Below are 98612 nucleotides of genomic sequence, written 5' to 3' on the forward strand. Positions count from 1 at the left end.
GCGGCCTGATGTGGTTCCCCGCGGCGTCCTTGGACGGTGACGGTGGGGCCCTGCCGTTGTCCCTCTTTTGTGAGATTCTTCGCCCCCTGACGACCGATCTCGCACCGGAGGACCGATGTCGGCTCAGCCGATCTCGAGCCGGACGGCGTCGTAGGCCGCCTCGTTCCACAGGTGCTCGGCGCCGGCGTTGATCTGCAGCGTGATCTCGTTGCCGGCCGGCTTCAGCAGGCCCGCGTCGAAGGCGATCTCGCGGGTGTAGTTCCGCCCGCCGCGCGCGCTGCGGTAGGTGGCCCCCTTCGCGTCCTCGGGCCCGAAGGTCCAGACGAACGGCTCCCCGTTGACCGTGATCGTGAGGTTGCTGTTCTCCGGCGGCACCGGCAGCGCGGAGCCCATGGCCCACGCCGCCAGCGCGATCGTCAGGGTGGCCTGCGCGCCCGCCGCCGGCGCGCGGTCGAGGTCGAACAGGATGCGCCACGGGCTCTCCTGCCGGGTGACGTGCAACCGGTACGTCGTCGCCCCGCCGTCGCCGTCGCTCACCACGAGCTCGAGGACGGTGCGCTGCGCGTGCAGGGCCACGGCGAGCCCCTCCTCCGGCACGACGTCGCCCCCGATCGTGACCTGCGCGCCGCCCCGGCCCGCGGCCCGGACGACGACGGACTCCTGGTCCCAGGGCAGGTCGACGGCGAAGTCGGAGCGGAACGTGCTGAAGCCGGGCACCAGGTCCGCGCCGTCGACCTCGAGGCCCCCGAGCACGGGGAGGGCGGCGTCCGCCGCGAGGATCTCGACGGCGTTGAGGCGGCCGTCGCCGCCGGCGAGGAGGTCGAGCCGCCCCCCGGTGACGGTCACCGTCGCGGTGTGCACGGCGTACTCGCCCCGGCCGGAGTCGAGGGCCACCGGCTCGCCGCCGCCGAACGAGACCTGGGTCTTGTTGGCCGCGATGTCGTCGCCGGAGAGCACGGTGACCTCGTACTCGCCGTCGGGCAGGTCCACCGCGAAGGTGTAGCCGGACCCGACGACGAAGTCGCGCTGCAGGTCCCCGTCCGACCCGCGGTCGCGGGAGTCGACCGCCCGGTCGAGGCCGAAGCCCGCCCCGGCGGAGTACAGCGTGTTCTGCGCGACCCGCTGGTACCCGGCGGCGACGGGGCTGGACGCGGTGCCGAAGTCGAACAGCCGGACGCCGTCGGCATCCTCGGGGAGCACCGTGCCCTCCGGCGCCTGCACCGGGTACGACCGCTGGTACTGGATGTAGTTCCAGTCCTTCGCCGTGCTCGTGCCGACCGTGTACGTGACGCCGTCGGGGAAGTCGTCGTGGAACGACTCGAACAGGCCGTAGCGCCGGAACTCCCGGCCGTGCCGGAACTCCCGGGAGTCGCGGGTGGGGGTGCCGAGCTGGAACACCGTGCGCCCGTGGCTCGTGGGCTCCCACAGCATGCGGCCCAGCGTGACCTCCTGGCCGGCGCCCACCTCGACGTCGTCGATCACGTACTCGCCCCAGAGGCCGCCGCCGTAGACGGTGAGGCGGTAGGTGCCGGGGCGCACATGGTCGAGCGTGAACTGCCCTCCCCGACCGAGGTCGGCCCAGTAGTTGTGGCCGAGCACGGAGTCCTGCATGGGCGTCCCGTTGTCCGACAGCACGACGACGGCGCCCTCCAGGTTCGGCGTGCCGGGGACCCGCACCGTGCCGCGCACGCGGGAGCGCTTCGCGGTGGGCGTCCAGCCCTCGATCGCGAGCCGGTCGTAGAACTCGGCGTGCGCCTCGAAGCGCGCCTGGCGGGCGGCGTCGCGGCGCAGGGCGCGCGGGTCGTCGCCCTTGTTGAGGTAGACGAAGTATGGCCCGTACGTCTTCTGCCACGCCTGCCCGGCCGCGACGCGCACCGGCGGCGCGCCGTAGTGGGTGGCCTGCGGCTCCACGAGCAGCACGGGGGTGTCGCCGGTCTGGTGCAGGATCAGGTCCTGGCGCACGGGGCCGCCGCTGAACCCCTCGAGGTTCGGCAGGGCGGCCCACATGCCGTAGCCGCTGCCGTACAGCCCGTGCAGGCTGTGGTCCTTCATGGACACGGCCCAGTCGTACTTCGTGTAGTAGCGGCGGGGGTAGGCGGAGCCGGTGCCCTCGAGGTCGTAGGTCGCGTCCATCACCATCTCGGCGCGCGAGATCTCGCCGCCTGTGGGCATGCGTGCCGCGGCCTCGCGCCACCGGACGGCGTCGGCGTCGTCCTCCACCGAGGCGTGCGTGAAGACGCCGCCCGCCGTGTAGAAGACGTACCGGTGCTGGTCGGTGCGGAAGCCGTGCAGCTCCGCGGGGTGGTCGTAGCTGTACGCGAGGTGGATGCCGGCCTCGCCGGAGCGCACGACGTGGTGCCGCACCAGCCAGCACGGCATGTCGCCGGACGGGCTGTGGTGGTACGCGACGTCGACGAAGTCCTGCTCGACCCGGACGGTGAGGTGGTTGTCCGCCGGCGGGAGCGGAAGACTCCCGCCCTCGCGGACGGTGTTCATGTCGTAGTTCCCGCGGCCGACCAGGTTCACGCCGTCGTAGACGAGCGAGGTGGTCCGACCATTCGACTTGTCGACGGTGAGGCGGACGATGCCGTTGTCCACGACGACGTGCGTGTCCGTCTCGACGACCTCAGGCGGTCCCGAGGCGGCGGCGCGTGGGGCTTGCGCCCACGGCAGCAGCGCTGTTGCGGTGATCCCGGCCAGCTTCCCGAACGTGCGCCGCGTCATTGCGGCCGATGTGGTCATGCCACGGGAAATTAGCACGATTCAATCGTCGATTGGAAGGATTCATTAGACGACTGGAGTGTCGAGCTCAGGTCGCCGGCGGGAGGGCGGCTGTCAGGTCCACCTCGACGAGCTGCCCGGGGAATCCCAGCTGGGCCACCCCGAGCAGCGTGCTGGCGCTGGTGAACGCGGGGGCGAGGGGTGATCCCCTGCCTCCACGATCGTGACGTGGTGGTAGCCCGGAGTCACGTGCAGGCCCGCGGGGTCGAGGCGCGTGATCGTCATGACCCGAGTGTCACGGCCTCCGGCGTCGCGGTCGACGGGTTTCGCGCTCCGCCGCGACGGAGGATCACGAGGTTGAGCGCGGCCGCGGAGAGCAGCACGACGGCCGTGGCGACGAAGACGGCGCGCAGGCCGGCCTGCGCGGCGACCAGGCCGCCGAGCACGGGGCCGGCGACCTGCCCCACGTACTGCGCGGAGACGCCGAGCCCCAGCACCCGGCCGACGGCGTCCGGCGGGGCGAGGTGGCGCACGGCCGCGGTGATCGACGGCAGCAGGCCGCCGAGGCTCAGGCCCAGCAGCACGCGCAGCACGCCGAGCTGCCAGACGTTCGTCACGAGCGCCTGCGCCAGGGCGAGCACGCCCGCCGCCGCGAGGCAGGCGACGACCACGGGCGTGTGCCCGACCCGGTCCGCGAGCCGGCCCACCCGCGGCGCCGCGACGACGCTGCCCACGGCGGTCAGCGCGACGAGGATCCCCGCGACGCCGGCGGCGTGCGAGAGCTGGCCCAGGTCCTCGACGTAGACGGTGACGATCGGCTCGATCGACATCGTCGAGAACAGCAGCAGGCTCGACGTCGCCAGCAGCGCGACGACGGCGCCCGGGCGCTGCACCTGCGACCACACGCCGTGACGGCGGGTGGCGGCCCGGGGCGGACGCGGCCCGGCCGGCGGCTCGCGGAGCAGGAACGTCGTGGCGAGGAACGCCACGAAGATCACGGCCCCGCACACGACGAACGTCGTCCGGATGCCCACCCAGGCGGGCACGAAGCCGCCGACCAGCGGCCCGACGACGTTGCCCGCCAGGATGCCCGACGACAGCACCCCGAGGGCCCACGCGCTGCGGTCCTTCGGCGTCTGCGCGGCCACGAGGATGGTGGCCCCGGAGGAGTAGCCGCCGAGCAGGCCCACCAGCAGCCGCACCGCGACGAGCTGCTCGACGCTCTGCACGAACCCGAGCAGCGTCATCGCGACCGCCATGCCCAGGCTGGCGCGAACCAGCATGGACTTGCGGCCGAACCGGTCGCCGAGCGCTCCCCACAGCGGCGCGGTGAGCGCCGCCGTGAGGAACGTGGCCCCGTACGCGACGCCCGACCAGCGCACGACCGCGGCCGGGTCGTCCACGCCGAGCTGCCGCACGTACTCCGGCAGGAACGGCACCAGCAGCGTCATCGCGACGAGCGTGGTGAACGACCCGACCGTGCCGACGGCGAGGTTCCGCCGCCAGTACCGCTGCTCGGGGTCGGCGACGGCGGGGTCCTCGACGTCAGGGCTGGTCATGCCCCAGGTCTACACCAAATGTCCGTTCAGTGGGACCATCTGTCTCGTATGGTGGCTATGCGTTCACGGTGAGACGCACCGTCGCGAACGCCGCGGGCGGCAGCTCCGCGGTGAGGACACCGCCCTCGAGACGCACGCCGTCGAGCGGGCGCGGCGCGACGGCGTCGGGCGCGTCGAAGGTGTTGTGCGCGGCCGGGTCGTCCGCCGCCAGCACCGTGGCGACGGGGTCGCTCACCGCGTGACCGCGCAGGTCGATCCGCACCGTGGCGCCGGCGTCGGGGTCGAGGTTGGTCAGCGACACCAGCACCGCACCGTCCTTCGTCGACGCCGACGCCGAGACCGTCCCCACGGCCGTGCCGTCGACGTCGTGCGTGGCCCGCGGCGACCGCTCGCGCACCGGCAGGCTCGCGGCGTCGTGGTGGCCCGCGCTCATCGCGAAGGCGTGGAACGTCGGCGTCTTGATCATCTTCGCGCCGTCGGTGAGCAGCATCGACTGCAGCACGTTCACCGTCTGTGCGATGTTCGCGAGGCGCAGCCGGCGGGCGTGGTCGTGGAAGGCGTCGAAGTGCACCGACGCGACGAGGGCGTCGCGCATCGCGTTCTGCTGGTACAGGAAGCCGGGGTTGGTGTCCTTCTCGACGTTCCACCACGTGCCCCACTCGTCGAGCGCCAGACCGAGCCTGGCCTCGGGGTCGTACGCGTCCATCACGGCCGAGTGCCCGGCGATGATGCGGCGCACGTCGAGCGCCTTGCGCATCGTGGCCCAGTACTCGTCGCGCGTGAACTCGGTGGCGGCGCCCTTGTCCCCCCACGTCCCGGCGAACGTGTAGAAGTGGAACGACACCATCTGCCACAGGTCGCGCGGCTCCGCGTCGCCGAGCTTCGCGACCTGCTGCATGAGCGTCTCGGTCCACGCGTAGTCGTCGTCCGACGCGCCCGCCGCGACCCGCACCAGGCGGTTGCCGCCGTGGTCGCGCGCGTACGTCGCGTGCTGCCGCGCCAGCGAGGCGAACTGGTCCGCGCGCAGGTTGCCGCCGCAGCCCCACGGCTCGTTGCCGATGCCGAAGAACGACACGCCCCACGGCTCGTCGCGGCCGTGCTCGCGGCGCAGACGGGCCATGGGCGAGTCGTCGCCGCGGGTCAGGTACTCGACCCAGTCCGCGGTCTCCTGCACCGTGCCGGAGCCGACGTTCCCCGAGATGTACGGGGCGGTGCCGAGCAGGTCGCACAGCGCCATGAACTCGTGCGTGCCGAAGGAGTTGTCCTCCACGACGTCGCCCCAGTGCGTGTTGACGATCCGGGGACGGTCGGCCGCCGGGCCCACGCCGTCGCGCCAGTGGTACGTGTCGGCGAAGCAGCCGCCCGGCCAGCGCAGGTTGGGGATCGCCAGCTCCCGCAGCGCCTCGACGACGTCGGTGCGGATGCCGCCGACGTTCGGGATGTCGGAGTCCTCGCCCACCCAGAAGCCCTCGTAGATGCACCGGCCGAGGTGCTCGGCGAAGTGCCCGTACAGGTGGCGGCTGATCGTGGGGCCGGGGACGTCGAGGTCGACGACGGCGTCGAGGGCGAGGTCGGGCGTGCTCGTGGACAGGTCGGTCACGGGGGAATCCTCCAACGTTGCAGGTGGCGGTCAGACGATACCCGCGGAGCCCCGCGCGGATGCCAGACTCCTCATGTGCCGAACACCCCGGATCCCGCCCCCGTACCGGCCCTCGCCCCCACCTGGCTGCGTGTCGCCACGCTCGTCGTCGCGGCCGCCGCCGTCCTCGTCGTCGCGTGGGCGTGCGCGACGGCGTGGGGTGCGGTGGTGCACGGCCACCCGGCGTACGCGGTGCTGCTGGCGCTGACGCTGGTGGGGGCGGTCGTCGCCGGGGTGCGGACGCTGCGCCGTCGTCCCGCGCGGCCGGGGTGGCGGCGGGTAGGGCGGGTCGCGCTGCTCCTCCTCGGCGCGGTGTGGGTCGTGCTGCTCGCCTGGCTGCGGCCGTTCGTCGCCGTCGAGCCGGCGCTCGCCGCCATGCGCTCGGACGACGCGGTGACGGTGACCGAGGGCGCCACCCGGTACGTGCTGACCCCGGCCGGCGGGGGCGACGGGACGGCCGTGTTCTTCCAGCCCGGGGCGAGGGTCGACGCCCGCGCGTACGCGGCGGTGCTGCGTCCGCTCGCCGAGGCGGGGCACACCGTCGTCGTCGCGAAGCAGCCGCTCGGGATCGCGTTCCTCGCCACCGGTGCGTTCGACGACGCCCGCGCGGCGGTGGACGCGGACCGATGGGTGGTGGGCGGCCACTCGCTCGGCGGCACCGTCGCGGCCATGGCGGCGGAAACCGCGGACGACGACGCCGAGGCACCCGCGGCCGGGCTGCTGCTGTTCGCCTCCTACCCGGCGGGCGACATGAGCGGCACGCTGACCGCCGCCGTCGCGTCCGTCTCCGGCAGCGAGGACGGTCTCGCGACGCCGGCGAAGATCGACGCGTCGCGCGCCGACCTGCCCGCCGACGCCGCGTTCACCGTCGTCGAGGGCGCCGGGCACGCGTACTTCGGCGACTACGGCCCGCAGCCCGGCGACGGCACCCCGACGATCTCGCACGACGACGCCCGCGCGCAGATCTCCGGCGCCGCCGTCGCGTTCGTCGACGGCCTCACGCGGTAGCCGCGAGGTACTACCTCGCCGGGACGGGTACTACCTCGGCGAGATCGGTACTACCTCGGCGAGATCGGTGCTGCCTCGTGCCGGGGTCACACCCCGTCCAGGGTGAGGTGCACGACCACCTCGTCGCCGTCGTCCACGCCCTCGGGCCGGCGCACGGCGTCCTTGAGCGGCACGAGATAGCCGCCGTCCCTGGGGAACAGGGAGGTGGTGAAAGTGGTGCCGCCGAGGCGGCCGGTCACGGGGATGACGCCCCAGCCGTACGTGACCAGCGCCGCGACCGCGGCGATCCGCTCCGCCTCGGCGTCGGGAACGGCCACGTAGTAGTACGGCGCGGGACCGCGCCACTGGAACACCTCGCCGCGCACCTCGAGCTCCATGCGCCCAGGCTGCCGCGAGACGCTGACACGGTCGTGCTCACGCGAGGTCGAGGACGGCGAACCCGTGCCCGTCGAGGTGCACGACGTCGCCGTCCCTGCTCAGGCCGCGCGCCTCGACCTCGCGGGCACCGGCCGCCCCGGGCACGGTGATCGACACGGACGCGCGGCCCGGGTTGAGCACGACGGCGAGCGTGCCGCCGCGCAGGTACGCGAACGGGTAGCCGGTGGCCAGCACGTCGACATCGGCGGTGGCGTCGAGCCGCGGGTCCGAGGTGCGCAGGTGCGCCAGGCGGCGTACCAGGTGCAGCAGCGAGCCCTCGTCGTCGAGCTGGGCGGCCACGGTGGGGCGGTCCCGGTCCGGGTCCTGCGGGAGGTAGCGCGACTCCGCCACGTCCGGCCCGAGCCGGCCGGGCGGCACGTCGCCCCACTGCATCGGGGTGCGCGAGCCCGCACGGTCGTAGGTGGGGTTGAGCCGGGAGCCCTCGAGAGTGGGGGTCTCGGGGACGAACCGCATGCCGATCTCGTCGCCGTAGTAGATCGACGGCATGGAGGGCCAGGTGAGGGTCAGGACGAGGGCCGCCCGCGCCTGCTCGGCGTCGCGCGCCCCCGCGACGAGCCGCGTGAAGTCGTGGTTCGACGTCGGCAGGCCGGTGAGCCCGCCGCGCCCGGCCGCCGCGATGGCGCCCGTCGCCTCCTCCCAGGCGCGGACGAAGGTGCCCGCGTCGCCGCGTGCCTCGGCGTCGGCCCAGCTGGGCACGTCGCCCCACGACGGCTGCACCGTCCCTGCGCCGTTGTTCCACAGCGAGCGCAGCGGCAGGCCGTCGTCGTCGCCCCCGAACTGGAGGAAGAAGTCGGCGTGGAAGCCGGACGGCACGGAGACGCGCGGGTCGCCCCACTCGCTGATCAGCACGCGGCCGGGATAGGTGGCGTCGAGCCAGGCGCGGTTCTCGCGCCACAGGCGGCCGGTCTCGACCAGCCCAGGGTCGTCCTTGACGAGCGACGCCGCCATGTCGACGCGGAACCCGGCGACGCCGAGGTCGAACCAGTGCGCCATGATCTCGCGCAACGCGGCCCGGTTCGCCTGCGGACCCGCGGCGTCGACCGGGCTGCGCCACGGCTGGGCGGGGTCGGGCCGCGCGAACCCGAAGTTCAGCGCCGGCTGCACCGGGAAGAAGTTCGGCAGGTAGAACCCGCCGCGCCGGCCCGGGCCGGGCTCGAATCCGTCGACGGGGACGTCGCTCCACACGTACCGGTCGTCGTCGGGGTCGTCCGCGGACGCGGCGAACCAGGGGTGCTGGTCGGACGTGTGCCCGGCCACGAGATCGAGCAGCACGGCGATGCCGCGCCTGCCCGCCTCCTCGGTGAGCTCCGCCAGGTCGTCGTTGGTGCCGTACCGCGGCGCGATCGTCATGAAGTCCGCGACGTCGTACCCGGCGTCGGCGAACGGGGACACGAAGCACGGGTCGAGCCACACCGCGCCCACGCCGAGCCAGCGCAGGTAGTCGAGACGCGCCGTGATGCCGGCGAGGTCGCCGATCCCGTCGCCGTTCCCGTCGGCGAAGCTCTGCGGGTACAGCTGGTACAGGACGGTACGCCCGAGGCGCGGGGCGAGGTCGACGGCAGCGTGCGGGGACGTGGGGGAGTGGGTCGGCACCGAGGCTCCTGTGGATCGGGATCTGGATCGAGATCGGGTCGGACGGGACAGCAGGCGGGGTCAGACGACGCCGGTCGTGCCGAGCAGCGACCCGAGGGCGAAGGTGACGCCGAGGGCCAGCGCGCCGCCGACGACGACGCGAGCGACGGACCGGTTGCGAGACGACCCGCCGATCCAGGCGGCGATCGAGCCGGCCGCGCCGAGGGCGGCGAGCACGACGACGAACGTGCCGGCGACCTTCCACGGCTCGGGGACGAGCAGCACGGCCAGCATCGGGAGCACGCCGCCGCACAGGAACGCGAGCAGCGACGCCCACGCGGCGTGCCACGGGCTGACGACGTCGTCGGGGTCGATGTTGAGCTCGGCGGACAGGTGGGCGCCGAGGGCGTCGTGGTGCGTGAGCTCGGTGGCGACCTGCCGTGCCGTGCCCTCGCTCAGGCCCTGCCGGCGGTAGAGGCCGACGAGCTCGTCGAACTCCTCGTCCGGCATGGTCGCGAGCTCGTGCTGCTCCTTGGCGATGAGCGCCTTCTCGCTGTCCGACTGGCTGGACACCGACACGTACTCGCCGAGCGCCATCGAGATCGCGCCGCCCACGAGGGCCGCGAGCCCGGCCGTGAGCACGGGCGCCCGCTCCGGCGTCGCGCCGGCGACGCCCACGACGACGGCGGCCACGGAGACGATGCCGTCGTTGGCGCCCAGCACGCCCGCCCGCAACCAGTTCAGCCGCTGGGCGAGGCCGCCGGCGTGCGGCTCGTCGGGATGGCCGGTCGGGTCGGTCTCGGTGCGCTCGGACATGTGCTCAGCACAGCATCGCTCGGTGGGTGCCGCCAGCACGACGCCCGACCGGGCACGGCACGGACCGCGGGCTCAGGCGTGCGTGGGGTGCTCGTGCTCCGGGTGGGTGTCCGGCTCGACCTGGAAGGTGGAGTGCTCGACCGCGACGTCGAAGTGGGTGGCCACGCACTCCTGCAGCTCGTCGAGGATGCGGCCGGCGTGCCCGTCGGTGAAGCAGCCCGAGTCGACGACGACGTGCGCCGACAGGATCGGCAGGCCGGTGGCGATGAGGGAGGCGTGCACGTCGTGCACGTCGCGCACGTGGTCCACCTCCAGCAGGTGGGCGCGCACCTCGTCGAGGTCCAGCCCGGGCGGGGTGGACTCCAGCAGCACCGACCCCGCGGCTCGCAGGAGCTTCACGGCGCGCGGCAGGATGAGCGCCCCGATGAGGAGCGCGGCGACGGCGTCGGCCCGCTGCCAGCCGGTGGTGGCGATGACGATCGCGGCGACGATGACGCCCACCGACCCCAGCGCGTCGTTGACGACCTCGAGGAAGGCGGCTCGCAGGTTGAGGTTCGCGTCGCGGCGGCCCGCGAGGACGGCCATCGACGCAAGGTTCCCGACCAGCCCGATGACGCCGAAGACGACGAGCTGCGTGGAGGGGATCTCCGGCGGGTCGGCGAGCCGCAGCACCGCCTCCACCAGCACGTACACGCCGACCACGAGCAGCACGGCCGCCTGCGCCAGCGCGGCCAGCACCTCCGCCCGCCGGTAGCCCCACGTACGCTGCGGCGACGCCGGCCGCAGCGACAGGTGCGCGGCGAACAGGGCGAGCGCGAGGCCCCCGGCGTCGGTGAGCATGTGGGCGGTGTCGACCAGCAGCGCGAGGCTGCCGGTGAGCAGCGCCCCGACGGCCTGGGCGACCAGGATCGTGGCGGTGATGCCGAACGCGATCGCGAGCCGGCCCCGGTGGTCGGCGGCGCCGTGCGCGTGGTCGTGGTCGTGGCTCACGCGGCGTCCTCGGAGCCGGCGCGTCCGTGGGGCGTGCCCGGCGTCGCGCACGTGCAGTCCGGCCCGCAGCAGTCCGGGTCGACGACGAGCGCCAGCCGCAGCATGTCGCCGAGCGCGTGCGCGAGGTGCGGGTCGGACAGCCGGTACTCGGTGCGGCGCCCGTCCTGGCGGCCCACGACCAGGCCGCAGCCGCGCAGGCACGCGAGCTGGTTGCTCATCACCTGCTTGGAGACGCCGAGCGTGGCGGCCAGGTCGGACGGGTAGGCGGGGGCGTCGCGCAGCGCGAGCAGGATGCGCGCGCGGGTGCCGTCCGACAGCGCGTGCCCGAGCCGCGCCAGCGCCGCCGTGTGCGTGAGGGTCACCGTCTCCATGGGCGCGACGGTACATGCCTCCATGTACTCACGCCAGGCTGTCGGCAGGCGCGGGCGGGGTGCTCAGGCGGTCGCCGGGGCGATCGCGTCGAGGACGGCGAGGTCGTCGTCGGTCAGCCGGAGCGCCGCGGCGGCGACGTTCTGCTCCAGGTGCGCGACGTCGCCCGTGCCCGGGATGGCGAGCACGTGCGGCCCGCGGTGCAGCGTCCACGCCAGCCGCACCTGGGCCGGCGTCGCGCCGTGCCGCGCCGCGACGTCGGCCACCTGGGCGGCGCCGGCGTCGTCCGCGGCCCGGGCGCCGGGGACGGCGCCGGCCACGGACGCGGCGACGGAGAAGAAGGGCACGAACGCGACGCCGCGCTCGGCGCACAGGTCCACGAGCGCGTCGTCGCCGCGGTACGTCAGGCCGTACCGGTTCTGCACGCACACGATCGGGGCGATCTCCAGCGCCTCGGTCAGCTGTTCGGGCAGCACGTTGGAGACGCCGATGTTCCGGACCAGGCCGGCGTCGCGGAGCTCGGCGAGCGCGCCGACGTGCTCGGCCACCGAGCCGGGCTCGGTCGTGAGGCCCGTGCCCCAGCGCAGGTTCACGACGTCGAGCTGGTCGAGGCCGAGCTGGCGGATGTTCTCCTCGACCTGGCCCCGCAGCTGGTCGGGCCGGGCGTAGGGCTCGAAGGCGCCGTCGCGGGACTGGGACGCGCCGATCTTCGTGGTGATCACCAGGTCGTCGGCGTAGGGCTGCAGCGCGGCCCCGATGAGCTCGTTCGCCGAGCGGGTGGGGAAGAAGTAGAAGGCGGCGGTGTCGATGTGGTTCACCCCGAGCTCGACGGCGCGGCGCAGCACGGCGACGGAGTCCTCGCGCGGCCGGACGGTCGCGGAGCCGAGGGTGCCGATCAGGCGCATGGCGCCGAAGCCGAGGCGGTTCACGGTGCGGTCGCCGAGCTGCCAGGTGCCGGCAGCGGCGGCGTCGGGGGTGGTGGGGGCGGTGAGGGAGGTCGTCATGTCGTCCAGCCTCGGCGCGGTCGGGGCGGGGGTCACGCGAGTGGCAGGTTGTTGCCGACCCTGGCAGCACCCTGCCGCCGGGTGCAGGATCGAGGCATGCAGACCGGAGAGGCCGTCACGGTCGTCCAGGGGGACGAGGAGCTGCTCGCCCGCACCGCGCACCTCTTCGCGCACGCGACGGAGATCTCCTGCGCCGCGAACGACCTCGGGACCTGGGTGGTGACCCACGGGCCGCAGCCGGTCGAGGACGCGGCGTCGGCCCGGCGCGACGACGTCCGCCTCCGCAAGGTGTACCGGCCGGGCGTGCTTCTGGACCCGGTGGCGGCGCGTGGGCTCGCGCGAGCGCGGGAGCTGCACGGTGCGCAGATCCGCATCACGACCGACGAGGTCAACGAGACCATCCTCTTCGACCGGCGCCTCGCGATCCTCGCCGGCGACGTCCGGGCGGGGCGGCGCAGCTACGGCATCGTCACGCAGCCCGAGGCGGTGGAGGGGGTCGCGTCCCTGTTCGAGGCCGTGTGGCGGTCTGCCGTCGACCTCGACGTCTTCGATGCCCGGATCGCCGAGATCCGCGCGATCGCCCCCCAGGTGCTCGACCTGCTCGGGCAGGGGGTCAAGGACGAGACCGCCGCCCGCGCCATGGGGATGGGCGTGCGCACCTACCGCCGCCGCGTCGCCGAGCTGCTGGCCGCGCTCGGCGCCACCTCGAGGTTCCAGGCGGGCGTGCGGGCGCGGGAGCTGGGCCTGGTCTGAGCCGTCGTCAGCCGTGCCGCGTCGGCACGTAGACGAGCTCCTGCGTGCGGCCGTCGAGCGTGCGCGTCTCCACGAGCTCGAGGTCGAAGTCCGCGGCGCCGCGGAACAGCGGGTCGACGCCGGTCTGCCCGGTGATCACGGGGAACAGCGTCACGCGCAGCTCGTCGACCAGGCCCGCGGCCATCAGCGCCCGGTTCAGCGACAGGCTGCCGTGGGACCGGAGCGGCACGGGCGACTCCTGCTTGAGCCGGCCGACGACGTCGACCGCGTCGCCGGCGGCGACGGTCGCGCCGCCGGGCCAGTCGAGGGGGTCGCGCAGGGTGCTCGACACGACGGTCGCGGGGGTGCGGACCATGCGGGAGACCCACGGGTCGTGCACGTCGGAGTCCTCGGTACTCGCGGCGAGCATCTGCATGAACGCCCGGTACGTGGTGGCCCCGAGGACCATCCGCTGCTCGGTGTCGAACAGGTGGAGCCGGTGCTCGAGCAGCTCGGGCCCCTGCTTGCCCCAGTAGCCGGTCCAGTCGCCGTGTGCGGCACCGAAACCGTCCAGGCTGGAGAAGACGTCGAACGTGTAGGTCGTGGCCATCGTCAGCTCCTCGGTCGGCGGGCCGCCTCAGTTCTTGAACACGACTGTACGACTTCGACGATCTACGCGCCCGGGCGCACCAGGCCCGTCTCGTAGGCGAGCACGACGAGCGCGGCGCGGTCACGCGCGTCCAGCCGCGTGAGCAGCCGGCTCACGTACGTGCGCGCGGTGGCGGGACTCAGGTACAGGTCGCGGGCGATCTCGTCGTTGGTGAGGCCGCGCCCCACCAGGGTGAGCACCTCCCGCTCGCGCTCGGTGAGACCGGCGACGGCGGCGTCGTCGAGCCGGCGCGGCGCGTCGGCGACGGCGCGCATCGCCGCGGCCGTGACGGCGGGGGACAGCAGCGAGTCGCCGGCGGCCACGGTGCGGATCGCGCCGCGCAGGTCGCCGGGGGAGACGTCCTTGAGCAGGTAGCCCGCCGCGCCCGCGCGGATGGCCTCGACCACGTGCTCGTCCTCGTCGAACGTGGTGAGCACGAGGACGCGGACGTCGCGCAGCGCCGGGTCCGCGACGACCGCCCGCGTCGCCTCGATGCCGTCCACGCCGGGCATCCGCACGTCCATCAGCACGACGTCGGGCCGCAGCTCCCGCACCCGCGCGAGGCCGGAGCGGCCGCCGGCCGCCTCGCCGACGACCGCGATGTCGCCGTCGAGCTCCGCCAGCGGGCGCAGCCCGGCGCGCACCAGCTCCTGGTCGTCGACCAGCACCACCCGGATCATGGCTCCAGTCTGGCCGGTCGGCCCGTCAGGTCGGCAGTTCGCGCCGGGCGCGGCAGTTCGAGCTGCCGCGCCGAGGACGAACTGCCGCGTCCACCGGGCCTGCCTCAGCGGGGGAGCGTCGCCGGGAGGTCCGCGACGACGGCGAACCCGCCGCCGGGCGCGTCGCCCGCGATGAGCGTGCCGCCCAGCAGGCCCGCGCGCTCGCGCATCCCCGCGACCCCGGTACCCGGCCCGGCGCCGGCCGCCGACCCGCGGCCGTCGTCGGTCACGCTGAGGCGCAGCCGCCCGTCGTCGACGTCCGCCTCGACCCGCACGTGCCGGGCGTCCGCGTGCCGCAGCACGTTGGTCAGTGCCTCCTGGGCGATGCGGTAGGCGGCGGCGTCGATCGCGTCGCTGAGCGCGCCGGGCGCGACGGCGTCGACCACCTCGACGTCGACGCCGGTCGCCCGCAGCGGCGCGACGAGGCCGTCGAGGCCCGCCAGGCCGAGGGCCCCGCGAGGCGCGGCGTCGGGCGCGCGCTCGCGCAGCACCTTCACCGTGGCCCGCAGCTCGTCGAGGGTGCCCGACGCCGCCTCCCGGACGCGGGCGAGCGCGTCGCGCGCCGCGTCGTCGTCCCGCCCGACCGCCTCGTCCGCGACGCCGGCGTGCAGCGCGACGACCGACAGGTGGTGGCCGACGGTGTCGTGCAGGTCGCGGGCGATCCGCAGCCGCTCGGCCTGCAGCCGCTCCTGCGCGGCGTGCGCCGCCTGCTCGGCCGTGAGCTCGCGGACCAGGGCGGCGCGCTCGCGGGCCTCCCGCGCCAGCCGGACGGCGACGCCGAGCGCGACCGCCGCCGCCGTCAGCGCGACGTTGGTGACCAGGTCGTAGGCCGTGAGCGCGGCGCTCGGGTCGACGTCGTCGCCGGTGACGCGGAACCAGGTGGCGACCGCGACGAGCACGCCGCCGGTGCCCGCCGCCCACCCGGCGCGCCCCCGCTCCGCCGCCGCGAACAGCGCGGCGACGGCGGGCAGCACCATGCCGATGGGCGCGAAGCCGAGGGCGTAGTAGGCGCAGACGCCGAGGAACGTGAGCACGAGCATCGTGCGCGGGGCGACGCGGCGCAGCAGCACCAGCGCGCCGAACCCCGCCGCGAACAGGTAGGCCGCCGCGCCGGCGTCGCCCTGGCCCGACGGGTCGGCCGCGATGACGACCGCGACGACGAGCGTCGACGCGAGCGCCAGGACGACGTCGGCCACCCACGGGCTCGGCGGCGTCGTCGCGGACGTGGTCATGCCCGCCAGGCTAGGCGCCACCCCCGGAGGGTGCCGAACAGGCGGAGGGATGCTCCGGGTCGGTCAGGGTCGCTGTCGCTCCGGGGCGACAACAGGAGACGCTCGCGGGCCGATGTGTCGCCCCTGCCCTGGCGGGAAGGGTCGAGGCATGACCTCGAACCAGCCTTCTCCCCAGCCCCGTCCACAGCCGTGGGCGCCGTCCCCGACGACCACGCCGACGCGCGCCGGCATCTCCTGGCCGCTCGTCGCCGGGCTCGCGTCGATGGCGCTGCTCTGGCCGCTCACCGGGCTCACCGGCATCGGTGGCACGGGCGCGCCGCGCGCGCTCGGCATCGTCGCCCTCACCGCCGTCGTGTGGATCGGCGTCGTCGGGTTCGGCCGCGTGCCCCGGCCGGTGCTCACCCTGACGATGACCGGCCTCGCGTCCGGCGTCGTCATCCTGCTCGTCTCGACGCTGATCGGCGGCGTGGGCCCGGGTGGCGAGGGCGCGGCCGCGTGGACGGCGGTCCCGGCGCTCGCGATGGACGCCGGCTGGGGCGCGCTCGCCGGCGTCGTCGCGCTCGGCGTCCAGAAGGCCCGGGGCGGCGCCCGATGACGATGCGCCCGACACCGGCGCGACGTCCGACGCGCCGCGCGGTGCTGCGCGCGACGTCGCTCGCCGCCGTCGTCGCGCTCCTGGCCGCCGGGTGCGGCGCGATCCCCGGTTCGGTGACGTCGGTGGACGAGCCGGAGTTCGCCCGCCCGCTGCCGATCCCGCCGCTCGCGGAGTCCGAGGTGGTGGGCGGCGTGCGCACCTTCCGCCTCACCGCGCAGGAGGGCACGACCGAGCTGCTGCCCGGCACCCGGACCCCGACGTGGGGCTACGACGGCCCGTACCTCGGACCCACGCTGCGGGCGGAGCGGGGCGAGCAGGTCGCCGTCGAGGTGACCAACGACCTCCCGGAGACCACCAGCGTGCACTGGCACGGGATGCACCTGCCTGCGGCGATGGACGGCGGCCCGCACCAGGCGGTCGAGCCGGGCGCCACGTGGCGGCCGACGTGGACGATCGACCAGCCCGCCGCGACGCTCTGGTACCACCCGCACCCGCACGGCGAGACCGAGAAGCACGTCTACCGCGGCCTCGCGGGGCTCTTCCTGCTCGACGACGACGCGTCGCGCGCCGCCGACCTGCCGCGGGAGTACGGCGTCGACGACGTCCCGGTGGTCGTGCAGGACAAGGTGATCGGCGACGACGGACGGCTCGTCCTGAAGGACGACGGCGGCGAGCCGGGCACGCTCGGCAGCACGGTCGTGACGAACGGGGTCGCCGGCGCGTACCAGCGCGTCACGACCGAGCGGGTGCGGCTGCGGCTGCTCAACGGGTCGACGGCGCGCACGTACGCCCTGGGCTTCGCCGACCGGGGGATGGACCTCGTCGCCACGGACGGCGGGCTGCTGGACGCGCCCGTGCGTCTGGACCACGTGCGCCTCGCGCCGGGGGAGCGGGCCGAGGTGGTGGTCGCGATGCAGCCGGGCGAGACGACGCGGCTGCACTCGTCCGAGGCGGACCTGGGCGGCGTCGCGGCGCCGTTCGCGGTGGGCGGCAACGACGCCTTCGACGTGCTGGAGCTGCGCGCGGCGGACGAGCTCGCGACGTCGCCGGAGCCGTCGTGGGGGCGCTCGCGGCACGCGGCCGAGGACGCGCTGCACGAGGAGCACGCGACCGTCACCCGCACGTTCGACCTCGACGAGCGCACGATCAACGGCGAGCGCATGGACGCCGGCCGCGTCGACGAGGTCGCGACCGTCGGCAGCACCGAGGTGTGGGAGGTGCGCAACACCATCCCGATGCCGCACAGCTTCCACGTGCACGACGTGCAGTTCCGGGTCCTCACGATCGACGGGGAGGCCCCGCCGCCCGGGCTCGCCGGCCCGAAGGACACCGTCTACCTGGAGCCGCGCCGCACCTACCGGCTGCTGATGCGGTTCGAGGACTACACGGACGACGTGCTGCCGTACATGTACCACTGCCACATGCTGCTGCACGAGGACGAGGGGATGATGGGCCAGCTCCTCGTCGTCGAGCCGGGGTCCGACGCGCGGCCGGGGCCGTCGGAGGCGCTGTCGCGGCGCGACGTCGGGCACGACGCCGGCCACGACGCCTCGGGTCCCGTGGTGGGCGGGTACGGCCCGCGCCGATCCACGGCCGGGCATCACGGCTGACCTGTGGGAAGGGTGCTGGCACGCGGGGCGGCGGGCTGCCAGGATCGCCGGGTGCCCACCCTGCTGCCCGTGACGTTCGCGCCCTTCACCGACCCCGAGCAGCCGGTGCTCGACGTGCCCGCTGCGGGCGCGCGCCTGCGCCCCTGGCGCCCGGAGGACGCCCCGGCGGTGCGCGAGGTGTACGCCGACGAGGTGATCCAGCGGTGGCACGTGCGCGTCCTGGAGTCGGACGACGAGGCGCGCGAGGTGATCGCCGGCTGGCGCGCGGGCTGGGCGGACGGGCGCGAGTCGAGCTGGGCGGTGGCGGACGCCGCGGAGGACGTCGTCGTGCTCGGGCGCATGGTCGTCAAGACGTTCGACCCGCACGGCGTGGGCGTCGTCGCGTACTGGACGGCCCCGGCGGCGCGGGGTCGGGGGGTCGCGCCGGCCGCGCTCGACGTCGCCGCCGCGTGGGCGTTCGCCGCCGGCTTCCACCGCCTCGAGCTGGTGCACTCCACGGACAACGCGCCGTCGTGCCGTGTGGCCGAGAAGGCGGGCTTCGAGGCCGAGGGCGTGCTGCGGCAGTCCGTGCGGCACCTCGACGGGTGGCACGACATGCACGTGCACGCCCGGGTGGCGGGCTGACGCCCGCGGCGGACGTCGGGCGGGCGGGGGTGGGTCGTGGAAGCATCGCACCGTGACCAGCACCGACGCCGACCGGCTGCGTGACCTCGCGCTGCTGCGGCGCGTGCGCGACCGGATGGACCGGGAGTTCGCGCAGCCGCTGGACGTGGAGGCCCTGGCCCGCGGCGTGCACATGTCGGCGGGGCACCTGAGCCGGCAGTTCAAGGCCGCGTTCGGGGAGTCGCCGTACAGCTACCTCATGACGCGGCGCATCGAGCGGGCGATGACGCTGCTGCGCCGGGGCGACCTGAGCGTCACCGAGGTGTGCTTCGAGGTGGGGTCGTCGTCGCTCGGCACGTTCAGCACGCGGTTCACGGAGCTGGTGGGGATGGCGCCCAGCGAGTACGCGCGGCGGGCCCGGTCCGCGGCGGCGGGGGAGCTGCCGTCGTGCGTCACGAAGCAGGCGACCCGACCGGTCAGGAATCGAGAAGCGCCGGCCGTGGACCTCCACCTAGCGTGAATTCCATGAGCGACATCGACATCACCATCCACACGACCTTCCTTCCGCACACCGACCCGGAGGCCTCCCTGGGCTTCTACCGCGACCTGCTCGGCTTCGAGCTGGTCCAGGACGTCGGGCAGGGCGAGATGCGCTGGCTGACGTTCGTCTCGCCGGCCCAGCCTGAGACCCGCCTCGTGCTCAACCCGCCCGCCGCCGACCCCGGCATCACCGAGGACGAGCAGCGCACCATCCGCGAGCTCATGGCCAAGGGCAGCTACCAGTCGATCATCCTGGGCACCAAGGACCTCGACGGCGTCTTCGCCAAGCTCCAGGCCGCCGACGCCGAGGTGGTCTCCGAGCCCACCGAGCAGCCGTGGGGCGTGCGCGACTGCGCGTTCCGCGACCCTGCGGGCAACATGGTCCGCATCGACCAGGTCGGGTGAGCGTCGTGACCCAGCAGACGACGAAGCGCCCGAAGGGCACCCCCGGACCGTTCTCCCTGTGGGTCCAGCGGCAGGCCAACGCGAGCACCGCCAAGAAGATCCGCCGCAAGGGCGGGCAGATGATGGGCATGGACCTGCTGGTCCTGCACACCGTCGGCCGCCGCACGGGCGAGGCGCGGGAGAACCCGCTGGCCTGGTTCGACGACGGCGCGGGCGGCCGGCTCGTGGTCGCGTCGGGGGGCGGCACGCGCCACCCCGGCTGGTTCGCGAACCTCGTCGCGCACCCGGAGCAGGTCGCGGTCGAGCTGCACGGCACCGGCACCACGCCGGTGACGGCGCACGTCCTCGACGACGCCGAGCGGGCCCAGGTGTGGCCGGCGATCGCCGCGGCCGCGCCGACCATCGACAAGCACCAGAGCAAGAGCGACCGCCAGTACCCGGTCGTCCGCCTCGTCCCGGCCGGCGCCTGAGGTGTGCGTCCCCGGGATCCCGCGCCTCACCCGGACGACGGCCGTCCGCGCGGACGGCAGCGAAGGAGTGGCCATGAGGTTCCGTGCGACCGTCGAGCCCGCCGAGACGATGAAGGGCCTCGAGGTGCCGCCGGAGGTCGTCGAGGCCCTCGGCGGCGGCGCCCGACCGCCGGTGACGATCACCGTGAACGGCCACACGTGGCGCAGCCGGGTCGCGATCATGCGGGGCCGGCACCTGCTGGGGCTGAGCCGGGCGAACCGGGAGGCCGCGGGCCTCGAGGTCGGCGCCGAGGTGGAGGTCGAGCTGGCGCTCGACACCGGGCCGCGCGTCGTCGTCGAGCCCGACGACCTCGCCCGGGCGCTCGACGCCGACCCCGTCGCCCGTACGGCGTACGATTCCCTTCCGCCGGGCCGCCGTCGCCACCTCGTGCTCGACGTCGACGGGGCCAAGCAGGCCTCGACACGCGCCCGCCGCATCGACAAGGCTCTTGCCGAGCTGCACGCGCCCGCTGGTTGAGCCTGCCGCAACCAGGTCTCGACAGGCTCGACCGCCGACCTCCAGGAGGATCCCAGTGACCGTCACGGACCCCTCGACCCTCACCCCGTCGTCCGGCACCACGGCGAGCGTCGTCGCGGTGCACGCGAGCGCCGTCCACGGCTTCAGCAAGCCGGCCCTCGACCAGGTGGTCCTCGTCGAGGGGGTAGGGGTCGAGGGCGACGCGCACGCCGGGGTCACCGTGCAGCACCGCAGCAGGGTCGCCGCGGACCCGTCGCAGCCGAACCTCCGCCAGGTGCACCTCATCCACGGCGAGCTCTTCGACCGGCTCGCCGCCGCCGGCCACGACGTGGCGCCGGGGGACCTGGGGGAGAACGTCACCACCCGCGGGATCGACCTGCTGGCGCTGCCCGTGGGCACCCGGCTGACGATCGGCGACGCCGTCGTGACCGTCACCGGCCTGCGCAACCCCTGCCAGCAGATCAACGACTTCCAGCCGGGACTGCTCAAGCAGCTGCTGCGCCGCGGGGCCGACGGCGAGGTCGAGCGGCTCGCCGGGGTCATGGGCGTCGTCTCGCGGGGCGGCGCGGTCCGGCCCGGGGACGCGGTCGACGTCGAGCTGCCGGCGCCGCCCCACCTGCCCCTCACCCGCGTGTGAGCCTGCCCGCCCCCCACCGGCGTCCCCGCCACCACGATCGAAGGAGCACCGCCGTGACCGCCACCGAGTCCCGCGCCGAGTCCCGCGCCGGGTCCCCCGCCGCGACGTCGTCGCACACCGCCGACGCGCACGACGTCATCCGCGTGCAGGGCGCCCGCGAGAACAACCTGCGCGACGTGGACGTCGAGATCCCCAAGCGCCGCCTCTCCGTGTTCACGGGGGTGTCGGGCTCGGGCAAGAGCTCGCTGGTGTTCGCGACCATCGCTGCCGAGTCGCGGCGCCTCATCGACGAGACGTACTCGACGTTCGTGCAGGGGTTCATGCCGTCGCTGCCGCGCCCTGACGTGGACGTCCTTGAGGGCATCACCACCGCGATCCTCGTGGACCAGGAGCGCATGGGCGCCAACGTGCGGTCCACGGTCGGCACCGTCACCGACGCGAACGCCATGCTGCGCAACCTGTTCAGCCGCGTGGGCGAGCCGTACGTCGGCCCGCCCACGGCGTTCTCGTTCAACATCCCGACGTCGACGGCGAGCGGGGTGTTCAGCACCGGCAAGGCCGGGGGCGAGGTCGAGAAGAAGGTCGTGCGCAACCAGGTGTACCTGGGCGGCATGTGCCCCGAGTGCGAGGGCCGCGGCACCGTCTCCGACCTCGACCTGTCCGTCATCGTCGACGAGTCGCTGTCCCTGCGCGACGGCGCGATCCTCGTGCCCGGCTACAAGGCCGACGGGTGGATGGTGAAGGGTTTCTCGGAGTCGGGGTTCGTCGACGGCGACAAGCCGGTGCGCGACTACACGGAGGCCGAGCGGCACGACTTCCTCTACCGGGAGAAGGGCAAGGTCAAGGCCCTCGGGATGAACATGACGTACCAGGGCCTCATCCCCAAGCTGCGCGAGTCGATGTTCAGCAAGGCGCCCGAGTCGCTGCAGCCGCACCTCCGCGCGTTCGTCGAGCGGGCCGCGGTGTTCGTGCCCTGCCCGGAGTGCGACGGCACCCGGCTCAACGAGTCCGCCCGGTCGGCGAAGGTCAACGGCGCGGGCATCGCGGACGTGTGCCGGATGCAGATCACCGACGCCGCCGAGTGGGCGCGGGGGATCGACGACCCGGGCGTCGCGCCGCTGGTCGGGGCCCTGCTGCACCTGTTCGACAAGTTCGTCGAGATCGGGCTGGGCTATCTGTCGCTGGAGCGGCCGGCGGGCACCCTGTCGGGCGGCGAGGCGCAGCGCACCAAGATGATCCGGCACCTCGGGTCCGCGCTCACCGACGTCACGTACGTCTTCGACGAGCCGACCGTCGGTCTGCACCCGCACGACATCGAGCGGATGAACGGCCTGCTCCTGGAGCTGCGCGACAAGGGCAACACCGTGCTCGTCGTCGAGCACAAGCCGGAGGCGATCGCGATCGCCGACCACGTGATCGACCTCGGCCCCGGCGCCGGGACCGACGGCGGCACGATCTGCTTCGAGGGCACGCTGGAGGGGCTGCGCGCGAGCGGCACCCTCACCGGCCGCCACCTGGACGACCGCGTCACCGTCAAGGAGTCCGTCCGGGAGCCGTCCGGCGCGCTCGAGATCCGCGGCGCCTCCCAGAACAACCTGCGCGACGTCGACGTCGACGTCCCGACCGGCGTCCTCACCGTCGTCACGGGCGTCGCGGGCTCCGGCAAGAGCTCGCTGATCCACGGCAACCTCGCCGGTCGCGAGGGCGTCGTCGTCGTCGACCAGGGCGCGATCAAGGGCTCGCGCCGCTCCAACCCGGCCACGTACACCGGGCTGCTGGAGCCGATCCGCAAGGCGTTCGCGAAGGCGAACGGCGTGAAGCCGGCCCTGTTCAGCGCGAACTCCGAGGGCGCGTGCCCCACCTGCAAGGGCAACGGCCGCATCTACACGGAGCTCGGCTTCATGGAGACGGTCGAGACACCGTGCGAGGACTGCGGCGGCAGGCGGTTCATGGCGTCGGTGCTGGAGTACACGCTCGGCGGCAAGAACATCGCCGAGGTCTTCGACCTGTCGGTCGCGCAGGCGCACGCCTTCTTCCGCGAGGGTGAGGCGAAGATCCCCGCGGCGCACAAGATCCTCGCCCACCTGGAGGACGTCGGGCTCGGCTACGTGAAGCTCGGCCAGCCCCTCAACACCCTGTCCGGCGGCGAGCGGCAGCGGCTCAAGCTCGCCATGCACATGGGCGAGAAGGGCGGCACGTACATCCTCGACGAGCCCACCACCGGCCTGCACCTGGCCGACGTGGCGAACCTGCTGGGCCTGCTGGACCGGCTCGTGGACGATGGCAGGACGGTGATCGTCATCGAGCACCACCAGGCCGTCATGGCGCACGCCGACTGGATCATCGACCTCGGGCCGGGCGCCGGGCACGACGGCGGCACGGTCGTCTTCGAGGGCACGCCCGCCGACCTCGTGGCCGCCCGCTCCACCGTGACCGGCGAGCACCTCGCGGACTACGTCGGCGCCTGATGCGGGACGGCGGGCGGGGAAGAGCGATGGACCGCTTCGCGGGGCGCGTCGCGCTCGTGACGGGGGCCGCCCACGGGATCGGTGCGGCCGTCGTCCGGCGGCTCTCCGCCGAGGGCGCGGCCGTCGTGCTGGCCGACGTCGACACGGCCGCGGCCGAAGAAACGGCGGCCGCCCTGGAGGCCGTCGCGCGTGAGCGCGCGCTCGTCGTGGCCTGCGACCTCACCGACCGGGCGTCGGTCGAGGCGGCGACGGAGACCGCCGTCGCCCGGCACGGCCGCCTGGACGCGGTCGTCAACGTCGCGGGCGGCGCGCTGCCGCACCCGGACCAGCTCGACGGCGGCACCGACGCGGACTGGGCGGCCACGGTGGACCTCAACCTCGCGGGGCCGGCGCGCGTGGTGCGCGCCGCCGCGCCGCACCTGGCCCGGCCGGGCGGCGCCGTCGTGCTGGTCGGGTCGGTCAACGGGCTCGCGGCGTTCGGCGGCGACGCCTACTCGGCCGCGAAGGCGGGCCTGGGGGTGCTGGCGAAGAACCTCGCCGTGCGGCTCGGGCCGGACGGCGTGCGCGTCAACGTCGTCGCCCCCGGCACCGTCCGCACCCGGGTCTGGGACACCCAGGGCGGCCCCGACCGCCTCGCGCCGCTGTACCCGCTCGGCCGCGTGGGCGAGCCGGAGGACGTCGCCGCCGCCGTCGCCTTCCTGGCGTCCGACGACGCCGCGTGGATCACGGGCGCCACCCTGCCCGTGGACGGCGGCGTGCTCGCCGGGCCGCTCGCCGCGTTCGCCCGACTCGCCGACGGGACCTGACGAACCAGTTCGTCACCGCCGTCGTCGCCTGCTTCGTCCCGCTCGCCGCGGGGCTGTACCTCCTGGTGACGGCGGCGTGGACCCTGGTCCAGCGGATCCTGCTGCGGCGCCGCTTCCCGCTCCGGCCCGAGGGCGGCGCCCGACCGGCGCTACCGTGACGCCATGTGGTTCGAGCGGCCCGGTTCGACCCCCGCGGTGCGCACGGTGTGGTCCGCGACCGTGGAGGAGCCGGGGGAGTACCTCGTGGCGGGCTCGGAGTACTGGGGCATCTCCTTCATCCGCCGCGCCGACGGGAGCCTCGGCGGCGAGCTCGACGGGCCGAGCCTGAGCGCCCGCCGCACGACGAGCGTCGTGGGGGAGAGCTACTGGGGCGTGGAGCTGGCGCCGTTCGTGGTGGTCGCGGGCCTCGACAAGCAGCCGGTGCTCGGGGCCACCGTCGACCTGCCGGTGCGCTCCGGGCGCGTCCGGCTCGGGGAGCGGTGGACGACGCTGCCGGCCTTCGACGAGCTCGAGGACTGGGTGGACGAGATGGTGCGCCTCGGCCCGTTGGGCGTGGACGACGGCGTGCGCGCGGCGCTCGACGGTCAGCGGGACGGCGCGTCGCCGCGCACCTGGCAGCGCCGCTACCGGCGCACCGTCGGGCTGACGGCGGGGCAGGTGGAGCAGGTCCGGCGGGCCGAGCGGGCCTACGCCCTCCTGCAGGGCGGCGTCGCGCCGGCCGAGGCGGCGGCGCGGGCCGGGTTCGCCGACCAGGCGCACCTGACCCGCAGCCTGCGCCTCATCCGTGGGCGGACCCCGGCGGCGGTGCTCGCGGCCGCCGCCCGCCGACGGCCCGCCCGGTGACGTTCTCGTTCAAGACCGGGCCCCGGCCGGCGCGGTGTGATGGCGGGGACGAAAGGAGCCACCATGGCCGTCCCCCCAGGATTCTCGACGATCAACCCGTTCATCATCAGCAGCGACGTCGAGAACCTCATCCTCTTCCTGGTCGACGTGTTCGACGGCGTCGAGCACCCCGACGCGCGGACCGTCGACCACGACGGGCTGCTGCTGCACGCCGAGCTCCAGATCGGCGGCACCACCGTCATGTTCGGCGAGCGCAAGCCCGGCTGGCCGTTCACCCCGTCCCTGCTGCAGGTCTACGTGGACGACGTGGACGCGGTGCTCGGGCGGGCGCGGGCCGGTGGCGCGGACGTCGTGACGGAGCCCACCGCGTTCTTCGGCGAGGTCTTCTCCCGCTTCGTCGACCCCTGGAACAACCTGTGGTGGGTCTACAGCACCCCGCAGGACGACGCCGCGGGCGAGTGGGAGGAGGCCGGCGACGGTGCCGAGAGCGACGCCGGGAGCGACGCCGAGTGGGAGCCGACGCCGGAGCTGACCTACATCCGCGACACGCTCGTCGCCACCCTGCCGCGCCTGCGGGACCCGGTCGCCTGAGCCGCGGTCACGTCGCCGCCCGCCGCCTCAGGGCCGGACGTAGACGCCGACCCGCGACGCGGGCCGGAACCCGTGCGCCTCGTAGAACGCGGCCGCGGCGCCGTCCCGCACGGTCAGGAGGTACCAGTGCTGGACGTCGGGCAGGCGGTGCTCCAGGGCGGCCAGCAGGCGGGACCCCCAGCCCTCGCGCTGGTGGGCGGCGGCGACGCACATCTCCTGGACGAGCAGGTGGTCCTCGGTACCGGCGCGTTCACGGTGCCCGAGGACGAAACCGATGACGTCGCCGCCGTCGGTGACCGCGACCGAGCCGACGGATCGTGGCGTGGCCAGCATGTCGCCCAGACGTTGCGCGGCGTCCCCGCGCGTCCACTCCTCGTTCCACGGCGGCGCGGAGAACGTGCGCACGAAGAGTCGCGCGCAGTCCTCGAGGCGGTCGGCGGTGAGATCGACGATCACCCGCGGAACATAGCAGCGCCGTCGGGTCACGTCCGGGGCGCCCGCGTCGTCGGAGTGGCAGGACGCGCGGTGGTCGCGCGACGACGGAGGAGGACGGCATGGCACGCATCCTGGTCACGGGCGGCACGGGACACCTCGGCAGGCTGGTGGTGCCGCGCCTGGTACGCACCGGCGCACAGGTGCGGGTGCTCAGCCGCAGCCCGCACGCGGACGGGGACGGCGTGCGGTACGTCGTCGGGGACTGGGCGACGGGCGAGGGGCTGGCGCAGGCCGTGGGCGACGCGGACGTCGTCGTCCACCTCGCCGGCGACCAGCTGCACAACGAGGAGACGGCTCGGGCGCTGGTCCGGGCGATCCGCGACGCGGGCAGCGAGCCGCACCTGGTGAACATCTCCGTGGTGGGCGCGGAGAAGGTGCCGGTGACGTCGGGGTTCGACCGCCGTGCCCTCGGGTACATGGAGAGCAAGCTCGCCCAGGAGCGCGTGCTGGAGGAGTCCGGGATCCCGTGGACCAACCTGCGCGCCACGCAGTTCCACGAGCTGGTGCTCATCGCCGCCCGGGCCCTCGCGAAGCTGCCGGTCGTGCCCACGCCGTCCGGCTGGCGGGCGCAGCCGATCGCGGGGGACGAGGTCGCGGCACGTCTGGTCGAGCTCGCGCTCGGCGACCCGCAGGGGCGGGTGCCCGACGTCGCCGGGCCCGAGATCCACACGTTCCGCGGGATGGTCCGCGACTACCTCGACGCGGTGGGGTCGCACCGCCCGACGATGCCGGTGCGCGTGCCCGGCGCGGCGTCTCGGGCCTATGCGGCGGGCGGCAACCTCGCGCCCGACCGCGCCGTCGGCAAGCAGACGTGGGCCGAGTTCCTCGCGGAGCACGTCGCGCGGCGCTGAGCCACGAGGAGGTCAGAGGTCGACGCGCATCACCGCGCGGCGCGACGTCGGGCGGCTCACCTCGCGGAACCCGGCGGCCTCGAACACCTCCGCCACCCCGACGTAGAGCTCGCCCCACGAGTCGCTGTACCCGGGCTCGACGACCATCGGGTAGCCCTCGACGGCGCGCGCCCCGCGGGAGCGGGCGTGCTCGACGGCGGCGGCGGTGAGGGCCGCGCTGACCCCCCGGCGGCGGTACCCGGCGCGGGTGACGAAGCAGACCACGGCCCACACGCCGTCGTCGTCCTTGTCCTCGTCGCGGCCCGACCAGGGCACCCGCGCCGTGCGCAGCCGGGGGTACGCGGTGCGGGGCTCGACGGCGCACCAGCCGGCGGGCTCGCCGTCGAGCCAGGCGACCAGCCCGCTGGTGGTCGGGGCGTCCGGCTCGCCGCAGTGCGTGTCGCGGCGCAGCGCGGCCGCCCGCTCCTCGCGGGCGGTCTCCCGCCAGTCGGAGGACGGCGTCTGGAACCACCGGCACTGGCAGCGCGCCCCCTCGCCGCGCGGGCCGAGCACGGTCTGCAGGTCGTCCCACGTCGCCTCGTTCGCCGGCCGGACCACGATGTCGGACGTCATCGCCCCATCGTGCCCGGCCGCCCGGCTGCCCTCCACAGGTGGCGACGGTCGACGTAGCGATGGGTCCCCGTCCCGTGCGGGGACGAGGACCGACCGCTACGTCGACCGTCGCGGTCAACCGGGGTCAGGCCGCGCGGTCACCCTTGAGCACGCCGTAGACGAGGGTGTCCGTCCACTCGCCCTTGGACCACCAGTCCTGCCGCAGGTGGCCCTCGCGCCGCATGCCCACGCGCTCGCACAGGCGGGCGGACGGCTCGTTGCGGGCGTCGAGCTGCGCGACCACGCGGTGCATGCGATAGAAGCCGAACGCCAGGTCGAGGACGGCGCGCACCGCCTCGGTCGCGAATCCTCGGCCCGTGAAGTCGGGGTGGAAGACCCAGCCGATCTCCCCGCGGGAGACGGTGTCGCCCGTCGTCCACAGGGCGACGTCGCCGACGACCTGGCCGTCGTGCTCCACGATCAGCGCGAGGGCGGAGCCGGGCTCGTCGATGCGGGTGCGCGCGAGCCGCTTCGCGAGCTGCGCCTCGGCGACGTCCGGCGTCCACGGCTCCTCGAGCAGGTAGCGCGCCACCTCCGGGTCGGCGTAGTAGGCGAGCAGGGGCTCGAGGTCCTCCGCGCGGTGCGCGCGCAGGACCAGTCGGCCCGTGGTCACCGGCAGCGGGGTCTCGGTCGTCACGGTCAGGCACCCTACGCGCCGGGGCGGGCGAACCGCGACGTCGGCCCCCGAAATGTGCGTGACGCGGACCCCGGGTGCGGCGCACCGTGGAGGCATGAGCACCCCCGCGGCCACACCGACGTGGCGCCTGGTCGAACCGCCCCGCGCCGACCTGCTCGACGCCGCCGAGGCCTGGGCGTACCGCGGCGTCGCGGCGCTGGAGCGGGCGGTGGGGCTGGCCGACCTGGGGCACGACGACCTCGCGCCCAGGGCCGTCGACCTGCTGGTCGGCGACCGTCACCAGGAGCACGCGCGCCACCACCGGCTCGTGGCGGTGGACGGAGAGGTGACACCTGGCGTGCCGCGCGTCGTCGGCCACGGCGAGCTCGTCCTGCCCGTCTCCGACAACCGCCACCTCGCCGTCGTGCACATCGCGGTGCTGCCCTCCCACCGCGAGCAGGGGATCGGGTCGGCGATCGCGGACCGGCTGCGCCGGGTCGCGCTCACCGAGTGCCGCACCACCGTGTTCGCGGAGGTCGAGCTCGCCGCCGAGCCTCCCGCCGACGCCCCGGACGCGGTCGCGCCCCGGGAGGGTCCGGGGCACGTCTCCGCCGATCTGCCCGGCATGCGGTTCGCCCGCCGGGCCGGGCTGGGGCTGGAGATCGTGGCGCGGCGCTCGGTCCTCGACGTCCCGCTGCCCGACGACGTCGTGGACCGGTTCGTGGCGGACGCCGCGGCCCGGGCCGGGGACGGCTACCGCCTGCACACCTGGCAGGACCCGGCGCCCGAGCGGTGGGTCGACCAGCTCGCCGCGCTGGAGCACAGCCTGTCGGAGGACGAGCCGAACGGCGGCCTCGCGCTCGAGGCCGAGCGGTGGGACGGCGCGCGCATCCGCCTGGAGGAGGCGAAGCGGGCCGAGAGCGGCCGGACCGGGCTCGTCACCGTCGCCGAGCACGTCGCCACCGGCACCCTGGCGGGGATGACGCTGCTCGCGTGGGACGACGACCGCCCCGAGCTCACCGAGCAGGACAGCACGGTGGTGCTGGCCGGGCACCGCGGCCACCGGCTCGGCATGCTCCTCAAGGCGGTGAACCTGCGCGAGCACACCCGCCTGCGTCCCGCCGCGCGCCGTATCTCCACGTGGAACAACGAGACGAACGCCCCGATGCTGGCGATCAACGTGGCCCTGGGGTTCCGGCCCGCGGGCGGCTCGGCGGAGCTGCAGGCGCCGCTCGCCGACGTCGTCCCGCTGAGCCGCGGCTGACGACGCCGGGCGGTCAGGCCGTGCGGACCTCCAGCGCCTCGCCCGGCGCGAGCCGCCGGTACTCGGCCCCGCCGAGCCCGCCCGCGACGCGGTCGACCAGGGCCAGGCCGGCGTCGTTGAGGATCGCGTCGTGGATCGGGACGGCGACGCGCGGCGCCACCCGGCGCACGTAGTCGACCGCCTCCGCGAGCTTGAGCCACGGCGCCGCGACCGGCAGGGCCAGCACGTCGACCCGGACGTCCTCGGGGGCGGGGGTGAACGAGTCGCCAGGGTGCAGCACCGCGCCGTCGACGAGGAACGCGACGTTGGCCGGCGGGGTCATGTCCGGGTGGATGGTCGCGTGCACGTGCCCCAGCGCCTGCACGGCGAACCCGGCCGCGTCGAACGACGCGCCGCCGTCCACCGCGTGCAGCCGGTCGGCGGGGGCGCCTGCGTCGGTGAGCTGCTCGACGACGGCGGCCGGGGCCCACAGGTCGGGCCCGCCGTCGGCCGCGAGCGCGGCGGCCATGCGGGGGACGTCCACGTGGTCGACGTGCTCGTGGGTGACGAGGACGGCGTCGGCGCCGTCGAGGATGCGCGGGTCGGTGAACGTACCGGGGTCGATGGCGAGGACACGGTCGTCGCGCTCCAGGCGGACGCCGGCGTGGCCCCAGGTGGTGAGGGTGAGGGAGGACATGCTGCCCATCCTGGCCCTGTCACCTGGAAGTGTCCTCAGCGGTGTGCTCGAGAAGGGCCGGGAGGAGCACGTCCCACGACGACGGCGGCGCGACCTGGTGGCCGACGCCGTCGAGCACCAGCAGCCGCGCCCCGGGGATCCCCGCGGCCAGCGCGGCGCCGTGACCGGGGAACAGCGGGTCCTCGCTGCCGTGCACGACGAGCGTCGGCACGGTGAGGTCCGCCAGGGTGCCCTCGAACGGGGCCCCGGGTTCCGCGGCGAAATGGTTCGTCCCGGCGGTGGCGTCGATCGAGCGCGCGACGGCGCGGGTCGCGACGGCGCGGGTGCGCGACTCGTCGAAGTCGCCCCGGCCGGTGAGCGCGCGGTCGTCGGCGACGACCGCATCGATCAGCGCGTCCGTGTCGCCGGGGTCGGGGGAGGGGCCGTCCCACAGGCCAGCGAGCTCGGGGGCGGACGGGGCGAGCGCGGCGTCGTCCGGCCCGGCGAACGCGCGCGTCGTGGACATCAGCGTGGCCGAGGCGACCCGGTCGGGGTGCTCCAGCGCGAGCTCCTGCACCATCGCGGCGCCCGCCGAGAGGCCCACGAGGTGCGCCCGCACGACGCCCAGGTCGTCGAGCACCCGCAGCGCGTCCTCGGTGAGGTCGCGGCTCGTGTAGTCGGGGGCGCCGGGCGGGCAGGTGGCGGAGCGGCCCGTGTCGCGGTGGTCGTACCGGACGACGCGGCGCCCGCCCGCGGCCAGCGCGGCGCAGAGGTCCGCCGGCCACCAGTCCATGGACGAGGCCACGCCCCCGAGCAGCAGGATCGTCGGGTCGGCGGGGTCCCCGACGGCCTGGTAGCACAGCGGGGCCGCGCCGTCGGTGAAGAGCTCCGGCCCGAGGGCGTCCCCGTCCGCGGGCCCGACGGACGAGGGGTCAGGAGGTCGTGTCATGCGGGGTGGACGCCGCGGGCGGGCCGGATTCATCGCCCGACGACGTCACGGCAGGCGCAGCAGCGCCTGGACCGGGGTGTGGTCGCTGGGCCAGCGACCGTCGTCGCGCCAGGTGTTGATACCTGCCGCGAGCACCTCGGTGCCGCCCGACGCCAGGATCCAGTCGATGCGTTCGCCGCCGGGCACGGGGGCGCCGTAGTCGGGGAACGTGCCGACGTCGGGGGTGAGCCGTCGGTCGGCGACCACCCACGTGTCGTGCAGGCCGCCGTCGGTGACGAGCACGTCGTAGGGCGCGGACCGCTCGGCGGGCGCGTTGCAGTCGGCGGTGAAGACGGCGGGGAGCCCGGACCCGGAGACGAGGTCGCGCACCACCTCGGCGCTGCGCACGCGGGCGGGCTCCGACTCGTGGTCGAAGTGCGAGTTCACGTGCACGAGCTCGGTGCCCGTGCGCTCGTCGCGGAACCGGGCCCACGTGACGACGCGCGGGTAGACGTGGTCCCACGTCGAGCCCGCCAGCCGGGGCGTGTCGGACAGCCAGAACTGGTCCCACCACAGCAGCGACAGCCGCCGGGCGTCGTAGAGGATCGCGGAGTGCTCCCCGGCGGCGCCGCCCTCGCGGCCGTGCCCCACCGACCGGTAGTCGTCGCCCAGCGCGTCGGTGACGGTCGTGAGCTGCGCGAAGTGCGCCTCCTGGACGCCGAGCAGCGTCGGCCGTTCCCGCGCCAGCAGCCGGCCGACGAGAGGCGCGCGGTCCGGCCAGTGGTCCGGGCTGCCGGGGAGCGTGTCGTCGATGGCGCAGCGGACGTTGAGGCTCATTACGTGCAGCAGGTCGGCGTCGGGCGCACCGACCAGCGGGGCGTCGTCGGGCGCGACGGGGAGGGTGTCGGGCACGGCCGCCACCGTACCCGGGCACCCGCCCGCTGCTAGGTTCGGGCGCATCGTGACCGACCCCTCCCGAGACACCGCCCCGACCGCCGCCCGCCCCGACACCGCCGCCGACACCGACACCGCTCGACTCGTCGCCTGGGGCCAGGAGCTGCGCTCCGTCCACGCCCGCCTCCGCGACGCCCTCGAGGTCGCGCGCGAGGCCGTCGACTCCGCCGGCGACGCCGCGCCCGCCCCGACCGACGGCGCCGACCCGCGCCGCCTGCTCGGCCTCTACTGCCACGGCTTCTGCCAGGCGCTCGAGGGCCACCACCGCGGCGAGGACGCCAACGTCTTCACCGCCCTGCTCGACCTGCGCCCCGACCTCGCGGACGTCGTCGCCGAGCTGCAGCGCGACCACCGGCTGCTCGACCACCTGCTCGGCGAGCTGTCCCGCGCGGTCGACGCCGGTGCGGACGCCGCCGCTCTCGACCGGCACCTGGACGGCATCGACGCCGTCATGGAGACGCACTTCCGGTACGAGGAGAAGCGGCTGGTCGCCGCGCTCGACGAGCCGGCCCTCGCCGCCGCGCTGTCCGGGACCGGCCGGCGCGCCGCCCTCGGGCCGCTCGCCTGAGCTGTCCGCGACCAGCCCAGGAAGTACCGCGCCGAACGGTGCCGACGGGCTGTCACCTCGTCGGGTGGGACGACGGCGCACGTCGGGCAGACTGGGCGCACCGCCGTCCCGCACCGCCCGAGAGGTCCGCCATGCCCGCCACGCCCGTGTCCCCCCGCCCGCCGCTGTCCGTCGTCGGCCGCGTCTTCGCCGTCGTCGCCGTGATCGAGGCGTTCACCTGGGCGGGCCTGCTGGTCGGGATGTTCCTCAAGTACGTCACGGAGACGACGGAGGCGGGCGTCTGGCTGTTCGGCCGCCTGCACGGCGCGGCGTTCGTGGCGTACGTGGTGGTGACGCTGCTCGCCGCGGTGAAGCTCCGCTGGGGCTGGTTCCGCGCGCTGGTGGCGCTCGCGGCCGCCGTCCCGCCCCTGACGACGCTGCTCGCCGAGTGGTGGCTGCGCCGCACGGGCCACCTGAGCGTGCCGTCGGCGGTGTCGTCAGAGAAGTCCGCCGAGACCCGGCTCGACGACGAGGCGACGGTTTCCTGATCGTTACCCCGCCCGCCACGCCGGCGTCGCCCGGCGCCGCTACGGTGCCCCTGATATCTCCTCACCTCAGGGAGCACTCATGTCCTTCGTCCGTCCCCTCGCACGCCGGCGGACCGCCGGCGTCGCGTGCGTGACCCTCGCCTTCGCGGGGATCGCCACCGCCGGCGCCGTGTCCGCCAGCGCCGACCCGATCGTCGACGTCCAGATCCTCGCCACCAACGACTTCCACGGCCGCATCCAGGCGAACGGCACCGAGGCCGGCGCCGCGGTGCTGGCCGGGGCCGTGCAGCAGCTGCGCGCCGAGAACCCGAACACCGTGTTCGCGGCCGCGGGCGACCTCATCGGCGCGTCCACGTTCGAGTCGTTCATCCAGCACGACAAGCCCACGATCGACGCCCTCAACGCCGCGGGCCTCGACGTGTCGGCGGTCGGCAACCACGAGCTCGACCAGGGCTACGACGACCTGGTGAACCGCGTCATGGCGCCCTTCGACGCCGAGACGAACCCGTACGGCGGCGCGCAGTGGCAGTACGTGGCCGCGAACCTCAAGATGAAGGCGACCGGCGACGACGCCGTCCCCGCCACGTGGATCAAGGACTTCGGCGACGTGCAGGTGGGCTTCGTCGGTGCCGTCACCGAGGAGCTGCCCGCCCTCGTCAGCCCCGCGGGCATCGCGGACCTCGAGGTGCGCGGCATCGTCGACTCGGTGAACGAGGAGACCGACGCGCTCAAGGCCGAGGGCGCCGACCTCGTCGTCATGCTCGTGCACGAGGGTGCGGAGTCCACGGACTGTGCGGCGATGCCGACGGCGGACAACGCGTTCGCCGAGATCGTGAACGACGTCAGCCCCGACGTGGACGCCATCGTCTCCGGGCACACGCACCTTGCCTACGACTGCAGGTTCCCGGTGGCCGAGTGGGCCGGGGAGGCCGTGACGGAGCGCCCGGTGGTCTCCGCGGGCCAGTACGGCTACAACCTCAACCAGCTCACCTACTCGGTGGACGCCGCGACGGGCGAGCCGGTCGGCGTCGAGACGGGGATCCTGCCGTTGGCGGGCCAGTACCCGGCCGACCCGGCGGTCGGGACGATCGTGTCCGACGCGGTCAAGCAGGCCGACGTGCTCGGCGCGGAGCCGCTGGGCGAGATCGGCGGTGCGTTCAACCGCGCCAAGCTGTCCTCCGGCGCGGAGAACCGCGGCGGCGAGTCCACGCTCGGCAACCTCGTCGCCGAGGTGCAGCGGTGGGCCACCGAGGCCCCCGAGTCCGGCGAGGCGCAGATCGCGTTCATGAACCCGGGCGGCCTGCGCGCCGACATGGTGGGCTCCGGCACGGACGCCTTCCCGCGCACGCTCACCTACAAGCAGGCCGCCGCCGTGCAGCCGTTCGCCAACACGCTCGTCAACATGGACCTCACGGGCGAGCAGATCAAGACGGTCCTCGAGCAGCAGTGGCAGCGCGACAAGGACGGCAACGTGCCGTCGCGGCCGTTCCTGCGGCTCGGCGTCTCCGAGGGCTTCACCTCCACCTTCGACGCGAACCGGCCCGAGGGCGACCGCATCACCGGCATGTGGCTGGACGGCGAGCCGATCGACCCGGCGACGTCGTACTCCGTCACGGTGAACTCGTTCCTCGCGTCGGGCGGCGACAACTTCCGCGCCTTCGCGGACGGCGCGAACGCCCGTGACACGGGCAAGGCCGACCTCGCGGCGTTCGTCGACTACATGGCGACGCACGCCGCCGGCGAGCCGCTCGCCGTCGACCCGGGCCAGCGCGCCGTCGGCGTCTCGTTCCCGGCCGACGCCCCCGAGGCGTACGAGCCCGGTGCGAGCGTCGCGTTCGACGTCTCCTCCTGGTCGATGTCCGCCCCCGGGGACGTCACCGACCCGGAGCTCACCGTGTCGCTCGGCGACCGGGTGCTCGGCACCGCCGCCGTGGACAGCACCGCGGGCACCGAGCCGTACGACACGATCGGCACCGCGTCGGTCGCCGTCGAGCTCCCCGCGGACGCCCCGTCCGGCGCCGCGACGCTCACCCTGTCCGGCGCGGGGACCGGCACCGAGGTCACCGTGCCGATCGAGGTGGCCGAGCCGGCCAAGGCCACGCCGACCCTCACGGTCGACGCGCCGAAGACCGCCGTCGCCTGGTTCCAGCCGGTGCGCCTCGCGGTGTCGGTCGAGACGCCGGACGGCGCGCCCACGGGCAAGGTCACCGCGACGGTCGACGGCAAGAAGGTCGACGCCGCCACGCTGAACAAGAAGGGCGACGCGCGCCTGTGGGCGGGGCCGTTCAAGCCCGGCACCGTCGAGGTGGAGCTGCGCTACTCCGGCGACGACGCCACCGAGGCCGCCACGACGACCACCACCATCCGGGTGAAGAGCCTGTGGGAGGTCATCTTCGGCAGTCTGTGACGGGGTGCCCCGACACCTCGCGCATGAACGGCCCGGCCCGATGCTCCCCTGAGCATCGGGCCGGGCCGTTCGGCTTCTCGGTGCGCCGTCAGGCGCGACGACGCAGGTGCAGCACCAGGGCCGCCACCCCGCCCAGGAGGCCGAGCACCAGCAGCATCCCGCCCGCGAGCGCCGCCGGGTCCGCCGGGCTGGACTCCATCTCGGTGCGCATCGTGGTGGTGCCGTCGGCGAGCTCGACCGTCCCGGCCGCCAGATCGCCGGCGCCGGAAGCCAGCTCCGCGCTGCCGTCGGAGAGCTCCGTCGCGCCCGACAGGAGCCGACCCGCCCCGGCGGAGAGCTCGCCGGAGCCCGTGGCGAGCTCCGTGGCGCCGTCGTCGAGACGCTCGCTGCCCTTGCGCAGCCGCTCGGCGCCCGCCGCGGCGTCGGTGGCGCCGGTCGCGAGCTCGTCCAGGCCGTCCTGGAGACGGCCGGCGCCCGCCTCCGCGTCATCGAGCCCGGTCACCAGACGCCACGCGCCCGCCTCTGCGTCGCCCAGCTTGGTGGAGAGGCGCGTGCTGCCGGCGGCGACGTCGTCGGCACCAGCCGCGAGGGCCGGCGTCTTGCCCGCGAGCTCGGCCGCGCCGGTCGCCACCTGGTCCGTCCCTGCCGCAACCCGCAGCGAGCCCGCGGCCAGCGCATCGGCACCCACGGCGAGCTCCGCCGTCCCGTTGGCCAGGGAGCGTGCGCCGGTGTCAGCTGCCGCGACGCCGGCCGCGAGCGCTGCCGTCTTCTCGGCGATGGTCGCGTTCCCGGCCGAGACCCGCTGTGCGCCATCGTTCAGCGTGACGCTCTTGCCGGCGAGGTGCTTCATCCCCGCGTCGAGGTCGACGGAGCCGGCCGCGACCTTGCTCGCACCGGTGGCGGCAGCGCTGGCGCCTGCCTGGAGCCGCTTGCCACCGTCGAGCACGGCCGAGACGCCATCGCTGACCCTGGCGGTACCGTCCGCGAGGCCGGCGGAACCGGCAGAGAGCCTCGTCGCTCCGGAGAGGAGGCCCTCCTTCTCGTCGTTCAGCCCCGCGTCGAGGAGCTGGGCGCCGTCGCGGAGGCTCGCCGCTCCAGCACCGAGCTTGTCCAGGGACCCGGCAAGCGTCGTCGCGCCGTCACGGCTCTGCGTGACACCGTCAGCGACCCCAGAGGCACCCGCAGCGACCTTCTCCGCCTGAGCGGCAAGGGCCTCGAGCCGTGCCCGGGCGTCGGGGTCGGCGGTGGCAGAGGCGAGCTCCGTGAGCTGCCGGGCGATCCCGGACGTCCCGGCCGCGACGTTCGAGGCGCCTGCCTGGGCAGCCTTCAGGCCCTCGGCCAGCTTCGCGCCGCCGGCCGCGGCCTCGTCGGTGCCAGCCGCGAGCCTCGACGCACCCGCGGCCGTCGTCGATGCGCCGGCGGCGACCTTCTGGGTGCCGGCGACCAGCGTCTCGGCGCCCGACGCCAGGGCGGCAGCTCCGGAGGAGGCGTCCTTCGCTCCCGCCTCCAGCTTCGGGCCGCTGTCCATGAGCGAGTCCAGTCCCTCCGAGATGCTGGCGACCCCGTCGGAGACTGCGGCCGCACCGACCGTGAGATCACCGGAGCCCTGGGCGAGCGCGCCACTGCCGTCGACGAGTGCCTTCGTGCCGTCGGCAACCGAGCTGGCCCCCGCCGCGAGCGGCTCCGCGCCGTCGGCGATGGCGCTCGAGGCGGTCGCGAGCTGCGTGGTGCCCGAGGCCAACGAGTCGGCGCCGTTGGCTGCGACCTGGTTGCCGTCGCGCAGGGCGAACGCCCCGCCCGCCACGATGAGGGCGCCGTCGGCGGTCTGGCCGGACCCGGTCGCCAGCCTGCCCGCCCCGGCGTCGGCACGGGCTGCCCCGTCGGCGAGCTTGTCCGCCCCGGCGGCGAGCGTGGCGCTGCCGTCGTGGAGCTGCGACGTGCCGTCGGCGAGCTCACCGCTCCCGGCCCGGAGCCGCACCGTGCCGTCGTGCAGCTCGACGATGCCGGCGGAGGCGCGGGTCGCCCCGGGGCTCAGGCGGTCGTTGAGCCCCTCGGACAGCTCGGCGGCGCCGGTGGTGAGCTGGGCGGTGCCGGCCGTGAGGTCGTCGGTCCCGTCGACGAGGCGTGCGGTCCCGTCGGACAGGTCGGACGTGCCGTCGGCGAGGGTGCCGGCGCCCTCGGCGAGTCGGCCGCTGCCGTCGGACAGGTCGGCGGCTCCGTCGCGCACGGCGGTGGCGCCGGCGTCGAGGCGGGTGGCGCCGTCGGCGACCTTGCCGTCGAGCAGGACGAGCACCACGAGCGCGACGAGAGCGGCGAGCGCGAGCGCTGCGATGGCGGTGACCGTGGACGCGGCGTGGCCGCGGGATCGGCGGGGTACGGGGGCGGTGGGGTTCATCGGGCCTCACTCCGGTCCGCGTCCACATCGACGCGGGAGGTGCGGCACGGCGCTGGGCCGTGGCCCGTCGTCGTCGACGGGTCTGGAGGGAGACTACTGAGGTTGCCTCAATAAGGGGAAGATGCGGGTGGATTTCACCCTCTCGGCGGGCTCAGCCCCAGCCGCAGGTGTCGTGCACGACGTCGTAGACGGCCGCGCGCTGCTGGTCGGTCATCGGCACGTAGATCACCGGCTGCGGCGCCCCGTCGACGTCGGCGTGCACGGGCAGGAACGTGCCGCGCTTGTCCTCCGCCACGACGTGCGGGTCGCAGCGCGCGGGCATGACGTCGAGCACGACCTGGCCGTCCGCCTGGCCGGCCAGGTCGTCGCCCGTCCAGACCGTGCCCGTGGCGGGGGTGAGCAGCGTCGTGCCGGAGACCTCGACGAGCCGCACGTCCGGGCCGCCGGGGACGGGCTCGACGGCGAGCGTGATGCGGCCACCGGGCGCGTCGCCGTCGGGCGTGGGCACGTCCGCGGCGCGCACGTCGGTGACGTGCAGCGTGACCCCCGACGCGACGAGCCGCTCGGCGCACACCTCCGCGTGCACGGCGGCGAGGCGGGCCAGCGGGTCGGTGACGTCCACCTCGAGGGTGGTCCCCGCGGGGGTGCTCCCCGGGGAGTTCTCGCCCGCCGCCAGCCGTACCGTCGCCGTCGCGACCGGCGTCGTCTGCGCGTCCGAGCCCGACAGGGCCGCGGGCGGCTCGGCGTCGCAGTCGATCTCCCCGAGCCGCAGCCGCACGTCGCGGCCGGCCCCGGGCGCGAGGGTCCGCGCGCGCGTCGGCCCGTCGGGGGCGCTCGGGCCGTAGCCCGGCGCGTCGAGGGCGCCGCCGAGCAGCGTCACCGCCTGGTCGGAGCCGTTGACGACGTGCAGCGTGGCCCGGCGGTCGGCGTACTGGGTGCGGTCCTGCCGCAGCTCGGCGCTCAGGCCCTGCGCGACGCCGCTCGGCAGCGGCGCGGCGTCGTCGCCCCGGGACGTGCAGGCCGTCGCCAGGACGGCGAGGCCCACCGCGAGCCCGACGGCGCGACGGGCGCGCACGTCACGCCCCCTCCGCCGACGACGAGCGCGCGGGGCGGTCGATGACGCGCGTCATGACCAGAGACGTGCGCGTCTTGTCCACGCGGGCGCTGGCGCGGATGGCCTCGACGGTGCGCTCCACGTCGGCCATGTTCCCGGCCATGATCTGCACCATCGCGTCGGCCTCGCCGGTCACGGTGTCGACCCGCACGATCTCGGGGATGGTCGCCAGGTCGCGGCGCAGCGTAGCGGGGGAGACGTTGCCGCGGCAGAACAGCTCCACGTAGGCCTCGACGCCCCACCCCAGCTCCTCGGGCGCCACCCGCACCGTGAACCCGGTGATCTCGCCGCGCGCCAGCATGACGTCCACCCGCCGCTTCACCGCCGGCGCGGAGAGCCCCACGTCGGCGCCGATGTCGGCGTAGGTCGCGCGCCCGTCGCGCAGCAGGTGGCCGACGATCCTGCGGTTCACCGCGTCCATGCCGTCACCATGCCCTCTCCATGCCCGAATTCTTCAACCGCCGCGCACGATCCGCCACGTCGGGGCCCCGAACGCGCAACGGATCGGGCGTCGGGCGCAACGTCCGCGGCCCTAGCGTCCCGGTCATGACGGCCCTCACCACGCCGACGACGACGTCGGCCACGGTTCCCCAGCCCGCGAGCGCGGAGCGCACGGCGACCCCGCGCCGCTTCCTCATGTGCCCGCCCACCTACTTCGACGTGGTCTACGCGATCAACCCGTGGATGGACCTCGGCGTGCCGGTCGACGCCGGCCGGGCGCTCGCGCAGTGGGAGCACCTGCGCGCCACCTACGAAGCCCACGGCCACCACGTCGAGGTGATCGACCCCGTACCCGGGCTGCCCGACATGGTCTACGCCGCGAACGGCGGCGTGGTGCTCGGCGGCCGCGCGCTGGCCGCCCGGTTCACCTACCCGGAGCGGCGGCCCGAGGGGATCGCGTACGAGGCGTGGTTCGCCGGCGCGGGCGACGGCGTCGTCAGCCTCGGCCAGGCGGCCGAGCAGAACGAGGGCGAGGGCGACCTGCTGCTCGTCGGCGACGTCATGCTCGCCGGCACCGGCTTCCGCACCTCCCGCGCCGCGCACGCCGAGGTCGCCGCGCTGCTCGGCGTCGAGGTCGTGACCCTCGAGCTCGTGGACCCCCGCTACTACCACCTCGACACGGCGCTCGCGGTGCTCGACGGCGGCCCGTCGCCGCTGGTCGCGTACCTGCCGGAGGCCTTCAGCCCGGCCTCGCAGGCCGTGCTCGCGGAGCGCTACCCGGACGCCATCGTCGCCACCCCCGAGGACGCCGCCGTCCTCGGCCTCAACGCCGTGTCCGACGGGCTGCACGTGTTCCTCACCGACCGCGCCACCGGCATGCACGCCCGCCTGCGCGAGCGCGGCTTCGAGCCCGTCGGGGTCGACCTGTCCGAGCTGCTCAAGGGCGGCGGCTCCGTGAAGTGCTGCACCCTCGAGCTGCGTCCCGCCCTCGCCGCTCCCCTGAGCCAGGAGGCCCGCGCATGACCACGTCCACCAGCAGGGTCCCGTTCCTCGACGTCGCGTCCATGGCGCGCTGGGTGGCGCACCGCGGCCCGGAGGCCCTCATCGGGCACCTCGTGGACGCCCTGGAGGTCGACTTCGCACGCTGGCCCGACCTGGACAAGCGCCCGCGCATCGCGTCGCACTCGCGCGACGGCGTCATCGAGCTCATGCCGACGTCCGACGACGTCACCTACGGCTTCAAGTTCGTCAACGGGCACCCCCGCAACCCGGCGCGCGGCTTCCAGACGGTCACCGCGTTCGGCGTGCTCGCCGACGTGCGCAACGGCTACCCCACGTTCCTCGCGGAGATGACGCTGCTCACCGCGCTGCGCACCGCGGCGACGTCGGCGCTCGCCGCCCGCTACCTGGCGCGCTCCGGCTCGCGCACCCTCGCGCTGATCGGTGCGGGCTCGCAGTCGGAGTTCCAGGCCCTGGGGATGCGGGCGGCGCTCGGGATCACGCACCTGCGCGTCTGGGACACCGACCCCGGCGCGCAGGCCAAGCTCGCCCGGCACGCTCGCGCCCTCGGCTTCGAGGTGCACGAGGCGAGCAGCGGGGAGGACGCCGTCACCGGCGCCGACGTGATCACCACCTGCACGGCGGACAAGACGAACGCGACGGTGCTCACGCACGACATGGTGTTCCGCCTCGCCCACCCGGGCGTGCACGTCAACGCCATCGGCGGCGACTGCCCCGGCAAGACCGAGCTCGACCCGGCGATCCTGCGCGACGCCGAGGTGTTCGTCGAGTACGAGCCGCAAACCCGCGTCGAGGGCGAGATCCAGCAGACGCCGGACCTCGTCGTCACCGAGCTGTGGGAGGTCGTGGCCGGCCGCCGCGACGGGCGCCGCGGCGCCCCCGCCACGGCGGGGCCGGGGGAGACGTTCGCGAGGCACGCGGGCGACCGGCACACCCCGGACGACACCACCGTGACGGTCTTCGACTCCGTCGGGTTCGCCGTCGAGGACTGGGCCGCGCTGCGGTTCGTGCGCGACGACGTCCCCGACGCCCTGCTGCAGCACCTGGACCTCGTCGCCGAGCCGGAGGACCCGAAGGACCTCTACTCGCTGGTGCTCGCGGCCGAGGACGACGTCCGCGCCGACGCCCGCCGCGCGCTGGACCGGCTCATGGGCCTGGCCGGGCGCGGCCACGTCGAGGCGCTCGCGACCGCGCGGTCCTGACCCGCGCCGCCGCACCGACCCGGCCCCGACCGTGGCCGCCCGCTCCCCGGGGGCGGCCACGGCTGCCGGCGACGGTCACGCGCCGTCGCGCACGAGGGCCGGGAGCTCCGCGAGGGTGCGGATCCGGTGGGTGGCGGCCGAGAAGTCCTGCGAGGCCGTGAAGTCGTGGTGGACGACGGCGCAGTCGATGCCCGCCGCGACCGCGGCGGCGAGGCCCCGCGACGAGTCCTCGACGACCAGCGCCTCCTCCGGCGCGGCCCCGAGGGCCCGCAGGGCGGTCAGGTACGGCTCCGGGTGCGGCTTGGCGCGCACGTAGTCCTCGCGCACGAGGACGACGTCCATGAACGGCAGGATGTCGCGGCCCTCGTGGATGAGGTCGAAGTCCACGCGACGTGACGTCGTCACGATCGCCATGCGGACGTGCGGCGCCAGCGCCGCCAGGACGTCGAGGACGCCGTCGATCTCGATGGCCTCCGTGCGCAGGTACTCCTGGTAGTAGCGGTCGCGGACCGGCCGTTGGCGGTCGATCGTGGCCTCGTCGATCCCGGCGGCCCGCGCCTGGGCCCAGGTGGCCTGGCCGTGGTGCATGTCGCGCAGGTACCGGCCCCGGTCCTGCGTGAAACCGACGTCCGCGAGGGCCCGCTCCCCGGCCCGGTAGTACCAGGGCTCGGTGTCCACCAGGACGCCGTCGTGGTCGAAGAGCACGTACTCCTTCACGCCCCCGAGCCTGCTCCACCTCCGCGCGGGCGTCACCGTCGTCCCGCCCCCTGAGACCTGCCTGGTCGGGGGCTTGCCGGAACCCTGGGGTGCGCTGCCATCATGAGCCCCGCGAGCGCGCCGTCCGCGCGCCGCTGGAGACCCAGGGACGGGGGCACCGTGACCGAGACCGGCGGTGACGACGCGCCGGCGCGCGCGGGCTATGTCGACGACGCGATCCGGCGGATGCGGGTCGCCGCCGCGGCCGCCGGGCGCGGGGGAGCGCCCGGCGCGGCCGGGACCGCGGACCCCCAGGTGCTGCGCACCGCCCTCGTGACTCTCTCGCCCGACGACCAGCGACTCCTGTGGGCGACGCACGTGCAGCGGCAGGAGCCGTCCGCCGTCGCCGCCGCGCTCGGCACGCACCCCCGCGCGGCGGCCCGCCTCCTGCCGCAGGTGGAGCAGGGCCTCGCGGCCGCACTCGCCGACGCGCACGCGCCGGGCTGCCCGCCGGCCTGCGCCGGGACGCGGCGGGCTCTCCTCGACCTGGTCCAGGGCCGGCTCGCGGCCGGGCAGGAGACCGGGGTCGAGGACCACCTCCTCGACTGCGCCGCCTGCCTGCGGGCGTTCGTCGACGTGCGCGAGCCCGCCTGGGCGCTGCGGGACGCCGGGCCGCGGCTGCTCGCGGGCGGGTGGCACCCTCCCGCGGTCGCGGTCGTGGCGGCCGCGGAGACCTCGTCCGACCCGGCGTCCGGCACTGCGGCGGGCGCCGCCCCGCGGCCCGCGCGCCGGCAGAGCTGGCTGATCGTCGCGGGCACGGTCGCGTGCGTCGCCGTGGCGGCCGTCGCGATCGCGCTCGGCAGCGGCGACGCGGCGCCCGCGGCCCCGGAGACCGGCTCGTCCCCGGGGGCGACCGTCCTGGGGACGGCGCCCGCCGGCGCGACGTCGCCCGGGGCGACCCCGTCGTCGGCGTCCCGCGACGACGGCCCGAGCACGGGGCCGACGCCGTCCGTGGACCCGTCGGCGACGCCGTCGGGCGAGCCCTCGCCGGCCGCGTCGTCGGACGACGACGCCGCGACGTCCGACCCGTCGACGTCGCCCGCGTCGTCGCCCGGGCGCGACGAGCCGGCCTCGTCGTCGAGCTCACCGTCGACAGGGTCGTCCGGGTCGTCCACGTCGGATCCGTCGACGGACGGCCCCGGCACGTCGGCCGGTGACCCCGACCCCGAGCCCTCCGACACGGCGCCGTCGGAGCCCCCGCAGAAGCCCACGGAGAAGCCCACGCCGACGCCGACCCCGACGGTCTCCGCGACGCCGACGCCCACGCCGACCGCGACCCCCGATCCGGAGCCCACGGACGAGACCGACCCGCCCACGGAGTAGCTCGACGTGCCGGTTCGCGGACCGTTCCGTTCCGCGGCCCCGGCGGGCGTCACCGCGCCGCGCACCCCTCGGGGCAGGGGATTTGCCATCGACCCGTGGGCCGCTGCGATCATGTCCCCCGGCGCGCCCGTGCCGCGCGCCCTGGACGGCCCGCGACGACGGGCACGGACGAGCATCGGCAGGACGGGGGCGTCGCGTGGCCGCGATCCACGACGGCGACGCCCCCGCGCGCCGGGGCGCCGTCGACGACGCCATCCGGAAGATGCGCGCCGCGGCCGCGGCGGACGGGCGCGACGACGCCCCGGGGGCCGCCGGCACGGTCGACCCCGCGGTGCTCCGTACGGTGCTCGCGACGCTGCCCCACGACGACCAGCGGCTGCTGTGGGACAGGCACGTCGTCGGCCGCGAGCTCTCGGCGATCGCCACGGAGCTGGGCATGCACGCCCGCGCGGTGCTGCGCCGCCTGCGCCAGGCCGAGGAGCGGCTCGGCGCCGCGTTCGCCGAGGCCCACGCCCGTGCGTGCCCGCCCGGCTGCCTCGACACGAGGCAGTCGCTGCACTCCTACGTGCGGCACCGGCTGTCGCCCCCGCGCCGCACCGTGCTCGAGGCGCACCTCTTCGGCTGCCAGGGCTGCATGCGCGCCTTCGTCGACGTGCGCGAGGCCGGCTGGGCGGTGCGCGACGCCGGCCCCCTGCTGCTCGCGGGCACGGCGGCCGGGGTCGTCGCGGGCGCCCCCGTGGTCGTCGGCGCGCTCGGCGCCGGCACGACGGGCACCGGGGCGATCGCGTGGTCCGGGCCGGTCGGGGCCGCGCTGCTCGCGGCCGGGGAGTGGGTGCGGGCGCTCGCGCTGCGGCTGGGCCAGTTCGGCAAGGCCGGGATGATCGGCGCGGGCACCGTGGCGGGGGTCGCGGTCGCGGCCGTCGCGGTGGCCCTGAGCGGCGGGGTCGGCGGGCCGGCGGCGGCTCCGCCCGCGCCCGGTCCGACGCCGTCGTCGGCGGTGCCCGCCCCGGCGCCCGGTGACACGGCCTCGCCCGACGCCCCGCCCGAGCCCGAGCCGAGCGCGTCCACCTCCGCCGAGCCGGCTCCGTCCGAGGACCCCTCGGCGCCGCCGGTGACCGACGACCCGACGACGGCCCCGACGACCGATCCGACGGCGCCGGGCACCACGCCGACCGGCCCGCCGCCGGGCACCCGGCCCGGCACGCCGTCGTCGCCGGAGCCCAGCGACCCGGAGGCCGAGCCGACGCCGTCCCCGCCGCCGTCCGGCTCCGCCAGCCCCTCGCCGACGACGTCGCCCAGCCCGTCGCCCTCCACGCCGACCTCGACGCCGACGGCACCCACCACACCCACCCCGACACCCACCCCCACCCCGACGCCGACCCCCGTGCGGACGACGGTCACCGTCACCACGTCCGGTCTGCGCGGCGTCGACGCGGTCACGACGACCGACCCGGACGCGACCGTCGTCAAGGTCGCCGAGGACCGCCGCTGGCTCCGGGCCAAGCAGTGCGACGGCGGCTGGTACGTGGCGTCGTGGCGCAACGACGTCGGCGAGCTGACGGTCACGGTCGAGGCACCGCCCGGGGTCGACCCCGGCGTGACCGTCAAGCGCACCTACAACTGGCCGGCGTGGATCTGGTCCTGCTGACCGACGCAGGTCGAGCCCGCCGGGACCGGGTCCCGACAGGCTCGACCGGCGTGCGGTGCAGGTCGGCTGAGGTCAGCGCGTGGCGAAGCCGTGCGCCCCGCGGTGGTGACCCTCGCCGTGACCGTTCCCGTGGCCGTTCCCATGTCCGTGACCGTTCCCGTGTCCGTGACCGTTCCCGTGTCCGTGGCCGTGGCACGGCCGACCGGGCTGGACGCCGTTGACGGCCTCGGTGCTCCACGCCAGCTGCTGCGCGGCGTGCCCGATCGCGCGGGACATGATGTCCAGCGCCTCGAGGCTCACGTTCGACAGGTCGTCGCCCTCGGAGTGGTAGTTCTGGTCGAGGGCCTCGCCGGCGACGCCGCCGAAGACCGCGGCCTCCTCCTCCGTCTTGATCGCGTCCGCGCCGGTGAACAGGCCGGAGGCGGGGATGCCGTTGCTGATGAACGCGTCGTAGTCGGAGCGGCCGGAGAACTCCGAGTCCACCCAGGCCTGGTCGATCCCGTCGAAGTAGTCCGTGAACACGGCTTCGGTCGCGACGGAGCCCTCGGGCACCGTCACGGGGGCGGGGAACGTCGACTCGTTCGCGTCGTACACGCCGATCGTGTAGTTCGGCGAGCCGACCATGTCGAAGTTGAGGTAGGTCGCGATGTCCTCGAGCCCCTCCGGGTCGTTCGTCACGAGGTCGTCGACGTAGTGCGCCGACCCGACCAGCCCGAGCTCCTCGGCGCCCCACCACGCGAACCGCACGGCGTTGTTGAGCTTGGCGCTCTTCTTGTTGAGCTGGACGGCGGTCTCGAGGATCGCCGCGGAGCCGGTGCCGTTGTCGTTGATGCCCGGGCCCTCCGGCACACCGTCGAGGTGCGCGCCCAGCATGACCACGTTGTCGTGCCGCCCGCGCTTCGTCTCCGCGATGACGTTGAACGTCTCGGCGGTGCCGATCACCGCCTGGAGGTCGAACGAGACCTGCAGCGCGGGGTCGGCCTCGATCGCCGCGACGATGGCTGCGCCCTCCGCCTGCGTGACGCCCACGGTGGGCGCGTAGCCGTCGTTGCGCTCGCCCAGCGTCCCGTTGAGGGCGCCGTCGGTGTTGTTGTAGATGATGAGCCCGGCGGCGCCGGCCTCACCGGCCGCGAGCGCCTTCGCGGCGAACGCGCACGCCCCGCGCTGCACGACGGCGATCTTGCCGGTGGCGTCGACGCCGGCCCACGAGTCGTCGTGGGGTGCCTCGGGGTCGTCGCTGGCCGGGCAGCCGTCGGCGATCGCGGGCTGCACCGCGGCCGCGGTGACGCCGTCGTCGGGCGTGGATGTCGAGTACGTCATCGGCACGGGGTCGAACTCGACGCCGGGGACGGTGACCGACAGGTCGAGCACGTCGAAGGTGTCGAACTCGAAGTACTGCCGCTCCGGCTGGTACCCGGCCTTGCGCAGGGTCTTCTCGACGTACCGCGCCGACGCCTCGTAGCCGGGGGTGCCGGCGGCGCGGTTGCCGTCGTTGTCGTCGGCGATCTCCTGGAACGCCTCGAGGTGCCGGAAGACTCGCTCGCCGGTGACCTTCTTCGACAGGTCGGGGCCCGGCACGTGGGTGCCGTGCCGGCCGGTGGCGACGGCGGGTGCCGCCGTCGCCGTGGGGGTGAGGGACGCCGCGACGACGAGCCCGCCGAGGGCTGCGGTCGCGACGGCCGTGCTGAACGTCCTTGTTCTCACGGTCGACCTCCTGGTGGTGACCCCGCGGCCCGGGTCGGGCTCACGACGCACGGCGCGACGCTGCGGGGTGCGGATGGCGCGAGCGTAGGCCCGGGAGGCGCTGCAGGAAACCCCTGGGGTGCGACGTCCCTCAGCCGCGCTCGAGCAGGACGAGCACCTCGTAGTGGCTGGTCTGCGGGAACATGTCGAGCAGGCGCGCGCGGGTCGGACGCAGCGAGGGCATCCGCGCGAGGTCCTCGGCCAGCGTGACGGCGTTGCAGCTGGAGTAGAGCACGTGCCCGACGGCGGACTCCTCGAGCCGCCGGGACAGGTCGGCGCCGATGCCGCGCCGCGGCGGGTTGACGACCACCAGCTCGGGGGCGACGCCGTCGCGCGGGGACCCGGGCACGAGCTCGGTGGCGTCGCCGGCGGCGAAACGGACGCCGGCCACGGCGTCGGCCCACCACGCGGCGTCGTGCCCGGCGACGACGGCGTCCGCGGGCAGCGCGGCGAGCCCGTCACGGGTCGCGCCCGCGCTCGTCACGGCCTCCGCGGAGATCTCGATCCCGGTGACGGCGCGCCCGGGAGCGGCGCAGTGCAGCGCGAAGCCGCCGACGCCGCAGTAGAGGTCCCACAGGGACGCGGGCGCCACCTCGTCCACCCACGCCCGGGCCTGCGCGTACAGGGCGGTGGCGACGGCGGTGTTGGTCTGGAAGAAGCTCTGCGGGCGCAGGTGCAGCGTGATGCCGTCCGCGCCGACGCGCATCGGCAGCGCCTGCCGCTCGGTGAGCACGATCTCCAGGTCGCCCTCGAGGACGGCGGCGTGCACCGGCTGCACGTTGACGCTCACCACGGCGACCTGCGGCAGCTCGTCGAGCAGCCACGGCAGGTGCTTGCGCAGGCGCGCCACGGGCTCCTGGCTGCGCAGCACGAACCGCACCATGAGCTCGCCGTCCGGGGAGAGGGTGACGAGCACGTGCTTGAGCTCGCCCCGCCACGCGGACTCGCGCGGCGTCTCGCGGCGGCGTGCCCCGCGCGACGGCGACGTCGCGTCGTAGGGCTGCAGCCGCGCCCGCGTGATCAGCGCGGCCAGGACGGGGAACGACTCCTGCAGCGCGGGCGGGTACAGACCGCAGTCGGTGAGGTCGATCCCCTGGCCGGCGAACGGGCCCGCCGCCGACCCGAGGATGCCGAGCACCGGCTCCTCGACGGTGCCGCTGACCACCATCTTCGCCTTGTTGCGGAACCCGGACTCCGGGCCGGTGACGGAGGGGAGCCAGTCGATGCGGCCGTCGGCGAGCAGCGCGCGCACGTGCGCCACCTTCTCGTCCACCTGCGTGGGGTACGGCGTCGCGAGGAGGGTGCACGAGTGGCAGCGGCCGGCGTCGAAGTGGGGGCACTGCACCCGCCCATTGTCCCCTGCGGCCCGACCCCGGTGGGCGCCGCGGCGTCCTCAGCCCACGAAGAGGCAGAACGGGTGGCCCGCAGGGTCGGCGTAGACCCGCAGCGGCTCCTCCGGGTCGTCGGACCGGTCGAGCAGGAGCCGCGCACCGAGCGCGAGGGCGCGCTCGTCCTGGCGGTCCAGCGCGGCGACGTCCGGCACGGTCGCGTCGAGGTGCAGCTGCTGCGGCACGCCGTCGTCGGGCCAGGTGGTCGGCGGCAGCGACGGCACCTGCTGGAACGCGAGCGGCACGCCGCCCGGGTTCCGCAGCACCAGCCAGTCGGCACCGCGCTCGTCCGGCTGCCCGGGACCGGGTGGCTCGTCGCCGGCGCGGTACGCGAGCCCGAAGAGCTCGCGGTAGAACTCCGCGAGCCGACGCGCGTCGGTGGTGTCGAGCACGACCTGCCGGATCGTGGGGACGTCCGGGGCGCTCATCGGGCTGCCCCGGGGAACCGCTCGGCGATGCCGCGCAGCCTGGTAGTGAACGCGGCGTAGTCGAAGCCGTCGGCGAGGTTGTCGTTGCCGGCCCGCATCCCCACGGCACCGTCGGCCTCCTCCCGGAGGATGTCGGCGTGGCCGGCGTGCCGGCTCAGCTCGGTGGAGACGTGCACGAGGATCTGGTGCAGCGTGACGTCGCGGTTCCCCTCGCGCCACCACCAGACGTGCCCGGGCGCGTCCAGCGGCAGGGCGTCGATGGTGGCGTCGGCGAAGTCCCACACCTGCCGGTACAGGCCGACGACCTGCTCGACCGACTCGTCCTCGGTGGCGAAGAACTCCGCCTGGAGCGCGTCCGCGTCGGCGTCGGGGGCGTCGGCCGCGGCCAGCCACGGCGCGTCCTCGGGACGCGGCCAGGGGCGGCCGAAGACGTCGCCGAAGTAGCCGATCTCCACCGTGGCGGCGTGCTTGACCAGCCCGAGGAGGTTGGTGCCGGTCGGCGTGCGGGGCATCCGTGCCTCTCGCTCCGACAGCCCCTCCAGCTTCCACAGCAAGGCCTCGCGCGCGGAGCGCAGGTAGCGGTGCAGCACGGTCTTGGCGTCCGGGGGCAGCTCGCTCGTCGTCATCGGCCCAGCGTGCCGGACGGCACCGACAGCCGGCGCGGCGAGTCCCGCCGACCATCGTGCGGGATCAGGGTAGGCAACCCTTACCTGGGCTGTTATGGTGACGCCAGGTCGTGACGAGCTGTCACTACCTCGGTACCTGCCGGTCGTCCATGGCCTGGCACGACACCCGATGCTGGAGGTCCCATGACGGTGCTCGCGGACGTTGCCGCGCTCTCGACCCGACTGCGCGAGGGCACGCGCGCCGAGCACACGCAGGCGGAGTCCGAGGGCTTCGTCGAACGGCTCCTGTCGGGCGGGCTCGACGTCGCCGCGTACGCCGACCTCGCCGCGCAGCAGCTCGCCGTCTACACGGCGCTCGAGCAGGCGAGCGAGCGGATGCGGCAGGACGAGCGCGGCGCCGCCCTGGTCTTCGACGAGCTCACCCGCGTGCCCGCCATCGAGCGGGACCTCGCCCACCTGCACGGCGCCGGATGGCGTGACGTCGTGCGGGTGCTGCCCGCGACCGAGCGCTACGTCGCGCGGCTCGACGCCGTCGGCGGCGACGTCGCCTGCTATGCGGCGCACGCCTACACGCGTTACCTCGGCGACCTCTCGGGCGGCCAGGTCATCCAGCGGATGATGCAGCGCCACTACGGCATGGGCGCGGCGGGCCTGGAGTTCTACGACTTCCCCGAGATCCCCAAGGCCAAGCCGTTCAAGGACGTGTACCGCGAGCGCCTCGACGGGCTCGACCTCGACGACACCGAGGTCGAGCTCGCCGTCTCCGAGGCGCAGGAGGCGTTCCGCCTCAACCGCGCGATGTTCGTCGAGCTCGGCGTCGCGCACCCCTGACGGACTGCCGGCCCGGGTCAGCGGACCCGGGCGACGAGCACGGCCACGTCGTCGCGCTGCCGGCCGTGCACCATCCGGTCGACGAGCCGCTGCGGCAGATCCGCCGTCGGGCTGCCGTGCAGGTCCGCCAGGACGGCGCGCAGGTCCGCGGCGCGGGCGGCGAACGTCGCGGTGCGCGACTCCACGAGACCGTCCGTGTACAGCAGCAGGGTGTCGCCGGGGCCGAGCTCGGCCGCGTGGTCGCGGCGCACGACCGACGGGTCGACGCCCAGCATGAGGTCGGGGCGGCCGTCGAGCTCGTGCACGCTCCCGTCGGCGCGCAGCACGACCGGCCGCGGGTGCCCGGCGCTGGCCCACCACAGCCGGCACCGGTCGTCGCCGCTGCCCGGTTCGCCGCGGCCGGTGCGGTCCAGGCGTGCGACGACGGCGGTGCCGCTGGCGGTCAGCCCGAGCCCGCGGTTGGCGCGGTCCAGCTCGCGCAGGAGCCGCGCCGGCGGGGCGTCCTGGCACCACGCGAGGGTGCGCAGCATGGCGCGCAGCTGGCCCATGCGGGCGGCGGCCTGCATGTCGTGCCCGGTCACGTCGCCGATCATCAGCACGGTCGAGCGCGGGTCGAGCTCCACCGCGTCGTACCAGTCGCCGCCCACCTTGTCCGTGCGGGTCGCGGACGCGTAGGTCGACGCGAGCTCCAGGTACGGCACGCGGGGCAGGTCGGTGAGCATCGCGGCCTGCAGCGTGGTGGCGACCCGGTGCCGGTCCTCCAGCACGCGGATGCGCACCAGTGCCTGCGCCACGCACGACGCGAGCGTGGCGGCCGTGCGGCGGCTCTCGTCGTCGTGCTCGTGCGGGCCGCGCCACAGCAGGACGACGACGCCGAGCAGCCGGTCGTCCACCACCATCGGCACCAGCGCGAGGCCGCCGAGCGACGGGTCGATCCACGGCGCCCAGGTGGGCTGGGCGCGCAGGGCGGCCGCGCCGTCCCGGTAGAACGCGGACCGGCGGGCGCGGGCGACTGCCGCCACCGCCGGGTCGTCGAGGCGCCAGTGCCGCGGCAGGTAGGGGTAGGCGCCGTCGCGCTCCACGAGGGTGAGGCCGGACCCGCCGGGCTCCGCGAGCGCGAGCGCGGCCCACACGGTGCCCAGCCCGGGTCCCGACGTGCGCAGCGCGTCCACGATCTCGTCGAGTGTGGTCGCGGCGGCGAACCTGTCGGTGAGGTCGAGCAGCATGCGGGTGCGGCGCGTGGCATGCACCGCCACCTGCTGGATGCGGTGCGCGCGCTGCCGCTCGAGGCGCAGACGCAGCTCGGCGGTGCAGGCGGCGGCCAGGTCGGCCAGGGTGGCGAGGTCCGTGGCGCTCCACGCGTGCGCCTCGGTGTCCAGCGCGCACACCGTGCCGACGGCGGTGCCGTGCCGGTCGAAGATCGGGAAGCCCGCGTACGACCCCATGCCGAGCTCGGTGACCGTCTCCCGGCTCGCGAAGCGCGGGTCCGCACGCAGGTCCTCGACGACGAGGGGCTGGCCGGAGCGGATCGTCTCGCCGCACAGCGGCTCGGTGAGCGTGGTGCGCCGGGTGGCCTGGAACGGGTCCGGCAGCCCGAGCGCGCCGGGGTACACCTGGGCGTCCGGGAGCACGAGCGTCACGAGGGCGGTGGGGACGCCGAGCTGGCGCTGCACGAGCCGCGCGAAGCGGTCGAACGACTCGTCCGCGACCGGCCGGGCGAGCCCGGCCGCCACGAGCGCCTGCACCGCGCCCGTCCCCGGGGCGTCCTGCACGGCGCCCGTCCTCGGGGCGTCCTGGGCCGGAACCGTCCTGCCGGGGGAGCGTGGCGTCACGGGCGCGCACCCTCGGCAGGGCTCTGCGCTCCGCGACCCGCGACCATGCCCCGGATTCTTCCACGCAGGCCGCCGGATATCCTCGCCGAACGATGGACGTCACCCGCCGTGCCCCCGCCGCGCTGCCGCGGATCCTGGCCGCCGCCCTCGTGTCCGCGTCGGCCGTGCTGCTGTTCGCGGTGCACGTGCGCCCGCTCGCCTACGTGCCGCTCGTGGCCGGCGTCGCGCTGGGCCTGCTCGTCGACCGGCGGCTGGGCCGCGACCTCGCGCTGATCGCCGTCGCGCTCGGCATCATCTCGACGATCTCCCTCGAGGCGGACCTGTCCGACGCCGGGATCGCGCGGTTCGCCGTCGTTCTGTCCCTCGCGGTGCTGGTGCCGTGGGCGGCGTCGCGGTACTGGTTCCGCGACGACGACGGCGCGGGGGCGGTGCGGTTCCCCGTCGCGACGGGCCGCCGCTGGACGCGCGGGCAGTACGTGTACCTCGTCGTCGTGGTGGCGGTCGGCTACCTCGTGCTGCCGTGGTACTTCCTGGGCTCGGGCGCCTACCTCAACTGGCCGGCGCTCGAGAGCGGGCAGGACGTCGCCCGGCTGTTCGTCGGCGTCAACGCCGTCGGCATCTGGGACGAGCTGTTCTTCGTGTGCACGGTGTTCGCGCTGCTGCGCCGCCACTTCGGGCTGTGGACGGCGAACGTGCTGCAGGCCGCGATCTTCGTGTCCTTCCTGTGGGAGCTCGGCTACCGCGAGTGGGGGCCGCTGCTCACCGTGCCGTTCGCCCTGGTGCAGGGGTGGATCTTCGCCCGCTACAAGAGCCTTCCGTACGTCGTGACCGTGCACCTGCTGTTCGACGCCGTCGTCTTCGCCGTGCTGGTGCACGGCCACCACCCGGAGCTCTTCGACGTCTTCGTCACCGCCCCCTGACCCCGGTCGTCATTTGTGGCGGGCGTGCGGGCCGTGGAAGGGTGCGCCCATGCCAAGACGCGGCAGCCAGCGGTGACGAGCCCGGACGGGTGGACGACATGCAGGACCCAGAGCACGGCCCGGACGACGACGCTCTCGACACCTGTGCCGCGGAACCCATCCACGTGCCCGGCTCGGTGCAGCCCCGCGGGGTGCTGCTCGTGCTGCGCGACGACGTGGTGGTGCAGGCCTCGGCCACGCTGCCCGAGCTGATCGGCCCGCAGCCGGCCGACGTCCTCGGCCGGCCCCTGACCGCGGTGCTCGGCGCCGAGGCCGTGGCGGCCCTGCGGCTCGAGGACGTCACCGAGGGCGGGCCGCTCGCGGACGGTCTCCGGCGGGTGACGCTGGACGGCCGCACGTGGGTCGCGTCGACCCACCGCAACCCGCAGGGCGCCGTGGTCGTCGAGCTCGAGCCGCTCGCGGACCAGGCCGCCGACCCGGCGGAGCCGTACCGCGCCGCGTACACCGTGCTCGGCCAGGCGGCGACGGCCGGCTCGCTGGACGAGCTGTACGACCTCACGGCGCGCGGGGTGCGGGAGGTGACGGGCTTCGACCGGGTGATGGTGTACCGGTTCGACGAGGACCACCACGGCCAGGTCGTGGGCGAGGCGCGGCGCGCCGACCTCGAGCCCTTCCTCGGACACCGGTACCCGGCCGGCGACATCCCGCCCCAGGCGCGCGCCCTCTACGAGAAGAGCTGGCTGCGCCTCATCCACGACGTCGCGTCCGTGCCCCGGCCCCTGGTGCCCGCGCTGCTGCCGGCCGCCGGAGAGCCGACCGACCTCTCGTTCGCCGGCCTGCGGGCGGTGTCGCCGGTGCACGTCGAGTACCTGCGGAACATGGGGGTCGCCGCCTCGATGTCGATCTCGCTGCTGCGGGGCGGGCGGCTGTGGGGGATGGTCGCGTGCCACCACGTCGCCGGCCCGCACACGCCGTCGCTCGAGGTCCGCGCGGCGGCCGAGGCGCTCGCGGCGGGGCTGTCCCTGCAGATGGTGGTGCGTGCCGCCGCGGACGACGCGCAGCACGCCCGCGAGGTCTCCCGTGCGCTCGAGGCGCTGGTCCGGGCGGAGGACGACCCGGTGGCCGACGCCGTCGCGCAGCCGGGGCTGCTGCGCATCCTCGGCGCCGACGGCGCGATGGTCCGCACCGGCGACGCGACGGCCACGGTCGGGCTGGTCCCGGACGAGCCCGAGGCCGTGGTCGACGCCGTGCGGCGGACGGCGCGGCCCCGCAGGGACGGCGGCACGGAGCCGGTGTACGCGTCGCACGACCTGCGGGCCGAGCACCCGGGGCTGGCCGACCGCCTGGGCGACGTCGCGGGCGCGCTCGTCGCCCCGCTGCCCGACGGGGACCTGCTCGCCCTGTTCCGCAGCGAGGTCGCGCGCGAGGTCACGTGGGGCGGCGACCCGCACGAGAAGACGGTCGACCGGGACGAGAGCGGCGCGGTCGTGCGCGTGGGCCCGCGACGGTCGTTCGCGGCGTGGCGCGAGGCCGTGCACGGCACCTGCGAGCCGTGGTCGGACCATGACGTCCGCGCGGCCCTCGTGGCGCGCCGGACCATCGTCGAGCTCCTGTACCGGCGGTCCCGGCCCGACCTGGGCGCGGCGCTGGTGCTCCAGCACTCCTCGCTGCCGGCGGAGCTGCCGACCCTGCCGGGGTGGCGGCTCGAGGCCCGCTACCGGCCCGCGGACGGCGGCCGGGTCGGGGGCGACTGGTACGACGCGTTCGAGCTGCCCGACGGCCGCACCGCCCTCGTCATCGGGGACGTCGCCGGGCACGGGCTGCCCGCCGCGTCGGCGATGACCCAGCTGCGCAACGGCCTGCGCTCCTTGCTGCTCGAGCACCGTGACGTCGCGACGGCGGCGGCCGGCCTGGACCGCCTCGCCCGGACGCTCCTCACCGACGACATGGCCACGCTGCTGGTCGGCATCCTCGACGTAGACCCCGAGACCGGCACGGGCGGCGTCGACTACGTCTGCGCCGGGCACCTGCCGCCGGTCGTCGCAGACGCGGACGGCGCGCGGTTGGTCGAGGTGGTCCGCAACCCGCCGGTCGGGGCGATGCGCGCGGCCGTGCGTGCCGGGCGGATCGACCTCGTGCCGGGCGAGTCCCTGCTCCTCTACACCGACGGCCTCGTGGAACGACGCGGCACGCGGCTCACGGAGCGGCTGGAGGACCTGCGCTCCACCGTGGGGCTCACCCGCGACCTCGAGGTGATCGAGCACAAGCTCGCCGGGCTCGAGTCCGACGACGACTCCACGATGCTCATGGTGACGGCCCTGGGCCGCCGCTGACGGAGACGCCCCGTCGTCGTCGCCACCCTCACTCGCACTCGCACTCGCACTCGCACTCGCACTCGCGGTCCGGCGGCGCCGCCGGACCGACGCCGGAGGCAGGCGGCGCGCGGGGGCGGGCCGGTGCAGCGGGCGCTCGTGCCGGCGCGGGCCGCCGTCGACCCGGGCGTTCGACGAGCCGTGCTCGGCGACGAAGGGTGGGCGCATGGTGGTCCTCCTGGGCGTGGTGCGGTCGGCCCTCGCGGCCGTTCCCAGGCTCGCCGTGGCCCCGGCACGGATCAACGGCCGATCCGGCTACGCTCGTTCACCCCGGGTCAACGATCGGTCGCCCCGGGCCGAGGGGGGCACGGCGGCGAGGGGTGGGACGGGGCGTGGAGCTGCGTGAGATCGAGATCTTCCTGACCCTCGCGGAGGAGCTGCACTTCGGCCGGACGGCGGAACGGCTGCACGTCTCGGTGTCGCTCGTGAGCCAGTCGATCCGCAAGCAGGAGCGGGCCGTCGGGGCGCCGCTGTTCGAGCGCACCAGCCGCAAGGTCGAGCTCACCCCCGTGGGTGAGGTGCTGCGCGCGGGCCTGCGCCCCGCATACGAGGGCATCGGCGCCGCCGTCGCCGTCGCCACGGTCGCGGCGCGGCGCGTGGCCGGCACGCTGACGCTCGGCTTCATGGGTGGGCAGGCGCACGAGCTGGAGCCCGACCTCGCCCGGTTCCGGGCGCGGCACCCCGACGTCGAGCTGCGCTTCCGCGAGGTCGTCTTCAGCGACCCGTTCGCCGCGCTGCGGCGCGGCGACGTCGACCTCCTGACGACGTGGCTCCCTGTCGAGGAGCCCGACCTCACCGTCGGCCCCGTGCTGCGGTCCGAGCCGCTGCGGCTCCTGGTGGCGACGGACCACCCGCTCGCGGCGGCGGGGCGGGTCGACGTCGAGGCGCTCGCCGAGCACGCCGTGCCCGCGGTCCGCGGGGCGGCGCCGCCGGCGTGGCTGGCCGGCGTCCTGCCCGAGCGGACGCCGGCCGGGCGGGAGGTCCCGCGCGGACCGGCCGCCGCCACCTACCAGGAGATCCTCGCCCTCGTCGCCGCGGGGAAGGTGGTGTGCCCGGTGCCCGACGAGGGCCGCCGCTACTTCCCGTGGCCGGGCGTCAGGTACCTCCCGCTCGACGGCGCGCCTGCGGTGCGCTGGGCGCTGGTGCGGCGCTCCTCCGACGCGACCGCGCCGGTGCGGGCCTTCGTCGCGGAGGTCGCCCGCGAGGGGTGAGCCGACCCGTCAGCCGGGGAGCTCGTCGAGCAGCCGGGACATCCGGTCGATCTCCGCGATCTGATCTGCCGCCACGTTCGAGGCGAACTCCTGGACCGTCTCGTCACGCCCGGCGGCGCTGAGGTCGTCGACCATCTCCAGCGCCCCCGCGTGGTGCTTGATCATGCCCTCGAGGAACAGCCGGTCGAACGCGGTGCCGTCGGCGTCCGCCAGGGCCGTCATCTCGGCCTCGGTCAGCATGCCGGGCATGGAGCCGTGGTCGTGGGCCTGCGGGGCGCGCGGCCCGCTCCCGTCCGACGGCGCGGCCGACGCCGTCGCCACCGCGGGCACCGGGAGGCCCTGGTCTTCGAGCCAGCGGCTCATGTAGTCGATCTCGCCGTCCTGCGTCAGGCGGATGCGGTCGGCGAACTTCGCGAGCGGCGCCGACTCCGACCGCTCGGGGACCAGCTGCGCCATCTCCACGGCCTGGGCGTGGTGGCCGATCATCCGCGTCATGAAGTCGGCGTCCGCCTCGGTGACGACGTCGGCGTCGCCCATGCCCTCGTAGTCCTCGGGGGCGATGGTCTCGGCGGGCTCGCCGGGCTTCCCCGGCGCGAGCACGGCCGACGACGGCGTCGGAGCCGGCGCGGGCTCCTCGGCGGTGCACCCGGCGGAGAGCCCCAGGGCGAGCGTGACGACGCAGGTCAGGGCGGCGCGACGGCCGCCCGAGCGACGGATCCGGGGGTCTGTGGTCACCGGAAGATCCTCTCCTGAGGTTGTTGCCACGGCGTAAAAAGATGCCCGCACACCTGGTGGGGAGGATGCTTCCAGACAACACTCAGTGTGACCAACACCACGAGGTGTGGCGCTAGCGCGTCGTCCAACCCTGAGTTCACGGAAGAGGAGTCCACGGATGCGGAGTTCACGGACGAGCAGTTCACGGACGAGAGGCGTCGCCGGTGTCGCCCTCTCGCTGGCCCTGATCGCGGGGGCGCTGGGTCTCGCGGCCCCCGCGTCGGCGTCCGATACCGCCGAGCCCGACGTCCCGCCGGGCGAGGTCGCGTCGTCGAACATCGAGCACCTCAGCAACAACCCGAAGAACGGCGCCCTGCAGGGCACCGGCTCGGACATCGCGTTCCAGGGCAAGTACGCCTTCGCGGGCAACTACGACGGCTTCACCGTGTACGACCTCTCCGACCCGGAGGAGCCCGTCCAGGCTCTGCAGGTGTACTGCCCGGGCTCGCAGAACGACATCTCCGTCTACGGCGACGTCCTGGTGCTCTCCACCGACTCGTCGCGCAGCGACGACTCGTGCGCCTCGACGACCCGGCCCGCGACGGAGAAGGACGCCTGGGAGGGCATCAAGGTCTGGGACATCTCCGACCCGCTGGAGCCCGAGTACGTCAAGTCCGTCGAGACGGCGTGCGGCTCCCACACCCACTCCCTGGCGCCGAGCAAGAACGGCAAGGACCTGTACGTCTACGTCTCGTCGTACAGCCCGAGCTCGACCTACCCCGACTGCCAGCCGCCGCACGACATCATCTCGGTCGTGAAGATCCCGATGAAGAACCCGGCCGCGGCGCGGCTCGTCGCCACGCCGAACCTCTTCCCCAAGGGCGGCTACGAGGGCGACCCGGACCGTCGCGCCTCGGCGACGTCCGGCTGCCACGACATCACCACCTACGCGCAGAAGGACCTCGCGGCGGGTGCGTGCATGGGCGACGGCATCCTCATGGACATCAAGGACCGCGCTCACCCGAAGGTGATCAGCACGGTCCGGGACACCGAGAACTTCGCGTTCTGGCATTCGGCGACCTTCAACAACGACGCGACCAAGGTCGTCTTCACCGACGAGCTCGGCGGCGGCGGGCTGGCGACCTGCACCGGCGAGTACGCCCCGGAGCTCGGTGCCAACGGCATCTACGACATCGAGAAGGAGCGGAAGAAGGGCGGGAAGCACGAGACGAAGCTCGTGTTCCAGAGCTACTACAAGATCCCGCGCATCAACGACGCCACCGAGAACTGCGTGGCGCACAACGGCTCGCTGATCCCGGTCAAGGGCAAGGACCTCATGGTCCAGTCCTGGTACCAGGGCGGGGTGTCGGTGTTCGACTTCACCAACTCGAAGAAGCCGAAGGAGCTCGCCTGGTTCGACCGCGGCGCGGGCGTCTCCAGCGGTGGCACCTGGTCCACCTACTGGTACAACGGCTACGCCTACTCGAACGACCTGGGGATCGGTTTCGACACGTTCGACATCGACGACCGGATCGACGGGAAGGCGAAGACCAACCTGCGGTCGCTCAACCCCCAGATGCAGCAGAAGTTCTGAGGCGCTGAGCCCGGCAGCGGCCGGGAGTGACGACGGCGGCCGGTCCACCCACGGGGTGGGCCGGCCGCCGTCGTCCGTCGGCGCTCCGGCCCCGATAGGTGGCCGGGTCGACGATCGTGATCGAATCGATATGTTCACCGGTCCAGAACGCGCCGACCTGCAATTTTATCGGCCCTATGGTGTGTTCTGCGTCTCATCTCCGGTGCGCTGAACGCCCGTGTGACAAGACGTGAACCACGGCGAAACACAGCGCGAGTAAGGTCAGCGACTGTTGCACAGGTCTATCGTGAGGCGCCCTGCCAAACCACCTCGGCCTGCGCTTTCGTCATCAGTGCGCGCGGCCCGCACCCACCGGGCAGGGGCCACGCGCGTCGTCGGGCCACGAGCCCCAAGTGCACAGGGAAGTCCATGCGTGTCGCGCCTCTCGCCATGCTGACCGGGAACCAGCCACCCGGACGAGGGGGCACCCCCGTGCCCGCACCGACGAGCGTGGTCGGTCGCGACTGATGGGCCGGTTCCTCCTGCGGCGTGGTGCGAACTACGTCGCGATGCTCTTCGTCGCCGTCTCGGCGACGTACCTGCTGGCCTCGGTCTTCATGGACCCCCGGTCCAACTACCTGTCGCGCAACCCGCGCCCGCCGATGGACTCCATCAACGCGTCCCTGACGGCGGCGAACATCAACGACGAGGACCCGCTGCTGCTGCGCTACTGGCGCTGGCTGACGGACATCGTCCTGCACTGGAACTGGGGCCTGAGCCCCGACCAGGAGCCGGTGGCCAGCGCGGTCGCGACGCGGATCGGCGCGTCGACGCAGCTCGTCACGCTCGCCACGGTGCTCGCGATCGTCATCGGCGTCGCGATCGGCGTCTACACCGCGATCCGCCAGTACAAGTGGCAGGACCGCGTGCTCGGCGGCTTCGCGACCTTCTTCCTCGTGATCCCGACGGCGGTGCTCGCGCTGTTCGTCGTCATCGCCGCGATCTACATCAACGAGGCGCTCGGGTTCCGGTTGTTCTACGTCACCGGGTTGCACAGCTACGAGGGCGACAACCCATGGTTGTGGCTGCTCGACCTGGCGCAGCACCTCATCCTGCCGACCATCGTGCTGACGATCATCGGCGCCGTGAGCTACCACCTCACGCAGCGCACGTACCTGCTCGACACGATGAAGGCCGACTACGTGCGCACCGCGCGGGCCAAGGGCCTGCCGCTGCACCTCGCGATCCGCAAGCACGCGCTGCGCACGTCGCTCATCCCGACGGCCGTGAACGTCGCGTTCTCGATCGCGACGGTGTTCACGGGCGCCGTGATCACCGAGACGATCTTCGCGATCAACGGCCTGGGCCGGTACTTCGTCACGACGATCGTCAACAACGACATCAACGGCGCGACGTGCATCGCGGCGTTCGCCGGCGTGTGCACCCTCGTCGGTGCGCTGCTGGCCGACCTCGTCGTCGCGTGGCTCGACCCGCGCATCAGGATCAGCTGAGAGGGGCTGGACAACCATGGCTGACTCCGAGCTGACCGTCACCGCCGCCGCCGTCCTCACGGCGGAGGACGAGCAGAGCACCGGGCTGCGGCGCACCGGGCGCTTCACCCTGATCGCCAGGCGCTTCGCGCGCCGCCCGTCCGCCGTCGTCGGGCTGGTGCTGCTGGTGCTGCTCGTCGTGTTCGCGTTCGTGGGCCCGCGCATCGCGCAGTGGGGCTACGACGAGCCCGACTTCCTCGCCCTCGCCCAGGCGCCGTCCGCCGAGCACTGGTTCGGCACGACGACGGGCGGGTCCGACGTCTTCGCCCTTGTGGCCCGCGGCCTCGGCCGCTCCCTCGCCATCGGCATCCTGTCGTCCGTGGCGATCACGGTGATCGCCGCGATCATCGGCACCACCATCGCCTTCTTCGAGGGCTGGGTGGAGCGCGTCGGCATGTGGGTCCTCGACATGCTGCTGGTGATCCCGTCGTTCCTGCTCATCGCGATGATCGTGCGCTCGTCGTCCGGCGCCAACGGCTGGATCTGGCTCACGTTCGGCATCACGGTCTTCGGCTGGATCGGGTACGCCCGCGTGCTGCGCACCCTGACGCTGTCGCTGCGCGAGCTCGACTACGTGCACGCCGCCAGGTACATGGGCGTGCGGTCGTTCACGATCATCCGTCGGCACCTCATCCCGAACCTCGGGTCGGTGCTCATCATCCAGACCGTGCTCGGCGTGGTCGCCGCCGTGAACTCCGAGACGGCGCTGTCGTTCCTCGGCCTCGGCATCAAGGCGCCGGACACCTCGCTCGGCACCATCCTCCAGGCGGGGCAGAGCGTCATCCTCACCGCGCCGTGGGTGCTCATCGCCCCGTCGGTCGCGCTGGTGCTGCTCACGTTCTCCGTGCAGCTCATCGGCGACGGCCTGCGCGACGCCATCGACCCGAACTCCCGGTCGGGAGGCCGAGCATGAACCCCGTCCTGAGCGTGCGCGACCTGCACGTGAGCTTCGCCTCGGAGGCCGGCACCGTCCGCGCCGTCCGCGGCGTGAACTTCGACCTCATGCCCGGGCGGACGCTCGGCATCGTGGGGGAGTCGGGGTCCGGCAAGTCCGTGACGTCCCTGTCGGTCATGGGGCTGCTCGACGAGAACGCCCGCGTCGAGGGCTCCATCCGGCTCAAGGGCACGGAGCTGCTCGGGCTCAGCGAGCTCGAGCTGTCCAAGTACCGCGGCAACGAGATGGCGATGGTCTTCCAGGACCCGCTGTCCGCGCTGACCCCGGTCTTCTCCATCGGCGACCAGCTCGCCGAGGCCCTCGACCTGCACCAGGACCTGAACCGCAAGCAGGTCAAGGAGCGGTCGATCGAGCTGCTCGACCTGGTCGGCATCCCCAACCCGGCCGAGCGGCTGCGGGCCTACCCGCACCAGTTCTCCGGCGGCATGCGCCAGCGGGTGATGATCGCGATCGCCATCGCGAACGATCCCGACGTCATCATCGCCGACGAGCCCACGACGGCCCTCGACGTGACGATCCAGGCCCAGGTGCTCGACGTCCTCAAGAAGGCGCAGCGCGAGACCGGCGCCGCCGTCGTGATGATCACCCACGACCTCGGCGTCGTGGCCGGCGTGGCCGACGACGTCCTCGTGATGTACGCCGGCCGCCCCGTGGAGCAGGCGCCCGTCGACGAGCTGTTCGCCCGGCCCGCCATGCCGTACACGATGGGCCTGCTGGGCGCCGTGCCGCGCCCCGACCGCGGCGAGAACCGCCGCCTCGTGCCGATCCAGGGCAACCCGCCGTCGCTGGTCGACCTGCCCGTCGGCTGCCCGTTCGCCGACCGCTGCCCGCTCGTCGAGGACCGCTGCCGCACGGCCGAGCCCGACCTGCTGCCCGTGGCCGGCCGGCCCGAGACGCTCGCCGCGTGCGTGCGCGCCGACGAGCTCGCCGAGCAGGGCGTCACGTTCGAGGACGCGTACGAGGTGGCCGAGGCCGCCGAGTCGACGCTCGAGTCGGTGCCCCGCTCCGAGCGCGAGGTCGTGCTCGAGGTCGAGGGCCTCAAGCGGCACTTCCCGCTCACCAAGGGCGGCTTCCTGCGCCGCCGCGTCGGCACCGTCAAGGCCGTGGACGGCGTCACGTTCGACGTGCGCGCCGGCGAGACGGTCGCGCTGGTCGGCGAGTCCGGCTCCGGCAAGACGACGACGCTCCTCGAGATCATGAAGCTCGAGGCGCCGCAGGGCGGCCGGGTCGCCGTGCTCGGCAAGAACCTCGAGGAGCTCTCGACGCGCGAGCGGGCGGGGCTGCGACGCGACCTGCAGATCGTCTTCCAGGACCCGATGAGCTCGCTCGACCCGCGCATGCCGGTCTACGACGTGCTCGCCGAGCCGCTCAAGGTGCACGGCTGGTCGCGGCAGAAGGTCAACGCCCGCATCGACGAGCTCATGAAGCTGGTCGGCCTCAACCCCGACCACGTCGACCGGTTCCCGTCGCAGTTCTCCGGCGGCCAGCGCCAGCGCATCGCCATCGCGCGGGCCCTCGCCGTGAACCCGCGGCTCATCGTGCTCGACGAGCCGGTGTCGGCCCTCGACGTGTCGATCCAGGCCGGCGTCATCAACCTGCTCGAGGACCTGCAGGCCCAGCTCGGCGTCGCGTTCCTCTTCGTCGCGCACGACCTGTCCGTGATCCGGCACATCTCCAGCCGCGTGGCCGTGATGTACCTGGGGCAGGTCGTCGAGTCCGGGGACACGGAGGCGGTCTTCACCGCGCCGCGCCACCCGTACACGCAGGCCCTGCTGTCGGCCGTGCCGCTGCCCGACCCGCAGCTCGAGCGCGGGCGCAAGCGCGTGGTGCTCGAGGGCGACCTGCCCAGCCCGGTGGAGGAGATCCCCGGCTGCCGCTTCGCGAGCCGCTGCCCCGTGCGCGCCACGCTGCCGGCCGACGACCAGCGGCGCTGCGACACCGTGCTGCCCGTCCTCACCGGCGGCGACGACCAGCTCGCCGCCTGCCACTTCCCGCTGACCAGGACGTCGGCGGGCCTCACAGACGTGCGGGAGACCACCCGCGCCTGACCCGTCCGGGTCATCTACCCCCCGGGTAGACGCTTCTCAAGGAGAATCATGACAACGATCCGCAAGAAGGGCGTCGGTGCGGTCGCTGCTGCCGCGGTGCTCGCGCTCACCCTGGCCGCGTGCGGCTCCGGCGGTGGCGACGACGAGGGCACGGCCAAGGGCAACGGCGACACGTCGATGACGACGCAGCCCGCCGACGGCGTCCCCTCCTCGTACAAGGGCGAGCTGCCCATGCCCGAGGCCGGCAAGGCGTACAACAACCCGCAGGACCGCGACGCGGTCGAGGACGGCGGCACGCTCACGCTGGCGACCTCCGAGGTCACGCCGAACTGGAACGCGTTCTCGGTCGACGGCAACACCCGCTACATGGGCGACTTCTGGAAGCTGTACCAGGCGTCGCTGTGGGACTACGACGTCGCGGGCAACCCGACGCCGAACCCGGACTACCTGTCGAACGTCGAGGTCACCAGCGAGGACCCGCTGGTCGTCACCTACGACGTCAACCCGAAGGCCACCTGGAACGACGGCACGCCGATCGACTGGACGGCCTTCGAGGCCACCTGGAAGGCGCAGTCGGGCACCATGAAGGGGTTCAACCCCCTGGGTACCACCGGGTACGACCAGATCAAGTCGGTGAAGAAGGGCAAGGACGACAAGCAGGTCGTCGTCACCTTCGACACGCCGTTCTTCCCGTACCAGTTCCTGTTCATCAACCTGATGCACCCGGACGCCCTGGACGCCAAGACCTACACCAAGGGCTGGGTCAACGAGCCGCACAACGAGTGGGCCGCCGGTCCGTTCATCGTCGACTCGCAGGACGAGACGCAGGCCACCTTCGTGCCGAACCCCAAGTGGTGGGGCGAGGCGCCGAAGCTGGAGAAGATCGTCTTCAAGCAGATGGACGACGCCGCCTCGATCAACGCCTTCCAGAACGGTGAGATCGACTCCGTCGGCGTCGCCGCGGCCGACCGCCTCAAGGTGGCGCGCGGCATGGACGACGTGCAGATCCTCATCAACTACGCCCTGTCGACCGGTGTGTTCACGCTGAACACCAAGGCCGAGGCGCTGCAGGACATCGCGGTGCGCAAGGCCGTGACGCAGGCGACCGACGTCTCCAAGCTCGCCGAGATCGACTTCCAGGGTCTCGGCTGGGAGGAGGACCCGGCCGGGTCCGAGGTCATGTCGCCGATCCAGGACGGCTACGAGAACAACATGCCGGCCGACGCCGCCTTCTCGGTGGAGAACGCCAAGGCGACGCTCGAGGGCGCGGGCTACACCCTCAACGAGGAGTCCGGCTACTACGAGAAGGACGGCAAGCCGGTCCACCTCAAGTACACCTTCTTCGGTGACAGCCCGACGCAGACCGCCATGGCGAACGCCGTGCAGGCGATGCTCAAGGCGGCCGGCATCGAGGTCGAGCTCGACAACCAGGACCCGTCGAAGTTCTCGGACACCGTCCTCGGCGGCAAGTACGAGATGCTGATCATGGCCTGGTCGTCCTCCGACCCGTACGGCTACAGCACCTCGGGCTGCCAGCTCTACTGCTCCGACTCGGACTCGAACTTCACGTACATCGGGACGAAGGAGATCGACGAGCTGATGAAGAAGCCGGGCACCATCGAGGACATCCCGGCCGCGATCACCGCCTTCAACGAGGCGGAGAAGAAGGCGCTCGAGCAGTACGGCACCTTCCCGATCGACTTCGGTCCGGAGATGACCGCGGTGAAGAAGGGCCTGGCCAACTTCGGCTGGCGCACCTCCGGGTTCGAGGGCCTCGCCCCGCACCCGGAGAACTGGGGCTGGCAGAAGTGACGCACCGCGTCACCCGCTGAGCACCACGCACGACGACGCCGCCTCGACCGCCCGGTCGGGGCGGCGTCGTCGCGCCCGGGAGCGACCGGGAGGTCAGCGGTGGCGGCGCAGCGCGCCCTCGAGGAGCGGGACGGCGACGGCGACCAGCGTGAGCGCCGCGCCGACGTAGGTCGCGGCACCCGGCGGGGCGACGGCGGGGGAGACGACGTCGAGGACGAGCGCGCCGACCACCTGGCCCGCGATCATCCCCAGCCCGAGCAGCAGCACGCCGATGCGCTGCACCACGGCCGCCTGCAGGGCGATGAAGACGATGCCGAGCAGACCGCCGGAATAGAGCAGCAGGTCGGGGGGCAGCGAGCCGGTGGGGGCGCCGTCGACGGCGAGCGACACCCCGAACACCACGAGCAGCGCCGCCGTCCCGACGAGGAAGCTCACGAACGTCGCGGCCAGCACGCCGCCGTCGCGGCCGCCGCCGGCAGGGCGCACGGCCGCGCGCACGCGGCCGTTGAGCGCCTGCTGGAACGACTGCAGCACGCCCGCCACGAGGGGGAACAGCGCCAGCCCGAGGGCGGCGGTCGCCGCGCCCGCGCCGGAGACCACGACGACGGCGACGACCGTGAGCACGGGGCCGAGGGCCCGGCCCACGGTCACCAGGCGCACGCCGCCCGGCGCGAGCCCGAGCCGGTCGATGACGAGGGAGCTCACCGACTGCCCGGCCACGAGCGCGATCGTGAACACGGCCACACCGAGCGCGTCGACCGTCAGCCCCTGCGACATCACGTAGAACGCGCCGCCGAGGCCGCCCAGGCACTCCCACCAGCGCAGGCCGCCCGAGGAGCCGCCGCGGCGCAGGCCGGCGCCGACCTGGGCGAGCGCCGACCGCCCGGCGCGGGAGAACGGGAGCGCGAGGGTGAGGAGCACCAGGCCCGAGCCGAACGACAGGGCGGCCGTGCCGAACGCCGTGCCCGTCTCGGTGGCGAGGGTGCCGTTGACGCGGCTCTGCAGCGCGGCGGCGAACCCCGCGACGATCGCGAGCGCCACCCCGACCGCCCGCCCGGTCCCGGGGCCTGCGGCGGGGTCGGGCGTCTGGTTCACCCCGGGAGTGTACGTCCGGGAAACCGGCGGGCCCCGTGTGAGGATCCGCCCATGACGGGAGCCCACGCACACGGCCACGCGCACGGCGGACCGGTGGCGCCGGCTCCACGACGCACCCGGCTCGTCATCGCGTGTCTCGTGCTGCCCGCGATCGTCGCGACGGCGCTCGGGATGTGGATGCTCTGGCCGAAGGCCGGCGAGGTGCCCGATCGCATCCCCGTGGTCGTGGACGGGAGCTCCTTCGTCGAGGTGACGGTGGCCGGGCCCCCGGGCGAGGACGCGTCGGGCGAGGTGACCCTGCCGATCGAGCTGCCCGACGGCGGCGCGTCACGCATGCAGGTCGACCCGCGGTTCGAGTTCGAGACCGGCGACGGCCTGGTGGCGCTGCACATCGGCGACCTCCAGGGGGAGATCGCCGCCCCCTACGTCTTCATGGAGCACCAGCGGGAGCTCCCGCTGGCGCTCCTCGCCGGGGCGTACGTGCTCGTCGTCCTCCTCGTGGCCCGGTGGCGGGGCCTCGCCGCGATCGCCGGGCTCGGTGTCGCGTTCGCGGTCTTCCTCGGGTTCACGTTCCCCGCCCTGCTCGCAGGCAAGGACGCGATGGCGATCGCGCTGGTGACGTCGTCGGCGGTGATGCTCGTCGTGCTCTACCTGGCGCACGGGCTGACGACGCGGACGTCGGTGGCGCTGCTGGGCACGCTGGCCGGCCTGGCCCTCACGGCCGCGATCGGCACGTGGGCCACGTCCGCCTCGAAGATCACGGGCGCGACGTCGGAGACCGCGCAGATGCTGCCGTCCATGGCGGCCGGGGTGGACCTGCAGGGCATCGCGCTGTGCGGGCTCGTGCTGGCGGGCATGGGCGTGCTGAACGACGTCACGATCACGCAGGCGTCGGCCGTCTGGGAGCTGCGCGCGCTGGCGCCGCTGGCCTCGCGCCGCGCCCTGTTCGCGCGGGCGATGCGGATCGGTCGTGACCACATCGCGTCGACGGTGTACACGATCGCCTTCGCCTACGTGGGCGCCGCGCTGCCCCTGCTGCTCACGGTGTGGCTGCTGGACCAGTCGCCCGTGACCGCGCTCACCTCGGGGGAGATCGCGGAGGAGATCGTCCGCACGTTGGTCGGGTCGATCGGCCTCGTGCTCGCCATCCCGATCACGACGGCGATCGCGGCGGTCGTGGTGCCGGGACCGCCGGACGCCGCCCCGGTCCTGCCTCGGCACGAGCCCGCCGAGGCACTCACGTGAGGTGGTCGAAGTCGCCGCGCACCCAGGCCGCGTGCCGCTCGGCGGAGCGCAGCACGACGTCGCGCGCGTCGGCCGGGATGACGCCGTCGAAGTTGTTGTAGAGGCGGTCGAAGGGCCGGCGGGCCACGTGCGCGGCGACGCGCGTCACGACCGCCGCGGACAGCGGGATGCGGTTGGGGTAGCTGCGCATGAAGCTCGCCGTGCGGTCCGGGTTCGCGAAGATCGTGTCGCCCGACAGCAGCACGCCCCGCCCGTCGGCGCCGGCCTCCCAGTGCACGACGGCAGAGCCCGGAAAATGTCCGCCGGGCTGGCTGAGCCACACACCGGGAAGGATCTCCCGCTCGCCCGCGGGTCCGGGGGCCCAGGTCTCGATCACCGGATCGGGGCGTGCGACCCAGCCGGCATCGGCCTCGCTGACCAGGACCGGGACCTCGCGTCCCGTGACCGCGGTCAGCCGCCGTGACCACTCGACCTGTGCCCCGAACATGTGCGGGTGGCTCGCAGCGACCGCGACGACGCCGCCCTCGCCGGCCAGGCCGGCCACGGCGTCCACCGCCGCGTCGTCGACGAAGCCCAGCGGGTCCCACAGCAGCGCACCGGCCGACGTCAGCACCAGCTTCGACTGCTGCCCGATACCGACCCCCGGCGCGACCTCCAGGGCGACGAGCCCCGGTTCGAGCTCGCGCACGGACACCGCGCACCCCTCCCCGGCCAGCTCCTCGAGGGTGGTCCAGGCCTGCCCCGACACCGGCACCCACTGGCGCTCGTCCGCGCAGATCGCGCACGTGTCGGGGCGCTCGGCGTGCTCGACCGCGCAGGTGCGGCACACGGAGACGGTGAGGGCAGCGGGGGGCGTCGTGTCGATCCCGGTGATGGTGGTCACGTCGCCCATCCTGCCCCCGAACTCCGCCTCGTGGGGGAGGCGGGACCCCGGCCGGTCTTCCTACGCTGGGCGGATGCCGCAGCAACCTGCCGGGTGGACCGCCCGTCTCTCGGACTGGTGGGGGATCGACTCCGGGTGGGAGCGCGTGCCCGCCGACCCCGCCCGCGCCTACCGCCACGACCTGTGGCTCGGGGCCGTGTTCGTCGTCGTCTCCCTCGTGGGCGCCGAGCTCGCCCGCAGCATCGGGTACTTCGAGGACGAGACGGCCCCGACCTGGCTGCTCTACCTGCTCGCGGCCGTGGGCGCCGCGCCCCTCATGTGGCGGCGGCGGTTCCCGCTGGTCGTGCTCTCCGTGGTGTACCTGCACTTCCTCGTGGTGGGTCTGACCGTCCCCCTGGTGACGATCCTCGTGCCGCTCCAGGTCGTCTACTTCGTCGCCCTGTTCAGCGCGGTGGCGTGGGCGCGCGACCGGCAGGCGATGGTGCTCGTCGTGGGCGCCGCGCTGCTGGCGATGTTCGGGTGGCTGGCCTGGCAGTTCGCCGTCGGGGCGGGCATCGACGGCATCATCGAGTCGATGGGGCTGGCCGACGAGCAGCCCGGCCTGGTCGACCCCGGCGTCGCGTTCACCGCGTACAACCTGCTCATCAACGTCGCCTACTTCTACGGAGCGGTCGTGGCCGGCCAGCTCATGTGGCACGGCGCCCGCCGCCGCGAGCAGCTGGAGGCGCAGGCCGCGACGATCGAGCGTCAGACGGCGGAGCTCCAGCGGCAGGCCGTCGTCACCGAGCGGCTGCGCATCGCCCGCGAGCTGCACGACGTCGTCGCGCACCACGTGTCCGTCATCGGCATCCAGGCGGCCGCAGCCCGGCGGATGCTCGCGGGCGACCCGGCCGCCGCGGCCGAGCCGCTGGCCACGATCGAGGGCGAGTCGCGCGAGGCGGTGGCGCAGATGCGCGGGCTGCTCGGCACGTTGCGGGGGGTCGAGGACGTCGGCCCGGCCGGGACCGCGGCGGCCGGCAGGCGCGCGCCGGAGCCCGGGCTGGCCGACGTCCCGGCCCTCGCCGACGACGCCGGTCTCGACGTCGACGTGCGGGTGGTGGCCGAGCCGGGCGCCGTCGACGCCGTGCCCGCGCCGGTCGGCCTCAGCCTGTACCGCACCGCGCAGGAGGCGCTGAGCAACGTGCGCAAGCACTCCACGGCCCGGTCCGCGCGCGTCGTCGTGCGCGTGGACCGCCGCCCGGCACGGCGCGACGACCCGTCCGCCGACCGGTTCCCGCACGGCTTCGCCGAGGTGGAGGTGCTCGACGACGGCCGCCCGCGCCCCGGCTCCACGGGCACCGGCCTCGGGCTGGTGGGCGTGCGCGAGCGCGTCGCGACGCACGGCGGCGTCGCCGACGTGGGGCCGCGTGCCACCGGCGGCTACCGTGTGCGGGTGCGCCTGCCCCTGCCCGAGGACCGCCCGTGACCAGCGCCGACGCGCCCGTGCGGGTGCTGCTGGTCGACGACCAGAAGCTGGTGCGCTCCGGCTTCGCGATGATCCTGTCCGTCGAGCCCGACGTCGAGGTCGTGGGCGAGGCCGCCGACGGCGCGCAGGCGGTGGAGCAGGTGCGGGCGCTGCGCCCCGACGTCGTGCTCATGGACGTGCAGATGCCGGTGATGGACGGCATCGAGGCCACCCGGCGCATCGTCGCCGACGACCTCGCCAAGGTCCTGGTGCTCACCACCTTCGACGACGACGCCTACGTGGACGACGCCCTGCGCGCCGGCGCGTCCGGCTTCCTGCTGAAGAACTCCGACGCCGACCGGCTCGTCGACGCCGTCCGCACCGTCGCCGCCGGGCACGCGCTGCTCGCGCCGGAGGTCACCCGTCGGGTCATCGAGCGCATGGTCTCCGGGGAGCGGCCGCCGGCGGGCGCGCCGTCGGGCACCCAGCCGGCACCGTCCGACCCCCGGCTGCACCAGCTCACTCCGCGGGAGCGCGAGGTGCTGGTGCTCGTCGGCCAGGGGCTGTCGAACGCCGAGATCGCGGGCGAGCTGTTCCTCGGCGAGGCCACCGTCAAGACCCACGTCTCCAACGTGCTGGCCAAGCTGCACCTGCGCGACCGCGTGCAGGCCGTCGTCTACTACCACCGCGCGCTGACGTAGTACCTGGTGACGGTTCCCGGCGCGGAACCGCCACCAGGTACTACCTCGAGGGCTGTGGACAACGCCGGCCGTCCGCCGTCCCGCTCGGCTTGGCTGCTGCCATGCCTCGTCGGATCGACGTCCCCTCGCCACTTGTCCGGCTCGCCGCCCACCAGGAAGGCCTGGCTTCCGTCGCCCAGTGCCGTGATCACGGGCTGACGGGCCATCAGGTCGCCGCGCTCGTACGGCAGGGACGATGGCGGCGCGCCATGCTCGGCGTCCTCGACACCGGCATTCCCTCGGCGCGGGACGACGACCCGTACGACCGACGTCGGCGCCGGGGCGCGATCGTCGGCCCGCTCGCGTTCCCCGGCTCGGTGGCGACCGGCGTCGCCTCGCTCGTGCTGCAGGGCGCACAGGGCGCGCCGCGGCGGGTGCCGCCGGAGGTGACCTTCCCCGACGGCACGCCTCGTCGGAGCAGCAAGCCCGTCCGGATCCGACGGGAGCAGCTCCGCCGGTGGGTGGTCGTCGACGGCATCCCCTGCGTCCAGGCAGACCTCGCCCTGGCCCAGGCGGTCCCGGAGCTCGACCGCTGCGACGCCGTCGCCCTCATGGACTCCGTGCGGCATCGACGCCTCGTCTCGGAGGCCGAGTTCCGACACGCCCGCGAGGCCGCCCGTGGCCGTCGTGGCGCCGCGCGCTCGAGGGCGTGGTGGGACGAGTCGGACGGGCGGGCGGAGTCGCCGATCGAGACCCGGGCGCGGCTGGCCTGCACGGACGCAGGCTTCCCGCCCGATGCGCTCCAGCTCGAGATCCACGACGAGCGCGGCCGGTTCCTGGCCCGCGCGGACCTGGCCTGGTTCCTGCCCGCCGGAGGGGTCGTGCCCGTGGAGCTCGACGGGCGGGAGGAGCACTCCACCCCCGAGGCCGTGTTCCGCGACCGGACCCGGCAGAACGCCCTGGTCGCCCGCGGGGCCAGGATGCTGCGGTACACGGGACGGGATGTCATCGGGGGAGCTGTCGTCGCCGATGTCGGCCGCCTGCTCGATCGGGCGGGCTGGGCGCCGCGCCCCTGGCCTGCCGACACCCCGTTGGTGCTGTCGACGTAGTACCTGGTGACGGTTCCCGGCGCTGAACCGTCACCAGGTACTACGTCGACGTCAGGCGCGGGGCGGACCGCTCCTGACCGGTCTTCCGGCCGACCGTCGTCAGGGCGAGGAGGTCGCCGGCGAACCGTGCGTCCGGCCGCACGGTGCCGGGGACGGACGGCCGCCGGTACCGACCGGCGGCCACCGTGCGGCGACGAAGGTCGGGGGTGGCGCGGCTCCGCCGGCAGGGGGAGGCGCGGATCTCCGCCGCCGGGCGGATCCGCCGCGGGCTCGCGGTCCGTAACGTCGTCGTCATGGACAACGACTCCCTCGAGGTCCGGGGCCTGACCCGGACGTTCGGCGACCTCACGGCCGTCGACGACGTCTCGTTCGCGGCCCCGGCCGGGCTGCTCACCGGGTTCGTCGGCGGCAACGGCGCCGGCAAGACGACGACCATGCGCATGATCATGGGCGTCCTCGCGCCCACGGCCGGCGAGGTCCGGTTCGGCGGGGACCCGGTGACCCGCGCGGACCGCCGCGCGTTCGGGTACATGCCCGAGGAGCGCGGCCTCTACCCGAAGCAGCCGGTGCTCGACCAGCTCGTCTACCTGGCGCGGCTGCGCGGCATCGCGGCCCCGCGGGCCCGCGCCGAGGTGCTGGACATGCTCGACCGGCTCGGCCTCGCCGGCCGGTCCAAGGAGCACGTGGAGAAGCTGTCGCTCGGCAACCAGCAGCGCGTGCAGATCGTCGCCGCGCTGATGGGCACGCCGCGGCTCCTGGTGCTCGACGAGCCGTTCAGCGGCCTCGACCCGGCGGCCGTCGACGGCATGGTCGACCTGCTCGCCGAGCACACCGCCCGCGGCGTGCCGGTGCTGTTCAGCTCGCACCAGCTCGACCTGGTGGAGCGGCTGTGCGAGCGGCTCGTGATCCTCAAGTCCGGCCGCGTCATGGCCGACGGCGCGCCCGCCGACCTGCAGCGGACCGGCGCGCTGCGCCACCGGCTCGTCACGAGCGGCGACGCCGGCTGGGTGCGCGGCGTCCCCGGTGTGCACGCGGTCGACGTCGACGGGCCCGTCGCGCTGCTCGAGGTGGCCGACGACGCGTCCCTGCAGCGGCTGCTCGCCACCGGCCTCGAGCGCGGCGGCGTCCGCGAGCTCACCCCCGTCCGGCCCACGCTGGCCCAGATCTACCGCGAGGTGACGGCATGACCACCACGACCCCGACCCGCCCGGACACGCCGGGCACCCTCGACCGGACCGGCGAGGAGAGCACCCGCGGCGCATGGCTGGTCGTGATGAAGCGCGAGATCGTGGTGCGCGCCCTCAACAAGACGTTCCTCGTGGGGCTGCTCGTCTCGGTCGCGATCATCGCCGCGCTGGCCGGGTTCATGGCCTGGCAGGGCAGCAAGACCGACAGCTTCACGGTCGCCGTCCCGGCGGGCGACGCCGCGGCGACGGCGGCGGTCGCGTCCGCGGCCGCGATCCCCGAGGAGCAGGGCGGCGGCGCCGAGCTCACGACCCTCGAGGTGCCCGACGACGCGGCCGCCCGCGAAGCGCTCGCCGACGGCGACGCGGACGGCTGGCTGCACCCTGCTGACGGGGGCGCGGACGGGGGCGCCGGCGGCTGGGTGCTCACCGGCGAGGCGGACCCCGACAGCACGCTCACCCGTCTGCTCACGGCGGGGGTGGCCGCGGAGACGCTCGACGCCAACGCGCAGGCCGCCGGCACCACGACCGCCGAGCTCACCGCCGGCGGCACCCTGACCACCGACCGGGTCGACGGCGACGCCGTGGACTCGCAGACGCTGTTCTTCGCATCGTTCGCCCTCGCGCTGCTGTTCTTCATCGGGGCGCTCGGCTCCGGGCAGATGATCGCGGGCAGCGTGGTCGAGGAGAAGCAGTCGCGGCTGGTGGAGATCATGGCCACCGCCGTGCCGCTGCGGCACCTGCTGGCCGGGAAGATCCTGGGCAGCTCGGTCGTGGCGCTGGCGCAGAACGTGGTGTTCGCCGCCGTCGGCCTCGCGGCCCTGTCGTTCACGCCGACGGCGTCGATCCTGCCGTCGCTGTCGACGTCGCTCGTCTGGTTCGTGCTCTTCTTCGCGGTCGGCTTCCTCGGCCTCGCGGCCCTGTACGCGGTGGCGGGCGCGCTCGCGTCGCGCACCGAGGACCTGCAGCACACCACCACCCCGATGACGATGGCCATCATGGGCGTGTACTTCCTGACGTTCTCCGCCAGCGGCACCTTCGAGACGGTCCTGTCCTACGTCCCCGTGGCGAACGTCGTCTCGATGCCCGTGCGCGTGCTGTCCGGCGACGCCGCGTGGTGGGAGCCGATCGTCTCGCTGCTGATCCTCGCCGCCTTCGCCGTCGTGGCGCTGCTCGTGAGCGAGCGGGCCTACCGCGGCGCGCTGCTGCAGACCGGCGGACGCGTCGGCTGGCGGAGCGCCCTGACGGCGCGCGCCTGACCGGCAGCCCGCACGGACCGCGATTCCCGTCCACGAGCACCGTCCACGAGCACCGTCCACGAACACCGACGAGGGAGCCCGGCCATGACCGCACCGACCACCGCGTGGGAGCACAAGGTGCTCACCTACAAGCTCGCGATGCGCGGGTTCGACTACGCCCAGATGGAGCGCGACCTCAACGACCTCGGCCGCGAGGGCTGGGAGGCGGTGGGCACGCTGTCGCCGAGCTACGGCGCCGGCCAGGCCATCGAGGTCGTGGTCGTCGTCAAGCGCCCCGCCGCCTGAGGTCGGCCGTGGGGGTAGGGGAGTCCCCCGAAATCGCTCAGGGTTGTCCCCCGAAGGTCCCGAAAACCCTGGGATCGCGGGGCTCGGGCGCCCTAGCGTCAGCCGCATGACCGCCGTCGACGCCGCCCGCCTGCAGTTCGCGCTGCTCGCCGGGACCCACTTCCTCTTCGTCCTGGTGACGCTGGGGCTCGGGCCCGTCGTGGCGATCCTGCAGACCCGATGGGCGGCCGCCCGCGACGCCGGCCGGGCGGCGACGCTCGAGACCGCCACCCGCTTCTGGGGGCAGCTCTACCTCGTCAACTACGCGCTGGGCATCGCCGCCGGCATCGTCATGGAGCTGCAGCTCGGACTCCACTTCCCGGGCCTGCTCGACGTCGCCGGCGGCGTGTTCGGCGCCCCGCTGGTGATCGAGACGATGGCGGCGTTCTTCCTGGAGTCCACGTTCCTCGGGCTGTGGGTGTTCGGGTGGCACGTGCTGCCGCGCTGGGCGCACACGGCGGCGTTCTGGGCGGTGGTGGTCACCGGCTACCTGTCGGCGTTCACCGTGATGGTGGCGAACGGCTTCCTGCGGAACCCGGTCGGTGTCGAGATGGTGGACGGCGTCGCCCGCGTCACCGACGCCGCGGCCCTGGTCACCAACCCCGCAGCGCTGCTGTCCGCGCTGCACGTCGTGGGCGCCTGCCTCATGGCGGGCGCGTTCCTGCTGGTGGGCGTCAGCGCCTGGCACCTGCGCCGGGCGCCGTCGCGGCTGCCGGGCGTGGTCGCGGCCGGCCTGCCGGGCGCCGTCATGTCGCCGGAGAACGACGTGTGGCGGCGCTCGATGCGGATCGGGCTGGTCGCGGGCACCGTCGGCGCGTTCGTCGCGACCTCCTTCGGGTACGCGCAGTTCACCTACCTGCAGGACCTGCCCGGCGGCGACCCGCCGGTCGTGGGCATCGCCTACGGCGTGATGCAGGGCGTCGCCGGACTGGCGTTCGTCGTCGGGTGCGTGCTGCTGCTCCTGCTGCCCGGCAACGTGCTGTTCCGCCTCTGGCGGCCGCTGCGCACCGGCCTCTACGCCACGCTCACCGCGCTGCTGCCCGTGCCGTTCCTCACCGCGCTGCTCGGGTGGGCGGCCCGCGAGATCGGCCGCCAGCCGTGGGCGATCGCGGGCGTGCTGCGCACCGAGGACGCCGTCTCCGGCGCGTCCGCGGGCACGGTGATCGCGTCCCTCGTCGTCCTCGTCGGCGTGATGGTCACCCTCGCCGTCGTCGACTGGTCGGTGATGGCGCGCCTCGCCCGCCGCGGCACGACGCGGCTCGCTCTCGGCGCCCCGCCCGCCCAGGTGCTGCACGACGCCGACACCGACGACGGCGACGGGCGCGACGACGGCGGCACCCGGCGCGAGGACCGCGCCGAGCTCCTCACCTTCGGAGGCACCCGATGAACGTCCTCGGCTGGGGCCTGCTGCTCTCCGTCCTGCTCGCGGGGTGGGCCGCGCTCGACGGCGCCGTCCAGGGCGGTGTGCCGCTGGTGCGCGCGCTCGGCGGCCGCGACGACGCGCGCCGTCGCACGGTGCTGGCCACGGTCGCGCCGTTCCTCCTGCTGGGGGAGGTGTGGCTGGTCGCCGCGGCGGGCGTGCTGCTCGCCGCCTTCGGCCACGTCGAGGCGACGCTCTGGGCGGCCGGGTACCCGTTCGTGGTGGCGCTGCTGGTGGCCTGGGTGGTGCGCGACGCCGCGCTCTGGCTGCGCAGCCGCCTGCCGTCGCCGGGCTGGCGCCGGGGGTGGGACGCCGTCGGGCAGGCGGCGAGCCTCGCGCTCCCGGCGGCGTTCGGTGCCCTGGCCGGCGTCGCGTGGGTGCGGTTCTCCGTGGTCGGGCCGCAGGCCGACGGCGGCTCCGGCGCGGCGCAGGCGCTCGCGCTCGGGCTTCCGGTCGTCACGGCGGGGCTCGCCGTGGCGACGGCGCGGGTGCACGGCGGGCTGGTGGTCGCCGCGCGGGCGCCCGAGGCGATCGCGCGGGAGGCCCGGCGGCGTGTCCGCCGCGCCCTCGTGCCGGCCGCCGCGCTCGCCACGCTGGCCGCGCTGGCCGCGCTCGCCGTCGCGGCGCTCGGGACGGCGTCGGCGCTGGTCGCCGCCGTCCTGCTCGTCGCCGTCGCGGGGGTGGCGCTCGCGGCCCGGTTCGACCTGGACCGCGGCGTGCACCGCACCGGCGTCGTGCGCGTCTCCGGCCCGCTGCTCGCCGTCGTGCCGGTGGCCGCGACCGCCGCCGTCGTCGGGCCCGCGGTGCTCGCCCTCGCCGCGCCCGCGGCGGTGCTGCACGCCCTGACCTGGCCCGTGCTGGGCGCGTTCGCCGCCGTCCTGGCGGCGCAGGCGGTGAGCTGGCGGGTGCTGGTGCGCCCCCTCGGGCCGCGCACCGCCGTCTTCCTCTGAGCGCTCCGCCGTCCCGGGTCCTGACGCGGTCGTGACGCCCGGGCAACACCGCGGAAACGGGCGCCGCGCAGCATGGGGACGAGCGGCCGCCCGGGCCGCGCGAAGGAGGTCTCCCATGGCTGCCACGATGCCCGTCCCGACCCCCGTCCCCGCCCCGTCGCGGGCGGTCCTGCCCTCGCCGCACTCGGCGACCGCCCCCGGGGCGGGGCGTCGCGCCAACCCCGGCGACCGGCTCACGGTCGACCCCGACGACCGCCGCCGGCGCGCCCGCACCGCGCTGCTGGAGCTCGCCGTCGCGCGCTCCGTGGAGCGCCGCCGAGCGCTCTGAGGGGCGGTACGAGCGGGCCCTGAACATCCGCGACGCGCACGGGTCGCCGGGCACGCGGGCCAGGCTTAGGTTCGAGAGGTGGCCCGACGACGCGGCGCCCGCCCGGACGCCTACACGTTCGACCTCGACGCGGACGGCGCGGCGCCCGACGACGTCGAGGATCCCGCGGACGCGCCGGTCGTCCGCGCCACCCGGAGCGCCGGGTCCCGCGGTCCCCTCCTCATCGACCTCGACCCCGACGACGTCGACGACGGCCCGGACGGGTTCCCGCCGCCGTCGGGCGCCGGGCCCGAGCCGCTGACGTGGCGCCGCGCGCTGGACCGCGCGCGCGACGCCCTGCGCGGCCGCCGGCTGGTGGCCGCGGTGGTCGTGGTCGCGGCGGCGCTCACGGCGGTGGTCGTCGACACGGTGGGCGACCGCGGACGCATCGCCGCCCTGCGCGCCGCGCCCGGCGGGGTGCTGGACCTGAGCGCCCAGCCGCACGAGGTGTGGCGGGTCGAGGCGGAGGGCAGCGTACCCGGCGGGCTCATGGCGGTGGCCGGCGGGCTGGTGGTGGCGCAACGCCAGGACACGCTCCTCGGCCTGGACGTCGAGACCGGCGAGCGGCGCTGGCAGGTGGCGCTCCCGGCCGGCGCGAGCTCGTGCGGCCCGGGGATGCAGGTGTGGTCGGGCGGCGTCCAGGCGGACACCGCGGACCGGATCGTGTGCGTGACGGCGAGGCCCTCCGACGGCGGCGCCTCGGAGGGCGACAGGGTGCGGCGCAGCACGGTGACCGTGGTCGCCGCCGACGGCACCGTGGAGGGCGCGCGGGAGGTGGAGGGCTCCCCGGCCGAGCTCTACCCCGGCGGCGACGGATCGCTGGTCTCCGTCGAGTGGGTGGGCGAGGCGTCGCCCGTGGACCCGCGGGTCGCGGACGACGTCGTGGCCGGCGTCGCGGACGCGGGGGCCATCTCGGACGGCTACGACCTGCGGGTCCGGGTCGAGGACGCGGTCACGGGCGACCGCCGGTGGCAGCAGACGGTCCCGTTCGACGGCGCGGTGGACCCGTCGTTGTGCGTGCGGTGGTCGGACGACGGCACGACGTCGGGGGTGGACCTGCGCGGGGGCGTCCAGACGGTGGTCACCGACCGCCTGCTGTGGCTCGGAGGGTGCGGCATCGACGCGTGGTTCACGCCGGACGGCGGTCGCCTGGACCGCCCGGCCGACCCGGGGACGTTCGAGGGGTTCTCCGTGGAGCCGCTGACCGGCGGCGGCTACGCGGTGCGCACGGACGCCGACGACCTCAGCGCCGAGGATCCCACAGCCACCGACCGCATCCTGCGCGACGACGGCACCGAGGTGCGCGAGGTGCGCGGGCGGTACCTCGTGCCGCTCAGCACGGACGGGGGCGGGGACGGCGTGCACCTCGCGCGGCGCGGCGCCGCGACCGTGGCGACGTCCGACGACGGGACCGAGCTGTGGCGCACCGACGTGCGCAGCACCAGCGTGCTGGTGCGGACCGCTCAGGTGGCCGTGGTGGTGGACGAGGGCCGGCGCGTGCACGGCGTGGACCTCGGCACGGGGGACGTGCTGTGGGTGCGCCCCGACCTGGTGGAGGGGCTCGACGCGATGGGGGCGTACGGGCCGCGGTTCGTCGACGCGGCGTTCACCGACGGTCGGCTGGCCGCGTTCGTGGTGCCGGACTACGCCCGAGGCGACGTCGTGCACTGGGTAGCGCTCGACGCCGCCTCGGGTCGTCAGCTGTGGCAGGTCGAGCTCGGCGGCGACGGCTGGGGGGTCCAGCTCGCGGTCGCCGGCCGGCTCGTCCGCTGGTCACCGACCGAGATCGTCGGCCTCGGCTGACGGGTCGTCGGTGTCGTCCGCGTCGGCGTCGGGGGCGACGTCGTCCGCGAGCACGAGGTAGACCTCACGCCGCGCCTTGTCGAGCACCGCGGCCGCGGCCTCGGCCTGCGCGCGCGTGCCCGCTCGGGCGACCTGCTCGACGGCGCCGCCCAGGGCGCGCATCGCGTGGTGCAGCTCGTGCCCCTGGCGCCGCGGGTCCTCCGCGACCTTCTGCCACGGGGTGCCGAGCTCGTCGCGGTGCTCCTCGACGTACGCGCGGCCGGAGTCGGTGAGCGACGCGAGGCGGCGTCCGCCGTCGTCGGCCACCGTGACGAGGCCCTCGTCCTGGAGCTGGGAGATGGCCGGGTAGACGGCGCCCGGGCTGGGGCGCCAGCGGCCGTCGGTGCGCTCGGCGAGCTCGGTGATCACCTGGTAGCCGTGCATCGGCTGCTCGGCGAGGAGCAGCAGCAGGGCGGCGCGGATCTCTCCGCGACCGGCGCGGCGGCCGCCGCCCCGGTGGCCGCGCGGTCCGAAGCCGGGGCCGAAGCCCGGGCCCGGAGGGAACCCGGGGCCGAAGCCGCCGGGGCCGGGGAAGTCGCCCCGCCGGCGGCGGTCGCCGCGCGGGCCGGGCTGACGGTCGAAGGGGTGCCGGTCGAAAGACCGGGGGTCGTAGGTGCGGGGGTCGAAAGACGTGTCTCGGGGGGTACGCATGAGCGGTGTCCTCACTGGTTCGGGATGGATGGTCGGTGTCGCCCGGGGAGCGCCGGCGGCGCCTCGACCTCGGGCGGCGACGTATCTACGATAGGACGCGATATATCTTTACGGCAAGTCCCGACGAGGTGTGATGTGGGTCACTCCGATACCGGATCGGAGACGGGCCCAGGAGAACGCGCGGAGGTGCGCCTACGTTGTTCGGCATGGAAGTCCTGCTCTTCGGCGTGCTCGCAGCGGTCGTCGTCATCGCCGTCACCGCGCTCGCCCCCCGGGCCGGGGTCGCCGCACCGCTGGTCCTGGTGCTGATCGGCGTCGCCGTGAGCTTCCTTCCCGTCGTCCCGGCCATCCCGATCAACCCCGAGGTCATCCTCGTCGGCGTGCTGCCCGCGCTGCTCTACGCCTCGGCGGCCTCGTTCCCCTCGATGGACTTCCGGCGCGACTTCACGGCGATCGGCGGGATGGCCGTGCTGCTCGTCGTCATCACCGCGGTGCTGCTCGGGTTCGTGTTCTCGTGGGTCGTCCCCGGCATCGACCTCGCCGCGGGGATCGCGCTGGGCGCCATCGTCAGCCCCACGGACGCGGTCGCGACGTCGATCATCAAGAAGCTCGGGGCGCCGCAGCGCGTCGTCGTGATGCTGGAGGGCGAGGGGCTGCTCAACGACGCGACGTCCCTGGTGCTGCTGCGGTCCGCGATCGCCGCGACGGCCGCCAGCGTCAGCCTGTGGGGGGTGGTCGGAAGCTTCTTCAAGGCCGTGCTGCTCGCCGTCCTCATCGGCGTGATCGTCGGTCGCCTCGGCCTGTGGGTGCGCGAGCACCTGCGGCACGCCGCGCTGTCCACCGCGGTGTCGTTCGTCGTGCCGTTCGTGGCGTACCTGCCCGCCGAGGAGCTGGACGCCTCCGGCATCGTCGCCGCCGTCGCGGCCGGCCTCGTCACCAGCACGCTCTCGGCGCGCCACCTCAGTCCCCAGGACCGGGTGGCCGAGCGGATGAACTGGCGCACCATCGAGACCCTGCTCGAGGGCGGGCTGTTCCTCGCCATGGGCCTGGAGGTGTTCGGCCTCGTCCAGGACGTCCGCGAGGCGCACGGGTCGCTGTGGACGGCGGTCGGCGTCGCGGCGCTCGCGGCGGTCGTCGTCATCGCGCTGCGCGCGCTGTTCGTGCTGCCGCTGCTGCGCTACCTCGCGGCTCGCCGACGGCGCGCGGAGCAGGTCCGCGAGACGCTCGACCGGATGGAGCAGCGGGTCTCCGCGAAGCTCGACGAGTTCACCGACCCGCGCGGGATCATCACGCCCGACGCCGCGAAGGCGCTCTCGGCCGTGTGGACGCAGGGCGACCAGCGCGTCTGGGAGGCCGGCAACCCCCGCCGCCAGGTCCGGCGGGTGCAGCGCCGCGTGCAGCTCGAGGCCGCGAAGCGGCGGGCCGCGGCCTCGGGCGGGCTGTCCGACGACCAGAAGGAGCGGATCCGGCAGCGCCGCATGGATCGGATCGCCGAGTTCCGCCGCCGGTTCACGCGCCGGATCGCCGACGTCGACTACCTGCTCGCCGCCCCGCTCGGGCCGAAGGAGGGCGTGGTCATCGTGTGGGCCGGCATGCGCGGCGTCGTGACGCTCGCGGCGGCGCAGACCCTGCCCAGGGAGGACTTCCCGCAGCGGTCCCTGCTGGTCCTCATCGCGTTCGGGGTCGCGGCCGGCACCCTGCTGGTGCAGGGCGGCACGCTGCCGTGGGTGGTGCGGAGGCTCGGGCTGGCCGGGGTCACGTCGTCGCGGTTCGACGAGGGGACCCAGGGGCTGCGCGAGATCGTCGACGGCACCGCCCGGGACATGCTCGACGACCCCGGGCTGCGCCGCAAGGACGGCACCCCCTACGCCCCGTACGTCGTGGAGCGCGTGCGGACCGTCGTCGTGCGCGAGCAGGCCGACCAGGACGAGGAGGAGGCGACGCCCGAGGAGCTGTCGGCCCAGTTCTTCGAGCTGCGCCTCGCGACCATCGCCGCGCAGCGCAAGGCCCTGCTCGAGGCCCGAGCCGTGGGGACCTACGACTCGGACCTGCTGAGCAGGGCCCTGGACCAGCTCGACGCCGACCAGATCGCCGTCGAGATGCGCGGGCACCTCGACGGCTGATCAGGCGGGCTGATCAGGTCAGGACGACGAGATCTCGCTGCGCGCCGTCCGCCACAGGCCGCCGGCCAGCGGTGCGACCACCCAGATGAGCGTCGCGGTGGCGAGCTGGGCCCAGCCCTGGCCGTCGAGCGCGCCGCCGAAGAGCAGCGGCTCGCCCGCGGTGCCGAGGTCGATCCAGGGCAGGACGTCGGCCATGCCCGGCACGAGACCGCCCACCAGGCCGAACAGCGTCGGCGCGAGCAGCAGCGTGACGATCGCGGCCGGCGTGCTGCGCAGCAGCAGGCCGAAGCCCACGCCCTGCGCCATGAACAGCACGACGGAGAGCGCCAGGTAGAGCACGGCCCGCAGGGAGACGTCCCAGGCCGGGTCGGCGTCGCGGAAGGCGACGACGAGCAGGTGCGCGAGGGCGGCCAGGCCCACGGTGAGCACGAGGAGCGCGAGACCGGAGCCGATCGCGCCGACCACCTTGGCCAGCCCGACGCGCGTGCGGCGGGGTTCGAGCGTGAACGTCACCAGGGCGGTCCGCTGGGACCACTCGGAAGTCGCGGCGAGCACGCCCACGATGGGCAGCAGCATCGCCATCGGCGTGGTCGTGCCGACGACGAACGCGCTGAACGAGTGGTTGCCGCCGTTGACCGCCATCATCACGGCGAGCACCGCCGCGGTGATGATCGCGATGACGGCCAGCATCCAGCGGCCTGCGCGGGTGTCGAGCTGCTTGCGCCACTCGACGAGCGTGAGGGTCGCGAAGGACACGGGGCGCAGGTCGGCGCCCGGGCGGTTCGTGCGGCTCGCGCCGGCGGCGCGGGTCGGGGTCGCGGTGGTCATGCCGACACCTCCATGCGGGTCTGCTCGCGGGCGTCGTCGGCGGTGAGCTCGAGGAAGAGGTCCTCGAGGCCGCGGGAGTCGGCGGCGCGCAGCTCGGCGAGCACGACGCCCGCCGCGGCGGCCGCGCGGCCGACGTCGATGGGCTCGGCCTCGACCGACAGCCCGCCGGTCGCCAGCTCCTCCACGCCGGCGCCGCCCTGGCGCAGCGCGAGGGCGAGCGCGGCGTCGTCGGTGGAGCGGACGAACGCGCCGGCCTGCCGGAGCAGGTCGTCCTTGTGGCCCTCGGCGACGACGCGGCCGCGGCCGATGACGACGATCCGGTCGGCGACCGCCTCCATCTCGCGCAGCAGGTGCGACGAGAGCAGCACGGTGCCGCCCCGGGAGGCGAAGTCGTCCAGCAGGTCGCGCATCCAGCGGATGCCGGCGGGGTCGAGGCCGTTGGCCGGCTCGTCGAGGATCAGCACCTCGGGGTCGCCGAGCAGCGCGGACGCGAGCCCGAGCCGCTGCCGCATGCCGAGGGAGTACTGGCCCACGCGGCGGGCCGCCTCGCGGTCGGTGAGCCCCACCAGGTCGAGCGTGGTGTCGATGCGGCGGCGGTCGACGCCGGTCATGAGGGCGGCGAGGGTGAGCACCTCGCGCCCGGTGCGGCCGGAGTGCTGGGCGCCGGCGTCGAGCAGCACGCCCACGCGTCGGCCGGGGTTGGCGAGCGCCGTGAACGGCTTGCCGAGCACGCGGGCGGAGCCCGACGTGGCCGGCGTGAGGCCGCAGATCATGCGCATCGTCGTGGACTTGCCGGCGCCGTTGGGGCCGAGGAAGCCGGTCACGTGGCCGGGCTCGACGGTGAACGACACGTCGTCCACGGCCACGGCCGGCCCGTATCTCTTGGTGAGGTGCTCCACGGTGATCATGGCTCCACCCTGCCCGGGCGCGGGCGGGCGCCGCGTCCGGCGAGGGGATGGTTCGTGTCCTCCTTCCGGAGGATGCGGCACCTCCGGCCGGCGGATGCCCGCGGTGCCGCTGCTGCCTAGGCTCGACGTCGTGCCGACCGCCCCTGCCCGTCCGTCCCGAGCCCGCCGGGTGTGGGGCGAGACGTGGCGCGTGCTGGTCGCCCTCCTCACCGGCCTGACGGTGATGGTCCTCGTGGCCTGGGAGGTGGACACCGGCCAGCGGCAGATGACCGACGGGCAGTGGGCGCTGGACTTCCTCGTGGGGCTGGTCGGGCTGGGGCTGCTGCTCCTGCGCCGCAAGGCCCCCCTGACGATCGCGCTGGTGCTGTGCGTCGGGGCGACGGTCTCGTCCCTGGTGGTCGGCGCCGAGACCATCGCGGTGATCTCCCTGGCCACGACGCGGCGGTGGTGGAAGATCGCCGTCGTCGGGGTGGTGTTCGTGGCCGCGGGACGGGTGCACAGCACGCTGCACCCGTACGTCACCCCGGAGTCCTACGACCGGTGGATCGAGCTCGTCGGCGGCGCGGTGATGTATGCCCTGTTCGTGTGGATCGGCGCGTACATCGGCCTGCGCCGGGAGCACCTCGCGTCGCTGCAGGAGCGGGCCGAGACGGCCGAGCGGGAGCAGGTGAGCCGGGTGGCGCAGGCACGCACGGCGGAGCGGACGCGCATCGCCCGCGAGATGCACGACGTGCTGGCGCACCGGATCTCGCTCGTCGCGATGCACGCGGGGGCGTTGGCCTACCGCACCGACCTGCCGCCGGAGAAGGTCGCGGAGACCGCCGGCGTCGTGCGGGACAACGCGCACGCCGCGCTGACCGAGCTGCGGGAGGTGCTGGGTGTGCTGCGCGACCCGCTCGCCGGGGACGGGGAGGGCGGCGTGCCGCCGGAGCCCCCGCAGCCGTCGCTGGCCGACCTCGCCGAGCTGTTCGCCGAGGCCCGCGCGAACGGGGCCGACGTGCGGGTGGAGGGGATCGAGGACCTGGCCGAGCGGGCCGCGGGGCTCGGCGAGGCGGTCAGCCGGCACGCGTACCGGATCGTCCAGGAGGGGCTGACGAACGCGCGCAAGCACGCTCCGTGGGCGCCCGTGGCCGTCGCCGTCACGGGCGCGCCGGGCGAGGGGCTGACGATCGTCGTGCGCAACCCGGTCCGCAGCGTCGGGCCCGTGCCCGAGGCGTCCGTGCCCCCGCCGTCGGGCCTCGGCCTGGTGGGGCTCACGGAGCGCGTGGAGCTCGTCGGCGGACGCCTGTCGTACGGCACGACGGCGGACCCGGCGTCGCGCGACGGGCGCGCCGCGGCGTTCGTGCTGGAGGCCTGGCTACCGTGGGCGGCATGAGGTGGGCGGCATGAGGTGGGCGGCATGAGCGGGACGACGCGTGTGGTGCTGGTCGACGACGACGCGCTGGTGCGCTCCGGGCTCACGCTCATCCTGGGCGGCGACGCGGACCTGGAGGTCGTCGCGACGGCGTCGGACGGGCTCGAGGCGTTGGACGTCGTGGCGCGCGAGCAGCCCGACGTCGTCCTCATGGACATCCGCATGCCCCGCCTGGACGGCATCGAGGCGACGCGCCGGCTCCGGTCGGTGCCCGACGCGCGGGTCATCGTGCTCACCACGTTCGACGCGGACGACATGATCGTCGAGGCCCTCCGCGCGGGCGCGGCTGGGTTCCTGCTCAAGGACACCCCGCCGGACCGCCTGGTCGCGGCCGTCCGGGCGGCCGCGGCGGGGGAGCCGACCCTGTCGCCGCGCGTCGCGGAACAGCTCATCGCGCGGGTCACCGACCGGTCCGCCCCCGACGGCCGGAGGGCCGCCGCCGCGCGGCTGGAGACGCTGACCGAGCGCGAGCGCGACGTCGCCCTCGCCGTCGCGCGCGGGCTGTCCAACGCCGAGATCGCCGCCGCGCTCTACATGAGCGTCCCGACGGTGAAGACGCACGTGTCGCGCATCCTCACCAAGCTGGACGCCGCCAACCGCGTGCAGGCCGCCATCGTCGTGCACGACGCCGGGCTCGCCACCGGCTGAGCGGCTCCCGCCCGATCTCGTCGAGCGACCACGGCACCCGGCCCGCCCGGCGTCCACAGGCCTACCGGCAGGCGGAGGTCAGGCGGCCAGCCGCTCCCGGAGCCACGCGATGTCGGGGCCCATGTCGCCGTGCGTCTCGCACACGACGGGCGCGCCGGCGGCGGCGACCACGCCGACGAGCTGCTCGGGCGGGATGTTCCCGTCGCCGAAGTGCGCGTGGCGGTCGGCCCCGGAGCCCGCAGTGTCGCGGGAGTCGTTGGCGTGCACCAGGTCGATGCGGCCGGTGATCGCGCGGATGTCGTCGACGGCGGTGGCGAGGTCGATGCCGCCCGCCCACGCGTGACACGTGTCGAGCGTGAAGCCGACGTTCTCGGCCCCGTTCGCCCGCATCACGGCGGCCCAGAGCATCTCCAGCCGGTCGAGGCGGCGGGCCATCGAGAAGTCGCCGCCCGCGGTGTTCTCGATGAGCACGGGCACGTCGGTCTCGAGCGCGTCGATCGCCTTGCGCCAGTTGTCGAAGCCGACGTCCGGGTCGTCCTTCGCGGTGACGTGCCCGCCGTGCACGACGACGCCCTTCGCCCCGATCTCGCCGGCGCCGGTCATGATCTGCTGGAGCAGCTTGCGGCTGGGGATGCGGATGCGGTTGTTGGTGGACGCCACGTTGATCACGTACGGCGCGTGCACGAAGACGTCGAGGCCCGCGGCCGCCGTCTCCTCGCGGAAGGCCTCCGCGCCGCCGGGATGGTCGAGCGGCGGCACCTTCCAGGCCTGCGGGTCGGAGAGGAACACCTGCACCACCTCCGCCCCGATCTCCGCCGCCTGCGCGACGGCGTCGGTCCGGTCGACGTGGGCCCCGATCTTCACGCTCATGCGCCCACCCTACGGATCGCGCCCGACAACACCCGTCCGCCACCGTCGTAGGCTGGCCCACCATGAGCACCACGCCGCCGCTCGCGTACGTCATCGCCGGGTCCGAGGCCACGGGAGGGGCCGGGATCCAGGCCGACCTCAAGACCTTCCAGCAGCTCGGCACCTACGGGGTGGGGACGCTGACCTGCATCGTCTCGTTCGACCCGAAGCACGACTGGGGCCACCGGTTCGTGCCCGTGGAGCCGCAGGTCATCGCGGACCAGTTCGAGGCCGCGACGTCCACCCACGCGCTGGACGTGGTCAAGATCGGGATGCTCGGCACGCCCGCGACGATCGACGTCGTCGCCCGCTCGCTGGAGACGCAGCCGTGGCGCCACGTCGTCCTCGACCCGGTGCTGATCTGCAAGGGCCAGGAGCCCGGTGCCGCGCTCGACACCGACACCGCGCTGCGCGAGCGGGTGCTCCCGCTGGCCACGGTCGTGACGCCCAACCTGTTCGAGGCCAAGACGCTCGCGGGCATGGACGACATCACGTCCGTCGAGGAGCTGACCGAGGCCGCGCGCCGCATCCACGCCCGGCTGGGCGACGGCCACGGCCGCCGGTACGTGGTCGCGAAGGGCGGCGTCGAGCTGGCCGGCCCCGACGCCGTCGACGTCCTGTTCGACGGTGACGAGGTCACCGTCTTCGCCACGCCCAAGGTGGGCGAGGAGCGCGTCTCCGGCGCGGGCTGCACGTTCGCCGCCGCCATCACCGCCGAGCTCGCCAAGGGCGCCGACGTCCCCGAGGCGGTCCGCGTCGCGAAGGACATGGTGACGCAGGGCATCGAGGCGCGCGTCGAGGCCCGCACGCCGTTCGACACCGTGTGGCAGGGCGCGTACGCCTCCTGACGACCTGAGGAAGGAGCCGCCGTGACCGTCGACGAGGACGTGCACGCGGGCGGGCACCGCACGCACGAGGTGACCAACCAGCCGCCGGAGCGGGTGGACGTCAACGAGTACCTCGACTTCCCGGTGCTGCGCGACGCCGTGCACGCCTTCGGCGGGGGCTGGGGCGAGGAGAGGCTCGTCGAGGCGGGGGCGCACGTCGGGAGCGCGGCGTTCCAGCGGGCCGCGGAGCTCGCGAACACCCACGAGCCGGTGCTGCGCACCCACGACCGGCGGGGACGGCGGATCGACGAGGTCGAGTACCACCCCGCCTACCACGAGGTGATCTCCGCGGCAGTCGCCCGCGGCGCGCACACGAGCGCGTGGGCGGACCCGCGGCCGGGGGCGAACGTCGTCCGCGGCGCGCTGTTCTCCCTCTTCGGGCAGGTCGAGCCCGGCCACGCCTGCCCGGTGTCGATGACGCACGCCGCCGTCCCCAGCCTGCGGCACGCCCCCGACCTGGCGGCGCTCTGGGAGCCGCGCCTGCTCGCCACCGGGTACGACGGCGCCCTCGCCGCGCCCGGCGCCAAGCCCGGCGCGCTCGTGGGCATGGCGATGACGGAGAAGCAGGGCGGCAGCGACGTGCGGGCCAACACGACGCGCGCCGTGCCGGCCGGGGACGGCACGCACGTCCTCACCGGCCACAAGTGGTTCTGCTCGGCGCCGATGTCGGACGCGTTCCTCGTGCTCGCCCAGGCCCCGGACGGCCAGTCCTGCTTCCTCGTGCCGCGCGTCCTCGAGGACGGCACCCGCAACGTCTTCCGCCTCCAGCGGCTCAAGGACAAGCTCGGCAACCGGTCCAACGCGTCGGCCGAGATCGAGCTGGACGGCACGGTCGGGCACCTGGTGGGGGAGCCGGGCCGAGGCGTGCGCACGATCATCGAGATGGTGCAGCGCACCCGGCTGGACTGCGTGCACGGCAGCGCGGCCGGGATGCGCCAGGGCGTCGCCGAGGCGCTGTGGCACGCGCGGCACCGGACGGCGTTCGGCGCCGCCCTCGTGGACCAGCCCGCGATGACGGCGGTGCTCGCCGACCTGGCGCTGGAGTCCGAGGCCGCGACGCTCACCTCGATGCGCCTCGCCGCGGCGCACGACGCGGACGACGAGAGCGAGCGGGCGTTCCGCCGCCTGGCCACCGCCGTCGCGAAGTACTGGGTGTGCAAGCGCGGACCGCAGCACGCGTACGAGGCGATGGAGTGCCTCGGCGGCAACGGGTACACCGAGGCGTTCCCGCTCGCCCGGCGCTACCGCGAGCAGCCGGTGATGGCGATCTGGGAGGGCTCGGGCAACGTCGTCGCGCTCGACGTGCTGCGAGCCATGACGCGCGAGCCGGCGTCGCTGGCCGCCGTCGACGCCGAGCTCGCGCTCGCCGCCGGCGCCCACCGCGACCTCGACGCACACCTCGCCGCGACCCGCGCGGTGCTCACCGGGCTCGCCGGCGCGGACCCCGCCGGGCAGCAGGCCTCCGCGCGCCGCGTCGTCGAGGCCCTCGCCGTCGGGCTGCAGGCGTCGCTCATGGTGCGGCACGCCCCGGACGCGTCGGCCGACGCGTTCGTGGCCGCCCGGCTGGGTGCCGACCGCGGCCACCTGTACGGCGTCCTGCCGCGCGGCACCGACGCCGCCACGATCCTGCGGCGGCACACCGGGCCGTGACCGTGCGCCGCGGGTGCCGCGTCAGTACCCCCCGCCGCCCGAGCCGGGCATCGTGGTGATCTCGGAGCCGTCCGGCGCCACCACCCACCAGACGTCCTGGATGCCCTGGCCGGCGACGTCGCCCGGCGCCGCGTCCCCCGCGTACAGGTAGACCGGGCGGCCGTCGAGCGTCACCTGGGACTCCCCGTCGTTGCCGGTGATCGTGCCGACCTCGGCCGTCACGCCCTGCACCTCCGGCGTCGTGCTGCCGGCGTGCACCGGGGGCCACGCGGCCAGGCACTCGCCGGTGCACTCGCTCTTGCCCGACCCGGCCTCGTCGGGCGTGTAGTAGTAGACAGTCATGCCCTGGCCGTCCACGACGATCGTGCCCAGGTCGCTGTCGGCGGTGGACAGCGCGCCGGCGCTCCCCGACCCGCCGCCGGAGGACGAGCCCGACATGGTGTCGGTCGGGGTGCTCGCCCCGCCGCCGTAGCCGCCGCTCCCACCACCGCCGCCGCACGCGGCCAGGGTGGTGGCGAGCGCCGCCGCCGCGGCGAGGGCGGCCAGTCGTGACCTCGTGGTGCGCATGATGACTCCTCCGGCTCGGACTCTCCGCTCGGGTGCTGCTGTGAGGGACGACGAGATCGCGGCGCCGGCGGTTCACCTGAACCTTCGGGCGCCCTGCCTCGTCGTGCGGGGTGGAGCCGCGCGGGCGGGCGCGGCCCGGGGCGGGAGGAGCGGTCGTGCGGACACGGACGAAGGTGCTGGTGGGGGCGGGAGCCGGGCTGGTCCTGCTCGGCGGCGCCGCCGTGCTCGTCGGCCCCGGCCTGTACGCCGACCACGCCAACCGCGCCGCGGCGGAGGTCCCGACGCTCTCCACGTCGGGGGCTCCGCTCGCCGACCCCGCGGCCCTCGACGGCACGTGGACGGTGGCACCCGGGTCGGAGGCCGGCTACCGCGTGCACGAGGTGCTGCGGGGCGAGGACGTGACCGTCACCGGGCGGACCGACCAGGTGACCGGCACCGTGACCGTCGAGGACGGCGCGCTCACGTCGGGCGAGGTGACGGTCGACGTCGCGAGCATCCACACCGACGAACCGCCGCGGGACGCGTACTTCCGTGGCAGCGTGATGGAGGTGGGGACGTACCCGACCGCGCGTTTCACGGTCACCGAGCCCGTGCCGCTCGCCGCCGGCGCCACCGAGGTGGACCTGCCGGGCGAGCTGACCGTGCACGGCGTGACGCGCGACGTCGTGGCCGCGGCCCAGGTCGCGGCCGTCGGGGAGGTCGTGCAGGTCGTCGCCGAGGTGCCGGTGACGTTCGCGGACCACGACGTCGCAGCGCCGTCGCTCGGCTTCGTCCGCGTGGACCACGAGGGCGCCGTCGAGATCTCGCTGGTGCTGGAGCGGTCATGAGGCCGCGCTCCCGCGCCGACGAGCAGCTCCTCGAGGCCATCCACGCCGCGCACGCCCCGGACCTGCAGCGCTTCGTCGCGCGGCTGGTGCCCGCCGACACCGACGCGCAGGACGTGGTGCAGGAGTCGCTGCTGCGCCTGTGGCGCCACCCCGAGGTGCTGGAACGGCCGGAGGAGTCCGTGCGCGCCTGGCTGTTCACGGTGGCGCGCCACCTCGTGGTCGACCAGCTCCGCAGCGCGCGCCACGCGCGCGAGCGCGCCACCGGGCGCCTGCCCGAGCAGCCCGAGCCGGACCGGACCCAGGCGGTCCTGGACGCCTGGCTCGTCGCCGACGCGCTCGCGGACCTGTCGGCCGAGCACCGCGCCGTCGTCGTGGGCGCCTACTACCGCGGACGGTCCGTCGCCGAGCTGTCCGACGAGCTCGACGTCCCGCCCGGGACCGTGAAGTCCCGCATGCACTACGCCCTGCGCGCCCTGCGGCTCGCCCTGCAGGAGAAGGGAGTGACGCCATGACCGCGCCGACCGACCCGTACCGCGAGTGGGACGCGGCGTACGTCCTGGGCGCGCTGAGCCCGGCCGACCGGCGGGACTACGAGGAGCACCTGGCCGGCTGCGACGCGTGCCGTGCGGCGGTCGCGGAGCTCGCGGGCCTGCCCGGGCTGCTCGCCTCCGTGCCCGCGGAGCACGCCCTCGCGTCGGACCCCCGGGGCACGGTTGCGGGCACGGCCGCGGGCGGGGACGCAGGCCGCGACGTGGGCGGGGGCGACGACGGCGACCTGGCGGACGTCGTGCCCCTCGCGGCCCTGGCCGGCGCGGCCCGGCGCTCGCGGCGCCGGCGCCGATCGGTGGCTGCGGTGGCGGCGTCGGTGCTGCTGGTGGGCGGGGTCGGCACGGGGCTGGCGCTCGGCGGCGCGGGGGAGGGTCCGGGCCCGGCACCCTCGTCGCCGGCGCCGGTCGCGCAGTCCACGGCCGTGGACCTCGAGCCGGTGGGCGCGGTCGACGTGCGGGCGTCGCTCACCGCGACACCCCGCGCGTGGGGGACCAGCCTGGAGTGGAGCTGCACCTACCCGCCGCGCTCGGGCGGCTACGACCCTGCGGCGGCGCCGACCTACGAGCTCGTCCTCGTCGACCACGACGGCGGACGCACGGTCGCCGCGACGTGGACCGGGTCGGGCACGGCCTCCACCGGCCTCGGCGCGGCGTCGTCGGTGCCGCTGGACCGGATCGCGCGCGTCGAGATCGCGCACGCGGGCGGCGGGACGCTGGCCGCCGCCACGCTATGACGTGCGCCGGCGTCAGGCGGGCACGACGGGCGGGACCGTCCAGGCGGCGAGCTCGTCGAGCCGCGGCCGGTACAGGCGGACGGTGAAGTTCCACCCCTCGGGCAGCGGGATGCGGTGGGGCGTGTCGTCGGGCCAGTCGCCGAGGTGGATCGTGACGCGGCCGTCCGGGTCCGGCGTCGCGAAGACGGAGTTCACGTTCGTCAGGCCGCTCGGGCCGGGCTCGAAGTAGCCGTCGGCGTTGTAGACGCTGAGCGACCAGAACGCGTCGGCCGGCGCGTCGTCGAACGTGATCGTGTACCGCCCCACCGAGAGCCGCGGCTCGACGTTCAGGTACGACGCCTCGGCGTCGGGCAGGCCGCCCCACCCGAGCGCCGTGCCGACGAGGTGCCGCACCGGGTCGACGTCCTCCGCCCGGCCGAAGCAGTGCTCGAGGCCGCCCATCGTGCGGCCGAGGGTGAGCAGGGCCCCGCGCACCTCCTGGTGGCTGGCCGGGTCGTAGTCGGGGCGCACGAACTCGCGCTGCTCTGCGGTGACGAGGGTGAGCCCGTCCTGGAGGCGGTGCACCTCCTCGACGTCGGCGGGGCTCGTCGGGTCGAAGAGCGTGCGCGCCGCGACGACCACGTAGTCCGTGCCGAACTCGTCGCGGGAGAGGACGGACGGGCCCGCCTCGTGGAGGACCCGGTTGATGTAGTGGTCCTGGTTGATCACCATCACCGACAGGTACCGGTCACCGACCTCGGGCACGGTCAGCGTCGCCTCCCCCGCGCCCAGGTCGACGATCGCCACCGAGTACAGCGTGTCCCGGTTCTGACGGATCACGGGCTGCTCGTCGAGCGGGGCCAGGACGCGGTCGTGGTGGAACGTCCCGAGGCCGCCCACCATCGGCAGCATCCTCGCGATCATCGTGTCCGTCTCCGCGCGGGCGAAGTTGTCGATGCTGACCTGGACGGCCATGGCCGTACCTCCTCGGGGGTGCGGGTGACGTCCCGCCGGGGAGGTGCGGGACAGGGGTTCGTCACGACGGCCGGACGCTGCCGCAGGTAGCGCGGCCCGGTCGCGGTGTCACGCTATGGGGGCGCGGCCCGCGGCGCGCGCTGGACGTCGCGGCGGGCGGCGGGCGGTGCGTGGCGGACCACCGAGGGAGGGAACGTGCGGATGCAGGGGTACGTGCTCAGGCGCTACGGCCACCCGGGCGTGATGGAGCTGCGCGAGGTGCCGCGCCCGGTCGCCGGACCGGGCGAGGTGCTGGTCCGCGTGCGGGCGGCGGGCCTGAACCCGATCGACCACAAGACGCGCGACGGCGGCCTGCGGGTGATCACCCGGCTCCGGCTCCCGCTGGTCGCGGGCAGCGAGCTCGCCGGTGAGGTGGCGGCCGTCGGGGCCGGGGTCACCCGGTTCGCGGTGGGCGACCGGGTCTTCGCGCGGGTCGACAAGCGGCGGCTGGGCGCGTTCGCCGAGTACGCGGCGGTCGCTGAGGGCCTGGTGGCGGCGATGCCCGCGTCGCTCGGGTTCGTCGAGGCCGCGTCGCTGCCGCTGGCCGGGCTCACCGCGTTGCAGGCCCTGCGCGACGAGCTGAAGGTGGCCCCGGGGGACCGGGTGCTCGTCACGGGCGGCGCGGGCGGCGTCGGAACCCTTGCCATCCAGCTCGCGGTCTGGCTCGGCGCGGAGGTCACGACGACGGCGTCCGTCCGCGGCACGGCCCTCGTGCGCTCGCTCGGCGCCACGCGGGTGGTGGACTACCGGAGCGAGCGGTTCGCCGACGTCCTGCACGACTACGACGGCGTGTTCGACCTCACCGGGGGGCAGGACCTCACCGACGCCTTCACGATCCTCGAGCCGGGCCGGACCGTCGTCTCCGTGGCCGGCCTCCCGGACGCGACGACCGCACGCGTCGACCTGGAGGCCGGCCCCCTCAAGGCGGCCCTCCTGTGGGCGGCGAGCACCGCGATCCGACGCCGGGCCCGCCGCGCGGGCGTCCGCTACCGCTACCTCTTCATGCACCCGAGCGGGTCGGACCTCGCCGTCCTGGCGGGCCTCGTCGACGACGGGCACCTGCGCCCCGTGGTCGATCGGACGTTCGCGTTCGCCGACATCGCCCGCGCGTACGCCTACCTGGAGCGCGGCCGCGCGAAGGGCAAGGTCGTCGTCGAGCTTCCGGACGACGGGCCGGAGGACCTGGCGGCCTAGGGTGTCGGTTCGCCCGCGGGGGAGCTGGTCGGGGTCGGCCGGGGCGTCCGGACGTCAGGCGAGCCGCGCGACGAGGCAGGGCCCGCCCTCGTAGACCCCACCGTCGATGGCGAGCGCGCGGCCGTCGGCGTAGGAGTGCGGCTCCGTGACGTCCGTGTACGCCGTGCCGAGCATCTCGGCGACGATGCTGTGCCCGTGCACGACCCGGTCACCACCGAGGTGGTCCAGCAGCTCTCGTGCGGCCCGCGGACCGTGCTCCCCGCGGAAGGCCGCGCGGGACGTGAGGTCCCGCCACGTCTCCCACCACACCACGAGGTCGTCGCTCGCCAGCCGGTCCCGCCCGGCGGCGTTGAGGTCCTCGAGGGTCCGACCCCACCCGAGGTAGGCGAGGGTGTCCGAGTGCACGAGGAGCGCACCGGCGTCGTGCGCCGCCATCGGCAGGGCGCCCAGCCAGGCGACGTGCTCGTCGGTGAGCCGCGCCTGGTCGCGGTCGAGGCCGCCGTTGCGGGCCCACGACCGTGCGAAGCTCCGCCCGGGTTCGCCGGGCGGCGGGACCGTCGTCGCACCGAACCGCCGCATCCCGAGCGCCAGCACCTCGTGGTTGCCGAGGAGCGCCGCCACGGCGCCTCCGGACTCGTCGACGAGCCGCCGGACGAGGTCGATGACGCCGACGCCGTCCGGCCCGCGGTCCAGGTAGTCCCCGAGGAACCAGAGCCGGGCGTCCCGGCCGGCCCACCGTCCGTCTGCGTCCGTGAGTCCTTCCTCGGCCAGGGCACGCACCAGGACGTCGCGGTAGCCGTGCACGTCGCTGACCGCGTACACCCTCGTCATCTGCCGTTCGCTCCGTCCGTCGTCCGGCCGTGCCACCGGTCCGTGGGGACCATCTGCCGGGGACGACCTTAACCGCGACGCTCGCCCGCTCCCGCACGCGGCACCGTCGGTCGGGGCGACCAGAAATGCGCTGCCGAGAGCCGATGGTCGCTGCGACGCTGGGGAGCATGCAGACACCAGCCCCGATCGACCTGGACACCTGGCCGCGCCGGAAGCACTTCGAGCACTACCGGGCGTCGCCGTGCACGTACGCGATGACCGTGGAGCTGGACGCGACGGCGTTCGTGGCGGCGCTGCGCACGTCGTCGCGCCGCACGTACGTGGCGCAGGTGTGGGCGCTCGCGACGGTCGTGAACCGGCACGACGAGTTCCGCATGGTCCTCACCGAGGACGGTGCGCCCGCCGTCTGGCCGGTCGTGCACCCGGCATTCACGGTGTTCCACGTGGAACGGGAGACGTTCTCGTGCGTCTGGGCGCCCTACGACGCCGACTTCGGCGCGTTCCACGACGCCGCGACCGCGGTGCTGGCCGAGCACGGGGGCTCGACGGACTTCTTCCCGCAGGGTGCGCCGCCGCCGAACGCGTTCGACGTGTCCAGCCTGCCGTGGGCGTCGTTCACCGGGTTCACGCTGACCATCCGCGACGCCTGGAGCCACCTCGCGCCGATCGTCACCCTGGGCCGGTACGTCGAGCGGGACGGCCGGGTGCTCCTGCCGCTGGCCGTGCAGGTCCACCACGCCGCCGCCGACGGCTTCCACACGGCGCGCCTGGTCAACGAGCTGCAGGAGCTCCTCGACGACCCGTCATGGGTGGGCTGAGCCACAGTCCAGGGGTCACCTGCCGGACGGCTCGACGCCCGGACGGCGAGACGGCTTACGCTCTGGTCCCGTGAGCGAGAACCTGGGATCCACCGGCTCGATCGAACGCGTGGTGGCACGCCACGAGATGCCCGACCCCCTGCGGGACGACATCCGCCTGCTGGGCGGGCTGCTCGGCACCGTGCTGAAGGAGGCGGGTGGTCAGAGCCTGCTCGACGACGTCGAGCGTCTCCGCGGCCTGACGATCCGCGCCTACGGGGCGGACGACGGCGGCGCGACGCTGGCGGAGGCGGCCGAGGTCGTGGCCGGCTTCACGCCGGAGCGCGCCGAGCAGGTCGCGCGGGCCTTCACGTGCTACTTCCATCTGGCGAACCTCGCCGAGGAGTACCACCGTGTCCGTGTGCTGCGGGCGCGCGAGTCGGACGCCGCGTCGGGAGTCGTCATCGAGGACTCGCTGCCGCAGGCGTTCACGCAGCTCGCGGAGGAGGTCGGCCGCGACGAGGCGCTGCGGCGCCTGGGCGAGATCGAGTTCCGCCCGGTCCTCACCGCGCACCCCACCGAGGCCCGCCGTCGCGCCGTCTCGGGCGCCGTCCGCCGCATCTCTTCGCTGGTCGCCGACCGCGACACGATGCGTCCCGGTGGCACCACGCTCGCCGAGAACGAGCGCCGCCTGCTCGCCGAGATCGACACCATGTGGCGCACGTCGCCCATCCGCGCGCACAAGCCGTCCGTGCTGGACGAGGTGAAGACCGCGATGGGCGTCTTCGACGCCACGATGTTCTCCACCTTCCCCGAGGTGTACCGCCGCCTGGACGACTGGCTGCTCGACGGCGAGGCCGGCAGCGTGCCGCCCGTCGCGCGCCCGTTCGTCCACCTGGGCTCCTGGATCGGCGGCGACCGCGACGGCAATCCGAACGTCACCGCCGAGGTCACCCGGCAGGCCGCGACCCTCGCCGCCGAGCACGCGCTCGGCGCGCTCGAGAAGGCCGCCGTCGAGACGGGGCGCAAGCTCACGCTCGACGAGGAGGGCACGCCGGCGTCGGCCGAGCTCAAGGCGCTCTGGCAGCGGATGCGCCAGCTCTCCGACGAGCTCGTCACCCGCGCCGCCGCCGACTCGCCGAACGAGCCGCACCGCGCCGCCGTCCTCGCCGTCGCCGGCCGTGTCGCCGCGACCCGTCGCCGCGACGCGGACCTCGGGTACCGGGAGCCGGAGGAGCTCGTCGCCGACCTCGAGGTCGTGCAGCGCTCCCTCGTCGAGGCGGGCGCCCCGCGTGCCGCCTACGGCGACCTGCAGAAGCTCGTGTGGCAGGTGCAGACCTTCGGGTTCCACCTCGCCGAGCTGGAGGTGCGCCAGCACTCGCAGGTGCACGCCGCGGCCCTCGCGGAGATCGACGAGAAGGGCATCCACGGCGACCTCTCCGAGCGCACGGTCGAGGTGCTCGACACGTACCGCGCCCTCGGCGCCGTGCAGAAGCGGTTCGGCATCCGCGCCGCCCGCCGCTACATCGTGTCGTTCACGCAGGCGCCCGAGCACCTGGCCGCCGTCTACCGGCTCGCCGCGCTCGCCTTCGAGGGCAGCGACGACGCCCCCGTCGTCGACGCCGTGCCGCTGTTCGAGACCTTCGACGACCTGGAGAACTCGGTCGACATCCTCGAGGCGATGCTGGAGTTCCCCGAGGTGCAGCGCCGCCTCGCGGAGAACGGCCGGCGCGTCGAGGTCATGCTCGGCTACTCGGACTCGTCGAAGGACGTCGGCCCGGTCGCCGCGACCCTCGCCCTGCACAAGGCGCAGTCGCGGATCGCCGAGTGGGCGCAGCGCCACGACATCACGCTGACCCAGTTCCACGGCCGCGGCGGCTCGCTCGGCCGCGGCGGCGGCCCTGCCAACCGCGCGGTGCTCGCGCAGCCGCCGCACTCGGTGGACGGCCGCTTCAAGCTCACCGAGCAGGGCGAGGTCATCCTCGCCCGCTACGGCGACCCGACGATCGCCGCGCGGCACATCGAGCAGGTCGCCGCGGCGACGCTGCTCGCCTCGGCCCCGACGGTGGAGAAGCGGAACGCCGACGCCCGGGAGCGGTTCGCGCCGCTGGCCGCCGCGCTCGACGAGACGTCGCGCGCCGCGTTCCACGGCCTCGTGAAGTCCGAGGGCTTCCCGCAGTGGTTCTCCCAGGTGACTCCGCTGGAGGAGGTCGGCCTGCTGCCGATCGGCTCCCGCCCCGCCAAGCGCGGCCTGTCGGTCAACTCGCTCGACGACCTGCGCGCCATCCCCTGGGTGTTCTCCTGGTCGCAGGCGCGCATCAACCTCGCGGGCTGGTTCGGCCTCGGCACGTCGCTGCGCTCGGCCGGCGAGCAGCCGGGCGGGCTCGAGGAGCTGCAGGCCGCGTACCGCGAGTGGCCCCTGTTCACCACGCTGCTCGACACCGTGGAGATGGGCCTCGCCAAGACGCAGGAGGACATCGCCGCGCAGTACCTGGCCCTCGGCGACCGCGACGACCTCGCCGAGCTCGTGCTCGGCGAGCTGCGGCTCACCCGCGAGTGGGTGCTGCGGGTGACGGGCAACGAGTGGCCGCTCGCCAACCGCCGCGTCCTCGGCCGCGCCGTACAGCTGCGCTCCCCGTACGTCGACGCGCTGTCGCTGCTCCAGGTCCGCGCCCTGCGCGCGCTGCGCAGCCAGGGCGTCAGCGAGGGCCTCACCGTGGACGACGGCGAGTGGGTGGACGGCGGACACAAGGACCGCTGGCAGCACCTGCTGCTGCTCACCGTGAACGGAGTCTCCGCGGGCCTGCAGAACACGGGCTGACCCCGCCGGTTCGTCGGGGTGGGGGGGGGGGGGGGGTTGGGGGGGGGGAAAAAAACACCAAGCGAACCACACAAGCGGGGGGGGGGGGGTGTGTGAGCGGGGGTAGTCATAGAGAAATGTAGGTGCCAT

Annotated in this window: 92 protein-coding genes; 54 read left to right on the forward strand and 38 right to left on the reverse strand. The window is 74.6% G+C overall.

Going from position 1 to position 98612, the window contains the following annotated elements; translation table 11 throughout:
• Positions 1–123: 123 nt before the first annotated feature.
• The 3 genes from ACFCZN_RS00095 to ACFCZN_RS00105 form a co-directional block, all read right to left on the reverse strand.
• On the reverse strand, positions 124–2742 hold the full coding sequence (locus ACFCZN_RS00095; RefSeq protein WP_430555412.1) for a polysaccharide lyase family protein: 2619 nt from the start codon (positions 2740–2742) through the stop codon (positions 124–126).
• A gap of 260 nt (positions 2743–3002) precedes the next feature.
• A complete protein-coding gene (locus tag ACFCZN_RS00100; protein WP_430555413.1) occupies positions 3003–4280 on the reverse strand; it encodes an MFS transporter in 1278 nt (425 codons plus the stop codon).
• Between the two features lie 55 nt (positions 4281–4335).
• A complete protein-coding gene (locus tag ACFCZN_RS00105; protein WP_429763023.1) occupies positions 4336–5880 on the reverse strand; it encodes an alpha-N-arabinofuranosidase in 1545 nt (514 codons plus the stop codon).
• 75 nt (positions 5881–5955) lie between these two features.
• Here ACFCZN_RS00105 and ACFCZN_RS00110 point away from each other — a divergent pair, with 75 nt between their 5' ends.
• Entirely contained in the window at positions 5956–6927 is a 972-nt protein-coding gene (locus ACFCZN_RS00110; protein ID WP_430555414.1) for an alpha/beta hydrolase, read from the forward strand.
• Positions 6928–7013: 86 nt separating this feature from the next.
• Here ACFCZN_RS00110 and ACFCZN_RS00115 read toward each other — a convergent pair whose 3' ends face one another.
• The 6 genes from ACFCZN_RS00115 to ACFCZN_RS00140 all read right to left on the reverse strand — a co-directional run bounded on the left by ACFCZN_RS00115 (position 7014) and on the right by ACFCZN_RS00140 (position 12116).
• Entirely contained in the window at positions 7014–7304 is a 291-nt protein-coding gene (locus ACFCZN_RS00115; protein WP_430555415.1) for a DUF1905 domain-containing protein, read from the reverse strand.
• 37 nt (positions 7305–7341) lie between these two features.
• The gene (locus ACFCZN_RS00120; protein ID WP_430555416.1) at positions 7342–8958 is read right to left on the reverse strand and encodes an alpha-amylase family glycosyl hydrolase; all 1617 of its coding nucleotides are present in this window, start codon (positions 8956–8958) and stop codon (positions 7342–7344) included.
• A 60-nt stretch (positions 8959–9018) separates the two neighbouring features.
• A complete protein-coding gene (locus ACFCZN_RS00125; protein ID WP_430555417.1) occupies positions 9019–9753 on the reverse strand; it encodes a VIT family protein in 735 nt (244 codons plus the stop codon).
• 72 nt (positions 9754–9825) lie between these two features.
• Positions 9826–10743 (reverse strand): cation diffusion facilitator family transporter, encoded by a 918-nt coding sequence (locus tag ACFCZN_RS00130; protein ID WP_429763028.1) that lies wholly within the window; start codon positions 10741–10743, stop codon positions 9826–9828.
• Positions 10740–11114 carry an ArsR/SmtB family transcription factor gene (locus ACFCZN_RS00135; RefSeq protein WP_429763029.1) on the reverse strand — a complete coding sequence of 125 codons (375 nt, stop codon included), beginning with the start codon at positions 11112–11114 and terminating at the stop codon, positions 10740–10742. Before ACFCZN_RS00135 ends, ACFCZN_RS00130 begins: the two co-directional genes overlap by 4 nt.
• Positions 11115–11177: 63 nt before the next feature.
• Positions 11178–12116, reverse strand: coding sequence for an oxidoreductase (locus tag ACFCZN_RS00140; RefSeq protein ID WP_430555418.1), 939 nt, complete (start codon positions 12114–12116; stop codon positions 11178–11180).
• A 96-nt stretch (positions 12117–12212) separates the two neighbouring features.
• Here ACFCZN_RS00140 and ACFCZN_RS00145 point away from each other — a divergent pair, with 96 nt between their 5' ends.
• Positions 12213–12869: a DNA-binding response regulator gene (locus tag ACFCZN_RS00145; RefSeq protein WP_429763037.1), complete on the forward strand. Its 657-nt coding sequence runs from the start codon at positions 12213–12215 to the stop codon at positions 12867–12869.
• Positions 12870–12876: 7 nt separating this feature from the next.
• Here the strand turns inward: ACFCZN_RS00145 and ACFCZN_RS00150 are convergent, their stop codons facing one another.
• From ACFCZN_RS00150 to ACFCZN_RS00160, 3 genes are all read right to left on the reverse strand, one after another.
• Positions 12877–13458, reverse strand: coding sequence for a dihydrofolate reductase family protein (locus ACFCZN_RS00150; protein ID WP_429763038.1), 582 nt, complete (start codon positions 13456–13458; stop codon positions 12877–12879).
• A gap of 62 nt (positions 13459–13520) precedes the next feature.
• A complete protein-coding gene (locus tag ACFCZN_RS00155; protein WP_430555419.1) occupies positions 13521–14177 on the reverse strand; it encodes a response regulator in 657 nt (218 codons plus the stop codon).
• Between the two features lie 104 nt (positions 14178–14281).
• Positions 14282–15448 carry a sensor histidine kinase gene (locus ACFCZN_RS00160; RefSeq protein WP_430555420.1) on the reverse strand — a complete coding sequence of 389 codons (1167 nt, stop codon included), beginning with the start codon at positions 15446–15448 and terminating at the stop codon, positions 14282–14284.
• 148 nt (positions 15449–15596) lie between these two features.
• Between ACFCZN_RS00160 and ACFCZN_RS00165 the strand changes: the two genes are divergently transcribed.
• From ACFCZN_RS00165 to ACFCZN_RS00220, 12 genes are all read left to right on the forward strand, one after another.
• The gene (locus ACFCZN_RS00165) at positions 15597–16043 is read left to right on the forward strand and encodes a hypothetical protein (protein WP_430555421.1); all 447 of its coding nucleotides are present in this window, start codon (positions 15597–15599) and stop codon (positions 16041–16043) included.
• Positions 16040–17653 (forward strand): multicopper oxidase family protein, encoded by a 1614-nt coding sequence (locus ACFCZN_RS00170; protein ID WP_430555422.1) that lies wholly within the window; start codon positions 16040–16042, stop codon positions 17651–17653. The genes ACFCZN_RS00165 and ACFCZN_RS00170 overlap by 4 nt, the downstream gene beginning before the upstream one ends.
• 51 nt (positions 17654–17704) lie before the next feature.
• On the forward strand, positions 17705–18277 hold the full coding sequence (locus ACFCZN_RS00175; RefSeq protein WP_430555423.1) for a GNAT family N-acetyltransferase: 573 nt from the start codon (positions 17705–17707) through the stop codon (positions 18275–18277).
• A 52-nt stretch (positions 18278–18329) separates the two neighbouring features.
• Positions 18330–18776, forward strand: a complete 447-nt coding sequence (locus ACFCZN_RS00180) for a helix-turn-helix transcriptional regulator (RefSeq protein ID WP_430555424.1) — start codon at positions 18330–18332, stop codon at positions 18774–18776.
• A 14-nt stretch (positions 18777–18790) separates the two neighbouring features.
• On the forward strand, positions 18791–19201 hold the full coding sequence (locus ACFCZN_RS00185) for a VOC family protein (protein ID WP_429763216.1): 411 nt from the start codon (positions 18791–18793) through the stop codon (positions 19199–19201).
• A gap of 5 nt (positions 19202–19206) precedes the next feature.
• Positions 19207–19671 (forward strand): nitroreductase family deazaflavin-dependent oxidoreductase, encoded by a 465-nt coding sequence (locus ACFCZN_RS00190; protein ID WP_430555425.1) that lies wholly within the window; start codon positions 19207–19209, stop codon positions 19669–19671.
• A 73-nt stretch (positions 19672–19744) separates the two neighbouring features.
• On the forward strand, positions 19745–20188 hold the full coding sequence (locus tag ACFCZN_RS00195; RefSeq protein ID WP_430555426.1) for a YdeI/OmpD-associated family protein: 444 nt from the start codon (positions 19745–19747) through the stop codon (positions 20186–20188).
• Between the two features lie 55 nt (positions 20189–20243).
• Positions 20244–20825 carry an MOSC domain-containing protein gene (locus ACFCZN_RS00200; protein WP_430555427.1) on the forward strand — a complete coding sequence of 194 codons (582 nt, stop codon included), beginning with the start codon at positions 20244–20246 and terminating at the stop codon, positions 20823–20825.
• Positions 20826–20878: 53 nt separating this feature from the next.
• Positions 20879–23293 carry an ATP-binding cassette domain-containing protein gene (locus ACFCZN_RS00205; RefSeq protein ID WP_430555428.1) on the forward strand — a complete coding sequence of 805 codons (2415 nt, stop codon included), beginning with the start codon at positions 20879–20881 and terminating at the stop codon, positions 23291–23293.
• A 26-nt stretch (positions 23294–23319) separates the two neighbouring features.
• Positions 23320–24099: an SDR family NAD(P)-dependent oxidoreductase gene (locus ACFCZN_RS00210; RefSeq protein WP_430555429.1), complete on the forward strand. Its 780-nt coding sequence runs from the start codon at positions 23320–23322 to the stop codon at positions 24097–24099.
• 162 nt (positions 24100–24261) lie between these two features.
• Positions 24262–24942, forward strand: a complete 681-nt coding sequence (locus tag ACFCZN_RS00215; RefSeq protein ID WP_430555430.1) for a helix-turn-helix domain-containing protein — start codon at positions 24262–24264, stop codon at positions 24940–24942.
• A 63-nt stretch (positions 24943–25005) separates the two neighbouring features.
• A complete protein-coding gene (locus ACFCZN_RS00220; protein WP_430555431.1) occupies positions 25006–25533 on the forward strand; it encodes a VOC family protein in 528 nt (175 codons plus the stop codon).
• 27 nt (positions 25534–25560) lie between these two features.
• On the opposite strand, the gene ACFCZN_RS00225 is transcribed toward ACFCZN_RS00220, so the two are convergent.
• Positions 25561–25989, reverse strand: a complete 429-nt coding sequence (locus tag ACFCZN_RS00225; protein ID WP_430555432.1) for a GNAT family N-acetyltransferase — start codon at positions 25987–25989, stop codon at positions 25561–25563.
• Between the two features lie 98 nt (positions 25990–26087).
• Between ACFCZN_RS00225 and ACFCZN_RS00230 the strand changes: the two genes are divergently transcribed.
• Positions 26088–26879 carry an SDR family oxidoreductase gene (locus tag ACFCZN_RS00230; RefSeq protein ID WP_429763055.1) on the forward strand — a complete coding sequence of 264 codons (792 nt, stop codon included), beginning with the start codon at positions 26088–26090 and terminating at the stop codon, positions 26877–26879.
• A gap of 12 nt (positions 26880–26891) precedes the next feature.
• On the opposite strand, the gene ACFCZN_RS00235 is transcribed toward ACFCZN_RS00230, so the two are convergent.
• On the reverse strand, positions 26892–27491 hold the full coding sequence (locus ACFCZN_RS00235) for a GNAT family N-acetyltransferase (protein WP_430555433.1): 600 nt from the start codon (positions 27489–27491) through the stop codon (positions 26892–26894).
• 124 nt (positions 27492–27615) lie between these two features.
• Entirely contained in the window at positions 27616–28167 is a 552-nt protein-coding gene (locus ACFCZN_RS00240) for a GNAT family N-acetyltransferase (RefSeq protein WP_430555434.1), read from the reverse strand.
• Positions 28168–28261: 94 nt separating this feature from the next.
• Here ACFCZN_RS00240 and ACFCZN_RS00245 point away from each other — a divergent pair, with 94 nt between their 5' ends.
• On the forward strand, positions 28262–29410 hold the full coding sequence (locus tag ACFCZN_RS00245; RefSeq protein WP_430555435.1) for a GNAT family N-acetyltransferase: 1149 nt from the start codon (positions 28262–28264) through the stop codon (positions 29408–29410).
• Between the two features lie 13 nt (positions 29411–29423).
• Here the strand turns inward: ACFCZN_RS00245 and ACFCZN_RS00250 are convergent, their stop codons facing one another.
• Genes ACFCZN_RS00250 through ACFCZN_RS00260 form a run of 3 tightly spaced genes read right to left on the reverse strand, consistent with a single transcriptional unit; the run spans position 29424 to position 31905 of the window.
• On the reverse strand, positions 29424–30086 hold the full coding sequence (locus ACFCZN_RS00250) for an MBL fold metallo-hydrolase (RefSeq protein ID WP_430555436.1): 663 nt from the start codon (positions 30084–30086) through the stop codon (positions 29424–29426).
• 19 nt (positions 30087–30105) lie between these two features.
• The gene (locus tag ACFCZN_RS00255) at positions 30106–31014 is read right to left on the reverse strand and encodes an alpha/beta fold hydrolase (protein WP_429763062.1); all 909 of its coding nucleotides are present in this window, start codon (positions 31012–31014) and stop codon (positions 30106–30108) included.
• 45 nt (positions 31015–31059) lie between these two features.
• Positions 31060–31905 (reverse strand): endonuclease/exonuclease/phosphatase family protein, encoded by an 846-nt coding sequence (locus tag ACFCZN_RS00260; protein WP_430555437.1) that lies wholly within the window; start codon positions 31903–31905, stop codon positions 31060–31062.
• A 49-nt stretch (positions 31906–31954) separates the two neighbouring features.
• Here ACFCZN_RS00260 and ACFCZN_RS00265 point away from each other — a divergent pair, with 49 nt between their 5' ends.
• From ACFCZN_RS00265 to ACFCZN_RS00275, 3 genes are all read left to right on the forward strand, one after another.
• Complete coding sequence (locus tag ACFCZN_RS00265; RefSeq protein WP_430555438.1) at positions 31955–32515, forward strand: hemerythrin domain-containing protein; 561 nt, start codon at positions 31955–31957, stop codon at positions 32513–32515.
• A 131-nt stretch (positions 32516–32646) separates the two neighbouring features.
• On the forward strand, positions 32647–33042 hold the full coding sequence (locus tag ACFCZN_RS00270; RefSeq protein WP_430555439.1) for a DUF3817 domain-containing protein: 396 nt from the start codon (positions 32647–32649) through the stop codon (positions 33040–33042).
• A gap of 79 nt (positions 33043–33121) precedes the next feature.
• Entirely contained in the window at positions 33122–35449 is a 2328-nt protein-coding gene (locus tag ACFCZN_RS00275) for a 5'-nucleotidase C-terminal domain-containing protein (protein ID WP_430555440.1), read from the forward strand.
• Positions 35450–35537: 88 nt separating this feature from the next.
• Here the strand turns inward: ACFCZN_RS00275 and ACFCZN_RS00280 are convergent, their stop codons facing one another.
• The 3 genes from ACFCZN_RS00280 to ACFCZN_RS00290 all read right to left on the reverse strand — a co-directional run bounded on the left by ACFCZN_RS00280 (position 35538) and on the right by ACFCZN_RS00290 (position 39379).
• Positions 35538–37844 carry a hypothetical protein gene (locus ACFCZN_RS00280; RefSeq protein ID WP_430555441.1) on the reverse strand — a complete coding sequence of 769 codons (2307 nt, stop codon included), beginning with the start codon at positions 37842–37844 and terminating at the stop codon, positions 35538–35540.
• 151 nt (positions 37845–37995) lie between these two features.
• The gene (locus ACFCZN_RS00285; protein ID WP_430555442.1) at positions 37996–38919 is read right to left on the reverse strand and encodes a hypothetical protein; all 924 of its coding nucleotides are present in this window, start codon (positions 38917–38919) and stop codon (positions 37996–37998) included.
• 1 nt (position 38920) lies between these two features.
• Positions 38921–39379, reverse strand: a complete 459-nt coding sequence (locus ACFCZN_RS00290) for an Lrp/AsnC family transcriptional regulator (RefSeq protein WP_429730455.1) — start codon at positions 39377–39379, stop codon at positions 38921–38923.
• 125 nt (positions 39380–39504) lie between these two features.
• On the opposite strand from ACFCZN_RS00290, the gene ddaH reads away from it, so the two are divergent.
• Together ddaH and ACFCZN_RS00300 are read left to right on the forward strand one after the other, a co-directional pair.
• On the forward strand, positions 39505–40422 hold the full coding sequence (gene ddaH, locus ACFCZN_RS00295; protein ID WP_430555443.1) for a dimethylargininase: 918 nt from the start codon (positions 39505–39507) through the stop codon (positions 40420–40422).
• Entirely contained in the window at positions 40419–41621 is a 1203-nt protein-coding gene (locus ACFCZN_RS00300; RefSeq protein WP_430555444.1) for an ornithine cyclodeaminase, read from the forward strand. Before ddaH ends, ACFCZN_RS00300 begins: the two co-directional genes overlap by 4 nt.
• A gap of 75 nt (positions 41622–41696) precedes the next feature.
• On the opposite strand, the gene ACFCZN_RS00305 is transcribed toward ACFCZN_RS00300, so the two are convergent.
• Positions 41697–42338: an HAD family hydrolase gene (locus ACFCZN_RS00305; RefSeq protein ID WP_430555445.1), complete on the reverse strand. Its 642-nt coding sequence runs from the start codon at positions 42336–42338 to the stop codon at positions 41697–41699.
• Positions 42339–42497: 159 nt separating this feature from the next.
• Here ACFCZN_RS00305 and ACFCZN_RS00310 point away from each other — a divergent pair, with 159 nt between their 5' ends.
• Both ACFCZN_RS00310 and ACFCZN_RS00315 read left to right on the forward strand, forming a co-directional pair.
• Positions 42498–43700: a hypothetical protein gene (locus ACFCZN_RS00310; RefSeq protein ID WP_430555446.1), complete on the forward strand. Its 1203-nt coding sequence runs from the start codon at positions 42498–42500 to the stop codon at positions 43698–43700.
• Positions 43701–43896: 196 nt separating this feature from the next.
• A complete protein-coding gene (locus tag ACFCZN_RS00315; protein ID WP_430555447.1) occupies positions 43897–45348 on the forward strand; it encodes a zf-HC2 domain-containing protein in 1452 nt (483 codons plus the stop codon).
• Positions 45349–45420: 72 nt separating this feature from the next.
• Here ACFCZN_RS00315 and ACFCZN_RS00320 read toward each other — a convergent pair whose 3' ends face one another.
• The 4 genes from ACFCZN_RS00320 to ACFCZN_RS00335 all read right to left on the reverse strand — a co-directional run bounded on the left by ACFCZN_RS00320 (position 45421) and on the right by ACFCZN_RS00335 (position 49533).
• A complete protein-coding gene (locus ACFCZN_RS00320) occupies positions 45421–47052 on the reverse strand; it encodes a M20/M25/M40 family metallo-hydrolase (RefSeq protein ID WP_430555448.1) in 1632 nt (543 codons plus the stop codon).
• Positions 47053–47182: 130 nt separating this feature from the next.
• The gene (gene rlmC / locus ACFCZN_RS00325) at positions 47183–48436 is read right to left on the reverse strand and encodes a 23S rRNA (uracil(747)-C(5))-methyltransferase RlmC (RefSeq protein ID WP_430555449.1); all 1254 of its coding nucleotides are present in this window, start codon (positions 48434–48436) and stop codon (positions 47183–47185) included.
• Positions 48437–48484: 48 nt separating this feature from the next.
• On the reverse strand, positions 48485–48907 hold the full coding sequence (locus ACFCZN_RS00330) for a VOC family protein (RefSeq protein WP_430555450.1): 423 nt from the start codon (positions 48905–48907) through the stop codon (positions 48485–48487).
• Positions 48904–49533: a DinB family protein gene (locus ACFCZN_RS00335; protein ID WP_430555451.1), complete on the reverse strand. Its 630-nt coding sequence runs from the start codon at positions 49531–49533 to the stop codon at positions 48904–48906. Before ACFCZN_RS00335 ends, ACFCZN_RS00330 begins: the two co-directional genes overlap by 4 nt.
• A gap of 183 nt (positions 49534–49716) precedes the next feature.
• On the opposite strand from ACFCZN_RS00335, the gene ACFCZN_RS00340 reads away from it, so the two are divergent.
• Positions 49717–50364 (forward strand): heme oxygenase (biliverdin-producing), encoded by a 648-nt coding sequence (locus tag ACFCZN_RS00340; protein WP_429763078.1) that lies wholly within the window; start codon positions 49717–49719, stop codon positions 50362–50364.
• Positions 50365–50381: 17 nt separating this feature from the next.
• On the opposite strand, the gene ACFCZN_RS00345 is transcribed toward ACFCZN_RS00340, so the two are convergent.
• A complete protein-coding gene (locus tag ACFCZN_RS00345; RefSeq protein ID WP_430555452.1) occupies positions 50382–52196 on the reverse strand; it encodes a SpoIIE family protein phosphatase in 1815 nt (604 codons plus the stop codon).
• A gap of 92 nt (positions 52197–52288) precedes the next feature.
• On the opposite strand from ACFCZN_RS00345, the gene ACFCZN_RS00350 reads away from it, so the two are divergent.
• The 3 genes from ACFCZN_RS00350 (at position 52289) to ACFCZN_RS00360 (ending at position 56699) form a co-directional block, all read left to right on the forward strand.
• A complete protein-coding gene (locus ACFCZN_RS00350; RefSeq protein WP_429763080.1) occupies positions 52289–53116 on the forward strand; it encodes a CPBP family glutamic-type intramembrane protease in 828 nt (275 codons plus the stop codon).
• Between the two features lie 98 nt (positions 53117–53214).
• Positions 53215–55449 (forward strand): SpoIIE family protein phosphatase, encoded by a 2235-nt coding sequence (locus tag ACFCZN_RS00355; protein ID WP_430555453.1) that lies wholly within the window; start codon positions 53215–53217, stop codon positions 55447–55449.
• Between the two features lie 371 nt (positions 55450–55820).
• Positions 55821–56699, forward strand: a complete 879-nt coding sequence (locus tag ACFCZN_RS00360) for a LysR family transcriptional regulator (protein ID WP_430555454.1) — start codon at positions 55821–55823, stop codon at positions 56697–56699.
• A gap of 9 nt (positions 56700–56708) precedes the next feature.
• Here ACFCZN_RS00360 and ACFCZN_RS00365 read toward each other — a convergent pair whose 3' ends face one another.
• Positions 56709–57434, reverse strand: coding sequence for a DUF305 domain-containing protein (locus tag ACFCZN_RS00365; RefSeq protein ID WP_429763083.1), 726 nt, complete (start codon positions 57432–57434; stop codon positions 56709–56711).
• 157 nt (positions 57435–57591) lie between these two features.
• Here ACFCZN_RS00365 and ACFCZN_RS00370 point away from each other — a divergent pair, with 157 nt between their 5' ends.
• From ACFCZN_RS00370 to ACFCZN_RS00390, 5 genes are all read left to right on the forward strand, one after another.
• Positions 57592–59007: an LVIVD repeat-containing protein gene (locus ACFCZN_RS00370; RefSeq protein WP_430555455.1), complete on the forward strand. Its 1416-nt coding sequence runs from the start codon at positions 57592–57594 to the stop codon at positions 59005–59007.
• 506 nt (positions 59008–59513) lie between these two features.
• The gene (locus ACFCZN_RS00375; RefSeq protein WP_429763085.1) at positions 59514–60497 is read left to right on the forward strand and encodes an ABC transporter permease; all 984 of its coding nucleotides are present in this window, start codon (positions 59514–59516) and stop codon (positions 60495–60497) included.
• Positions 60498–60513: 16 nt separating this feature from the next.
• Positions 60514–61449 (forward strand): ABC transporter permease, encoded by a 936-nt coding sequence (locus ACFCZN_RS00380; RefSeq protein WP_429763086.1) that lies wholly within the window; start codon positions 60514–60516, stop codon positions 61447–61449.
• The gene (locus ACFCZN_RS00385; protein WP_429763087.1) at positions 61446–63539 is read left to right on the forward strand and encodes a dipeptide ABC transporter ATP-binding protein; all 2094 of its coding nucleotides are present in this window, start codon (positions 61446–61448) and stop codon (positions 63537–63539) included. The genes ACFCZN_RS00380 and ACFCZN_RS00385 overlap by 4 nt, the downstream gene beginning before the upstream one ends.
• A 48-nt stretch (positions 63540–63587) precedes the next feature.
• Positions 63588–65351, forward strand: a complete 1764-nt coding sequence (locus ACFCZN_RS00390; protein ID WP_430555456.1) for an ABC transporter family substrate-binding protein — start codon at positions 63588–63590, stop codon at positions 65349–65351.
• A 93-nt stretch (positions 65352–65444) separates the two neighbouring features.
• On the opposite strand, the gene ACFCZN_RS00395 is transcribed toward ACFCZN_RS00390, so the two are convergent.
• Positions 65445–66446: a DMT family transporter gene (locus ACFCZN_RS00395; protein WP_430555457.1), complete on the reverse strand. Its 1002-nt coding sequence runs from the start codon at positions 66444–66446 to the stop codon at positions 65445–65447.
• A gap of 51 nt (positions 66447–66497) precedes the next feature.
• On the opposite strand from ACFCZN_RS00395, the gene ACFCZN_RS00400 reads away from it, so the two are divergent.
• Positions 66498–67691, forward strand: a complete 1194-nt coding sequence (locus tag ACFCZN_RS00400) for a YibE/F family protein (protein WP_430555458.1) — start codon at positions 66498–66500, stop codon at positions 67689–67691.
• Here ACFCZN_RS00400 and ACFCZN_RS00405 read toward each other — a convergent pair.
• Positions 67684–68574, reverse strand: coding sequence for a hydrolase (locus tag ACFCZN_RS00405; RefSeq protein WP_430555459.1), 891 nt, complete (start codon positions 68572–68574; stop codon positions 67684–67686). The two genes, ACFCZN_RS00400 and ACFCZN_RS00405, sit on opposite strands and share 8 nt — an antisense overlap.
• Before the next feature lie 73 nt (positions 68575–68647).
• Here ACFCZN_RS00405 and ACFCZN_RS00410 point away from each other — a divergent pair, with 73 nt between their 5' ends.
• The 3 genes from ACFCZN_RS00410 (at position 68648) to ACFCZN_RS00420 (ending at position 71807) form a co-directional block, all read left to right on the forward strand.
• Entirely contained in the window at positions 68648–70039 is a 1392-nt protein-coding gene (locus ACFCZN_RS00410) for a sensor histidine kinase (protein WP_430555460.1), read from the forward strand.
• 68 nt (positions 70040–70107) lie between these two features.
• Entirely contained in the window at positions 70108–70719 is a 612-nt protein-coding gene (locus ACFCZN_RS00415; protein WP_429763218.1) for a response regulator, read from the forward strand.
• A gap of 248 nt (positions 70720–70967) precedes the next feature.
• Positions 70968–71807, forward strand: a complete 840-nt coding sequence (locus ACFCZN_RS00420) for a hypothetical protein (protein WP_430555461.1) — start codon at positions 70968–70970, stop codon at positions 71805–71807.
• A gap of 40 nt (positions 71808–71847) precedes the next feature.
• On the opposite strand, the gene ACFCZN_RS00425 is transcribed toward ACFCZN_RS00420, so the two are convergent.
• Complete coding sequence (locus ACFCZN_RS00425) at positions 71848–72102, reverse strand: hypothetical protein (protein WP_430555462.1); 255 nt, start codon at positions 72100–72102, stop codon at positions 71848–71850.
• Between ACFCZN_RS00425 and ACFCZN_RS00430 the strand changes: the two genes are divergently transcribed.
• The 7 genes from ACFCZN_RS00430 to ACFCZN_RS00460 all read left to right on the forward strand — a co-directional run bounded on the left by ACFCZN_RS00430 (position 72101) and on the right by ACFCZN_RS00460 (position 79114).
• Positions 72101–72994 (forward strand): ABC transporter ATP-binding protein, encoded by an 894-nt coding sequence (locus ACFCZN_RS00430; RefSeq protein ID WP_429763094.1) that lies wholly within the window; start codon positions 72101–72103, stop codon positions 72992–72994. The two genes, ACFCZN_RS00425 and ACFCZN_RS00430, sit on opposite strands and share 2 nt — an antisense overlap.
• Positions 72991–74250, forward strand: coding sequence for an ABC transporter permease (locus ACFCZN_RS00435; protein ID WP_430555463.1), 1260 nt, complete (start codon positions 72991–72993; stop codon positions 74248–74250). The genes ACFCZN_RS00430 and ACFCZN_RS00435 overlap by 4 nt, the downstream gene beginning before the upstream one ends.
• 84 nt (positions 74251–74334) lie before the next feature.
• Positions 74335–74535, forward strand: coding sequence for a DUF4177 domain-containing protein (locus tag ACFCZN_RS00440; RefSeq protein ID WP_429763096.1), 201 nt, complete (start codon positions 74335–74337; stop codon positions 74533–74535).
• A 106-nt stretch (positions 74536–74641) separates the two neighbouring features.
• Positions 74642–75961 carry a cytochrome ubiquinol oxidase subunit I gene (locus tag ACFCZN_RS00445; protein ID WP_430555464.1) on the forward strand — a complete coding sequence of 440 codons (1320 nt, stop codon included), beginning with the start codon at positions 74642–74644 and terminating at the stop codon, positions 75959–75961.
• Positions 75958–76944: a cytochrome d ubiquinol oxidase subunit II gene (locus ACFCZN_RS00450; protein WP_430555465.1), complete on the forward strand. Its 987-nt coding sequence runs from the start codon at positions 75958–75960 to the stop codon at positions 76942–76944. The genes ACFCZN_RS00445 and ACFCZN_RS00450 overlap by 4 nt, the downstream gene beginning before the upstream one ends.
• Positions 76945–77059: 115 nt before the next feature.
• On the forward strand, positions 77060–77272 hold the full coding sequence (locus ACFCZN_RS00455; RefSeq protein WP_429763099.1) for a hypothetical protein: 213 nt from the start codon (positions 77060–77062) through the stop codon (positions 77270–77272).
• Positions 77273–77350: 78 nt separating this feature from the next.
• A complete protein-coding gene (locus ACFCZN_RS00460) occupies positions 77351–79114 on the forward strand; it encodes a PQQ-binding-like beta-propeller repeat protein (protein WP_430555466.1) in 1764 nt (587 codons plus the stop codon).
• Here the strand turns inward: ACFCZN_RS00460 and ACFCZN_RS00465 are convergent.
• Positions 79085–79804, reverse strand: coding sequence for a PadR family transcriptional regulator (locus ACFCZN_RS00465; RefSeq protein WP_430555467.1), 720 nt, complete (start codon positions 79802–79804; stop codon positions 79085–79087). The genes ACFCZN_RS00460 and ACFCZN_RS00465 overlap by 30 nt on opposite strands.
• A 206-nt stretch (positions 79805–80010) precedes the next feature.
• Here ACFCZN_RS00465 and ACFCZN_RS00470 point away from each other — a divergent pair, with 206 nt between their 5' ends.
• Positions 80011–81927: a cation:proton antiporter gene (locus ACFCZN_RS00470; RefSeq protein WP_430555468.1), complete on the forward strand. Its 1917-nt coding sequence runs from the start codon at positions 80011–80013 to the stop codon at positions 81925–81927.
• A gap of 18 nt (positions 81928–81945) precedes the next feature.
• On the opposite strand, the gene ACFCZN_RS00475 is transcribed toward ACFCZN_RS00470, so the two are convergent.
• Together ACFCZN_RS00475 and ACFCZN_RS00480 are read right to left on the reverse strand one after the other, a co-directional pair.
• On the reverse strand, positions 81946–82755 hold the full coding sequence (locus ACFCZN_RS00475) for an ABC transporter permease (protein ID WP_429763103.1): 810 nt from the start codon (positions 82753–82755) through the stop codon (positions 81946–81948).
• Entirely contained in the window at positions 82752–83663 is a 912-nt protein-coding gene (locus ACFCZN_RS00480; RefSeq protein WP_429763105.1) for an ABC transporter ATP-binding protein, read from the reverse strand. Before ACFCZN_RS00480 ends, ACFCZN_RS00475 begins: the two co-directional genes overlap by 4 nt.
• Positions 83664–83793: 130 nt before the next feature.
• Here ACFCZN_RS00480 and ACFCZN_RS00485 point away from each other — a divergent pair, with 130 nt between their 5' ends.
• The gene (locus ACFCZN_RS00485) at positions 83794–85038 is read left to right on the forward strand and encodes a sensor histidine kinase (protein WP_430555469.1); all 1245 of its coding nucleotides are present in this window, start codon (positions 83794–83796) and stop codon (positions 85036–85038) included.
• A gap of 24 nt (positions 85039–85062) precedes the next feature.
• Positions 85063–85725: a response regulator gene (locus tag ACFCZN_RS00490; RefSeq protein WP_430555470.1), complete on the forward strand. Its 663-nt coding sequence runs from the start codon at positions 85063–85065 to the stop codon at positions 85723–85725.
• 78 nt (positions 85726–85803) lie between these two features.
• Here the strand turns inward: ACFCZN_RS00490 and ACFCZN_RS00495 are convergent, their stop codons facing one another.
• Complete coding sequence (locus ACFCZN_RS00495) at positions 85804–86595, reverse strand: deoxyribonuclease IV (RefSeq protein ID WP_429763108.1); 792 nt, start codon at positions 86593–86595, stop codon at positions 85804–85806.
• Positions 86596–86657: 62 nt separating this feature from the next.
• Between ACFCZN_RS00495 and ACFCZN_RS00500 the strand changes: the two genes are divergently transcribed.
• Both ACFCZN_RS00500 and ACFCZN_RS00505 read left to right on the forward strand, forming a co-directional pair.
• The gene (locus ACFCZN_RS00500; protein ID WP_429763109.1) at positions 86658–87482 is read left to right on the forward strand and encodes a hydroxymethylpyrimidine/phosphomethylpyrimidine kinase; all 825 of its coding nucleotides are present in this window, start codon (positions 86658–86660) and stop codon (positions 87480–87482) included.
• 21 nt (positions 87483–87503) lie between these two features.
• Positions 87504–89171, forward strand: coding sequence for an acyl-CoA dehydrogenase family protein (locus tag ACFCZN_RS00505; RefSeq protein ID WP_430555471.1), 1668 nt, complete (start codon positions 87504–87506; stop codon positions 89169–89171).
• Positions 89172–89192: 21 nt separating this feature from the next.
• Here the strand turns inward: ACFCZN_RS00505 and ACFCZN_RS00510 are convergent, their stop codons facing one another.
• Entirely contained in the window at positions 89193–89738 is a 546-nt protein-coding gene (locus ACFCZN_RS00510; protein WP_430555472.1) for a hypothetical protein, read from the reverse strand.
• Between the two features lie 155 nt (positions 89739–89893).
• On the opposite strand from ACFCZN_RS00510, the gene ACFCZN_RS00515 reads away from it, so the two are divergent.
• The 3 genes from ACFCZN_RS00515 to ACFCZN_RS00525 are packed head-to-tail and all read left to right on the forward strand — an operon-like array spanning position 89894 to position 91847.
• Positions 89894–90565 (forward strand): YceI family protein, encoded by a 672-nt coding sequence (locus tag ACFCZN_RS00515; protein WP_430555473.1) that lies wholly within the window; start codon positions 89894–89896, stop codon positions 90563–90565.
• Positions 90562–91077, forward strand: coding sequence for a sigma-70 family RNA polymerase sigma factor (locus ACFCZN_RS00520; protein ID WP_429763113.1), 516 nt, complete (start codon positions 90562–90564; stop codon positions 91075–91077). The genes ACFCZN_RS00515 and ACFCZN_RS00520 overlap by 4 nt, the downstream gene beginning before the upstream one ends.
• The gene (locus ACFCZN_RS00525; RefSeq protein ID WP_430555474.1) at positions 91074–91847 is read left to right on the forward strand and encodes an anti-sigma factor family protein; all 774 of its coding nucleotides are present in this window, start codon (positions 91074–91076) and stop codon (positions 91845–91847) included. Before ACFCZN_RS00520 ends, ACFCZN_RS00525 begins: the two co-directional genes overlap by 4 nt.
• A 12-nt stretch (positions 91848–91859) precedes the next feature.
• Here the strand turns inward: ACFCZN_RS00525 and ACFCZN_RS00530 are convergent, their stop codons facing one another.
• The gene (locus ACFCZN_RS00530) at positions 91860–92801 is read right to left on the reverse strand and encodes a DUF1254 domain-containing protein (RefSeq protein ID WP_429763115.1); all 942 of its coding nucleotides are present in this window, start codon (positions 92799–92801) and stop codon (positions 91860–91862) included.
• A 105-nt stretch (positions 92802–92906) separates the two neighbouring features.
• On the opposite strand from ACFCZN_RS00530, the gene ACFCZN_RS00535 reads away from it, so the two are divergent.
• Positions 92907–94034 (forward strand): NADP-dependent oxidoreductase, encoded by a 1128-nt coding sequence (locus tag ACFCZN_RS00535; RefSeq protein ID WP_430555475.1) that lies wholly within the window; start codon positions 92907–92909, stop codon positions 94032–94034.
• A 54-nt stretch (positions 94035–94088) separates the two neighbouring features.
• Here ACFCZN_RS00535 and ACFCZN_RS00540 read toward each other — a convergent pair whose 3' ends face one another.
• Positions 94089–94865 (reverse strand): metallophosphoesterase family protein, encoded by a 777-nt coding sequence (locus ACFCZN_RS00540; RefSeq protein ID WP_429763116.1) that lies wholly within the window; start codon positions 94863–94865, stop codon positions 94089–94091.
• Positions 94866–95032: 167 nt separating this feature from the next.
• Between ACFCZN_RS00540 and ACFCZN_RS00545 the strand changes: the two genes are divergently transcribed.
• Positions 95033–95683, forward strand: coding sequence for a CatA-like O-acetyltransferase (locus tag ACFCZN_RS00545; RefSeq protein ID WP_430555476.1), 651 nt, complete (start codon positions 95033–95035; stop codon positions 95681–95683).
• 127 nt (positions 95684–95810) lie between these two features.
• Positions 95811–98483: a phosphoenolpyruvate carboxylase gene (locus ACFCZN_RS00550; RefSeq protein WP_430555685.1), complete on the forward strand. Its 2673-nt coding sequence runs from the start codon at positions 95811–95813 to the stop codon at positions 98481–98483.
• Positions 98484–98612: the final 129 nt, after the last annotated feature.

It is taken from the genome of Isoptericola sp. NPDC056134, from assembly GCF_042264825.1.
Taxonomy (GTDB): Bacteria; Actinomycetota; Actinomycetes; order Actinomycetales; family Cellulomonadaceae; genus Isoptericola; species Isoptericola nanjingensis.

Excerpts from the sequence above, each read along its gene's own strand:
- ACFCZN_RS00270 (WP_430555439.1), top strand. The coding sequence starts at position 32,647 with ATGCCCGCCACGCCCGTGTCCCCCCGCCCGCCGCTGTCCGTCGTCGGC.
- ACFCZN_RS00510 (WP_430555472.1), bottom strand. The coding sequence starts at position 89,738 with ATGCGCACCACGAGGTCACGACTGGCCGCCCTCGCCGCGGCGGCGGCG.
- ACFCZN_RS00550 (WP_430555685.1), top strand. The coding sequence starts at position 95,811 with ATGCCCGACCCCCTGCGGGACGACATCCGCCTGCTGGGCGGGCTGCTC.
- ACFCZN_RS00340 (WP_429763078.1), top strand. The coding sequence starts at position 49,717 with ATGACGGTGCTCGCGGACGTTGCCGCGCTCTCGACCCGACTGCGCGAG.
- ACFCZN_RS00335 (WP_430555451.1), bottom strand. The coding sequence starts at position 49,533 with ATGACGACGAGCGAGCTGCCCCCGGACGCCAAGACCGTGCTGCACCGC.
- ACFCZN_RS00520 (WP_429763113.1), top strand. The coding sequence starts at position 90,562 with ATGAGGCCGCGCTCCCGCGCCGACGAGCAGCTCCTCGAGGCCATCCAC.
- ACFCZN_RS00380 (WP_429763086.1), top strand. The coding sequence starts at position 60,514 with ATGGCTGACTCCGAGCTGACCGTCACCGCCGCCGCCGTCCTCACGGCG.
- ACFCZN_RS00160 (WP_430555420.1), bottom strand. The coding sequence starts at position 15,448 with ATGACCACGTCCGCGACGACGCCGCCGAGCCCGTGGGTGGCCGACGTC.
- ACFCZN_RS00480 (WP_429763105.1), bottom strand. The coding sequence starts at position 83,663 with ATGATCACCGTGGAGCACCTCACCAAGAGATACGGGCCGGCCGTGGCC.
- ACFCZN_RS00415 (WP_429763218.1), top strand. The coding sequence starts at position 70,108 with ATGATCCTGTCCGTCGAGCCCGACGTCGAGGTCGTGGGCGAGGCCGCC.
- ACFCZN_RS00540 (WP_429763116.1), bottom strand. The coding sequence starts at position 94,865 with ATGACGAGGGTGTACGCGGTCAGCGACGTGCACGGCTACCGCGACGTC.
- ACFCZN_RS00095 (WP_430555412.1), bottom strand. The coding sequence starts at position 2,742 with ATGACCACATCGGCCGCAATGACGCGGCGCACGTTCGGGAAGCTGGCC.
- ACFCZN_RS00255 (WP_429763062.1), bottom strand. The coding sequence starts at position 31,014 with ATGACACGACCTCCTGACCCCTCGTCCGTCGGGCCCGCGGACGGGGAC.
- ACFCZN_RS00470 (WP_430555468.1), top strand. The coding sequence starts at position 80,011 with ATGGAAGTCCTGCTCTTCGGCGTGCTCGCAGCGGTCGTCGTCATCGCC.
- ACFCZN_RS00530 (WP_429763115.1), bottom strand. The coding sequence starts at position 92,801 with ATGGCCGTCCAGGTCAGCATCGACAACTTCGCCCGCGCGGAGACGGAC.
- ACFCZN_RS00385 (WP_429763087.1), top strand. The coding sequence starts at position 61,446 with ATGAACCCCGTCCTGAGCGTGCGCGACCTGCACGTGAGCTTCGCCTCG.
- ACFCZN_RS00245 (WP_430555435.1), top strand. The coding sequence starts at position 28,262 with ATGAGCACCCCCGCGGCCACACCGACGTGGCGCCTGGTCGAACCGCCC.
- ACFCZN_RS00150 (WP_429763038.1), bottom strand. The coding sequence starts at position 13,458 with ATGGCCACGACCTACACGTTCGACGTCTTCTCCAGCCTGGACGGTTTC.
- ACFCZN_RS00425 (WP_430555462.1), bottom strand. The coding sequence starts at position 72,102 with ATGACGACGACGTTACGGACCGCGAGCCCGCGGCGGATCCGCCCGGCG.
- ACFCZN_RS00475 (WP_429763103.1), bottom strand. The coding sequence starts at position 82,755 with ATGACCACCGCGACCCCGACCCGCGCCGCCGGCGCGAGCCGCACGAAC.
- ACFCZN_RS00155 (WP_430555419.1), bottom strand. The coding sequence starts at position 14,177 with ATGATCCGGGTGGTGCTGGTCGACGACCAGGAGCTGGTGCGCGCCGGG.
- ACFCZN_RS00500 (WP_429763109.1), top strand. The coding sequence starts at position 86,658 with ATGAGCACCACGCCGCCGCTCGCGTACGTCATCGCCGGGTCCGAGGCC.
- ACFCZN_RS00300 (WP_430555444.1), top strand. The coding sequence starts at position 40,419 with ATGACCACGTCCACCAGCAGGGTCCCGTTCCTCGACGTCGCGTCCATG.
- ACFCZN_RS00170 (WP_430555422.1), top strand. The coding sequence starts at position 16,040 with ATGACGATGCGCCCGACACCGGCGCGACGTCCGACGCGCCGCGCGGTG.
- ACFCZN_RS00390 (WP_430555456.1), top strand. The coding sequence starts at position 63,588 with ATGACAACGATCCGCAAGAAGGGCGTCGGTGCGGTCGCTGCTGCCGCG.
- ACFCZN_RS00215 (WP_430555430.1), top strand. The coding sequence starts at position 24,262 with ATGTGGTTCGAGCGGCCCGGTTCGACCCCCGCGGTGCGCACGGTGTGG.
- ACFCZN_RS00145 (WP_429763037.1), top strand. The coding sequence starts at position 12,213 with ATGCAGACCGGAGAGGCCGTCACGGTCGTCCAGGGGGACGAGGAGCTG.
- ACFCZN_RS00445 (WP_430555464.1), top strand. The coding sequence starts at position 74,642 with ATGACCGCCGTCGACGCCGCCCGCCTGCAGTTCGCGCTGCTCGCCGGG.
- ACFCZN_RS00355 (WP_430555453.1), top strand. The coding sequence starts at position 53,215 with ATGCAGGACCCAGAGCACGGCCCGGACGACGACGCTCTCGACACCTGT.
- ACFCZN_RS00495 (WP_429763108.1), bottom strand. The coding sequence starts at position 86,595 with ATGAGCGTGAAGATCGGGGCCCACGTCGACCGGACCGACGCCGTCGCG.
- ACFCZN_RS00135 (WP_429763029.1), bottom strand. The coding sequence starts at position 11,114 with ATGGAGACGGTGACCCTCACGCACACGGCGGCGCTGGCGCGGCTCGGG.
- ACFCZN_RS00290 (WP_429730455.1), bottom strand. The coding sequence starts at position 39,379 with ATGGACGCGGTGAACCGCAGGATCGTCGGCCACCTGCTGCGCGACGGG.
- ACFCZN_RS00350 (WP_429763080.1), top strand. The coding sequence starts at position 52,289 with ATGGACGTCACCCGCCGTGCCCCCGCCGCGCTGCCGCGGATCCTGGCC.
- ACFCZN_RS00100 (WP_430555413.1), bottom strand. The coding sequence starts at position 4,280 with ATGACCAGCCCTGACGTCGAGGACCCCGCCGTCGCCGACCCCGAGCAG.
- ACFCZN_RS00375 (WP_429763085.1), top strand. The coding sequence starts at position 59,514 with ATGGGCCGGTTCCTCCTGCGGCGTGGTGCGAACTACGTCGCGATGCTC.
- ACFCZN_RS00430 (WP_429763094.1), top strand. The coding sequence starts at position 72,101 with ATGGACAACGACTCCCTCGAGGTCCGGGGCCTGACCCGGACGTTCGGC.
- ACFCZN_RS00370 (WP_430555455.1), top strand. The coding sequence starts at position 57,592 with ATGCGGAGTTCACGGACGAGCAGTTCACGGACGAGAGGCGTCGCCGGT.
- ddaH (WP_430555443.1), top strand. The coding sequence starts at position 39,505 with ATGACGGCCCTCACCACGCCGACGACGACGTCGGCCACGGTTCCCCAG.
- ACFCZN_RS00210 (WP_430555429.1), top strand. The coding sequence starts at position 23,320 with ATGGACCGCTTCGCGGGGCGCGTCGCGCTCGTGACGGGGGCCGCCCAC.
- ACFCZN_RS00465 (WP_430555467.1), bottom strand. The coding sequence starts at position 79,804 with ATGCGTACCCCCCGAGACACGTCTTTCGACCCCCGCACCTACGACCCC.
- ACFCZN_RS00140 (WP_430555418.1), bottom strand. The coding sequence starts at position 12,116 with ATGACGACCTCCCTCACCGCCCCCACCACCCCCGACGCCGCCGCTGCC.
- ACFCZN_RS00195 (WP_430555426.1), top strand. The coding sequence starts at position 19,745 with ATGAGGTTCCGTGCGACCGTCGAGCCCGCCGAGACGATGAAGGGCCTC.
- ACFCZN_RS00115 (WP_430555415.1), bottom strand. The coding sequence starts at position 7,304 with ATGGAGCTCGAGGTGCGCGGCGAGGTGTTCCAGTGGCGCGGTCCCGCG.
- ACFCZN_RS00435 (WP_430555463.1), top strand. The coding sequence starts at position 72,991 with ATGACCACCACGACCCCGACCCGCCCGGACACGCCGGGCACCCTCGAC.
- ACFCZN_RS00410 (WP_430555460.1), top strand. The coding sequence starts at position 68,648 with ATGCCGCAGCAACCTGCCGGGTGGACCGCCCGTCTCTCGGACTGGTGG.
- ACFCZN_RS00250 (WP_430555436.1), bottom strand. The coding sequence starts at position 30,086 with ATGTCCTCCCTCACCCTCACCACCTGGGGCCACGCCGGCGTCCGCCTG.
- ACFCZN_RS00440 (WP_429763096.1), top strand. The coding sequence starts at position 74,335 with ATGACCGCACCGACCACCGCGTGGGAGCACAAGGTGCTCACCTACAAG.
- ACFCZN_RS00400 (WP_430555458.1), top strand. The coding sequence starts at position 66,498 with ATGACGGGAGCCCACGCACACGGCCACGCGCACGGCGGACCGGTGGCG.
- ACFCZN_RS00230 (WP_429763055.1), top strand. The coding sequence starts at position 26,088 with ATGGCACGCATCCTGGTCACGGGCGGCACGGGACACCTCGGCAGGCTG.
- ACFCZN_RS00450 (WP_430555465.1), top strand. The coding sequence starts at position 75,958 with ATGAACGTCCTCGGCTGGGGCCTGCTGCTCTCCGTCCTGCTCGCGGGG.
- ACFCZN_RS00235 (WP_430555433.1), bottom strand. The coding sequence starts at position 27,491 with ATGACGTCCGACATCGTGGTCCGGCCGGCGAACGAGGCGACGTGGGAC.
- ACFCZN_RS00330 (WP_430555450.1), bottom strand. The coding sequence starts at position 48,907 with ATGAGCGCCCCGGACGTCCCCACGATCCGGCAGGTCGTGCTCGACACC.
- ACFCZN_RS00165 (WP_430555421.1), top strand. The coding sequence starts at position 15,597 with ATGACCTCGAACCAGCCTTCTCCCCAGCCCCGTCCACAGCCGTGGGCG.
- ACFCZN_RS00420 (WP_430555461.1), top strand. The coding sequence starts at position 70,968 with ATGCTCGGCGTCCTCGACACCGGCATTCCCTCGGCGCGGGACGACGAC.
- ACFCZN_RS00490 (WP_430555470.1), top strand. The coding sequence starts at position 85,063 with ATGAGCGGGACGACGCGTGTGGTGCTGGTCGACGACGACGCGCTGGTG.
- ACFCZN_RS00455 (WP_429763099.1), top strand. The coding sequence starts at position 77,060 with ATGGCTGCCACGATGCCCGTCCCGACCCCCGTCCCCGCCCCGTCGCGG.
- ACFCZN_RS00525 (WP_430555474.1), top strand. The coding sequence starts at position 91,074 with ATGACCGCGCCGACCGACCCGTACCGCGAGTGGGACGCGGCGTACGTC.
- ACFCZN_RS00545 (WP_430555476.1), top strand. The coding sequence starts at position 95,033 with ATGCAGACACCAGCCCCGATCGACCTGGACACCTGGCCGCGCCGGAAG.
- ACFCZN_RS00280 (WP_430555441.1), bottom strand. The coding sequence starts at position 37,844 with ATGAACCCCACCGCCCCCGTACCCCGCCGATCCCGCGGCCACGCCGCG.
- ACFCZN_RS00125 (WP_430555417.1), bottom strand. The coding sequence starts at position 9,753 with ATGTCCGAGCGCACCGAGACCGACCCGACCGGCCATCCCGACGAGCCG.
- ACFCZN_RS00275 (WP_430555440.1), top strand. The coding sequence starts at position 33,122 with ATGTCCTTCGTCCGTCCCCTCGCACGCCGGCGGACCGCCGGCGTCGCG.
- ACFCZN_RS00220 (WP_430555431.1), top strand. The coding sequence starts at position 25,006 with ATGGCCGTCCCCCCAGGATTCTCGACGATCAACCCGTTCATCATCAGC.